The sequence below is a fragment of the Cognataquiflexum rubidum genome, from assembly GCF_022538115.1.
GTDB classification, from domain to species: domain Bacteria; phylum Bacteroidota; class Bacteroidia; order Cytophagales; family Cyclobacteriaceae; genus Cognataquiflexum; species Cognataquiflexum rubidum.
This window is the reverse complement of record NZ_JAKZAL010000019.1, coordinates 1-101548: the sequence shown is the minus strand read 5'-3', so window position 1 is coordinate 101548 and position 101548 is coordinate 1. Positions and strand designations below refer to the sequence as shown.

The following is a 101548-nucleotide window of genomic DNA, read 5'->3' as shown; positions in this document are numbered from 1 at the left end:
ATCTTTAACAAATAACGATTGTCACTAGCTGTCACTTTATATTTATTTGGCCACTGGTATCATTGCGGATATACATATAACCAAATAACCATTAACCAATTAATACCTCCTCCTCTGCCCTTGCTTCGGTTTTTTCTTGGCCAATTCACCGGCTTTTTCGGATAGAATTCCTTTGAAGGGATAAGGATGGTCTTCTACGACCGGGATTTTTTTACCGATCAGTTTTTCGATATCCTTGAGTTCCTTGACAGTTTCTTCATCACAAAATGAGATCGCAATCCCCGAATTTCCCGCCCGGCCTGTTCTACCGATCCGGTGAACATAGGTTTCAGGAATATTGGGCATGTCATAATTGAAAACATTGGCAAGCTCATCGATATCGATACCACGCGCTGCGATATCTGTAGCGATCAAGACTTGGATTTTGCCGTTTTTAAAATCACTCAAAGCATTCTGACGTGCATTTTGGCTTTTGTTTCCGTGGATAGCAGCAGTTTTTACATTTTCCTTTTGAAGTTGTTTTACCACTTTATCCGCGCCGTGTTTGGTTTTGGTAAATACCAAAGCAGAACCGATTTTCTTCTTTTGCAACAGGTGAAGCAAAAGCTCAGGCTTGTTTCCTTTGTTGACATAGTACAAGTGTTGGTCGATCTTGTCAACAGTAGAGGAAGGTGGAGTCACTTCCACAAAAGCGGGCTTGGTCAACAATGAATCTGCCAATTTTTGGATTTCGGGAGGCATGGTAGCCGAGAAAAACAAAGTCTGTCTTTTGGCCGGAATAATCGATATGAGCTTTTTGACATCATGGATAAAACCCATGTCAAGCATCCTGTCCGCTTCATCAAGCACGAAAATTTCCAACTGTCTCAAATCAACAAAGCGTTGATTGATCAGATCGAGTAATCTTCCCGGAGTGGCCACAAGCACGTCCACGCCTCTTTTGAGGGCGTTGACCTGATGGAGTTGGGATACACCGCCAAAGATGACGGTATGTTTGATATTGGTGAATTTGCCGTAAGCGGCAAAACTTTCATCAATCTGAATGGCGAGTTCACGTGTTGGCGTCAGGATCAAAGTCTTGATTCCTGATCGGATTTGCTTTTTCTCAGCAATGTGTTGGATAATTGGAATGGCAAAAGCTGCTGTCTTGCCTGTTCCGGTTTGAGCACATCCGAGCAGATCTCTTCCCTGGAGAACCAATGGAATCGCTTGTTGCTGAATGGGAGTGGGGGTAGTGTATCCTTCATTGGCGAGCGCCTTGAGGATAGGATCAATAATTCCTAAATTTTTGAATGCCATGTTGGCTGAGTGTAATTGGGCCGATGGAGATGTTGTATGTTCTGTATCAGCGGGGAGATTTATTAAAAGCGGCTTACAACTTGCCGTGCTTTTTTACAAAGTGGGACAAAGGTAGGCTTTTTTTGGGAGGAAAGCACTATGATCTTAACTCACGCAGAGCCGCGAAGACGCAAAACAAGAAACAATATAGCCCACAGAGACACGAAGCCACTAAGAAAAGTTTTCCTGTTATCCTGCTTCTCCAGAAGCTGGATTCCTTTTTTATTCCCGCGAAGGCGCGAAGGGGCAAATGAAAAACACTAATTTCCTGCTTTGGCTATTATTGATCAGGAAGATTGAAAGGCATTTTGGTGGATGTTTTTCTAAAGTAAAAACGTCCGATTTTTACCAGCATCCTGATCTTGGTTCAGGGTATTTTTGTCCATAACCTTTAACCACAATAATTATGGAACGGAGAAAATTTATTGTCACTACTGCTGCGCTTGCTGCCTTCGGGTCAGATCTGATGGCATTTCCTTTTTCAAAAAATGAAGTAAAAAACGGATTTTTGGTCAAATCCGGTGAGGCGAGATTCGGGAAGCATACACCTTTCAGAGGAATCAATCCCAATGACCTCAAAATTTCCTCCAAAGATACAGGTGGACAAATGTCAGCATTTGAGTATATTGGAGTGGAAAAAACCGGACCCTCGCTTCATGTTCACTTGGAGCAGGATGAGGTTTTTTATGTAGTAGAAGGAGAGTACCTCTTCCAGTTGGGAGACAGCCAGCATCAACTCAAAGCAGGAGATACCATTTTTCTGCCAAGGAATATTCCACATACATGGATTCAGACTTCGGATAAGGGCAAGTTGTTCTATATCCTGCAGCCTGCTTTCAAAATGGAGGAATTTTTCCAAACCATGAATGACCTTGGGAGACCTCCAACAGAGGAGGAAGCGCAAAAAATTTCCTTGGCCCATGGAATCAAAAATGTCGGGCCGCCATTAACGTTAAAATAAATACAAATGATACTTAGGGATTTTTTGCCCAGTCCTTCTTTGAGAGATTATGTCAGGAAGCACCAGGTTATAAGATTTGAATTCGGGGCAGGGGAGATTGTTCCATGCAAAATGTATTCTCCCCGCCCTGAAACCTGTCTGGTATTTTACTTGAGGGACTTGCAAGACATTGGTTATCTGGATCAGAATCAGCTTACATCACATCCAAGGTGTACAATCAACGGTCAGCATACTGTTGTTACAAAAAGATATAATGGCAGGGATTTTTGGGCAGTCCAAATTGTACTGCAACCGAGCGCGCTTTATTTGCTGACAGGGATTCCGGCGCAAGAGCTTACCAATACTTTTATAGATGCCGAGGATGTTTGGGGAAAAGAAATCAGGATGGTGCATGAACAGATGTGCAACACTGATGGTGTGGAAGAGGTAATCCGAATTGCTGAATTGTTTTTGGAAAGACTTATCAGACGGCCAAAATACAGTTTGCAGGGAATAGATAAGGTGAGTGCTGTAATTTTGAACCAAAACCGATCGCTTTCTATGGACAAACTTGCTGCCGATTCCTGTCTGAGCAACAGGCAGTTTCAGCGGAGATTTACCGAAAGAACCGGGATTGGCCCAAAGCTTTTCGATAAGGTTGTCCGTTTTGAAAAAGCATTTTTTATGAAAAACGCCAATCCACATTTGGATTGGTTGAGTATCGCCTTGGCCTGTGGGTACTACGATTACCAGCATTTGGCTAAGGATTACAAGTATTTTACCAATCTGACCCCAACCGGGTTTTATGAATTGGATACCAAAGCACCCGAAAGGACTTTTGGGGTCGTGGAGGTCAAGCAGGAGTTATTGGTTTGAGCCACTTATTCAAAATCTATCTCAAAGTATTTCAGAAGGATTTTATATTGATCTTGGGCTGTGAGACAGGTGTCCAACAGATATTCCCTTACCTGATTCCATTCCTGTAAACCTCTGTAATTAAAAAGTTTCAATTCGTCGGATATGATAAAGGGTACAATGCCATTAGCTAGACATTCTTTAAACATGATTAATCTTCCTACCCGTCCATTTCCATCCTGAAAGGGATGAATCACCTCAAACCTATGGTGAAAATTTAAGATGTCTTCTAGGGATTTTCTTTCTAATTGGTGGTAGTCATGGAGTAATTTCTTCATTTCATTCCCTACCTCTTTTGGGTGGCAGGTCTCATTGCCCCCAACCTCATTGGGAAGGAGTTTGTATTTGCCAACATTAAACCAATCTTTACTACTGTCGGAAGTTCCCGATTTTATCAAAAAATGCAATTCCTTAATCATTGATTCAGTCAGTTTGGACTTTGCCTTTTCGATGATGAAATCAATGCTTCGAAAATGGTTAATGGTCTCTATGATGTCATCAACATTGATGTTTTGATCAGAAACTCCTATTGTATTCGTATCAAAAATAAACCTAGTCTGATCATGCGATAGTTTGCTGCCTTCAATTTTATTTGAGTTGTAAGTCAGGTCAATCTGGGTGCGGTGGTAAATTCCACCTTTTAATTTCATTCCTTTTTCTGCTTTCAACCGATCAAGCAATGGGTTGTCAGTGGGTTTTTTATCCTTATTTTTTTCGGTCAAAACCGCATCTTCAGGGATATTCCATGTTTTACCTGTAAGAAAAGCCCCTTTAATTTTACCTGAAGTACAATAATGCCTGACTGTCCTTTCAGGAATATTCCATTTTTTGACAAATTCCTTGACTGAAATGTATCGCATGTAAGTGTTGATCTAAACAGTTATCGGCAAAGAAATATTTTATTTTTGTAAAATAGATCATTTTTTGCCGATATCGGCAAGAATTTTCAGTTTTCTATTTTCCTTCAGTTATCCTGCTTCTCCAGAAGCAGGATCGTTCTTGTTTCCCGCCAAGCCGCAAAGAGAAAAACCGAGTCTTTATATTAATTGATCGAATTCGAAGTCTATATAAATATCAAAGGGTATTTATAGGGATTGGATATCTAACTAAAAGAGATTAAGTTTAAATAATTGAAAAATATCCGCAATGGCTGCTTGAAGGAAATTGTTAAATGCAATTTATAGAACCCCATTTATAGGTCATTTTACGAAAAATAAATCAACTTTTATGTTTCACTATAGGGAAACCTTTGTAATTTCGTACTGTGGACAAAAATCAGAAACATAGAAAGATAACATTTTACAAGAACTACTTTCAACACTTCTTTTCCAAACAAAGTAAAAAAGTAAAGGCGAAAATTGTTTGGACTTTTGACTTGGTTGAGGATTTACAAAGAGTTCCAGAAACATATCTCAAACACATAGAGAATACAGATGGGCTTTTTGAAATTCGAGTTCAACTTGGAAGCGACATTTTTAGGATTTTTTGTTTTTTTGACCAAGGAAAATTGGTTGTTTTAGCGAATGGTTTTCAAAAGAAAACACAAAAGACACCGAAGAAAGAAATAGAAAAGGCACTTAATATAAAAGCAGAATATGAAAGCGAAAAATAAAAATTTAATGACTCTTGAGGAGTTTAAAGATAAGAACTTCGGCAAACGTGGGACAAAGGAGCGTGACGAACTGGAAGCAGGTTATGAAGCATTCAAAATAGGGGCTTTAATTCATGATACCCGTGTTGAAATGGGAATGACACAGGAACAACTTGCAGAAAAAGTTGGAACAACAAAATCATACATTTCAAAAATCGAGAATAACATTAAGGAAGCTCGAATTTCAACACTCCAAAAAATCATAGAACTTGGTTTTGGCGGAAAACTTGAATTAAATATAAAAATTTAACTAGTGACTTGACCGAAAGCAGGAAAACCCCCTATAACATCACCTAAGAAAACATAGGGCAGTCAGTGGTTTCCGAAAGGTTTGTTCCCCGAATTAACTTTACATACGGTGGACAACTAATCGCTCCGAAATGCCCCACGTTTCTTGGCTGCGGACTGTAGTGGCCAATGACAAAAGGCATTCCAATCGAAAAGACAAAACGATAAAAAATATGAAACAAAGGAGTATTGATAAAATTCGTATCGGCTTAATGTTTTGGTTCATATTAAGCCCATTTGTGTCAAATGGACAACAAACAGAAAAAATAACTAACAACCTTAATGTTGCTTCAAACATTCAATTACTCGAGACTTGGCTACAAACCCAAATACGTTACGGGAAGATTCCTGGTGTTTCAGTAGGAATTGTTTACGACGGAGAATTGATATATCAAAAAGGATTTGGATATGCAGATACTGATAAGAAAATATTATCCACTGCTGAAACGAGGTATCGGATTGCTTCTCAATCCAAAATATTTACTGCAATTGGGATTATGATATTGAGAGACGAGGGGAAACTGAATCTTGATGAACCAATTGAGAAGTATCTTACTTGGTTGAAGTTAAAGCAGTTAAATGAAAGTGATCCGCCTATTACTATTCGTCAGTTATTGACACATTCATCGGGAATGTCTCGTGATATTTCGACATCTTGGACAGATTTTAATTTCCCAACGCAAGAAGAATTTAGAAAATTAGCAAACACACAATTAGAATTTGTGTATTCGCCTTACACCAAATGGAAATACTCAAACAATGGCTATACCCTTCTTGGAGAGATTATAGAGGCTGTTTCTGGAAAAACCTATAGCGACTTTATTACTGAAAGAATTTTGTTACCCTTAAATATGTCATCTACCAAAGTTATTCAGGACGAAGACTATCAATCAACTTTAGCAGTTGGTTATGGTAGAATATTATCAAATGGACAAAGAGAGAAATTTGGCTACGTTGACGCGAGAGCGACTGCTCCAATGGCTGGATTATCTTCTTCTGTTACAGATTTATCCAAATTTATTTCTTGGCAAATGAGGCTGCTGTATCAAAACAAAACTGAAATTCTTAGCCCAAATACACTTAAGGAAATGTACCGGACGCATTTCATTGATGAAGATTGGCGTTGGGGCTTAGGGTTTAGCATTTATCAGAAAGGAATAGACCAACTTATTGGTGCAAGCGGCCTACAAATTGGATACAGGACATCTTCTACCATTAATCCTAAAGAAAAATTGGGTGTTATCGTCTGTATAAACTCAATAGACGGTGAGGCACATCAAGGCACACCGTGGAGTGTTTCAGAAAGGATATATGAATGGTTAACTCCAGCTATTAAAAATGCCTTGACTGTACCAATTCAAACCGATGATATACAAAATTTTAAGGAATTTGAAGGGATGTATGAAAATATATGGTCTGAATCGTATGTCATTTTTGTTGATGGTAGTTTAAAAATTATCACTCCTTATTCCGCGGACCCGAAGAATGGTGCTATGGTATTGGAACCCATTTCAGAAAATAATTTCAAAATCATAACTGCACCTCGCTATAAAGAGGTTGGAGAAACAATTACGTTTAAAAAGGATGCCCAAGGTAAAGTAATTGGTTATACATTAGGTTTTGGAACCGAGTTAAAGAAAATGAACGAATAATAGCTATCAAAAGGCACTGGCCACAACATTTAGCCCACTAGCCGAAAGCCCATAAAAAAGCCCTGATTGATGCATTCATCGATCAGGGCTTTTTGCTAATCGCCGTTGACTGACATCCGCTGGGAGAAACGGCTATTAAATGGATCAGAAATTTTTTCTCTTTTCTTTCCCTCAGAAATCTGGATATCTTTAACATAAAACCCAAAAACCATCTGAAACGAAAGGCAAATCTTTTTTCCCAATAAAATCTCCTTCAACCTTTATCCTTCCTCCCTCATCCTTTTCCCTTTTACCTCTCACCTTCTACCATTTACTTTCCACCCCCTTATCCTTCATCCCTCATCCTTTAAAACATTCCTTTAATCTTTTGACCCAATTGTTTACCTTTGTGCCTTCTTAAAAAAGGCTCCAAAAAACGCTCATGATCCTCTTTTTCCAATCTCCCAAAGCCCTGATTTATGCTGTTCAGGCCAAAAACCCTCTCCCTCAACAAGATATTGACAAACTGAATTGGCTCTTTGGCGAGTCCAATTTGATCGGGACTGATAAAGTCTCCGGGAAGTTTGCCGGACCTAGAAAGGAAATGATCACGCCTTGGTCTACCAATGCGGTAGAAATCACGGTCAATATGGGGATTTTGGGAATCCAAAGAATGGAAGAATACTTCCCGATAACCGAAAATGACAGCATCGACCCGATGCTTCAAAAAGTATATGCGGGATTGGATCAGGATATTTTTGATATCCATTTGCTGCCTGAAAGAATCATCCCGGTTACAGACATCAAAGCCTACAACCAAAAAGAAGGTTTGGCGCTTAGTCAGGAAGAGGTGGATTACCTTGAAGGAGTAAGCAAATTATTGGGCAGACCTCTCACAGATTCAGAAGTTTTCGGATTCAGTCAGGTCAATTCAGAGCATTGCCGCCACAAGATTTTTAACGGCACTTTTGTGATTGATGGGGTTGAAAAAGACAAGACGCTTTTTCAACTCATCAAAGAGACTTCCAAAAGACATCCCAATAAAATTGTATCCGCTTACAAAGACAATGTGGCTTTTGTAGACGGACCCAAAGCACAGCAATTTGCGCCAAAAACTCAGGATAAAGCGGATTTTTTTGAGACTGAAACCATCCAAACTGTCATTTCCCTCAAGGCAGAAACCCATAATTTCCCGACTACAGTCGAGCCTTTTAACGGTGCAGCTACCGGCGCCGGCGGAGAAATCAGGGACAGGTTGGCAGGTGGAACAGCCTCCATTCCTTTGGCGGGAACTGCTGTTTACATGACTTCCTATCCAAGGTCGGAGGCCGGAAGAAGTTGGGAAAAAGACTTAACCGAAAGGAAATGGCTTTACCAGACTCCGATGGATATCCTGATCAAAGCTTCCAACGGAGCTTCAGATTTTGGAAACAAATTCGGTCAGCCCTTGATCTGCGGTTCGGTATTGACCTTTGAGCACGAGGAAGATGGTAAATCGCACGGGTTTGACAAAGTCATCATGCTGGCAGGTGGAGTCGGATTTACAAGGAAAGAATACGCCAAGAAAAACGAACCTAGCAAGGGTGACAAAATCATCGTCATGGGCGGGGACAACTACCGCATCGGGATGGGAGGAGGAGCGGTTTCTTCCGTGAATACAGGGGAATTCAGCAATGCCATAGAGTTGAACGCCATCCAACGTTCCAATCCGGAGATGCAAAAGCGGGTTTCCAATGTGATCCGCGCCATGGCCGAGTCTCATGAGAATCCGATCATTTCCATCCATGACCACGGAGCTGGAGGGCATTTGAACTGCCTGTCTGAATTGGTGGAAAGTACAGGAGGAACAATCCATTTGGATAAATTGCCGGTTGGCGACCCCACACTTTCTGCCAAAGAAATAATCGGGAACGAATCTCAGGAAAGAATGGGAATGGTGGTGCATGAAAAGGATGTGGCTACACTTCAGCGGATTGCGGAGAGAGAAAGAGCGCCATTCTATGTCGTAGGTGAAACCACCGGAGACATGCATTTCAAGTTCGAAAATTTTGAAACGGGCGAGAAGCCTGTAGATTGGGATTTGGCCTATATGTTTGGAAGTTCACCAAAAACCATTTTGGAGGATACTCCGGCAACGACAGACTACGAAGAACCAAAATACTCAGCCAACGAGCTGAAAACATACATTGAGCAGGTTTTGCAATTGGAAGCTGTGGCTTGCAAGGATTGGTTGACCAATAAAGTTGACCGTTCTGTCACGGGAAGAGTGGCCAAGCAGCAGACCACGGGTGAAATCCAATTGCCTTTGAACAATGTGGCAGTGATGGCTTTGGACTTTACAGGAGAAAAAGGAATTGCAACCTCCATCGGGCATGCACCCGTTGCGGCCTTGGCAAATCCTGAGGCAGGATCAAGGTTGGCGATCGCCGAATCTTTGACCAACTTGGTTTGGGCACCGATTACAGACGGTTTGGCTGGGGTTTCCCTCAGTGCCAATTGGATGTGGCCCGCAAAGAATCCCGGAGAAAATGACAGGCTTTACCGCGCTGTTGAGGCCATTTCAGACTTTTCCATTGCTTTGGGAATCAATGTGCCGACCGGAAAAGATTCCCTTTCCATGACACAGAAGTATCCCGGAGGCAAGACGGTTTATTCGCCCGGAACAGTCATCATCTCCACAGTAGGGGAGTGTTCAGCTCCGAAAATGACTGTTTCTCCGGATTTGAAGCCTATTGCGGGAAGCAAGGTTTATTACATTGATTTTTCAAGAGACACCTCCAAATTGGGTGGATCCAGTTTTGCCCAGGTATTGAATACCATCGGAAACGATACCCCGGATGTGAAGGACAGCCAATATTTTGCGAAAGCATTTACGGTGATCCAAAAGCTGATTGAAAAGGGCGAAATCCTTGCAGGTCATGATATTTCCTCAGGAGGAATGATTACTGCTTTGTTGGAAATGTGCTTCCCATCCACCGAAGTTGGTCTGAAAGTGAAAACCGAAAGATTGGCTGAAAAGGACATTGTCAAAGCTTTGTTTTCCGAAAATCCCGGTGTGCTGATTCAAGTGGCAAATCCGGAAAGGACAAGAGCCGTTTTGGAAAACCATGGTGTGGAATATATTTCATTGGCGGAAGTGACCTTGGACGGAAAAGTGGAGTTGTCAGGAATTGATCTGACATTGGAAGTTGCCGGCATGAGAGATACTTGGTTTAAGTCATCTTACTTGCTTGACAAAAAGCAAAGCGGGGACAAACTTGCTTTGGAGCGGTTTACCAATTATAAAAAGCAGCCATTGGCATACAGCTTTGGAGAGAACTGGAAAGGTTCTTTGGACGCATTTGGGTTGAATCCATATAGAAAAGAAGCTTCAGGAAAGCGCGCTGCCATCATCCGTGAAAAGGGTGTCAACGGCGACCGTGAGATGGCTTATTCACTTTGGTTGGCAGGTTTTGATGTGAAAGATGTCCACATGACAGACCTGATAGCAGGACGTGAAAACCTCGAAGATGTACAGATGATCGTTTTTGTAGGAGGTTTTTCCAACTCGGATGTATTGGGTTCCGCAAAAGGTTGGGCCGGAGCATTTCTTTATAATGAAAAAGCGAAACAGGCCTTGGACAATTTCTATGCAAGAAAAGATACCCTGAGTTTGGGTGTTTGCAACGGTTGTCAACTGATGGTTGAGCTTGGTCTTGTCACACCTGACCATGATGTCAAGCCAAAGATGCTTCACAATGCAAGCCATAAGTTTGAATCGATCTTTGTCAATGTGAATGTTCCTGAGAATGAATCTGTGATGTTCAAATCCCTTTCAGGCAAAAGATTGGGTGTTTGGGTGGCCCATGGAGAAGGTAAATTCCAAATGCCAAAACCGAAAGAGGCTTACCAAATCGGAATGACATACAGCTATGAAGGCTATCCGGGCAATCCTAACGGATCTGATTATGCTGTAGCTGGAATTGTATCCGAAGACGGCAGGCACTTGGCGATTATGCCGCATATTGAAAGATCGCTTAAACCTTGGAATTGGCCATATTATCCTTCCGACAAATCAAGCGACGAAGTCAGTCCATGGATAGAGGCTTTTGTGAATGCATTTAAGTGGGTGGGGAGACACTGATTATTCCCACAAAGACACGAAGGCGCAAAGAAAAGGAATAGGAATCCCGCAAAGAAGCCGCTTTATGCTCCCACTAAGACACGAAGGCACAAAGAATATTTTTTTCTTTGTGCCTATTTTATTGATCAAAGCACCTATAAGTATCCGTCGATTTTTCGATGGATTCCTTCTTTGATCAAATTGACTTTGAAATTGATAAGTAATCCAAGCTTGATATTTTTTAATCGCATGTAGGTCAACAACATTTTATGGTGGACCTTCTCGATTGTTTCAACAGATTTTAATTCAATAACCAGTTTGTCCTCCAAAATCAAATCTGTCCTAAATCCTTTTCCAAAAGACAATCCTTTATACTTAACGATCACTTTTTCCTGTCTTGTAAAGGCGATATTTCTTTCTCGCAATTCATAAGCAAAAATCTCCTCGTAAATACTTTCAATTAAACCTGGTCCAAGTTCTTTATGAATTTGATATGCGATATCTACCGCTTCGGTGGCCAATTCATTTTCCGTCATGTTCCAAAAGGGATTATTAAGTTATTTCTTATAGCTTAGTTAAATATAACCTTATTCAATTAAATCAAAAATTCCTTCGTGCCTTCGTGTCTTTGTGGGCGAAAAAATTTTTGCGTCTTTTCTCTAAGGATTTGTGGGCTTTCTTTCTAATTTTATCCCATGCTTTGGACTACTTCTTTTGATATCCCTGAGGGGGAAAGTAAGATTAATCACCACAAACCAATCTTTTCTATCGGTTCTTGTTTTTCGACCATGATCGGGGAGAAATTGGCCGAAAGAAAGTTTCCCATTCTCAATAATCCCTTTGGAACGCTTTTCAACCCCATCTCCATCGCTCAAGTAATGGAAGATGCCGCATTAGAAATGCCGATCAATACGGACATGATATTGGTCAGAGATGGATTGTACCTGCATTTTGGGATGCATTCTGATGTGGTGGCGTACAGTCAGGATTCTTTGGAAAGGTTGATCCATAAAAAACAACAGCACACCAAACAGGTTTTGGAAAATGCATCTCATATCCTGATCACTTTTGGTACCGCCTGGATTTATGAATATGGAAATGATGGTCAGATTGTGGCCAACTGTCACAAGCAGCCTGCAGATCTATTTGAAAAGAGATTGCTTCACCCTGATGAAATCCAAAAAGCGTTTAGCGGTTTTTTCAATATTCTGAGGCAAATCAATCCCGATGTACAGGTATTGTTGACCGTCAGTCCTGTCAGACATATCAAAGACGGCATTCCTGAAGACAGGTTGAGCAAATCCATCCTGCGATTAGCAGCCCATGACCTCACCGAAACCTATGATTTTGTGCAGTATTTTCCTGCCTATGAGATCATGATGGACGATTTGCGGGACTATCGCTTTTACAAGGAAGATATGATCCATCCCAATGCGCAGGCTGAAGAATATATTTGGGAAAGATTCAAAACCGCTTGGGTTGATCCAAAGACGTACCCGCTGATTTTGGAATTTGAAGGGATCAAAAAAGACCTTGCCCATCGGCCTTTCAATCCGGACAGCCCTGCCCATATTAAATTTTTAGACAATCTTCAGAAGAAATTGGAACGATACAGCCGGGATTTTGATTTTTCAAAGGAAATGGATCTGTTGAGAAAACAGGTGCATTCTAGGGGGAAGTGAGGGGAGTTAGGAAGTTTGAAGTAGGAAGGAAGGAAGTTTGAATCAGAGTAAATACTGGTGTTTTTGACCGATGAAGGATGACCGATGTTTGGATTTGGGTAGGGTAGATGTTCTTTTTTGTGTTTATAATCTTAGAGAAACAAACTCAAGGAGATTCTTCGTTTCACTTTAATTGACCTTCATTCGTCACCCTGAGTGTAGCGAAGGGTCTCTGGTTAAATAGATTCTTCACCTCCGCAAGGTCCGGTTCAGAATGACGGAACCAACCTGACAACAATGACAACCTGATACCATTTTAAACAACTACAACCATTACAACAACTACAACCATTATAACCACTATAACCATTCCAACCACAACCCTTACAACCACTACAACCCTTACAACGAACGAAATGTCCAACCGCCTCATACACTCCCAATCACCCTATCTTCTCCAACATGCCCACAATCCTGTGGATTGGTATCCTTGGGGAGAAGAAGCATTAGCAAAGGCTAAAATTGAAAACAAACCGATCATAGTCAGCATCGGATATTCGGCTTGTCATTGGTGCCACGTGATGGAAAAGGAAAGTTTTGAAGACGATGCTACGGCTGCCATCATGAATGCCCACTTTGTCTGTATCAAAATCGACCGTGAGGAGCGTCCTGATCTTGACAATATTTATATGGAATCGGTACAGGTCATGGGCGTCAATGGCGGTTGGCCGCTCAATGTTTTCCTGATGCCGGACCAAAAGCCTTTTTATGGGGGAACTTACTTTCCCAACAAGCAATGGAAAGCATTGCTCACCAATATCGCGGATGCGTATGAAAAGCATTTTGACCAACTCGCTGAAAGTGCAGAAGGATTTGGTAGGAGCCTTAACAGGTCGGAGTTGGAGAAATATGGATTGGAGTCTGCCAGGACTGAATTGTCAAGAGAGGAGTTGGCTTATGCCATCAAAAAATTGGAGGATCAGTTTGACTTGGAATGGGGTGGAATGAACAGAAAACCCAAATTTCCCATGCCGGCCATTTGGTCTTTTGTGTTGGAATATGCAATCCTGAAAAAAGATGAAGCCTTGACGGAGAAAGTACTTTTTACACTTCGCAAGATCGGAATGGGCGGTATCTATGACCATCTTCGGGGAGGATTTGCGAGGTATTCGGTGGATGGGGAATGGTTTGCACCGCACTTTGAGAAGATGTTGTATGACAACGGGCAGTTGATGACGCTTTATGCCAAAGCCTATCAGGTAAGTGGCGAGGAACATTTCAAGGAGAAAGTGACCGAAACCATCGCTTGGTTGGAAGCTGAAATGCTTCAGCAGGAGGGAGGATTCTTTGCCGCACAGGACGCGGATTCTGAAGGAGTGGAAGGAAAATTTTACACCTGGACGTCAGACGAGTTGGAATCCATCCTGGCCGAGGACATGAGGTGGTTTGTCAAATTATACAACATCAAGTTCAAAGGAAATTGGGAAGATGAAGTCAATATCCTTTTCCAGACAAAATCATATGAGGAACTTTCCAAGGAAGAAGGTCTTTCAGTTTCAGCTTATGTAAACAGGCTTAACCGAATCAAAACCAAGCTGTTGGAGGTGAGGAATAAAAGGATTTATCCGGGTTTGGACGACAAGGTTTTGAGTGGTTGGAACGGACTCATGGTGGAGGGACTCGTACAGGCTTATCTATCCTTAGGGGATAAGAAAGCATTGAAGTTGGCTCTTGCCAATGGAAATTTTATTTTGGACAAGATGTTCCAAGGCGGGATTTTGTATCGGTCCTACAAAAACGGGAAAGCATATACTCCCGGATTTTTGGAAGATTATGCCGCGGCGATCAGAGGATTTATCTCATTGTACAAAGCTACTTTTGATCAGAAATGGCTACACACCGCCAAGGAATTGACAGAGATTGTTTTGGAGCAATTTTATGATGAGACTGACGGTTTTTTCTTTTTCAACAATCCTACAGCTGAAAAACTGATAGCCAACAAGAAAGAATTGTTTGACAATGTCATTCCGGCTTCCAATTCTATGATGGCAAGAAATCTTCAGGATTTGGGTCTGTATTTTTATGAAGACAGGTATCTCGAGATTTCAGAGAAAATGCTTGGAGCGATGAAGAAGCTGATCATCACCGAACCGGGTTTTCTGTGCAATTGGGCATCGCTGTATCTGAGTACTTTGGTGCCAAAGGCCGAAATCGCAATTGTGGGCAAAGGGGCACTAGCGAAAGCCAAAGAGATGCAATCTTCAAATTCATCCAATTTTGTCATTGCCGCGTCGGAAACTGTCGCAGAAAATATCCCATTATTGGAATACAAAACGGCGGATTCTGATGGAAAAGCCTTAATTTACGTTTGCTTCAATAAGGCTTGTCAAAAGCCTGTTTCTGAAGTTGCCGATGCTTTGGCTCAGTTTCCATCTTTAGCCTGACCTACCTTTTGGAGAGTTTATTTGGTGATTTATACCCGCAGGAAGACAGCAAATCCAACTTATTTGCGGATATCATATTGCCGGTACCCATCCCCAAGATGTTTACCTACAAAATTCCGCGGAGTATGGCGGAGCAGATCGGCATCGGTTTTCGGGTGATTGTACAGTTTGGAAAAAAGAAAGTACTTACTGGCATTATCGGGAAAGTCCACCAAAAGCCGCCTTCAGCTTACGAAGCCAAACCCATCCTTGACATTCTTGACAACCACGCTACGGTCAATCCATTGCAGATCCGTTTTTGGGCGTGGATGGCGGAGTATTATTGCTGCCATATCGGTGAAGTGATGAATGCGGCCTTGCCTTCAGGACTGAAACTCAGCAGCGAAAGCAAAATCCAACTCAATCCTACCTTTGATTCAGACACATCAACCTATCCGCTTGATGACAGGGAGGAAATTTTGCTTCAGGCATTGGCTGCCAAAGATGATATGACCTATGAGGAATGTGAAAATGTCCTCGGTCTCAAGTCAATCCATAGCATCATCAAAAGCTTGGTCATCAAGGAAGCCATTTTGGTTTTTGAGCAATTAAAAGAAAAATATACGCCCAAAGTTGAATCAAGAATCAGGCTCTCTAAAGAGTATGCTTCAGACAAGAAAGTCTTGGAAGCGCTTTTCAACGATATCGCCAATAAACCCAAACAAGAGGAAATCCTACTCAAGTACCTGCAGGAAATCCCTGTGTACAAGCAACCTGATCTCAACCAAAAAGGACTGGACAAAAAAGTAATTACCGAGGCAAACCTATCGGTATCCTCTCTCAAGACCTTGATCAAAAACGGCGTGCTTGAAGAGTTCAAAATTATCATCAGCCGTTTTGAGGAGGAAGAAGGAAATGGAGAAGAAATTGTCCTTTCAGGCCTGCAGAGCAAAACTCTTGGAGAAATAAAAAGCCAATTTGAAGAAAAAAACACAGTCCTTTTTCATGGAATAACCGGAAGCGGCAAGACTGAAATTTATATTACCTTGATCAAGGAAGTCTTGGCCGGAGGTTCCCAAGTATTGTTGCTTTTGCCCGAAATTGCCCTTACCACCCACATGGTAGGCAGGCTTAGGAAAGTTTTTGGGAGTAGCATGGGGGTTTACCATTCCAAATATTCGGACAATGAAAGGGTAGAAGTTTGGAATGGGGTTTTGAGTGGAAAACTCTCCTTTGTAATCGGGGCAAGGTCGGCTATTTTTCTTCCATTTGACAGTTTGGGAATGGTGATAGTCGACGAAGAACATGAGTCATCCTACAAGCAATTTGACCCGGCGCCGAGGTTTCAGGCAAGGGATGCGGCGATCATGCTTTCCTGGATTCATCAAGCCAAAACTTTACTCGGTTCGGCGACACCTTCCTTTGAATCTTTTTACAATGCAAGGACCAAAAAGTATGGTTATGTGGCTTTGGACAAAAGATATGGAGAAGCACAACTTCCTGATTATCAGTTGGCGGATATGTTGGTGGACAAAAAGAAAAACCTGCTGAAGCTTGATTTTACGAGGCTACTCAGGGAGAAAATACAGGAGGCTTTATCCAATCAGGAGCAGGTTTTGATTTTCCAAAACAGGCGTGGCTATGCGCCTTATATTGCCTGCGAAGATTGCGGATGGATTCCTGAATGTGAACATTGCGATGTCAGCCTGACTTATCATCAGTTTGGGGAGGAGATGCGCTGCCATTATTGTGGGTTCAAGGAGAAAGTTCCGCATGCATGTCCTGCCTGTGGAAGCAATAAATTGGGAGCGGTTGGCTTGGGAACAGAGCGGATTGAAGAAAGTCTTTCCTTACTTTTCCCTGAAGCCAGAATCGCAAGGATGGATTTGGATACTACCCGAAGCAAATACGGCTACCAGCAATTGTTGGAAGAATTTGGAAGTGGGAACATTGATATTTTGGTCGGTACCCAGATGATTACCAAGGGCCTGGACTTTGACAGGGTGACAGTCGTAGGGATCATGGATGCAGACAGGATTTTGTATTTTCCGGACTTTAGGGCCGGGGAGCGTGCTTTTCAGCAAATCACCCAAGTGGCAGGCCGGGCGGGACGGCGCGACAAAAAAGGTGCCGTCATCATTCAAACACGAAAACCTGAGGAAGCCATTTTTGGACAGGTGATTTCCGGGGATTACAAGAATTTTTATATCCAAGAGATGGGGGATAGGCAGCGGTTTTTCTACCCTCCATTTGTCAAAATCATCAAAATCACGACCCGGCATAAGGATTATAAAATCGCTGAAAAGGCTGCAAGACATCTCCATAACCTGATGGGCGAAATCGATGTCAAGAAGATTATGTTGGGGCCGGAGAAAGGATTGGTCGGAAAAATCAAGAACCAATACATCTTCGAGTCCATCGCCAAGCTGGACAAATCAGGAAATGCCCAAGCACAATTCAAACATGATTTGCTCCAGTTATTGGAAGAAATGCAGGTGCATAAGGACTTTAGAGGAGTGAGGTTTGTGGTGGATGTGGATCCGTATTAAGTATCAAGTACTAAGTATCAAGTATTAAGTACCAAGTATCTAGAAAAAGTCCTGAGTACCAATTCTGAGCTTTGTATTCAAAATCAGTTAAGCAAATAACCAATTACCAAATAACCATTAACCATTTAACCATTTAACCAATAACCAATAACATAATAACCAATAACCAATAACATAATAACCAATAACCAAATGGAAATAGAATCATTAAAATTCCCTGTTGGCCGCTTTTCCGCACCAAAAGAAATTGCTGCCCAACAACTTGAAGAATGGGTTGGAATCATAGAAGAATTCCCCGCATTGCTCATAACTGAAACCTATAAACTTTCAGAAGAACAATTGGACACACCTTATCGGCCTGAAGGTTGGACGGTGAGGCAAGTGGTGCATCACTGTGCCGACAGCCATATGAACAGTTTTATCCGGTTCAAATTGGCCCTGACTGAGGATAACCCAACCATCAAACCTTATCATGAAGATTTGTGGGCGGAATTGGCTGATGCCAAAGACTTGCCTATTGGACCAAGTTTGAAGATTTTAGAGGGATTGCATCACCGTTGGGTTGCTTTGATCAAATCCCTATCTGCTGATGACTTGCAGAAAACCTTTTTCCATCCTGCCAACCAAAAAACGATGTCACTTGCCACCACCATTGCTTTGTACGCTTGGCATTCCAAACATCATTTGGGGCATGTGAAATTGGTGAGTGAGAAATTTAGACAGGAGACTTGAGATATGAGACAAAAAAAGCGAGAGACAAGAAGCGATAGGCTAGGGTTTAATTTTTAATTCTGAATTCATAATTCATAATTCTGAATTTAGCAGAGCTATTGCCTTTTTCCATTTATTTTTTTAACTTTTACCTTGATTTTTAGGGTGTTATATATTTTTTAAAAGAGTGTATTCATTTTAAACTTTGGACTCAAATGAAAAAGTCATTTCAATTCAAGCGTATTTCCTTCCTGATTCTTTTCAGTCTAATCTTCTATTTGACTTCATGTGCCAATCTGAGGATTGTATCCAATTATGATTCCGATAATCCCGCGCCGGTTCAGGTAAACAGAACCACTTATTTTTGGGGTTTGAGGCAGCCTGTAGATGTCAAAACCGAAGCAAGCTGTAAATCCATTTGTCAAATTACGGTCAAGACCAATGTTGGTCATGTCCTGATTTCTGTCATTACATTGGGGATCGTCGTGCCCCAATCTGTCGAATATTTTTGTTGCCCGGAGGTACCGATTCCGGGAGAAATTTAAACTCATTTTGCCATGACCTATCCTGCAGGAGTTATTCCTTGGAAAATCAAGGAATTCACCAATGTCCACCAAAACTATACCCAGCCTTTGGATGAAGACCTTTCCTTTGATATGGTCTTGGATGATCCATCTTTCCAAAGCCTTGACCAGTTTTCCCAATACAAAAAGTGTACGGCCAATTTCCAATGGATCATCAAGTATGCCTTGGAAAACCAGCTCAATATCCGTGCATTAGGAAGTGGATGGTCTTTTAGCAAAGTTGGGATGAGCGAAGATGCCATAATCAACACCAAGAGACTGAGGCACAAATTTGCCTTGGGAAAAGAAAATTTCCATCCCGATTTTTTGAATGCAGGCAATAAGCCTGAAAATTTTAAGTTTTTGCAGTGTGGAAATACCATCATCCAGATCAATGAATACCTGGAAAAGCAATCACAACCTTCCAAAAGTCTGATGGTGAGTGGCGGAAGTAATGGCCAAACCATTGCGGGTGCCTTTTCCACAGGAACCCATGGGGCAGCAGTATTTAAGGGTTCTTTGCCCGAAATGGTTGTTGGCATGCACGTCATTACCGGTCCTGACAGGCATATTTACGTAGAGAGGGCTTCGAGACGGATTACTTCCGATGCTTTTCATATGAAATTGGGAGCTGAGACGATCATAGAAGATGACCTTTTCAATGCTATTTTGGTGAGTTTTGGGAGTTTTGGGATTATCCATGGAGTCTTGGTGGAGGTGGAAGACAAATTCCTTTTGGAGCAAAAAATGCAAAGAGTGCCATTTGACAATGCCATGACCGAAGCTGTCACCAAGATGGATTTTTCAAAAATACAGCATCACCTCAAATACCCATGGAACGATACGCAAAGGCATCTTTATCATTTTGAGTTGGCAGTCAATCCCCATGATTTCGCATTTAACGATCCTGAAAAAGGGGTGTATATGCGGTCTATGTTCAAGGTTGCTTACAGGGAGGATTATAAGAGAATTGAACATGCGACCTCGGGATTTACTTATGGGGATGATACGCTTGGGCTGATACAAACTGTTTTGGATCAAGTTCAGGCTAAGGTTGGATTTTTGAATAGAATCTTGGTTCCCCAAATCGTGAATTCAATATTTGGGTTGGCGTATAGTAGGCCTGAAGATTTGGTCGGCACGATAGGGGAGACATTTACCAATACAAGATTTCGAGGAAAAGCCTTTAGTGCTGCGATTTGCCTTGATGTCAAATATGTAGTAAAGGCCATAAATATCTGTCTGAAAATAAATGAAACAGTGAAATTGGCAGGTATTTTAGCTTTCCGCTTTGTAAAAGGAAATGAGGCAACTCTTGCCTTTACTCGGTTCAAGCATTCCGTAGTGATGGAACTTGACGGAGCCGATGCCGCGGTCAACCATCAGTTTTATCAAGCGGTTTTGGAATCTTTGGAAGCCGCTGCGATTACTTATACCATTCATTGGGGAAAACTAAACCGCATCGTGGACAAGAACCGCCTGAATTATATCTATGGAAATGAAAAGATCCAACAATGGAAAAAGCAACGTTCCAAGGTGATGACCCAAGAAGTGCAGCAATTGTTCAACAATGAATTTATGCAGCAGTGTGGATTGGATGGGTATGTTGATTATTGAGAAATCTACAAACTTATCGAATTCCAAATCATTCAAATCAGACCTGAAAGGGCAAAATAACAAAGGGATGGGTGTGAAGCCCATCCATAATTCATTAGATAATTACCTCAAGCCCTGAAAGGGCGGGATCATTTCCTTTCTTGTCCTTAGAGATATTTCGCCCTTTCAGGGCTTTTCCGAACATTTCTTGCTATTACGATGGGCTGCACCCATCGCTAAGGTATTTCGCACCTTCAGTGCTGTAACTTTTATACCAACATTTTAACATCCTGCCTCCGATCCAATTGTATTCAAAAAGACAACCAAGACCCATAATATTGGCATTTCTAAATACCAAGCCTATCTAGATAGTTTTTGATAAAATTGCTAATTGCCCGTTACATCCGTCTTCCGTCTTCGGTCTTCCATCCCAAAACCAAGGATTTTCCTTCCAAGAAATGTAGTGGAGGCGCATGTACTCTTTCACCTATACCCCGCATTGATCTCCTTCAAAGCCTCCGTTCCCGGACAAAGTTCGGCTTCTTTCAGTTTATTCAAGGGTGTGCTGCAGGTGCTTAATGTGCCGTGAAGGTCTTTCCATTCGGTATTGACATAGAGTAAGCCTGTCAGGATTTCATTTTTTGTTCTAGCATGCTGAAGGGCATTGGCTACTGAAACCCTGTCTTCGGGATTCCAATCTGTTGCCAATTTATTCAGTTGGATCAAGGTGCCATCGTGCATGGCCACTCTGGTGGATTTACCTTTCTCATAATTGGTTTTGATTTCGGGCATTTCAGGCACAAAGTCCAATGTCGAGGTAGCTTCAATATGTTCCCTCACATAGTCGTAGGATTTGGTAGAACCGGGATTGTTGTTGAAAGTCACACAAGGAGAAATCACATTGAGAAAGGCAAAACCTTTATGGTGCATGGCAGCCTTGATAAGCGGAACCAATTGTTGCTTGTCTCCGCTAAAACTCTGAGCCACAAAGGTTGCTCCCAATTCTATCGCCAAACTCGCTAGGTCGATAGCTTGAAATGGATTGACTGAACCGGCTTTGCTTCGCGAACCCTGATCTGCAGTGGCAGAATCCTGTCCTTTGGTCAAGCCATAGCAGCCGTTGTTCATCACGATATAGACCATATTCAGATTTCGCCGGATGACATGGACAAACTGTCCCATTCCAATAGAGGCTGAATCCCCGTCCCCTGAAACTCCAAAATACACCATGTCCTTATTCGCCATGCTCGCACCGGTAGCGACGGAAGGCATTCTGCCGTGGACAGAATTGAAACCATGAGAATTACCCAAAAAGTAGGTAGGTGTTTTGGATGAACAACCGATTCCGGAGATCTTGGCCACTTTATGTGGTTCTACAGACATTTCAAAGCAAGCCTGCACGATGGCTGCGCTGATACTGTCGTGTCCACATCCTGCACAGAGTGTAGAGAGTGAGCCTTCATATTCCTTTTGGGTATATCCAAGTTTGTTTTTCGGAAGTTTCGGATGTCTAAAGAGCGGTTTTAGATAACTCATGGTGTTGGGTATTTTCTAGGTTTAAATGCTTTAAAATCTGGTTTTTGATGGCATCAGCCGTGATCGGCATACCATCATAATTCAAAACAGGGATCAATTTGGCCGGATTGGTTTCAAGTTCCATGATCATCATGCTGCGCAATTGGGCATCCCGGTTTTGCTCTATGACAAAAACAGTCGAATGGGAATGGATGAATTGAACCACCTCTTCCCCAAAAGGGAAAGCTTTGATCCGGATCGCATCTACTATGATTCCATTTTCTTCCAAAATGTCTTTAGCTTCCTCTGCCGAAAAAGTGGATGTTCCATAAAATAAAATCCCGATTTCTGACTTGTTTTCCTTTTGGTACAAATGGGCTTTCGGAACGATTTTCTTCGCCGTTTCCCATTTGACCATCAATCGGTCCATGTTTCTTTTGTAGGCAGCACCATCTTCGGTATAGGCAGCGTATTCATCCCGTGAAGTTCCTCTGGTAAAGAAAGAGCCTTTGGTAGGATGCGTGCCCGGATAGGTCCTGAAAGGAATGCCGTCACCATCCACGTCAAGGTATCTACCAAATCGCCCGATATGCTCCAACTCCTCCGCATTGAGTACCTTTCCCCGGTCATATTTTCTTTTTTGATCCCAATGAAAAGGCTCACTGATGTGGTCATTCATTCCAAGGTCAAGGTCTGTCATGACCATGATTGGTGTCTGCAGGCGCTCGGCAAGGTCAAAACTTTCGGATGTCATCTCAAAGCATTCATGCGGAGTAGCGGGGAAAACCAAGACATGTTTGGTATCACCGTGAGAAGCATAAGCAGCGAGGAGAATGTCCGATTGTTGTGTTCTCGTGGGCATGCCTGTACTTGGGCCTGTTCTTTGGACATCCACAAGGACAGCAGGTACCTCCGCAAAGTAAGCCAAACCTAGAAACTCATTCATCAAAGAGACTCCGGGACCGCTTGTTGCTGTAAATCCCCTTGCACCGTTCCAGTTGGCTCCGATGACCATCCCCATAGCGGCAAGTTCATCTTCAGCTTGGATGATGGCAAATTTTTTCTCGCCTGTTTCAGGATCGGTCCTGTATTCTTCACAATAATGCTCAAACGCCTCCGCCACCGAAGTGGATGGCGTGATCGGATACCATGCCATGACAGTGGCACCTCCATAGACCGCTCCAAGGCCACAGGCAGTGTTCCCGTCAACGAGAATTTTGTCTTTGATGAGGTTCCTTCTTTCAAGATGGAAGTTTAAAGGGTACTCGAAATTTGCATCGACATAATCCATTCCAAGTTTCAGAGCTTGGATATTGGCGTCTATCAGTTGCTTTTTGCCTTCAAATTGTTCTCCGACCAATTTTTCGATTTCGGAATAATCCATGTTTAACAACTTGGCCAAAGCTCCTACATAGATGATGTTTTTAAGGAGTTGCCTTTTCCTTGGATCTGAAAATGCCTCGTTTGACATTTCCATCATAGGAACACCGAGATAGTGGATGTCTTCTCTGAAGTAGGGTGCAGGGAGTTTTTTGGTACTGTCATACATAAAATAACCGCCTGGCTTGACACTTTTCACATCCTGTGCCATGCTTTGGGGATTGACAGAAACCAAAATATCGATACCTTCCCTTCTCCCGAGATATCCCTTTTCACTGACACGCACTTCATACCAGGTAGGAAGTCCCTGAATGTTGGAAGGAAAAATGTTTTTTGGAGTAACCGGTATTCCCATTCGGAAAATGGCTTTGGCAAACAGGTAGTTGGCGCTCGCCGATCCGGTGCCGTTCACATTGGCAAACCGGATGATAAAATCATTGACTGCTTTTGTCATTTCTCTATAAGGGGTAACGGGGTGATCATTTGATTGGCTTTGGTCGTGTTGTATAGGAATTTTTGCATATCCCATGCTGAGGTTGGGCACCTTTCTGCACAAAGTCCACAGTGCAGGCATACATCTTCATCTTTGACCATGACACGTCCTGTTTTTAATTCCTTGGAAACCAATAAATCCTGGGTTAGATTTTCTGCAGGAACCAAGAGATTTTGCCTTAGTTCGGGTTCTTCTGCATTGACCGTAAAAGTGATACAGGAAGTTGGGCAGACATCCATGCAGGCATCACATTCGATACACCTGTCTTCTGTAAAAACCGTCTGCGCATCGCAGTTGAGGCATCTTTGGGTTTCTTTGTAAGCTGTTGCGATATCAAAACCCAATTCAACTTCTTTCTTTCTGTCTTTGAGGGTTTGGGATTTCTTGGCTTGGGGTACGATGTACCTTTGGTCAATTGCGACACTGCTGTCATAACTCCACTCATGGATACCCATCTTTTGGCTGACAAGGTTGGTGTAGGGAGAAGGTCTGTCATATACATCCAATCCTTCACAAAACAGGTGGATCGATACTGCAGCATGATGGCCATGGGCAACTGCCGTGATGACATTTTTTGGACCGAAGGCGGAGTCACCGCCAAAGAATACTTTGGGGTTGGTGGATTGGAAAGTCGTTTCATCCACCACAGGCATTCCCCATTGGTCAAATTCCAGCCCTATGTTTCTTTCTATCCAAGGGAAACTGTTTTCCTGGCCTATTGCAATCAATACTTCATCTGCTTCAATGAAAACATCATCTTCTTCCGTTGGAAGAAGTTGCCTTTTGCCGTTTTCGTCATAGACGGGTTTTACCTTCTGGAATTTCATCCCGATGAGTTTTCCGTCTTTGACTTCAAAACTCAGTGGAACGTGGTTATCAATGATATTGATGTCCTCATGAAGGGCATCTTCTTTTTCCCAAGGAGAGGCTTTCATCTCGTCAAATGGGCTACGGACTACCACTTTGACTTCTTTCCCTCCCAATCTCCTTGATGTCCTGCAACAGTCCATGGCCGTGTTGCCACCACCAAGTACAATGACTTTTTGGGCTATGGATTTGGTGTGTTCGAATGCAACTCCTGCCAACCATTCTATCCCGATATGGATATTTTTATCAGCTTCTTTTCTTCCGGGCAATTTTGGAAGGTCTCTTCCTTTTGGGGCTCCCGTCCCAACAAAAACCGCATCATATCCACCCTCCAAAACATCTTTCAAACTCTTGACATAAGTCAGGAATTGGGTATGGATCCCAAGGTCAAGTATGAAATTCACCTCTTCATTGAGCACTTCTTCAGGAAGTCTGAAGGAAGGTATCTGACTGCGCATCATTCCTCCGCCTGCCTTCTGTTCGTCAAAAAGGTGGATTTCATATCCCAGAGGGGCCAAATCTCTTGCTACTGTGAGTGAAGCCGGGCCACCGCCGATCAGGGCGATTTTTTTTCCATTGGATGGTAATGGACCTTGCGGCATGTGCTGTTTGACATCGCCTTTGTTGTCTGCGGCCACTCTTTTAAGCCTGCAGATGGCGACCGGTTCTTCTTCAACCCTTACCCTGCGGCAAGCAGGTTCACAAGGACGGTCACAGGTTCGTCCGAGGACACCCGGAAAAACATTGGATTCCCAGTTGACCATATAGGCTTCAGTGAATCTTTCAGCAGCGATAAGTCTGATATACTCAGGTACAGGGGTGTGGGCAGGGCAGGCATATTGGCAATCCACTACCTTATGGTAGTATTCGGGGTCTTTGGTATTGGTAGGCTTCATGGTTAAAATGGGTTTGATGTCACTTACCTGATTTTTGATGAAAAAAGGCAAAGCTTCTTAAAGCTAAGAAATTTCAGAATTTAATACAGATACTATAGATATAAAATTATAATTTATTTTGGTGGTTGTTAAATATACAAAATCACGCATATTTTTGATTTAGTTTATCAAACATCAGACATAGGAACTTAGCCATGAAACTCCATCAAAAAACATTTATCATCACAGGGGCTACAAGTGGAATGGGAAGGGCCATTGCATTGGATTTTGCCAAAGAAGGTGCAAACCTGGTCCTGAGTGGGAGGGATGAATCCAGAGGAAAGAATTTATCAGAAGAAATAGAAGAAAATGGTGGAAAGGCTGAATTTTTAGCCGGGGATGTCGGAGATATGGATTACAATCAGCAGTTGGTCGAATTGGCAATTAAGTCATTTGGACAATTGGATGGATTGGTGACCAATGCCGGAATGCTTGGGTTGGGTTCAGTGACGGAATTGGAGCCCTCAGATTGGGACATTACATTCAGAACCAATGTGGATTCGGTCTTTTATCTTTTGAAATTCGCCTTGCCAGAAATGCTCAAAAGGCCATCTGCAGCTGTTGTGGTCAATTCTTCCATCGCAGCCTACAAATCATTTCCAAACCATCCTGCCTATTGTGCTTCCAAAGCAGCTTTATTGGCATTGGCCAAACAGGTGGCAGTGGATTATGGTCCCACGGTCCGTATCAATACAATGTGTCCCGGTCCCGTAGATACGCCTTTCATCCATGCTTCTGCTGTTGCATTTCCTGACCCCGCCCAAGCAGTGGCCAATGCAGGAAAAGCTACTTTGCTCAAAAGATTAGGCTTACCGGCAGACATTTCCAAACTTGCGCTTTTTCTAGCCTGTGACGACTCTTCCTGGATTACAGGAAGTGCTTTTACAATTGACGGGGGGATTTTGGCAGCAGGTTAAAAAGTGAATTTCTTAAACCTTATTCAATAACCGGTGCAGGTCTTCTTTAAACTGTTTTCCTACCGGAATCAATTTGCCCTGAATTTCCACATGTGAATCAGCAACTGCATCAAGTTTTGAGAAATTGACCACGTAGGACCTGTGGATTCTGATGAAACTTTTTTGGTCCATTTTTTCACAAAGTTTGCTTAACGGACTGACAATCAAATATGTGAGGTTAGATAGAAATATGTTACAGTAGTTCCTTTCGGCCTCGATGTAAAGGATTTCATCCAATAAGACTTTGATTAGTTTATTTTGGCTTCTGATAAAAATCCTATCTTCCTGGTATTCAAATGAAGTTTCATTGGATAGGATTTCCTGATTTTTCTCTTTGATTTTTTCCTCTACCAAAGCAATGGTTCTCTCAAGGTCTAGTTTCTTGAATGGTTTTGCGATAAAAGCAAAAGGATGTGTTTCTTTTGCCTTTGTGAAACTCGCATCATCCACATTGGCCGTCAGGTAAATCACGGGGATGTCGATAAACTTTTTGATGGCTTTTGCTGCATCTATGCCACTCATTTTGCCCTTTAACTGTATATCCATCAATATGATGTCCGGTTTGTTTTCCAAAGCATGATGCACTGCCTCTTCTCCTCTTGATTCCAGTCCGGTTACTTCATATCCCAGATTGCTGAGCTGCAAACCAATGTTGGCTGCTATAATCATGTCATCTTCTACAATTAAAATTCGGGTGGTATGGTTCATGCTGCTTTTTGGGTTTGGAATTCAAAGAAGATTTCTGTTCCTGAATTGGTAAATAAAGTCATTTTTCCGTCAAGTTGGCGGGTCAGCAGACTGATCAATTGAGTGCCGAATCCTGATCCACGGATTTCCGGTTTTTCTCCAATACCTATTCCGTTGTCGGAAAAGTGAAGAATAAGATAGGAATTTTTTTCCGAAAGGGAGACTTTGATTTTCCCTTTGTCCCCATTCGGAAAAGCATATTTAAGGGAGTTTGATAGCAATTCATTGACAATCAATCCGATAGGAATTGCCCGATCTATATCCAAGCCCAGGGGTTCCATTTCGCAATGAAGCTCAATTCGGTTTGAGGCATTGAAGGTATCTATGATGTACTCACCCAATGTCAAGAAAAAATCCTTCATTTCTATTGATTTGATGTCTTTTCCCTGATACAGTTTCTGATGGATCAATCCGATACTATGAACCCTGTTTTGGGTTTGTTCCATGATACTTTGAAATTCTTTGTTTTCAATCTTGGCAGTCTGCAGGGCAAGGAGACTGGAAATTGTCTCCAGGTTGTTTTTGACACGGTGGTGGATTTCTTTCAATAAATATTCCTTTTCGAGATTCTGTTTTTCCAAAAGCAGGTTATAATTTTTTCGTCGCCTCATTACGATAAAAAGAATGACAAGAATGACCACCAAAAGTCCGGAAAGTGTCAGGATGAAGGTCTGAAGGATTTTATGTTTTTCTAACCTTGCCTGCTGCAGGTTGATGGTGTTCTCTTTTTGGGAGACATTCATTTCGGTCTGCAATTGGGAAATCCTCTGATCCGCCTCAGTGGTAAATACACTTTGTTTGAGTTCATCATACTTTCTGTTGGCTTCCAGAGCTTTTGCAAACCTTTTTTCCCCTTCGTATGCCTTGCTCAATTCATTGTATACAAGTCCGAGGTAATATTTATCCCCGAAGTCATTGGAGGCGACAAGAATGCTTTTTTCCAAAAACTCGACGGCATGGGGGAAATGGCCTATGCTGTTGTTGGATTTGCCCAAAGAAAGCAAGGACCGCATTATCATAAAATCATTTTCCAACAATTCGGCATATTTCAAAGCTTCCAATCCTGATTTTTCAGCTTCAAGATAATCCCCGGACTTATTGTATAAATCCGATAGCGAAATGTAGGCATCGCTCAGGTTATTGTAAAACCCATATTTCTCTCCGATAGCGATTGATTCCATAAAATATCCCCGGGCTTCATCAAACCTCTGGAGTTCGATCAGATTGTTGCCCACCACATGGAGTGTAAAGTCATAATCAAGGTCTTTCAGGTTTCTTTTTTCAAAAATCCCCAAAGACTTCAATCCATATTCCAAGCCTATTTCATATTTCTCCTGTTTCCAGAAGAGATTGCTCATATCAGAATAAGCCATGGCAATTGCCTTTTCATCCCTGTATTTTTCTCCTATTTTCAATGTTTTGGCGGCATATTCAAATGCTTCTCCAAGGTTTCCCCTTCTTTCAAAAACATAACCCAAGTTGGTGTAAAGAAGCCAGCTTTCCTTTTCAGGGATCTTTTCGATGGCACTTTTGAGTACAATCTCTGCCCAGTCCAACTCATCCATTCTGAGCAAGATGGCTCCTTGGGAAACCTGCAGCCTTCCCTCCCAATATTTGTCGTCCATCAGCCTTGCCTCCTCCAATCCCTGGGTGATGATGGACATGGATTTTTTTAGATTTCTGGTGTGGTAAAAGTACCCGAGATCATTCATGACTTTGACCCTAAGTGTATCCACTTTGATTTCTTTGAGGTCAGATTCTAGCCGATCTAGGTATTCTGCCCCAAAATCATCTGTATCGACAAAAACCTGGAGATACCCAATTTCCCCATTTCTATAGAATAGCTGAGCCTCTATCTGGAGAGTGATCAAATAAAACAGAAGGGAAAAAATTCTTTTCATTTCTGGAATATAATATTTTATTAAGGTCAATATAGCCAAAACCAGTGAAAATTATTTCTTGGTTTTACCTCCGAAAATTTTTTGATGGCTTTCGGACAATAATAACGGTCGTTTGTCCTAGGTCATTTCTTTTTTTTATGGATCAAAGCTTAATTCGAAGCGTCATTATCAATAGAAAGTCTTTCGTACTTATCTTGACTTAAGGAAAAATTCAAAAAATTATATAACCACCAACCTCTTACATACTCCCTGACCACAGACTAAACATCATCATGTTTGATTAATGAATGGCAGGAAGAAATTGAGTACAAACCATAGTGAACTCTTCTAAAAATGCAGCGTCTTGACCCAATTTATATGCCTTGATCAAATTATCTTTTTTGCTAAGAGTGACCCTTTTTTGAACGGTGAAGGTAGATTCAGACATAAGGTCTGAAACCCTTAAATGTGATAATCGGGGGGATGCAATGAATCGACCAACAGTTGCATATACCCCGGTTGTCCTTTTTTTATTTTCATTATAGACAGGAACGAACTTGATGAAAGACATTAAAATATAGCTGAAGTATTTCCATTTCGGTCCTGTAGAATGGGTGTGGAGAAGGTTGAGCTGCCTCCAAAAACCACCATTTAGGAAGTAATTGTCTTGTCATGTAAGGATAAAATGAAAAAACGGGAAAGCCGAAAACCGACCAAAGTAGGCACTAAACAACAACCAAAATGACCATGAAAAACTATTTTCGCACAGGAATAGCCTGTGTCGCCCTCGCTCTATTTAGTGTTGCCTGTAGCTCGCCCGCTCCAGAAGAAGCAGCAGCTCCGGAAGAAATGGCACCGACAGTTGTCGCTGAGCCTGATATGGCTGCTATCAAAGCTGAAATCCAAGCATTGGAAGATGCTTGGGCGGCCGCAGACAATGCAGGTGACATCCCTGCTTTGCTTGCTTTCTACAGTGATGATGCAGTAAGTATGGGTAGTGGTACACCGGTTGCAGTAGGCAAAGCTGCCATTCAAAAAGAATTTGAGTCAAGCATGGCCAAAAGACCTGCTGGCCAAACCATCACATTTGAGGTATTGGATATTTTTGGGGATGAAAACACCATCACCGAAGTAGGGAAAACTACCCGAAAGGACGCTTCGGGGAAAGTAGTTTCCTCGGGTAGCTATATGGCGATCTGGGAAAAGCGCGATGGTAAGTATATCTGCGTCAGAGATATTAGCAACAATGACTCAAAAGAAGACTAATTTCGGTCTGTTATTTCTTTGTTCTTTATAAATACTGAGTGGGTATGTTGGAATACCCGCTCAGTTTTGTTTTTAACACTAACGCTTCCGAAGCAAAAAATTTTCTTATCTGTTTAATCTTTAATAAAACTAAAATATAATTTTTCATTCGGACAATTTATTCATGTTTTGGGACAAAAATTGAACCATTTCGTCCTTGATCTTTTTTTATATCCCTGAAAATCACGATTTTTTATCTACCAATTACCATTAAATAATATTTATTTAGGTAAACTTATAAAAATTATGAAGGCATTTTTATTGATTGTTTTAACATCCTTTTCTATTTGTCCTCTTTTTTCACAAGGAATAATTTTGGGGAAAGTCCATGATTCCCAATCCAAAGGATTGGCATTTGCTAATGTGCTGCTAAAGAGCGTCCCGGATTCTTCATTGGTTAAAGGAATCATTACGGATGAAACAGGGAACTACATTTTTTCGGAAATACCAAAAGGGGAATATTTTGTTGAGGTTTTTCTTATGGGATATTCCAAAACCTATACCCCCGGATTCAATTTTTCTGGAAAAGAAAAAAATGACTTGGGTGGAATAACAGTGGTGGAGGAAGCCCAAAACTTAGAGGAGGTGACTGTAGTGGCCGCTAGGCCATTTTTTGAGTTGGAAGAGGGAAAAATGGTAGTCAATGTGGCCAATAGCATCTCAGCTGCCGGATTGTCGGTTATTGATGTGTTGGACAGGTCTCCAGGTGTAATGGTCAACAGGCAGAGTAATTCCCTATCTATTTTGGGGAAAAACGGAGTTGTCATCCTGATGAACGGACATAGGTTCAGGATGCCAATGGAGGCCGCCTATCAGATGCTGGCAGGTCTGAACTCAAGTGATGTAGAAAAGATCGAGATCATTACTGTCCCTCCTGCCAACTATGATGCTGACGGTGATGCGGGATTTATCAATATCGTGATGAAAAAAGACAATGCGATGATTGGAACCAATGGATCTTTGACGGTCGGGCAAGGCTATGGATCGGGATATAATGGTAACATGAGCTTCAATCTTAACCATCAGGGCCCAAAATTCAGCTGGTTTGGAATTTTGTCCTCAACATATGTCAATCAGGAAGCAATATGGGAATCCTTTAGAGGTAACAACAATGGTTTTGAAGACATTGGGATTGAAACTTATACGGATCGGTTTTCCACCAGAAAATCCATCAATTACCAGGCAGGGTTTGACTACAAATTAAGTGAAAGCACCATTCTCAGTGGCTTGGTCAGTGGCTATGAAACCCAATGGAATATGACAGCTCCTAGTATTACCACATCCAGTTATTCAATTTCTCCTGATTCCCTTTTTAGGATGAACACGATTGAAGAAAACTACTGGAGCCATATTATGGGTAATATCAACCTTCAGCATACTTTCAAAAACGGACAGGTCATCAGCACCAATGTTGATTACCTGACCTACAAAAATTCCAATCCATCCTGGTACACCATTATGAATTACGATGAATCCAATGATTTAATTGATTCGGAGGATTTCAGAATTACCAAAGATACTCCCATTGACCTATGGGTAGCAGATATGAACCATTCCATGAAAATCGGCAATTCGGTATCAGTTGAATCAGGTGTCAGAGGTACTTTTTCAAAATTGACAAATACGGTGGTCTTCGAAGAGAAAATTGGATCTAACTGGATATTTGATCCAAATTTCAGCAGTGATGGCCTTCTCAATGAAGATATTCATGCGGCATTTTCATCAGCCAAAATTAAACTTGATGAAAAGACTTCCTTAAATGCAGGTGTCAGGTACGAAAATACCAAAACCAACCTGACCACTGTAACGGGAGAGGAAATCGTTGACAGACATTACGGGGATTTCTTTCCAACCGCCTTTTTGTCCAGAAAAATCAATGACGACAACCTGGTTCAGGTGTCTTATGGGCGGAGGATTACCCGCCCCACATTCAATCAGATGGCACCTTTTGTGTTTTTTTCTGACCCTTTTTCCTTTTTTGCCGGTAATGAAAATATCCTCCCTACTTATACCAATACCTTCAAAACAGATTTTTCCCACAAAAGCATGATCTTCTTTGTGCAGTACAGTATGGATAAAAATCTGATTGCTGCTTTTCAACCTACGCTGGATGAAGAGACCAATACGGTATTTCTAAGAACAGAAAATATCGACCAAAGCCAGACAGTTGCCATGATGGTCGCTTTCCCTTTGAAAATAACTTCCTGGTGGGAAACCCAAAACAACTTCACTGCAAATTATCAAAAAGTCAATTCAGAGTTGAATGGGGAGGTTTATGAAGTGGATCAGAAAGGGTTGCAGGTGGTCTTGACCAATACATTCACCCTTCCCAAAAAATACAGCATTGAGTTGATGGGCTATTATACTTCCCCAACTCTCAACGGCTATTTCAAATGGCTTTCTAGGGGTTTTGTTAACCTAGGTGTGCAAAAAGACTTTGATAAAGCCGGGGTATTACGGTTATCCTGCAACGATATTTTTGAAACCAGCCAAGTGCGATGGAAGTCAATTGAAGGTGCTGATTTGGAATTTTCTGGAAGGTTCAAGTTTGAAAAAAGGGTGTTTATGGCCACCTACACTTACAAATTTGGAAACAGTAAGATCAAAGGAACAAGGAATAGAAAAGTAGGATCCCAAGAGGAACAGAGAAGGGTTACCAATTAATTAGATTACGTTTTTTACGGCCGGAAAATGAATCAATATCTTGGGACAATTTTGGAATAGGTTCGTCCTAAACGCTTCTGAAAAGAGAGAAAATTAATTGACATTGGTTCATGATTTTTATTCAATCAAAAATTAGTTTAAACCACCAAACCAAAATAACCATGAAAAACAGAGTAAATTATCTAATCATCCTGTCATTGGGAATAGTCCTTAATTGGACTTTTCTATCAGCTTCGATCGCCCAAACCGAACCCTTAGGTCCTTTGATGTCAGTGACTGAATTTACCATCAAGCCCGGCCATGAAATGCAATTCAGAGAAGGAGTAAAGGCGTGGAAGGCCTGCTACCTGCAAAACAAAGGGGACTGGACTTGGAGGTTATGGCAAAGACAGCAGGGAGAAGGAAGTGTCTTTGTACTTGCTTCAGATATGGCCAACTGGGCTGAAATGGACAAAACTGATGAGTCAGGAAAAAGCTGCCAAGATCTTGCCCGGACGCTGATCAATCCCCATATCGAGAAAGCAACATCACACGTGACACGTTTTCAACTCGGAATCAGCAAAACAACCCCACTTACAGAAGACATGATCAGGGTGAGTTTTTATGACCTGGATCCCCAAAATGGACACAAGCTGATGGAAGTAGTCAAAGAAGTGGAAGGAATCCGTAAAAGTGCAGGACTAGCCACTCGCGGTTATTGGTATCAATGGCAGACTGGGGGACCAGAAAGTCCAAGTTTTCACCATGTATTGCCATTCAAAGATTATGCTGCCATGGACATTATTCAGGAGGCAGTTTGGCAAACAGTTGAAAAAAATGCAGGAAAGGCCAAAAGGGATGAGCTTCAGGCAGCATTTCGGTCCTCCCTTCAAAATACCTGGAATTACATCTACACTTTGGATAAAGACCTCAGTAGACCGAGCAAATAAAGAAAGTCAATAAGAATTCCAAATTGAAAACCAGTAAACCCTTTTAGGGTATTCACAAAATAGTTGATAAAAATTGGGCAGAGGCAATCTAGGTTAACCTAATCGCTGATGCCCTTTTTTTTTATTCGGGTAATAAATCCATGGATTGGGACAGAATTAGTAATGGTTCGTCCTTGCTGGGTTTCAAATCAAAAAAACTAAATGTAGATTTTCATTTAAGCACTCAAGAATGATTAATTAAACAAGGATTTTTATTAACCAAATAAAACCAATAAAACATGAGAACAGTAGGAATAATCGGTGGTTCGGGCTTCATTGGAAGTTATAACACCAAGAAATTTTTGGCAGAAGGATACAAGGTAAAAGTATCCTCGACCGATATTTCCAAAGAGGGGAAATACGCACATTTAAAACAATTGCCTAAGGCTGAAAACCTGGAGATTGTCGCGTTGAATGTTGAGAATAAATCAGAACTCAATGATTTTTTGAAGGGTTGCGAAATCGTGATCCATGGCGGCACTCCATTTCAGTTGGCGGTAAATGATCCTAAAACCGAATTATTTGACCCTACTGTCAAGGGAACGGAAAACTTTTTGGAAGCGGTTATGAATACCCCCGGGATCAAAAAAGTGGTTATCATCGCATCTGTTGCGGCTTTTAATACCAATTTTCCTTTACCGGCAGGGAACAAAAAACCCGATGAAATTTTCGAAGAATCTGATATGCCCTATTATGGTGAACAAAGCCATCCTTATGGACAAGCCAAATTTCTTGCTCAGCGTGCGGTTGAGAAGTTTTTAGCTTCACATCCAAAACTGGATTTTGAAATAGTGACGGTTTCACCTGTATTGGTGATCGGTAAGTCTTTGTCTAGCCGGGAGGATTCTACTTCCACGGGGATTCAATTTTTGCTTAAAAATAAAATTGCTCCTGACGCCTTTTTTCAGAGCTTCTATGACAATGATATTGACTTTGCCATGGTAAATGTAGAGGATGTAGCCGAGGCTATTTTCAGATCTGCCACCAAAACAGGACTGAACGGAAAAAATTACCTGTTGACAAGTGAAACCTATCCTGTCTCCGACATTACCCGCATGCTTAATCACCAAGAACCTCATCTCAAACCAAAAATTGTCTATTCAAATAACTTGGTAATCAAAGACCTGGGAATCAAATTTAAATCTGCACAAGTCTCATTGGGAGAATACTAAATCGAAATAAATCTTATGGCCAAAACCCTCACCCTTGTCCCGAACAAACCCAAAACCTGGCTGATGCTGTTTGCCTGGGGCTTTCTGATCGTTTTTGCAGGAAAGTTTATTATCCATGATGCCTTACCCTACTTCGGATTTGACGAGGAAGTGTACGGCAGGTTCTGGAGGATGAAATGGCCGCTGATCGGGCATATCACAGGCGGTTTGCTAGCTCTGGTATTGGGACCCTTTCAGTTTTGGGCGGGGTTTAGGAACAGGTACCTGAAAGTGCACCGATGGATGGGAAAATTATACCTCACAGGAATTTTGATCGGCACGGTCAGTTCCACTTCTCTAGCCTGGACCACAGCACTGGCTATTCACTGGACCTGGGCCTTTGCACTTCAAATGCTGGCTTTTGCATGGTTTTGTACCGCTGCAATGGCATTTATTTCCATCAAAAGAAAGAGAATCCAGCAGCATAAGGAATGGATGATCCGGAGCTATGTGGTGACTTTTGCTTTTGTGATATTCAGATGGCTGGCCGCCATGCCTTCTATTATCGAGCTGGGAACTTTCGTGGAAAGGGGTCCGACTTTGGGCTGGGTTTCTTGGGTCATTCCGCTATTGATCACAGAGATTGTATTACAATGGAATAAAAAGGGGTAAGCCGAAAACCTGTTTAGAGTAGGCAATAAATGAAAAACAAGATGAAAAGATTAGCAATCCTTATTTTCCTTATGGCATTTACTCTAAGTGCCTATTCCCAAGGTTCTTTTACCGAAAAGACCTTCCATGACCTTATGGAGAAGAGTGGAGATCAGATGTTTATATTAGAAAACACCGATGAAAACTTTGTGTTTATTACAGGTAATGGCCAGAAAATGGGCCGTACAGAGTTAAAGGAATTAACTTCAACGATGGCCGTTATTAATGAGTTTTCAGACCTAACCGTAAATCAATCAGGTGGTACTGCAATCGTTTCAGGTCTGATCGACCAAAAGATAAGTCAAAAGGCCAATCCTTCAGATGTTTTTAAATACAAAGGCGTATTTACGGCCGTATATGCCAAACAAAAAAAGAACTGGGTACTGATGTCTTGGCAACATTCCGATTATAAGCCGAATAACTGATAAATAAAATCATCAGAGTTAGGAAGCGGAAAATCTTATCAAGAATTTGGTAAAGAAGATTTAAATGAATGTGGAAATATGAAGAAGACTCCCACAATACTATTTTCTATTTGTTTCCCCTTTGCATTGTTGAGTTGTGATAAAACTTACGAGCCAGGAACTTCCGAACATATAAAATCCGTAACCGACCAGGTTGACACCAATCGGCTTTTGAACGCGGATGAGAGTCCCGGAGACTGGTTGTCTTATGGCAGAAATTATGCTGAAGACCGGTACAGTTCACTGAATCAAATCACCAAAAGCAATATCAAGGAGTTGGGATTGGCCTGGAGCTTCAATCTTGGAACAACCAGAGGGATTGAGGCGACACCATTGGTAGTGGATGGAATTATGTATATCTCAGGTCCTTGGAGTATCGTGTATGCCATAGATGCCCGAAAAGGGGAATTGATTTGGACTTATGATCCTGAAGTACCAAAAGAACATGGAGAAAAAGCATGTTGTGATGTAGTGAACAGGGGAATTGCGCTTTACAAGGGCCATATTTTTGTGGGTTCACTTGACGGAAGACTGATTTCAATAAATGCAGCTACAGGTAAGAAAGTCTGGGAAGTCCTGACTGTTGATCAATCCAAGGCATATACCATTACCGGTGCTCCCAGAGTGGTGGATGGAAAAGTGATTATTGGAAATGGTGGTGCGGAATACGGCGTGAGAGGTTACGTTACGGCTTACGATGCCATGACAGGTAATCAGATGTGGCGTTTCTATACGGTTCCGGGAGATCCATCCAAACCATTTGAGTCCAAAGCCATGGAAGATGCTGCCAAAACCTGGGCAGGAGAGTGGTGGAGATACGGTGGAGGCGGAACTGCTTGGGATGCCATGGCTTATGATCCGGAATTAAAATTATTATACATCGGTACAGGAAACGGGGGCCCGTGGAGCAGAGAACTTCGATCACCGGGAGGAGGGGATAACTTATACCTTTCATCCATAGTGGCACTCAATCCTGACGATGGTGAACTGGTATGGTATTATCAGACTACACCAGGAGATTCGTGGGATTACACCGCAACCCAACATATCATTCTTGCTGATATGGAAATCAATGGAATCCTGAGAAAGGTATTGATGCAAGCACCGAAAAACGGATTTTTTTATGTTATCGACCGAACGGATGGAAAGCTAATATCAGGTGACCCTTATACCTATGTCAATTGGGCAAAAGGGATTGATGTTGCCACCGGGCGGCCCATAGAAAATGATTTCAGTCGCTATATTGACATTAATGCTGTGATAGCTCCTTCAGCGATTGGCGGACACAATTGGCAACCGATGGCTTTCAATCCAAAAACCAAATTGGTATACATTCCCTCGCGGGAATTGTCCATGATGTATGGTCATGAGGCAAACTGGAAATTTAAGGATGATCCAAATTCCAAAAATACAGGTAGAGGATATGATGCTACCAAATCAGTTCGTCAGGATTCTTTGGCACCTGCCGGGCACGGCAAACTCATCGCTTGGGATCCGATTGAAAAAAAAGAGGTATGGCAGGTGAAACAGCCTTCTCCATGGAATGCAGGGGTTCTAACCACAAGCGAGTTGGTTTTTCAAGGTACAGCGGAAGGAAATTTTGTTGCCTATGATGCAAGTTCCGGTGAAAAAGTTTGGGAAACAGCATTAAATACAGGCATCATTGCCGCACCAATTACCTATTTGATAGATGATGTCCAATATGTTTCGATTGCCGTGGGTTGGGGTGGTGTTTTAGGATTATGGTCAAAGTATGCCAAACAAATAAATCCTGGGACGATCTATACTTTTGCTCTAGGCAAAAATGAATCTATACCTAGCTATCCTGACAAACCCGAACCAAAGCTTATTTCCTTATCTTTTGAAGCATCAGAGGGTGAGATCAAAAATGGGGATACACTATTTAAACGCTATTGTGCTTCCTGCCATAATTTGAATGGCGGGGGAGTTATTCCCGACCTTACCTTTTCCTCCCCGGAGACATTTGCTGCATTCAAAAATATTGTTTTGGAGGGTCAATACCTTGGAAAGGGCATGCCGAAATTCAAAGATCGCTTGTCTGAGCAGGATGTAGAGGATGTTCTGCATTATATTTTGTCGATCGCGAATAATAAGCTAGCCGATCTGGGAGTTGAAGGAAGCTCAAAGTAAAGAAACGCAACCCAAAAAATGACCACGATTTCTAACCCAAACCAAAGAATATCCTCTATTGATCTTGTCAAAGGTTTGGCGATGCTCATCATGGCATTGGACCATGTCCGGGATTATGTGCACGCCCCAGCTTTCCTATTTGACCCTGCAGATCCTGAACAAACAACTTTGGCCATTTTCTTCACCCGCTGGGTCACGCATTTCTGTGCGCCTTCATTCAGTTTTCTCGCAGGACTCTCTGCTTTTATGATCGGCAAAAGAAAACCAAAAAATGAATTGTCGGGATTCCTCCTCAAAAGGGGACTTTGGCTTGTATTTATTGAGCTTACCGTGATCAATTTTGGGTGGCTTTTTGATCTAAGTTTTGGAATCATTCTTTTACAGGTCATCTGGTCATTGGGAATCAGCATGATCGTCTTGGCGGGTTTGGTTTACTTACCCCGCAAAGTCATTTTGATTTTTAGCCTTATCCTCATTTTTGGACATAACCTTCTTGATCCTATCAGTTTGGACAACTCAATTGCTTGGGCATTATTTCACAAACTCAATATTTTCATGTTGTCTGACAACCTGATGTTTGTGGTGGGATATCCGATCATCCCTTGGATTGCAGTGATGTCGCTCGGGTTTTGTTTCGGTGACTTTTACGACAAGTCAGTGGACAGTTCAAAAAGGAGACAGACATTTAATATAATCGGGATGGGTGCCGTTATTCTTTTTGTAGTGCTGAGGTGGACCAATGTCTATGGAGATCCTGTCCTGTTTCAGCAGTACGATAGACCCAGTCAGGATCTGGTTTCATTCCTGAATCCAACCAAATACCCGCCTTCACTATTGTTTCTCTTGATGACTTTGGGAGGGACTTTACTCCTTTTGGCCAATTCGGAAAAGTGGAAAGGAAAGCTTGTGGATTTTATCTGCACCTTCGGTAGGGTTCCGTTTTTTTTCTATATCATCCACATTTATATTATTCATTTGATCGCAATAGGTTTGGCGACTATGACAGGGTTTGTCTGGGAAAAGAACATGGTTTTGGCGGCATGGGGAGCAATCGAAAATCCGATTCCCGGCTATGGGTTTCCGCTTTGGGTAGTATATGTTGTCTGGATTTCGGTGATTCTGGTGTTATTTCCTCTTTGCAAAAAGTTTGACAGTTATAAGCAGGGTAATAAAGACAAATGGTGGCTCAGCTACTTTTGAGTTTATCCTGTAGAAATTCTCACCAATTGAAGGATTAAAAATGATCTTCGGTTTAACCAAAGAATGATATCTAAATATTAGATACGGTTCTTACTTTAAATTCAAATTGAGGTATATTCAATCCTTAGACCCAGATTAAATTAAAATTCTCATGTGTTTGAATTTATAAAATGAAATTATCAAAAATGAATAGTTTTAAACATTTTCTCTTTTGTTTTCTCCTTTTACCTACTCTTGGTATTGCGCAGCAGACCAATCATGCCGAGTATTTAAATCAGCTTGATTTCAGATTTATAGGACCTGATGGTAACCGTACCATTGCTGCTGTCGGCGAACCAAACAACCTCATGGTCATGTATGTCGGTATGGCTTCAGGGGGTCTTTTCAAAACAGAAGATGGGGGGACCACATGGCGGTCTATTTTTGATGACCAGGATATATCTTCTGTTTCAGCATTGGCATTGGCACCTTCGGATCCAAATCAGGTATGGGCAGGGACGGGCGAAACTTTCCTCATCCGTCCGGCCCATGCAATGGGTAATGGGATCTATAAATCCACTGATGCCGGCAAAAGTTTCCAACACATGGGTCTGAAAGAAACATCACGTATCGGACAGATTGTGGTACATCCCAGAAATCCGGATATCGTCTATGTAGCAGCTTTGGGCCATACCTATGGTCCACAAAAGGACCGTGGGGTGTATAAAACCACAGATGGTGGAAAGACTTGGGAAAATGTACTTTTTGTCGATGAGCTTACCGGTGCTGTAGATTTGGCATTAAACCCACAGAATCCTGAGATTATATTTGCGGCTTTTTGGTCAATAGATATCAAAACATGGGGGCTAAACAGCGGAGGTGCAGGAGGCGGAATCTACAGGAGTAAAGATGGAGGAGCTACCTGGGAGGCCTTGAAAGAAAAGGGATTGCCCGGTGGAAAAGACAATCCTGTCGGCAAAACCTCAGTCGCCTTAGCATACAGCAATCCAAATGTCGTCTATGCCTTATTTGAAATGGACAGTCCCCAACTTTGGAAATCGATTGGTGGCGGAGATACTTGGGAACTGACCATGATCAATCATGACATCAATGAGCGGGCCCCTTACTACACAAAATTGAGGGTTTCCACAGATGATCCTGATGAAATTTACTTTGCTTCTGTAAAATTCAGTACCTCTAAGGACGGAGGCAAAACGCTTGCCAATGCAGGCTATAGGGCAGGAGGGGACAACCATGATATTTGGGTTGATCCTTTAAATCCTGACCGAATCCTGGTCGCACATGACGGAGGACTTGGAGTGACGTGGAACAAACAGAAAACTTACAAACAGCATGTTTTCCCCAATGCCCAGATGTACCATGTATGGACTGATAATCAGATTCCTTACAATGTCTATGGAAACCGGCAGGATGGCTATTCTTACCGTGGCCCAAGCAATAGCCGTCAAGGAAGTATTCCGCTTGGACTCTGGCAGGCTGTTGGAGGTTGTGAGAGTGGGTGGGCTATCCCTGACCCTGTAGACAACCATATAGTTTGGTCGGGATGCTATGATGGCGGACTGCAGGTATACGACATGCGAACAGGACATGCCCGGGACGTTCGCGTTTGGCCGGAAGCAGGATATGGTTGGGCTCCAAAGGACATGCGCTACAGATGGCATTGGTCCTTTCCGATTTTTATCAGTCCTCATAACCACAAACGGGTCTATGTTGGAAGTCAGTTTGTACATATGACAGAAGATTATGGGCAAAGCTGGAAAATCATCAGCCCGGACCTCACCCGAAACGACAAATCCCATCAGCAGTCTTCGGGAGGAATTGCGACAGATAACCTCATGACTTTTGATGCCTCGGTACTTTTTGCCATTGCCGAATCTAAGATTGAAGACGGACTCATTTGGACCGGAAGCAATGATGGTTTGGTTCAGTTGACCAGAGACGGCGGCAAAACATGGACCGATGTCACAGAAAATATAATGGGAAAACCTGAGCTTGGGACAATTTCCAGCATTGAACCATCCCGGCATCAGGCCGGAACGGCCTATGTAACAGTCGATGCACATCAGTTGGGAGACTTTGATCCCTATATTTTTAAAACATCTGATTATGGAAAGACTTGGGAAAAAATCAGTGGGGGAATAGAACGCTCAGAATCAAGTTTTGTACATGTCACGAGAGAAGACCCAAAAGTCAAAGGCATGCTGTATACAGGTACCGACAAAGGCTTATATATCTCCAAGGATGATGGGATTACCTGGTTCAGACTTAGGAATAACCTACCACCGGTACCGATTTATTGGTTGACAATCCAAGAGGAATTCAATGACATGGTCATAGGTACCTATGGAAGAGGATTCTATATTTTGGATAACATTGGGTCAATCCAAGAATTGAATCAGGAGGTTTTGGCAAAGGAGGTACATCTCTTCGATCAGCGGCCTGCTTACAGGTTTCAGGAAGTTCAAGGTATCAAAACGGAAGGCCGGACCATGACCACGGGATCAAATCCCCCATATGGCATGGATATCAATTATTATTTGAAAAATCCGGCAAAAGAGGTCAAAGTGGAAATTTTTGATAAAGACGGAAATCAAGTCAGAACCATCAATGGTAGAAAAGATTTAGGCGTAAACAGGGTTTGGTGGGATTTGCGTCATGAACCAACGCTCCAACCAAAATTATTGGTTGCGCCGCAAGATAAACCTTGGGTAAAATTAGAAGGCAGGGAATTCAGGCCGCTTGTTACTTGGGATTTGGATCTTTATCGCGGACAGTTTGGGCCACGGGTTATTCCCGGTGAATATGAAATCAGGATAACTGTAGATGGGCAAACTGTCAGTCAGAGGGGAAAGGTCATCAAGGACCCAAATACTGCAGGAACAATGGAAGACATTCAAAAACAAGTTGAATTCTCTTTGAAACTGAATGCGGCAATGAATGAAGTGGTAACAGCAATCAATGAGATTGAAATCATCCGCAACGAACTTGCACAATTGACAATGATGAATGACGATAAACAAATAGCTTCCAAAGCAAAAGAACTTGAAGAAAAAATCTTGGAAGTGGAAGGAATGTTATTTGATGTAAACTTGACCGGTGCAAGAGAAGATGCCTTCCGTTATCCGATGAAACTTTATGGAAGGATAAGCGCATTGGCAAGTGATGTTGGAGGTTTTGGGGCAGATTTTAGGCCGACCAATCAACAGATGGAAGTCTATGGCCAATTCAGGAAGCAGCTTGATGATATTCAGGTACAATATAAAAGATTGATGGACCAAGAGATCCCGAAGTTCAATCAATACCTATTGTCAAGAGATATCCAAACGATTCTAAAAAGGTGATTTTCAATTGAAACTACAAAAAAGCAAATGGGGAAAATGAAAAATTCTTTAAGTATGAAATCAATATTACTGACAATCATTTTGGTATTGTTTGCTTTTCCAATATTTGCTCAAGTCAAGGTCAATGAGAAACGTATTGAACAAAGAATTTTTGAATTGGCAGAGTTTGGGAAAAATGAAAAAGGGGAAAACTATCGGGTAGCTTACAGTCAGGGAGATATTGAAGGAAGGGCTTATTTCATGGACCTGATGCGAAAAGCAGGGCTGGAAGTTCATGTTGACTTTGCAGGTAATATCATTGGGAAAAGGGCAGGTATAGACCCTTCCAAAAAACCCATTGCCTTTGGTTCACATATCGACATGGTGCCCAATGGGGGAAACTATGATGGCGCTTATGGATCCATTACAGCGCTGGAAATCATTGAAGTTCTCAATGAAAATAAGATCATCACCGACCATCCGCTGGAAGTGATTATTTTCCAAAATGAAGAAGGCGGATTGGTTGGCAGCAGGGCATTGACCGGCAATTTGAAAAAGGAATCTTTGTCCCAAAAGTCTGCCAGTGGATTGACACTGGAGGAAGGAATCAGGGCCATCGGAGGCAATCCGGATAGGTTGGGGGAGGTAGTCCGAAAGCCGGGCGATTTGGCGGCTTTTATTGAAATCCATATCGAGCAGAGCAAAGTATTGGAAAGCCGCGGGGTCGAAGTGGCCATTGTCGAAGGCATTGTTGGTATCGAAGAATGGGACATCACTGTCACCGGGATGGCCAACCATGCAGGAAGTACACCCATGAACGACCGTCAGGATGCGCTGATAGCGGCCTCCAAACTTGTGCTTGCTGTCAATGAAGTGGTCAATAGCTATGAAGGATCCCAAGTAGGAAGTGTGGGCAAAATCTCTGTGCCTTCAGGCGCACCCAATATCATTCCGGGAAAGGTGGAAATGAGCCTGCAGATGAGGGACCTTTCTTCAGAAAAGATCATGAAAATGTTTGCGGATATTGAACAAAGAGCGGCACAGATAGCCAAAGGAACCAAAACCGAAATCAAATTTGAATACCTTAGTCCAGGTGCAACACCCACTATCGCCAGCAAGGAAATCCAGGATAAAATGCTGCAGGCAGCACAATCTCTAGGCATATCCTATATCAAAATGCAAAGCGGGGCCGGTCATGACGTGCAGGAAATGGGTAAATTGGGGCCGATTGGACTTGTCTTTATCCCAAGCAAAGACGGCATCAGTCACAATCCCAAAGAATATTCCTCACCTGCAGAAATGGCATACGGAGCCAATGTGATGTTGCAAACGGTACTGTTGTTGGACAAGGATAATATGCCAAAAAAATGATATTGATTGATACTGGATATTGATTGATATTGGGGCACCTGAGAATTGATAAGGTTAGGGTAGAAATAAGGGGGAAATTCATTAGGATAAAGCATTTCCATTTGGAAAAATATCCACGAATATCTAATATCCACTAATATCTATACCTATATATCTAATATCCACTAATATCCAAACTCCTAACAAAAGAAAATTATCATTTAAGAAATAACATGGAAACAATAGAATACCTCCTTAGCATTGACATCAATTACATCGCTGCTGGATTGATCGCACTGTTTTTTACTTTGGAACACATCCTCAGCACACAGTTTTCCTTCAAAGAAAGAGGAAAGCATTTTTGGCACAGCTTCCTGTTTCAGGTGGTATTCTTAATCGGGAATTTATTTTGGGCAACCATCTTCGTTTTCTGTATTGAATGGCTTAATCAAAACCAAATAGGAGTTTTCTATATGCTTGAAATTCCCCTTTGGCTGAAGCTGATTTTAGGTATTTTAATTTTGGATTTGGGTACATATTGGTTTCATAGAATTTCTCATCTATCCCCGCTACTTTGGAGATTTCACAGGGTTCACCACAGTGATACTACCATGGATTCATCTAACTATTTCCGTTCCCATCCGATTGAGGTATTGTTTTGGTTTGGAAGTGCACCCATTCTGATGTCGGCCATTTTCGGATTGGATCTTTTTACTATAGGGGTTTATTTTTTGGTATTGACCCCTTTTCTGGTCATTGAGCATTCTAATCTCCGCTTTCCGGCCTGGTTGGACAAAACAGTAGGATTGGTCATCACCACACCGAATCTCCACAAGATCCATCACGATCAGGATCAACACTATACCGACTCCAATTTTGCGGACATTTTTATCCTTTGGGACAGGATTTTCGGGACTTTCAAATACAAACCTGCTGAGCAGGTCAAATTGGGATTGGCTGAATTTGATGAACCAAGAAAGCAGACTTTCTGGTATTTGGTTCGGGTGCCATTCCTGACGATCGATAAAAAGGTCAAATAGAAAGCCAAAATTTAATCACCAGCCTAAAGAAGATGATATGACCCAAGTATCAACTATCAATACTAGAAATATCATTTTCTCTATGATATTGCTATTTATTGTTGTACAGATCGGCTTTCATGCCTCGTATATTCAATATTTCCCAACGTTCAAAGAATTTACCTGGCTGCATCATATACATGGAGCATTGATGGCTGCATGGGTAATTTTGTTGGTGTTGCAACCTGTATTTATCCATACCAAAAAATTTGCAGCCCACCGTTTCTTTGGAAAGCTATCGTATGTACTTGCTCCACTCATGGTGATCTCCACGATAATAATAGCAAGAGTCAGTTATCATAAATGGGTTGGAGCTTATTCTTCTGAAGAAGTATTTTCTTGGCAGTCAGTGACATGGATGCAGTTATTCTTGTTTGTCTTGTTTTATTCATTGGCCATTTTCTATAGAAAACATACATTCAGGCACATGCGGTTTATGATCGGAACTGCCATAATTATGGTTGGTCCCAGCCTGAGTAGAATATTAAATGCATATCTGGACACTTCTTTGGAAATAGATTTTGAGTTGATTCCATTGTATTTTAAGACAGGTCTGGCGGCTGCTTTATTGTCCTTGGATCTGATAAAAAAGAAAGATTGGATGCCGTATACCATTATGCTTTTTTCATTTCTTTTTGCTGATTTGGTATATCATGCCCGCTACTCTGAGGTCTGGCAATCATTTGGAAGGTTTGTGGTGCAGTGGCTTTATTGACAATTTTACAATCCTTGGGCCCTTGTGCTTATTTTAATTTTTTGTATTTTTGACAAAATTAGTCAAAATAATTTTTGTCAAATATTAAGGAAAAAATGCTAAGCCTCGGAGAAACCATCAGAAAACTGAGAGAGGAAAAGGAATTACCTCTTCGTACAGTCGCTGCTTATCTCGATATTGATCAGGCCATTTTGAGCAAAATCGAACGCGGACTAAGGAAGCCAAGCAGGGATTTGGTGACCAAACTCGCTGCCTATTTCAATGTTCCTGAAAAGGATTTGATGTTGGCATGGTTGGCTGATAAGGTATTGTATGAGATGGCAGATGAGGAGATAGGTTTGGAAGCTTTGAAGGTGGCGGAGGAGCGTGCTTCATATTCGGCATTTCAAAAAATCGACCGCAATGAAATATTGAAGAAGATACAAGATGGTATCAGCAAATTTCAAAAAATAGAAAAGGCATGGATTTATGGATCCTTTGCCCGGAAGGACGATGGACCCAAAAGCGATGTGGACATTGCTGTACAAGCAGATCAGTCTTTTTCCTATTTTGATTTAGTGGAAATACAACATGAATTGGAAAAAATCATCAACCGAAAAGTTGACATCGGATTTATCGATTCTTTCAAGCCTTTTATTTTCGAGCATGTAAAAGAGGATCTAAAGCTGATATATGAAAGATAGGCATTTGGATAGTCAAAAGAGGTTGGAACAAATCCTCAAAGCCATTTTAGAAATTGAGAAATATGTTGAAGGGGAGAATCTGACAACTTTTTGCGATAATGGACTGGTGCAAGACGCGGTTTTGATGCTATTTATTGTAATCGGAGAGTCAATCGATTATGTTGAAACCGAAAAATTACTTAAATATGACTATCCTTGGTATAAGGTTAAGTCTTTCAGGAATATGATTGCCCACGAATATTTTAATATCAAAATGATCGCTGTTTGGGAAATCATCCAGAAAGACTTGCCTAAATTGAAATCAATGGTTACAATTATCCTTGAAACGGAGTTTTAACTGTTTTGAGTGCTCGATTTTATTTTGAAATAGCCTTTCCCAAATATGAAAAACTTCAAATCCAGAATACTCCAAATCCTCTGTTTAGTCACCTTCTTTTTCAGCCATTTCAACCTCGAAGCCCAGACTTACGGCCAAAACGGCATGGTCGTCTCCGACAATGTCCTTGCTTCGGAAGTGGGTATCGACATTTTGAAAAAGGGCGGGAATGCCATCGATGCGAGTATTGCAACAGCTTTTGTTTTGGCAGTGACACATCCCGAGGCAGGCAATATCGGTGGGGGAGGATTTATTGTTTTTATGAAGTCAGACGGCGATGTCACCACATTTGACTTTAGGGAAAAAGCGCCGCTCAAAGCAACTCCTGATATGTTTCAGGACGGTTCGGGTAACCTTATAGAAAATGCAAACCACAATGGCTTAAAAGCAGTAGGCGTGCCGGGAACTGTCGCCGGGCTTTACCTCGCCCACCAAAAATACGGAAAATTGCCTTGGGTGGACTTGGTGCAGCCATCTGTTGACCTTGCCAGAAATGGTTTTCCAATGACTTGGGGATTGTACAAAGTGGCTTTGGATATGGAAGATTGGGATGATTCCTATGATATCATGACCAATTATTTCCGAAATGCGGCAGGAGAGATCATCCAACCGGGAGAAACATGGACGCAACCGGCTTTGGCCAACACCCTTTCAATAATCCGGGACAAAGGTCAGGATGGATTCTATAAGGGTGAAGTTGCCGAAGAAATAGAAGCCTACATGAAAGCAAAAGGAGGGATCATCACCAAGGAAGATTTGGCAAAATATACCGCTATTGAGCGCAAACCTGTCAAAGGAACCTACAAAGGTTACGACATCTATTCCATGCCGCCTCCGAGTTCGGGAGGAGTCGCCCTGATCGAGATGATGAACTTGATGGAACAGGCAGACCTCCAAAAAATTGAATTCAATTCCATGGCTTATGTGCATTTGGTAGCTGAAGCGATGCGAAGGGCTTTTGCCGATCGGGCGGAGCATTTGGGTGATCCTGATTTCAATCCTGAGATACCTTTGGATCGGTTGATGTCCAAGGAATTTGCCAAAAAAAGGTTTGAGAATATTGACATGAATAAGGCTTCATTGAGCGATTCATCCAAGTTTGGGCAACTCTATGATGGCAGCAGTACGACACACTTTTCGGTGGTGGACAAAGATGGCAATGCCGTCTCCCTGACTTATACCCTCGAAAATTCCTATGGGGTAGGGATGGGTTCCTCCAAACTTGGTTTCATCTTCAACAATGAAATGGGGGATTTCAACCCTGTAGCCGGAGTCACCAACAGCGATGGACAGATCGGATCCAATCCCAATCTCATTGCCCCGGAAAAACGGATGTTGTCAAGCATGACACCAACCATTGTAGCCAAAGACGGCAAACCCTACCTGATCATCGGAAGTCCGGGAGGAAGGACGATCATCAATACGGTTTTTCAAACAGTGCTCAATGTCTTGGAATACAACATGCGGATCGACAAAGCCATCGAAGCCATGAAAATCCACCACCAATGGCTTCCGGATATGTTGGTCTATGAAAGACACCTGCTATCTCCCGATACCCGTGATGCTTTGGAGCAGATGGGACACAAGCTCCGTGGCGTCAATAACCTAGGTGTATTGATGGGAATCACTTACGATCCCAAGCTAAAAGTATATATCGGTGCTGCTGATTCGTCGAGTGATGATGGTGCAGCGGTAGGGTATTGATATTTTTGGATTGAATGATAGTGGTTTTCAAAGTCAGACCTTCAATTCAACCAATAAAAAAATGATCGTAAGAATTATTCCCAGCCATTTCTCTATTGGAGATCTCATTTTTAGAAGATTCATGACCGAAATCCCTTAATCTTTCCTATTCTTAACCATGGGCTGCGGTGCATAAAAATTTGAGAAAGTATGAAGTTCAGAGCAGCACCTTGCCCATGGCTATTGTTACTTCGCCCGCTTCGGGGCTATTTCCGGTTTTAGAATCCAATACTTAAAAATAATTCTTCTATGTAACCACCGCGGGGAGGAAGCGCAATTCCGGGCCGGCGAGGGTATGTGTGTGGGAGGATTATTGCGCTAGATTTTTTTGGTTACTTTTTGTATCATGACAAAAAGTGACACTAGAAATAGACATGTATTATTTATTCATAATGATTGAGGAAATAGAACGATAAGATTTTTCTACCATTTCGGTATTGTAAATTCTCCTTCTTGGAAGATTCGTGACCGAAATCCCTTAATTGTTCCATACTTAACCATGGGCTGCGGTGCATAAAAATTTGAGAAAATATGAAGTTCAGAGAAGCACCTTGCCCACGGCTATTGTTATTACGCCCGCTTCGGGGCTAAATCTCTTATAAATAGTATTTCAAAAACCTCTACTTTTCAATTAATCTTGTTATGGAACAACCGTGGGGAGGAAGAAATTTTACCGGGCCGGCGGGGAACAGTGTGGGGGAGGATTAAAATTTCTTGCCTCCCGAGCTATCGGGATGGTTACTTTTTGTGGTAAGACAAAAAGTGACTCAAGAATGAGACGCATAGAAAATTGGTATTGATGTAATTAGTGAAAATAAAGAAATCCATCCCAGCCATTTCGGTATTGGAGATTCTCCTACTTAGAAGATTCGTGACCGAAATCCCTTATTCGTTCCCATTCTTTACCATGGGCTGCGGTGCATGAAAATTTGAGCAAGTATGAAGTTCAGAGAAGCACCTTGCCCATGGCTACTGTTATTGCGCCCGCTTCGGGGCTGTAATCCAAAAGTCTTTGCTTTGTAAATTAATCCCAACCATTTCGGTATTTGAGATTCTCTTACTTATAAGATTCGTGACCGAAATACCAAACGCCCTTAAAACTTACCATGGGCTACGGTGCATATAGACTTTCCAAAGTAAAAATTCAGTAAAGCACCTTGCCCACGGCTATTGTTATTGCGCCCACTTCGGGGCTGTAATCCAAAAGACCTAACTTTTAAAATTCATTCAAACCATTTCGGTATTTGAGAATTCTCCTTCATGGAAGATTCGTGACCGAAATCCCTTATTCGTTCCCATTCTTAACCATGGGCTGCGGTGTATATAGACTTTCCAAAGTACAGGATTTAGTGAAGCACCTTGCCCATAGCTACTGTTCTTTCGCCCGCTTCGGGGCTTTAATAGATTCTAAAAAAAACCTATACTTTTTCAAATACCAACCGAAAATGATCCATGACTTCCTTTTCAAAACAAACCTTGTTTGGACTTATTTTGAAAACTTCAACCAAGTGCCTGAATTCTTTATCTGTAAAATACCTAGGAAGCAGTGAGAGATAGAGCAAATATTTTTTGAGATGAAACTTTCTGAATTTTTTGCGCCATTGGGCAATGGTTTCGATATAATCCAGTCGTCCACTGCTTTTGGAAATCAATTTGAATCCGGGCTGTGCGCAATTGATCACCATTTCGGGACCATAGGGAAGCCACGAACCGGGAAATTGTTTTACCATCAAGGCCATAATATGGGCGGGCGATCCTTTTTCCGCATTCACATCCATTTCTTCAAATTCGACCATATTCTTACTGAATGTCATGGTCTGCATGTAAAACCTTCCCCCAACAGGTAGCAAATCGTAGACTGTCTTGAAAAAATCACGATACACCTGTTCCTGCTTGCCCGCTTTCCAATCTTCCACCGAACAGAAATGTTCTAACCCACCAATGCAGACGATGGCGTCAAAAACCCCAAAATCCTCAGGTTTTACATAACGGCAATCTTTTACCAAGACATTATAGCCATTCTTTTGGCATGCATTTGCCTGACCCTGAGACAGCGTCAATCCTATACTTTCCGCACCTCTATCATCTGTAATATATCGGGTAAAAGGTGCCCAACCACAGGCCATGTCAAGGACTTTGCTGCCCTTTTTGATATGCAGACTGTCGGCGATAAATTTTTGCTTTGCTTTTTGGGCCTCTTCCAAGGTCATTGAAAAATCACCATCATATTTGGCACCGCTGTAATCTCCTGTTTCTCCCATGCTGAGTCGGAAGATTTCGTCGATGGTGGTATAGGTAAAATCTAAATCTTTTTGGTCAGCCATGATATTTTTTTAAAATCGTGATCAAATATTGTGTGAAACAAAAAATGCGGATATCCATGCAAAATGAACCGATACCAATATGAATGCTGGTGTTTTACTTTGTTTAAAGATAAATTTTTTGGCTGTATTTCCAATTCTTACCATGCACAATTTATCAAGCCAATGCCAAGAACTTTTGCAATTGGATTGCTTTAATAGAACCCGAAGTGAATTTATGGATTTGACAGTCTAGCTGTTAGAGATTTTCACTTGTTCTTGTTTTCATTATTGCCTTCGCAACACGAAGCTCGATATACACAAGAACGCCAACTATCATTATTTCCCCCAAAAAGTACGCAATCCCTAAGGCTGTAAGTTGCGGAAAATAGACGAGGACAAGCCCCAAAGTCAAAAAACAATAGAGCAAATTGGCAATTCCAATTACCCAGATAAACGGCACCCAATTCCGTTTTAAGAAGAGAAAGCACGAAGCCGAATAAATACAAAAACAGGCAGATAGGATCGAAAGGTAAGTCAACACTGAAACCGGCATTCCGATCAATTCATGGAAAGTTCTTAAGACCACAAACAAGGAAAGCGTGGTGAGCAATGCCCCCACGCTATCCACCAAAAACAAAATCCTTGGCTTGCCTGTCAGTTGAATGATGATATTATTTATGATACTTTTCACCTCAATTTAGTATTCATCGAAACCCAGATAAATTCTCTTTTGAATAGCTGTAGTCACATTTTATTTGTCTTCGACAAATTCCAGGATATCTCCCGGTTGGCAGTCCAAAGCTTGGCAGATTGCTTCCAAAGTACTGAAACGTATGGCTTTCGCTTTCCCGGTTTTTAAGATCGAGAGATTGGAAAGAGTCAGTTCCACTTTTTCTGACAATTCATTGAGCGACATTTTCCGCTTTGCCATCATTACATCCAAATTCACAATGATTGCCATGGTTTATACGGTTAAGTCTTGTTCGTTTTGTAACTCAATTCCTTTTTTGAAGATAGTAGCAATGACGTAGACGACAGCTGCCATCAAAATAAAAGCCTCACTGTCTACCCAAAACTTATCGAGTTGGTCGATTTCGTAGCCTCTATGAAGCAGGTTTTTAGCTGTTTGTCGCGCGATGAAACTCGATATACCTATGGAAAAAGTGAAGTAACTGATTAATGAAATCTGTTTTGAAACAAATGAACTGAAGGGCTTAGACATATCAAGTTTGGTAACAAGGATGCTGACGATATAAAACAGGTACGCTTTCAAAACCGAGATTACCATGATGAAACTGTACATGCCGTAATAAGCCCATTTACTGCGGCTATACATGTCACTTAAGTCAAGCTTTTCATAGAGGTAAGCGATAATTTCAGGCTTGAAAAGACTGTACACAAAATTGACAATCAATGCTCCGGCTTCAATGCACAAGCCGACGAAGATCACCCAAGCCACTACACTTAGGAATTTAAATACGAAGTTGCTGTTTTTTGACATTTTGGTTAAAGTTTAAATTGATGTCACAAACATAAATATTATTTATTGATAAACAATAAAAATATATCCTTAAACAAAATATTTTTATTGAACATGAAAAATATTGGAGAGAAAAGGTAGGCAGAATCCAATTAAATCCATTTTTGGAATCGGGAGGGGAAGGGTAAAAGGGGGATTGAATCTGTAGGCTAAACGGAATTTACCCAGGCAGACAATGAAATGGTAGGCAAAACCTCTGATTGGAAGTTTTTAAGACTTTTTTTGTAAATGGTTAAAGAGAAATTGATTTTTCTTGTACCTTTTTCTTCGATTTAACCGAATCTGTTATGCAAAAAACCATAGGTCTTCTATTCACAACTCTTCTTCTCTTTTCAATAAACAGTTTTCCTGTCTGGGCTCAATCCAATCAAAAGGATATGGCCGCTCAGGTAGCTAAGGGGCTAGAGCTGAGAGGCATTGGTCCGGCATTAATGGGTGGCAGAATTGCAGATATTGCCATCAACCCTATCCATAGCAGTATGTGGTATGTGGCAGTTGGCTCAGGTGGTTTGTGGAAAACTACCAACAGTGGAACTACCTGGACACCTGTTTTTGATGCCCAGGCCTCTTATTCCATTGGTACAGTTGCTTTGGATCCCAATAATCCCGAAGTGGTCTGGGTAGGTACAGGCGAGAATGTCAGTGGCCGGCATGTAGGCTGGGGAGATGGGGTGTACAAAAGCATAGATGGAGGCGCTACTTGGAAGCAGATGGGATTGAAAAATTCCGAGCATATAAGTAGAATTTTAATAGACCCTAGAAATTCTGAGGTGGTCTATGTGGCAGCCGAAGGCCCATTATGGTCTTCAGGAGGGGAGCGGGGATTGTATAAAACCAAAGATGGTGGCAAGACCTGGCAATTAGTCCTTGAAATAGATGCAGATACTGGAGTCACTGATGCGGAATTTGACCCCTCAAACCCTGATGTGATCTATGCTGCAGCCTATCAAAGAAGAAGAAAAACCTGGGCCCTACTTGGTGGAGGTCCGAAGTCCGGGATATATAAATCCATGGATGGTGGCGAGAGCTGGAGAAGGATAAATGCGGGATTGCCTCAAGGTGACATGGGAAAAATAGGTTTGGCAGTTACTCCGGCCAATCCACAAATAGTATATGCGACCATAGAAGCAGACAATGCAAATAGGGGATTCTACCGGTCCACCGATAAAGGGGAAAGCTGGCAAAAGCGCAACAGTTATATTTCAGGGGGAACCGGGCCTCACTATTATCAGGAGATTGAAGCTTCACCCACCAATCCGGACCTGGTTTACCAGATGGATGTTTTTATAAATGTAACCCGTGATGGGGGAAAGACATTCGATTATGCCGAAACCGGAAGAACGAAACACAGCGATAACCACGCTTTGTGGATTAATCCTGCCAATGGACAGCATTTGATAGTAGGAACAGACGGAGGATTGTATGAATCTTTTGATGAAGGATCTACCTGGCGTCACTTCCCGAACCTGCCTGTCTCACAATTTTATAAGGTAGGACTCGATAATACTGAGCCTTTTTATAATGTGGTAGTGGGAGCGCAAGATCTTGGAACTTTGTTAGGTCCTTCCAGAACGACCAATGTAGAGGGCGTGCGCAATCAGGACTGGTATGTCCCCTTGGGGGCGGATGGCTACGATGTGGCTTTCGATCCCAAAGATCCCAATATTGTGTATATGGAAATTCAACAAGGCGAATTACACCGTCACAATAGAACCACCCTAGAAATATTGAATATTCAGCCACAACCTGAACCCAATGACCCTCCCGAAAGATGGAACTGGGATAGCCCCATTCAGGTAAGTCCCCATGATCATAAAACAATTTATTTTGGATCACAGCGGGTTTGGAAAAGTACCGATCGCGGTAATTCATGGAAGGCGATCAGCGGTGACCTGACCACCAACCTCGGTAGGTATGAACTGGAAATGATGGGCCGTGTACCAAGTATTGACGCACTGTATGACAACGGTGCCATGTCGAAATTTGCCACCTTGACCACAATTTCGGAATCAACCCTACAAGCAGGATTACTCTATGCCGGCTCGGATGATGGCCTGATTCATGTGACCGAAGATGATGGGCAAAACTGGAGGAAAAGTGGAAGCCTGCCCAAGGTTCCTGCACTTACCTTCATTAACAATATCGAAGCCTCTTCCCATGATGTCAATACGGTATTTGCCGCAGCCGATGCGCACCAATTGGGAGATTATTCTTCTTATGTTTTCATCAGTACAGACAAAGGAAAAACCTGGCGTTCTATTGTAGGAGACTTGCCTGTCAATACGCTTGTTTGGGTGATCAAACAGGACCATGTAGATGAAAATTTGCTTTTCATCGGAACAGAGTACGGGATTTATTTTTCTGTGAATAAGGGCGTCAATTGGACCAAGCTGAATGCAGGAGTTCCCACAATTCCTTTCAGGGATCTTGCCCTTCATGCCAGAGACAATGATTTGGTAGGGGCAAGTTTTGGGCGCGGGATTTATGTTTTGGATGATTATTCTCCTTTGAGGGAGATCAACAAATTGGCCAATGCCAATTCAAATGTGGTCATGCCGGTGAGAGATGCTTGGTGGTATGTCCCTAACGAACCCATGCAGGCCAAAGGAATGCCTTCTCAGGGTTCCACCAGTTTTGTAAGCGATAACCCACCTTTCGGAGCAGTATTCACCTATTTCATCAATGATCTTCCCAAAACAGAAAAAGCTGTGCGGAAAGAATCGGAAAAGAAGCTCAACGAGCAAAAAGCCAGCATTCCTTTTCCCGGTTGGGATCAACTGAGGGGGGAGTCTATCGAAGAAGAACCAAGTGTCATGCTTTTGGTACGGGATAAAAGCGGGGAGGCCGTCCGTTGGATCGAAGGGGTAGCGAAAACAGGCTTGCATCGGGTAAGTTGGGATCTGAGACTTTCTCCGCCCGACCCTATCGAACTCAGCGTTCCTGCCTTCCAACCACCTTGGGTAAGTGATCCTCAAGGACCTTTGGTAGCGCCCGGGAAATACAGTGTCGATCTCTATGTGATAAAAAATGGAAAACTGGAGCTTCAAGGAGACCCGCAGGAGTTCATGGTGAAACCTGTTCATCCGACAGGTGATGATTATGAAGCGATGGCGGCTTTTAAAAAGCAAACCAGTGACCTTTCCCGAAGAGCCTCAAGTGCTGCCAGCCAATTGGGTGAGGCCGGTGAAAAGCTTCGTTATATCAAAGCGGCATTGACAAAAACTCCAAATGCATCTCCTGACTTATTTACACAATTGACAGCACTGAATACCTCTTTATTTAACCTGAGAACTGTACTATTTGGAGACAGAGTGCTTCAAAGCAAGGATGAGTCCACTTCCCCTTCAATCATGAACAGGGTAGGAGTTGTGATTTATGGCCATTGGAATACCACTGAGCCTCCAACAGCAACACACAGACGCAGTATTGAAATCGCACAAAGTGAGTTTGACCAATATTTGAAAGATGCTTCAGCCTTTTACAATGAATTGGCGGACTTTGAGGTGAAGCTGGAAAAAGCAGGAGCACCTTACACGCCAAATAGAAAAATGGATTAAAGGAAAAGGCCAAAATATTGACCTTAGCAAAAAAAACAGGGGCAAGTGAAATACTACATGACCCTGTTTTTTTATAAAATACACTTTAAAGGTTAATTTTATTTATTAAATTTGTTTTTTAAAACTTTATCGTGATACCTTTGCAAAAAACATCCAAAGAAAAAGTCGATGAATTCTTAAAGGATTTTAAGATAAAAATGAAGTTTTGGGGAGTGGTCTTCTTGGATGACAGAGGAAAAAACTTTGAAACCCTCACCCAACTTGATATCCGTCCTAAGGATCGTGAGCAAATTCTAGAAGAATTAATTGCTGAAGATTATGCAGAAGGTCCTAAACCGGAAGAAATGTACGGCACCAAAGAAATGTGGGTCTTTGGGAAAATTGTAAAAGGGCAGGAAATCTACATTAAGATTACTAAAGGAATACCGGGATTAAATGTTCTATGCATTTCTTTTCATTTTGCCGAGCGAAAAATAAAATACCCTTTTAAAACAGCGATTTTATGAAAAGTCCATTAACTGGCAAAGAAATGCCATTAAAGCATGAAGCACGAACTGTTACTTTTCGGAAGGAGGAAATCAGAATAAGATTTCAATTTTATCTATGTGAGGAAACAGGAGAAAAATTCACGACAACAGAATTAGATGAATTTAATCTATTAATGGTTGAACATGCCTACAGAGCAAAAAATCACATTCCTCAGCGCGAAGAGATTATTGAAATAAGGGACAAGTATGGTTTATCCGCTATCAGGATGGGAGAAATTATGGGTTTCGGTCAAAACACATACGGACTTTATGAGAAAGGGGAACTTCCTTCCTTGGCAAATGCAAACTTAATTAAACTGGCTCGGGATCCATATAAGTTTAAGGCTTTGGTAGAGGATTGGAATCCTAAATCTGACAATACTAAAGCCGAACTGGTAAAGAGAATAGATCGATTGATTTCATCAGAAAAATTAAAACTAATTAACCTTGATAATTATCTGCTGGGAGATGGCGAAGCTTCTGTTTTAACAGGCTACACTAAGCCAAACCTAGAGAAACTAGTTGAAATGGTAGTGTTTTTTTCACACGAGGTTCCATGCTTCAAGACGAAGATGAATAAGCTGTTATTTTATGCAGATTTCTCTTATTTCAAATATTTTGGAAATTCTATAAGCGGATTAAAGTACAAGGCAATAAACTATGGACCTGTACCTAATATGTTTGAGACAATTTTTGAAAACCTATCAGAAGACGATGTTATAGACATTAAATATGAAGATAAGCATGATGGAATAAGGATAGAAAAACTGGTGGGAAGAAAAGACAGACTTTTCAATCCAGAAATCTTTTCAAAAGAAGAATTAGAAACGCTTGAAAAAATAAAGACCCAGTTCAAAGATGTTTCCACCAATGGGATAGTTGAGACCAGTCATCTTGAAAAAGGTTGGTTGGAGAATGTTCATGGCAAACAATTTATTTCCTATGAATATGCACTAGAACTTAAGGCGGTTTGATGGGTTTGGAAAAGTGGAATTGAAAGATTGGTTTTGGTTTCAACTGCTGTTTGAGAAACTTCCGAATAGAAGCGTTCAAATTTCGGTTTGTCTCACCTGATTAAAAATCCAATTTGAAATTAGAAGGAGTTAAGCGAAAATATTGACCTTAGCTAAAAATAACAGGGGCAAGCGACAAGCTATCTGCCCCTATTTTTTATTTCCCACCAATGATTGGTTAGGCTAAGGCCGGGTATGACTTTTTCGCCCATTAGGGGTGTCACCAGTTCGAGGTTATTTGCTGCTGCCATATCAGCTACCATTTTGATAGATTCATCCCAAGGGTGCATAGCCAAATCAAAGACGCCCCAATGTATCGGAAACATGACTTGTGTATTGATATCCTGACATAACTGAACTGCCTGATCCGGGAAAAGGTGGGTCAAAGGCCATCCTTTGTTCCAGCCATCTATTTCTACAAAAGCCATATCAAAAGGACCGTATTTTTCTCCGATGTCTTTCAGGTGCGTGCCGTAGCCGGTATCGCCACTTACAAATAGGTTTTTCTCTTCACCCTTAATGGCAAAAGAAGCCCAAAGGGTTTTATTCCTATCATCAAAACTCCTGCTCGTGTAGTGGATTCCCGGAAGGGCAGTGATTTGCAACGAACCAACAGTCTTGGCTTCATGCCAACCCAACTCGCTGATGTTGTTTTTCTGAATACCCCAGCCTTCCAACCTGCTGCCTAAACCCAAAGGCACAATAAATTCAGTGTTTATAGATGCCAGGTATCTGATGGTGGCCGCCTCCAAATGATCGTAATGGTCATGGGTAATAACCACGATATCAAGCTCAGGCAGTTCCTCTCTTTTGATGGGAGAGGCATCAAACCTTCTCAAAATAAAGGGTAGGGGACCTCCATTTTCAAAAACCGGATCGAATAAAATCCGCTTCCCGTCAAGCTCAAGAATAAATGTAGAGTGCCCCAACCAATAGGCTGCAAAATCCGAGGGGGTTTCTGAAAAATCAGATTTGGTAACCGTCTTTTTGGGTAGCGTAAACTCAGGGGCATTTGGGGATCTTTTAAAAAACCGCGCAGGACCTGAATCGCCTCCGGTGGTTTGGTCCGGATAATAGGGCAATGTCTCCGGACTTATAAACGCATCAGCATCTGCATCATAATACGACAACCCGGAGAACCTTGCCTTGCGGTCTTCCAAGGAATCCAAACTGCCCATCTGTCTGCTTACATAATATGCCAAACTCCCTGTTACCACCAGAAGTAGGACCAAGGTCCAAAGCACTATTTTCAATATTTTCTTCATTTTTATAAATGGTTACTCAATGTCTTTTAGATAAGCCTTTACCTTATACAAACCTTTTCCAAAGTTGGGAACAGACCATGAAAATCTTAAAACATCCATTCCGAACTTTGGAAAAGTATATCGAATCTCCCCTAACTAGACAACATTGAATGGTTACTTTGGTGATTGAGTTTGGAGAGTGGTATTATGAGCCATATCCTTCAAATACTTTTTCCAAATATTCCTTGTTTGAGTCCTCTTAAGAACTTGTAAACAATGGGGATGGGGTCATCAATTTTGTATCGCAAAGGGGTGTTTTGCCAAATAAATCCTGTCTTGAAAAGCAAAGTTTTGTCTCTTTTATAAACCTGGTTTAACCCATGCAAATTGACATAGCTGAATTGCTTGTACCCCTGAGGTTCAATATTTTTATCAATCGTCAGTTGAATCAATAGTTGAGGGAAATTTACTCCGGCCATAAGGGAGGCGGTCAATGAATTCCAAAACCTAGGATTAATTTCCAACACATAAAACACCTCTGCCTCAGGATCAAAGAGCAAATCAATATTTGCAACACCGGACCAATGAAGTGATTTCATCAATTTTTTCATCATTTGATACAAGGGGTCATTGTGGACGAAGTCCATTCCCACTTGGGCAGTGAAGGGTTTAGAATCCCATAAAGTTCCTTTTTGAATGGTGTAAGCCAAAATCTCACCTTCATAGCATAACACATTACAGCAATAATCAACTCCTCTCTTAAATTCTTGGAGGATATATTCTTCCTTGAGTCCAATGGATTCAAAATGCTTCGCCAAAGCATCTTGGTTTTCTAATTTCACTATGCCCCTTCCGTTTCCTGATTTGAGCGGTTTGGCTAAAATTGGGAAGGCCAAAGTTAACTGCTCTCTTTTTTGGATGATATCTAAAGATAGCCGAACGGTCTTGGGTCCTGAAATCCCGACCTTCTCCATGTGTTTGGCTAACAAGCCCTTATTTGCCGCGACTATATAATCATCTAAAGATGGTAAGGGGATCAGTTTATCGCTTTGTAGAAGACTTTTATGTTCGATAAGTTTTCTGATACCTTTATCCCATATTGGCATAATGACGTCTATGCCATATTCTTCCACCACATGGTTGATGTCCTTAATCCAATCTGCAACATGGGTTTTTTGTGGAAAATATAAAAAACGATAGATATGTCTTGAAAAGCGCAAATGATGGTTCCTTTTTGTAGACATGACAAAAAGGCGAATATTTTTTAAGTGAGAGGCACAATAAAGCACGTTTTGCAAGGAGGAACCCTCACCATCAGGAATTAAAATTGAATAAACGTTTTTTTCTACTTTCATTTAAGCGGTTGCTTCTGGGTTTATCATTCGCCTTTTTTGATTGTTTGGCTACGATAATTTTAAAATAAAGCCAAATGTACTTACCCTTCCTTTAAGAAAGATTAGGAGGTTAAGTCAAATGTGCTTTTAACCCAAGGTTAATTCTATGGAAGAAATGCAAAATTCAAAAAGAGTCGCAAATCAATTCTCAAAAACCAGTCCAAATGAAATTGTAGGAAGAAGACATCATGAAGTCTCTGGAAAGGTGAGCATCAAAGAAAATTAATTTCTAATGAACTTGCACTGGAATTTAAGGTGGTTTGATGGGTTTGAAAATGAGTAGGGGTGGCGCGTAACTGCAAAAAAAGAGATAGATTACCAATAAACAAAAGAATTTCTTTAAAGTTAATTTTGGTGCGGGCAATAATCCTGAAAGCCAGAAGTTTTTGTGTATATCCGCTTCATTGCACCTAGCCAGACTAAATAATGGTCAGGGAACGGTTGGCGGTTCTGTGGACAGTGGACTGTCGTCCGTGGACAAGTATCCGCAACCGATAAAGTCCCTCAAGCCCAACGTGCAACATTGCGGATACTTTTTCAATATTGATGCTTCCCCACAGTCCAGCCATTCTCCTTTAAATGCTTATCACCCGATTCAATAGCCTCCTTTTCAAGTTCGGTACCCATAGAATCATTCCATCGGTTCAAAAATCCAAAAAGCGCTATCACCCCAAGAATTTCCACAATTTCTCCTTCATCCCAATATAACCTGAGTTTTTCGGCAACAGCATCATCCACTGCATTTGGTATGACCGAACTTGCAAATGCAAATTCCAATGCCACCCTTTCTGCTTCCGAAAACGCAGGATGTGTCCTAAACTCCCAGATGTTAGTCAGTTTTTCTTCATCTGCCCCATACCGCTCCGCAGCCCTGATGGTATGGGCCTGACAGTACCTGCATCCTGCCACATTGCTGCTGATGTATCCGATCAGTCTTTTCAGGGAACTTGTCACCCTGCCTTTATTCTCCATCACGGCTTTGTTGAGAGCAATGAAAGCGTAGGCAATGGAAGGTCGGTGATACATCGTTTTCACACTGTTGGGGCAAAACCCCAATGTTTCATTAAAAAACCGGATCAATTCCTGGAAATCCTTGTCTTCTTTTTCTGTAGATGGGAGTACTAATGGTCTTTTCATATTTAGAATTTGAATTTATAAAAAAGCAAACAAGGTCATTTTGTCTCAAAAACCCGCGCTAGGCGTAATTTGAAATTACGCCTTTTTATAATCTTGAATTTATAATTCAATAAATTTCTATCTTTTTTTAGATCATTTAGATGGAAGGTCCAATTGCTATCGTGGATGGTAAGGATAAAAGGGGGGGATTACATGCCGATAGCTATCGGCATCCACCCAGCCCGAGCATCAGATGCTATGATACATCTAGGAGGGGCTTTTTATTTAAATTCCCATCATATTTTTTGATAATCCAAAGAAGAAGGATTCCCCACAGCAATGCTGATAGGAGCCCAAATCTCCCAATCAACCAATCATTTTCAAACGGTGAACTTGCTGTGGCTATATTGATACCCAGCATCATTCCATATGTTAACCAATTGGTTTTGAAATAGAAGTACATAAGGATAAATAGTATTCCCAAGAGTAAAAAATTTGGTGACACCATCAAGAAATTTCCTTTCGAATAAAGGGAATAGGATATCATGAAAAGAAGCCCCATAAAGAGGCTGATTTGTATAATAGATAAATATCTTTTGGCATAGTTTAGAAAAATTCCTCTATACCATAATTCTTCCCAAAGTGTAATAATCAATGTAAAAATAATTGCAATAGGTTCTAACCCGCTTAAATCATAAACAAATTTTAAATCACTCCAAGCGGCTTTGCCTGAAAGTATGCCAAATATAATGGGCACAGACATGACAGAAACCCCGACCAATATACCTATAGGGAAATGGCTTATTTTTTTTATTGACCAAAACTCCGTTAGTTCTTTTTTTAACTTGAATTTATAGGCTGTTACAAAATTGGTAATTAGAATGAGTGTAAGTACAGAGAATTGAAAAATAAAACTAAATTTCATGCTCAACTCACCTTCGCTGGGTGGTGGAAGAAAAAGATCTGGGACTATCATGAATACATAGCCCAAAATTACAAAGAAGAAAAGAATTAAGTAGATTCTAACATTTGAATTTAGTTTCATATGCTGATTTTTATATTTGACTATAAAAGTTACAATATTTATGAAAAAAAATAATAACTGATCTGTGTCTTTTTAAGTCAAAGATGGATTGGGATAGCGCTAGGCGTATCCGCGACAATTGTCGGGATGAAATTACGCCTTCTTATGGTCTTGATCCCGTACAGCTGTCGGGATGTAATTCAAATGATCAGGAATTATCATTTTTTTAGAGCATTTGGATGGACAGTCCAATTGCATCCCGATTACTATCGTGGATGGAAGGATAAAAGGGTAGGACAAGGCGTTTGGAAATGATGCCTTTGGTTCCGGCAGTTATCGGAATTTGTTTTGGGCCAGGTGTAGGTTAGGCAAATCTGGCGCTAGGCGTAGTTTGTAACTACGCCTTCTTATGATTTTGAATTTGTAATTCATATTTTTTGATAATATTTTTAGTTATGGGTGAATCATATCAGATTAGGGATCAGGAAATGCCTTACTTTTTGACCTTTCAGGTTGTAGGTTGGGCTGATGTTTTTTCCAGAAAAGTATACAGGGATCTTATTCTTGAAAATCTGACATATTGCAGAAAAGAAAAAGGACTGTATTTATTTGGGTATGTAATCATGACCAATCATATTCATTTGGTAGTACAGCAGAAAGACGGCAAACTTTCAGAATGGGTACGAGATTTTAAAAAATTCACAAGTAAGAAATTACTAAGTCTTATTTTGGAAAACCCACAGGAAAGCAGAAAGGAATGGCTTAAAATGATTTTTGCCTATCATGCTAATTCAAATAAAAGATCGGGAGACATGCAGTTTTGGACACACGAGAATCATGCTGTGGAACTTTTCCGCCATGAGATGATAGAAAGTAAGATGAACTATATCCATGAAAACCCTGTAAGATCCGGTATAGTAGAGAATCCTGAAGATTATTTATATTCCAGTGCGAGAAATTATTCAGGAATGAAAGGAGTGATTGAAGTAGACTATTGGTGAGTTTGGTTGTATTCCAATTGCAAATTGGAAGGATAAAAGGGTGTAATTGCAAATTACACCCAGTCCCACCATTAATCGTTATACTACACCCAGCAGGGTAATTCCTTTGATGAGGCTAATCCGGTGCAAAACCTATTTCCTCCAAAGATTAGGCAGAAACCTCTCATGAAGCAAATGCCTCCAGGTAGACCAATCATGACCACCATATCCACCGACATAATATTCATACTTGATCTTGTGGTTATCTAGCGCATCGGTCAATCCTTTTACCCGTTTGCCAAAATTTCCTTTTGCTTCCTCTGTTCCCTGTCCGACAAACAAATAATCCACTTTGTCATTAGCCTTGGGATCATTGAGAAAATCGCTTAAGGTTTTTTCCGCATCATTATCTCCGGCACTCAGAATGCCGAAATTGGCGAACAGGTCCAATGAACCCAAACCAACAAACATGCTGTGCCGGCCTCCCATGGACAAGCCTGAAATCGCCCTGCCATGGGGAGTCTGGATCGTGCTGTAGCTTTTATCCACCAAAGGAATGACATGGGCTCTCATTTCCTTTTCGAAGATATCAAAAGTCAACTCAGTGTGATTGGGATGATTTCGGTGAATAATCTGATTGTTTGGAATGGCAATGATCATGGGTTTGGCTTTTCCTTCTGCCAAAAGATTGTCCATTATAAAATTTACCCTGTCGTCATAGATCCAGTTGGAAGGCAACTCACCACTGCCACCCAAAAGATACAAAACCGGATATTTCTTGTTCGGATCATATCCCGGTGGCGTGTACACGTACATCTCACGCTCACCTTGGGTCACTGTCGAATGATAGACATGCCGCGTGACATTACCATGGGGGACATCCTTGGCATCGTAGTAGGCAGGCCCATCTCCGTGCACGACCAACTGACTGTACGGAGGCATGGCTGTAAAGGCCGCATAAGTATTGTTGGGATCAGCCACCTGCACACCGTCTATATTCAGGTGATAGGCATACATATTGGGTCTCAAGGGACCAACCGTCAAAGTCCAGATCCCGTCTTCTCCTTTGGTAAATGGAATCTGTTCATTTCCCTTTCCCAAACCGGTAAGCAATGCCACTCCGGCCAATTTGACTTCCTGTGCTTTGGGGGCTTTCAACCTGAAAGTTACCGTCCTGTCCTCATGGACCTCCGGTGAGTTGAGCGGTGCACTGAAAGGAATCAGTCCCTCGGTGTCTTTCTGTGGATTGTAATCCAGGTTGACATTAGCCTGCTGCCCAAAAGTAATATGGCACAGTAAGACCAACAGCAATACGACTAGTTCAAAAGCAATGATTTTCTTGAATTTCGGGTTCATGGTCAATTGGGTTTGTTATTTGAAGAGGAGGAGGATATTGCTTACTTCGATTTCGCTCAGTAAAAGGTATTAGGTTATTGGGAGCGTGGGATTCCAATAGGTAAAAATACAGATTCTTTTGGCCTTCTACAGATTACCGCCTTGTCCAATTTGACGATTTGCAGTATTATGTTTGCCTAAAAAAGTCAGGAATGTGTAGTAAGGACAATCCAATTATATCCCGATGGCTATTGTGGATAGGAAGATAAAAGGGTAGGACAAGGCGTTTGGAAATGATCCCTTTGGTTCCGATAGCTATCGGAATTAGCCTTGGGCCAGTTGCAGGGTAGGCAAATTCCACCCAGTTGAAGCATCAGGTCTTTGACTATGTATAGTTGGTGGATGGCGATGGAGCTAGGCGTAATTTGAAATTACGCCTTCATATTTTTTTGAATTTGTAATTCAAATGATCTTGAATTATTTTTTTTAGAGCATTTGGATGGAAAGTCCAATTGCATCCCGATAGCTATCGTGGAAGGGAAGATAAAAGGGTAGGACAAGGCGTTTGGAAATAATCCCACCCAGTCCAAAATCAATCGTTATTCTCCACATTGGGGGGGATTCATCTTTTAAACAGTTTGCTTTCTAAAATTTTGCCCTCTTTTTTGGCAAGATAATAAAGCGATATACCAATAAACAGTAAAAATAATGCTGTAAAAATCGAATCTTCAATACCTACAGCACCACCTGTTAATATTTCAGGTCCATTAAATTCAGATTGAATGATACTGCCCATGTCATCTAGGCCTGTGAGATTGGAGCCATAAAAAGGTTGTGCAAAATTCCAGCCTATATGAAAGAAATAGGGTAGCCATATTCTCTTAGTATAAATAAACATCATTGCCATAGAAAACCCCCAAATCAAATAATAAAAAAAACTAAATAGGTTGGAATGGGGATTAAATATGTGCTGAAGTTCGACCACCATTCCAATGACAATGGCTGCGTTGGTTCCTAACCAATTTTCCATCTCCCTTACGATGAGGCCCCTATGTAACAGGTCTTCAATTAAAGCAGCTACTAATAACGTCGTGAATAATTTTACCGGGTAGTTTGTTGTCGTAATGCTTATAACCTGATAATACCCCAATAAGTATAAAATGAAAACAGATAATGAAATTGTCAAAAACCCGAATAGAAAACCACCAAACATTTCTTTGGGTAAATTTTTTAGGGATAGTTCTGTTATTTTTCTTTTATCATATAATCGGAACAAAAAGAAATAGCTGCCCAATAAGACTAAGATAGAAACACAGTGAATAATTGGTTTAGCAATATTTTTATCTTGAATGATGCTATAAAAAAATGGTTTTAATACAAAGTTTTGAATACTTACAAAAAGTGCAAAGCAAACAACAATTCCTATAATGATTTTTGTTATTGGAAAATAAAGCACTCTCTTGATAGTTACATTCATTACTTATTTTAATTTATAGGTGTATCCGCCTTCTTACCAGTATAGGATTACTTACAGAATGGTCTCGGCAGGCTCGACCACCGGAATTTATTGATATTGAAGGGGGGTGGTAGAAATGCGGCAAAGCCGCATTTCTACCACCCCCCTCTGATCTCACGATATCCGTTCACCGAGCTTGCCGAGGTGGAGAAAAATGATATTTGGCTACTGGTATAAAAGCGTATAACCATATTAATTTATTATTTAAAGTTTTTGCAAATAAAAGTATCCAATACCTTTGCAGCAAGTACATACTATAAAGTATCCTACATACTTATTTGATAGTAATGTTGATTATCAATTATTTAAAATGTTTAATAAATGAAAAATAAAAAGGTTCATTGTGCTGTGGATTATGCCTTTCAGCGAGTAGGTGGTAAATACAAAGGGCGAATCTTATGGGTATTGAGAGAGGGTGTTTTGCGATACGGAGAATTAAACCGGGCCGTGATAGGTATCACTCCCAAAATGCTGACCCAAACGCTAAAAGAATTGGAAGCCGATGGATTAATTGTTAGAAAAGTTTATTTAGAAGTTCCACCGAAAGTTGAATATTCACTTACCGATACAGGAAAAGAATTGATTCCCCTTATCAGTTACTTGCGAAGTTGGGGTGAGAAACAAATGTCAGCAAATTGAAACTTACAAATCGGAGGCAGTTTTTGCAATGACCGCTTACGTCCAGCAGTTTGGGTGTAATTACTTCCGAAGCTGTACGGAATCCACCCAATCCCACCATCAATCGTAATTCTACACCTAGGAGAACATTAGCAGCATGGTAATTAAAACAGGAAGTAGTATTCTTTTCATAGTCTGATAGTCATCTACTTTATCTTTTCCAGAAAGGCATATACTTTATCAAAGTGATGGAGTGGCTCGATGTGTGCACCCTTTACTATAATATGCTCAATTGGGTGTCCAAAGTTTTTTCGCTCCATTCGCTCCGCCAGGTGTTCCGACATTTGTGTCGCAGGCCATTGCTCATCCTGATCAGCAGAAATAATCAGAATCGGTCCGTTGATTTTCTCGACTTCAATTTCAGCTTGTGGAACTGCCTCTGTGTCTTCTAACATCATTGAAAAAGCGCCATGTAAATCTCCCCTTAAAGCAGGCCATATTGTTTTGAACTGAGCAGGTACATAATTTACTTCCTTGCCATTGTACATCCACGAGGACGTATTTGCCGATACAGTATGGGCGGGAAAACTTACATTGGAAGTTGAAAGTGCAATCACGCCTTTGAAGCGAGGGTACCGACTGGCAAGATTCAACACCAATTCGCCTCCTTTGGAAGCACCCATCAATATGATGCGGCCCGTGTCAAGTTGTGCTGTACGTCCGGCAATACTCATAATCGTATCTGCAATAGCATTGAGTGAAATGCGGTCCAATGATTCGGGGGAGTTTTCTGTATTAAAATATCCAATTGCCAGTACAGCAAAACCCTGTGAAAGTAAAGAATCACGTTTACCCTTTAAATAATTTCGTTCCCAGTCGTTTCCTCCAGAGCCTCCACCAAAGGCAACGATCAGAGGTTGGTTGGCACCTTCACCCAAAAATAGGTGGGTATCCATTTTTCCGTGATTATCGGATAAGCTGGGTGTGCGTGAACCCAAAAAGAGAAAAGTGGCTATTATAAGCAAAATGATTACACCTGCTATTTTCATTTTCATAAATCAGATTTATTTAAAAGGATACAATGGAGAGAATTTGATGATGCGATAGAAATGGCCCCTGCCGGCAAGGCTATCCATAGGTTGTTTCTGGTGGAATGTTGTCAGTCGTCTGCCATTTTCCGGAAGTTGCAAACCAATTTGTTCTCATCGCAATGTTACACGTTTAACGAGCGGTATGAAATCAAATGATGCCGCTTTTACCCGTCATTTACCCGTCATTTGCAGGGAATGGACAATACCTGTTACTATTTTGAGACTTCTGTTGGAAATTTTGAAGGAGTTGAGGAATGGAGATGGTAAAAAAGAGATGGGTGGAATTACTTCCGAAGCTGTACGGAATCCAATCTAAATACCATCACTTCCTTTATTACCCTGTGTAGAAGAATTGAATTTTAAGGTCGATTAGTTATTTTTGACATATGGCCAAATTCACAAAAAAAGATTACCAAGATGCAATGAACCAGATTCAGAAAGAGTGGAGGAATTTTGATGTTCCTAAACTTATTCATGACAGGATTATTGAATTAGCTTGGGAAGGCACAAAACCTGAGGTTGTGGTCAAAATAATAATGGAAGAATTTGAAGCTAAAGAATGCTATGCCAACAAATGTTACCATTTCTCAGATGCATTCAAATTTGAAAGAGAACGGTATGCAAGAATTGGGATGTATTTTATATGCGATGTTTGTACGGAATCCTGTATACCCCGAAGTTGTAGGTAAAATCTACAATCATTATTTTTCCTTTATAACTTTCAGGGTGCAATCCAATTCTTCAATATGTAATTTTTGTTTATTGGCCTTTGAAGAAAATAAAAAAGCCTTCTATTATCGTTAATCGAAAAAATAAGGGTGGAATTACTTCTCACTGCTGTACGGAATCCACCCAGTCCCACCATCAATCGGTATACTACGCCTAGGAGAGTTGTAATTGCAAAACACTGAATTTGAAATAAATTAAAAAAATCGAACGATTTCCTTCTAAATGGGCGAAGGAAGGTCAACTGTCACTGCTTTTAAATTACCTCAAACGCAACTTACAATCCTGTGAACTTAGATCGAGAGTTAAGAAATGGTCCCATTTGACATTTTTGCGAGGGGTCGAAATGCAGTTTAGGAAAGAAGGCCCTCGCCTATAATTGCATTGGTGTGAAAATTATGCGCGGTGGTGCAGGCGTACTTCGGGCTTATAGCTCCCGGCTGTCTATTTGACTAGGTAACGTTTCTATTTATTTTTATATAAATAATCTTCACATCCTGCATCTTTAATTAGTGTTAGCCACTTTTTATCAAAAGTCCAATATTTGTCGCCAGGCTGGATGTATGCTAATATTGAAAAGTCGAACCAATCATTACCCATAATTTTCATTCTACTTGTTTCAAGGGTTTTGAAAAAATAGTCAAGAGTCCTGATTAGCAACTCAATTTTATCTATGTTGAAACCATCTAAGTTACATTTCTTGGCAGTTGTTGTTTCTACAATGAAATTGATAAAACCACTTGTTAATAGAAAAGTATCTGTTCTTTTGTGTTCCGTTTTGTCTTTTAGGCGTTGGCGAATTTTTTCAGCTTCTTCGTTGAAGAATTCAGCACCTGAATTCAAATCACCTCTAATTCCGTCTATTACTTTTTTAAAATCATCTCTTTTTGAAGCCTCTATTGAATGTCCTTTAGCAAACTTTTCGGTGAAATTAAGCCATCCTCCAATTTCATTTTTTACGTCAAATTCTATTTCATTATGAAGTTTAGCAATATAAATGAATGGTGGTTCATAAATGACATTTGTTTTAAATGCAAAAAGCTTTTGGATTGCTAGCCGTGATAATTCTTCATTGTTTAAAATATTGTCTGATTTTGAAAGTTCGTAAATATTTACAAAAGTGGGGCTTATTGGTTCAGTCCTTGTTTTTTCGAAAAGCTCTTTATCTTTTCCGATGTAATACCAAATATTTGTGTCTCCTATTATCTTCATCTGTTAATTACAGCGGTTATCTATTAATGGTTTAATATCTGTTCTTCCCAGGCTATATGCTCTTTTTAAGTCTGAACAGCCGTCAGAGGTCCTATTAATTTTAAATTTTTGCAATGCTCTATTTACAAGAGTTGATTCCAAATCAAAGTTCAGATCTACAGCCTTATCATAATATTTAATAGATTGGGTATGATCATTTAACTGTCCAAATAAATATCCTAAGTTATAGTTTGCCGTACCATACCTAGGGTTTATACTGATGGCTTTTTTAAATGCAATTTCTGCATCATCCATTGAAGCCAAATCTAATAGTATGGATCCTTTTAAATTGAAGTACTCAGCTTCGTCAGGATTAATAGCAATGGCTTTGGAAATTTTTGAAAGCGCTTCATCTTCTTTGCCGAAATCTGAGAGTGCCATGGCATAATTGTATAGAACCAAATCGCTTTCTGGAATAATTGCTTCAGCTTTTTCAAATTCTATTAACGCTTTGTCCAAGTTGCCTTTTTGGAGGCTAAAAACTGCAAGGTTCATATAAATTTCACCGTTATTTGGGGATTGTGGAGATAGACTGATTGCCTTTTCATAATATAAAACTGCTGAATCTAATTGGTCGGTATAATTTGCAAATAGCTGTCCCATGTTAAATGCGAGAATAGCATTGCGAGGATTGAGCCTAATTGCCGTCCTTAAATCTTTAGAAGCCTCGTTAATATTTCCCAAAACCTCCATAAATAAAGATCCACGTACACCATAAGCAATTGCATTATCCTGGTCGAGCTCTATAGCCTTGTTCAGTAACTTTAATGCTTCTTTTGGTGACTTCGTGAGATTGGCTAAACCAACAAGGGCTTGAGATTCGATTGCTTTTTCTTTGCCATCATTTTCCTTAATTGTTAGCTTGTAAAATTCTTTCGCCTTTGGAAATTCGCTTAATTTGTAAAGAATTGAAGCTTTATTGAGATAAGCTTCTGCTAAGCTTCCAATCGTATCTGTGCTAATATTTTCAATAAAGTAATCAATGTCGGAGAGAGCCTTATTATATTGTCCCAACTGAATTCGGGCTACTGCTCTTTGATGATGAGCATTTAATGATTTGCTGTTTTTATTTAATTCTATAACTTTTGTAAGGTCAGCAATTTCTTCTTCATATTTTCCTGTGGCATCGTAGATGAAAATACGAATAGAATAATTGCTTACGCTATCGGGTTCCAATTCAATTGATTTGTTTATTGCAATTAGCGCTTCATCGAACTTCCCATCTTTCCATAAGCGATTAGCTTCTTCCCTTTTCTCTTTTGGATTTACACAAGAAATTAACATTGATAGTACTGCAAAAATTATAAATCGTGTTTTCATAGTATCAAATTACCAAATAAGTAAAATCCAAAAAAGCCCTTTAAACTCTGCGACAAAAAATCCCAAGAAAACCGTTTCCCAAAATTCGTGCTCGTTACTGAACTCAATCCAATAAACAATGGTCATTATTTGCGAAACGATAAAATAACCGATTAGTAGCATTTCAAGAATTGGACTCTTTGTAAGTTTCTTCATTTTCTTTTGTTGCCACCACCTATTGCCATAATAATTAGTCCTACAATACCAATGACCAAAGTGAAAATGAAGCCAAACGCAAGTCTAGATAAGTCAAACTTTATCCACTCTTTACATCCTGTCAACATAAGCGTCAGAAAAACGAAAAGTGTTATTATTGTCAGTTTAGATTTCATATTGTCTGTTTAAATGTTGACTAACTTATTTACATTACTATTTCAGTCAGAGGTAAATCCCACCCAGCTGTAGCATCAGATGCTATAATACACTCAGATGGGGTAGAAAACTTCAAGTAAACACTTAACCCCCAATGTTTTATATATGATGTTAGGCATTGTTATTATTCATTTGTCCCAAATACTATTGAGTTTAGTTTATCGTCTGATAATAATTTTCTTAAATCATCTTCTGATGTTGATTTTATAAGCTCTTCCTTCTCCAAATGGTGAATAATTTCATCCTTTTTTATCGTTCCTGTTATTGAGTTATAAGGATAGAATTCAGGAATTTCTCCTTTAAATTCATTTTCCTCAATCCATATTTGTTTGCAACCCTTAAATAAATTCCTGTTTAGTTTAATTTCGGCATTCGGGTTATGAAAAATAGATACTCCTTCTTTCCAATCTTCAATATGTGTTCCATCTCCAACTTGATATGAAAAGTCTTTTGCAAGTGAGTCCTCTTCACTATTATAACATAGACCACTCCTTACCGCAAATATTTCATTAGTTGGTTTATATTGAAGTGCCATTCTATTAAACTTGTCAATATTTCCAAGGTTAGAGAAGATTACTGCACTTATATTTTCACTGTCTTTCTGATTGAAAAAGCCACTCGGTATAAGAGTTTTTTTATACTTATATGAGTATTCTTGAACGTTAATTTTTTGCCCTATTAATCTATTTTCGGAATCAACTTTCGTTTCATAGCCTTGACCATAAAGCAATTCAGTAATCTTATAATCTGGGAAAAAGAAAGAGTATTTATTAAAACATGGTTCAATTGCTAAAACAAATGGATTTCCTTTAACCCAGTCCAATTCCCAATATCGTTTTTCATCTTTATAAACTTTATCCCTTTTACTTCTTAGTGCACTATTTAACCTTATTACATACTGGTCTATAGTATCAGATTGCGTTTCTTCCTTTTTTTCAATATCAGTTGAGTTTTTTCCTTCATCAATTAATTCATCAGTCAACAAATCTTCTGGTGATGAATTTGCAGTTACAGCCTCTACAAAAACGGTTTCCTCTTTTTGGGAAATTTGAAAATCAGGATATTGGTTACCACTTTCTATAACAAATCTACACTCAACAAATACATTGAATAAGTATAATTCCCAAAGTCTATTATAGAAGCCATTTTCTGACTGGAAGTCTTTTATAAAGTTCCCATCTTGGTCACCCATTAAACTAAATGTTTGCTCAATAAGCTGTTTTGCTGGTAAATATTTCGAATTGTCCCGAAGCAAAAGAAACTTTTCACATAGCTTATCTTCTGAAATTTCTGGTTTAAAGAGTTCCTTGTTCTTCATGGCTGATTATTTCCATAATAATGCCTAACGGTCCGCAGCTAAGAAACGTGGGGCATTTCGGAGCGGTTACCTGTCGAGTTTAGACTAGGTAGCCACGAAGAATGAACCTTGCGGAAACCATTGTCCGCCCCATGTTTTCTTAGGTGCTGTTAGCGGTATTTATTCTATTTTCCACTCAGGAATAATTTGTTCAAGTTTTATCTTAGAATGCTTACATCCTTTTTCTAACTTTTCTAATCCTTCTTTTTTTAACAAGTTATGTTCAGGTAAAATGTAAAGCAATGTGATTATTATGGGGAATGTCTTTTTCCTAAGGAAATTTAGTGATTTATTTAATTTTGATACCTCCCCATTGGCTCTAAACAATTCTTTGTAGGCTTCATTGCAATATGTTCCCCAAATTCTAAGTAATTGTGAGAGAAAATACTGTTTTTCATCCGATTCAGAAACTAGGTTCTCAGTATATTTATCTAATTTCTTTTGAAGGTCAACAATACTATTGTAACTCCAATCAAAATTTTCATAATCTAATCGTTGCCATAGAACTTCCTTCCTTAAAAAACATGTTGTGAGCACATCATCTATTATATTTTGGTGACTTTGAATATCAGAAATTGCTTTTGCCGAAACTTTCAAATTAAATTTAGGCATATTTACAATAATTGTACTCAAGTCTGCTGTAACTTGAATTCCTAGAAGAATTGTTTGTAATTCGTTGTAATCCATAACTATTTAATCACTTGCCTTAGATATGTATCTACCAATTACTAATACTCCAAGTATAATAAAGAAGGCTATGAATGTTTGTGAATTTACATCTTCTTCAAATCTATTTTTTCTAATTTCATTTATGTTTGGAAGCGCTCCTAATGGAATATTATCATCGTATTTTGATTGTCCAACCCACCGTCCCACTGCAATAAAACTACTTCCTCTCTGCTGATTTAGATATTCTTTCATCTCAGTTAATTCTTGCTGTGAAAGATATGGGGGTTTATTAATTTCACCAATAATTATATAAGCAACAAAAGTCAATCCTAACGCAATCAGTAATAATTTAAAATTTGCTTCTAGTTCATTAGAGGCAATGTCTTTGACCTTTTCTGCTGTTGTGGTGGGTACCTCTGGCGGAATCGAATTAAATATTTCATCTAACTCTTCAAACTCTTCTGCTTTTCTCCAACTATCTAACCCTTCTCTCCAAACTAATGTATTTCTTTCTAGAGTTGAGTCTTTTAATTCATCTAATGAAACGGGACCAATCTTATCCTTTTTATTGATATAAAAATATTTCATAATTATGTTTGATTAATTTTAAATTTGATTACCATAATCTAATAAATCTATATGAATTGATGTAGACTTATATTGACCTGTCCGCATACTTTCTAAGAAGTCAGATTTTGAAATTCCAAATGAGCTGGAAATATAATGAAAATGTGCTTGTCCATTTTTCCAATTTTCTTTCCCAATGATACTATTATAGGTAAGAAAGAAACAGTGCCAGAAGTCTCCTTTTTCAAAAAAATGAGAAACAATCACTTTTCTGTGTTCAATTACATTCTTAAGTTCTCCATCAGTTAAATCCGTTTCACCTATCTTTTCAATTGTCCCATCTTCCTTTATATGGAAAAGTTTTGGTAGTTTTTTTTCCTCAAATCCACTAGGCAAATTTTCAAATAGATATTTGCTGTATAAAAACCCGAAATCGTTATATGATTTGAAAATAAGCGACATTAATTCGTCTGGATTTAATGTCATTCCTCTAAGTAAAGCTTCTTGGTCTTTCTTACGAGTTGTTTTTAGTAATTGTATTAAATTGTTGTGAACTTTTGTCTGCTCAAACTTTTCAAAAAAACCAGCCAACATTTCCACAGCCTTTTTGATAAAAAAATTGTTATCTAATTGTGAAGTCAAAAATGGATTTTTTGCATTCAGAAGGTCTCGTAAAGAAATGGCTCTTTTCTCAAGTTCATAGTTCTTGTAATATTCAACTGGGTTAACGAGTTCAACTTTATCAGTCGAAAAAACTCGTGTAAAACCACGACCGTTTTCGTCAAATGTTTTTTCTGTATTCATTTACCCCTATTTTTAGTTATTTCATCAGTTATAATTACCGCTAACTTATTTATATATAATCCAAAGGTGCACATACTCTTCCAAAATAGTTGGGTTGATATAACCTTAGCTGTTCTTTATAGATCATCAATTGGAGATTTGAATTTTTGGATATTGCTAAAGCTGAAGCTGTTTTTAATCTTCAACACCTTTAACAATTACCCATTTTAGGCTGATAACAACAATTTCTTGTTATTTTTCAATACCCTAAACTTATAACTAAAAACCTATAAATCCAATCCTATCACCTAAATTTTGGATTGAAAAAATTCATTGGGAAAAATAAGGATTTATAAAAATTCCAGTTTGGATTGGGCCTAAATTCCCAATTGGCTATAGCTTTATTTGCGTTGTTTTGATAGGATGTTACCAAAATACAATGCGCTTGGGGCCTCTGACCGTGCAGCCGCGATATCCAGCATTCCGTCTTCATTAAAATCACCGACTGCCAATCCATATACTGTACCCATTGAATCACCAAAGGGAATGGATGTAAAATTTCGAGCTGTCCCGTCATTAAAAAATAGGGTAGATGGCGCTTCTACATGTCCCACTATGATATCAATTTTTCCATCTTTATTCATATCCGAAACCGCTAATGCGTAGGGAATGACTTTTGAATCTGCTATAGAGACTCCTGCAGAAAAAGTTTGACCTCCTTGACCAAGATAGAGCGTTACTCCTTTGTTTTCGTCTATAGCTACAATATCTAGTATACCATCACCATCAAAATCTTCAGCAGCAGCTACACGGATTGTTGCATCCGATGTTCCAAATGGAATGCGTTGGTTGTCTGAATAGGCCATATCCGAACTTCCAAGATATACATAACTCTGACCACCGTTCCGATGAGGCACGATCAAATCAATATATCCATCAATATTCAAATCAAAAGGAGTTATGGTGGTGGAAGGATAAGGAGCAAATGAGATACAATCTGCATCAAACTGTCCTTTTCCTTTGTTTAGGCAGATATAATTTGAGCTTGAAGAATTACCTCTGTTTGCCAAAATAATATCGGGCAATCCATCTTTGTTGATATCGGCGATGGATAAATTCCGGGTTGGCCATTTAGGAAGACCAAATTCAGATCCTATTGTAAAATTACCTTTCCCATCGTTGAAGTAGACCAGTTTTCGGTTTGGGGAATCATTGCTTACAGCAATATCCTGAAACCCATCCCCATTGAAATCAGCCACACCACCGGTATATGAACGGTCTGCTATATCACTAAGATCATAAACGCTTTTTATTTCACCCCGCCCGTTTCCAAGAAGAACAATGTCAATTATGGGCCAATGCCTTCCTTTTACCAAAAGAATATCAAGATGACCGTCGCCATCAAAGTCGGCAAAGTTTACATTGGCTGTTGTATCAACTTTTGACTCCAACAGTAAAGATTTAGTATAATCGGGGAATTTGATGTGATGCTGTGCCTGGATCTTTGGCATTGTTACTACAATGCATAAAATAAAAAAGATGGTTTTCAACATGTACATTCCTTTAAAGTTAGACTTTAATTTTTTATAACATAAAGGTCTCAAAAATTTCCAGTTTGGATTGGGCCTAAATTCCTCCCATTTTCAGCTTGCCCTTACAGATGATTTTTTTTGCTTAAGGGACCTGCTTTTTCATCCAGCCATACGATGGCACCGGTAGGGGAGTATAAAAATCATTCAAGCCCACCCAACGACTCTCCCCATCTACTGCAACGTTATCCTTCAGTATACCTTCCGTTAACCTTCCGTACATCTTCCCTTATCCATACTCCGTATCTCAGCTAAGGATACTCCGTGTCTGAGCTAAGGATACTCCGTGTCTGGGTTACCCTTGAGTTACTTCTGACCTGTCCGTCACTCTGAGTGTAGCGAAGAGTCTCTCCTAAAATAAAGAGATCCTTCAGTCGTACCTCCTTCAGGATGACGTGAATCTCTTGGTCGTCACCCTGAGTAAAGCGAAGGGTCTCTCCATTTAAATTAAGAGATGCTTCACCTCCGCAAGCTCCGGTTCAGCATGACGGAGCCGGTAATTCATAATTCTGAATTCATAATTATCCTAACTTTCCCCCATTCTCAATTTCCCCTTCCGTATAATCTTTTTGGCTTCATGACCTTTGATGGGACCTGCTTTTTCATCCAACCAAACAATGGCACCGGTAGGGCAGCGTTGGATCGGAACTTGGGTTTGGTGTCTTCCGGAATAGTTGATTACCGGAAGATTGTACTTCATGGTAATGAGGCCGGGTGAATCCATGGCGCATTTGCCGCAGGCAGTACAGCCTACTTCGCAGTCTTCGAGAACACCGTCACCTGCTTCCTGACTTTTGCAGGCCACCCAAAGGCGGTGGCTGATAGGATGGAGGGAAAAAAGGTCCTTGGGACACACTTCCACACAGTCTCCGCAGGCGGTACACTTGGCTTCATCGACCACGGGTAGCCCAAATTCATTCATCGAAATCGCATCAAAATCGCAGACCGTCTCGCAGTCTCCATGACCGAGACATCCCCAAGAACATCCTTTGCCACCACCCGAAATCAGTGCTGCACCCCGGCAGCTTGACAGCCCTTCGTATTTTGCGCGGTTGACAGCGACATTGATACCGCCGGCACAGGCCAATCTTGCCACTCGTTTTTCTTCCGCACCTGCATCTACCCCGAGGTAGGAAGCGATGGCTTTTCGGCCATCCTCACTGCTGACGGTGCATTTTCCGGGCAGCATATCTCCTTTGACCAAGGCTTCCGCAAATGGTCTGCATCCGGGATACCCACAGGCACCGCAGTTGGCGTGGGGAAGCATGCTTTCGACCTCATCGATCCTCGGATCCTCATAGACATAGAGTTTGGTATTGGCCACGATCAGCATCAGTGCCAAGAGAAGCGTCAGTCCGCCGAGTGCGAGTAAGGCTGTTAGGATGGTCATTTGGTGAATGGTTATTTGTTAATGGTTATTAGGTGGTCGGATGACCGATGTCCGATGACGGATGTTGTCGTCACCCTGAGTGAAGCGAAGGGTCTCTTTTATTCTGAGATCTTTCATCCTTCCCGAAATACGGGACAGGCTGTACTTCGGATTCAAGATGAAGTAATTGTGGGGCCGTCACTCTGAGTGTAGCGAAGAGTCAATCCTAAAATAAATAGATCCTTCATTCGTCCCTCATTCAGGATGACGTAATTGTGGGGCGTCACACTGGGTGTAGCGAAGTGTCTCATCAAAATACATGAGATCCTTCAGTCGTTCCTCCTTCAGGATGACGCAACACCTGACATCGGTCATCCGTCATCGGTCATTTTTTCAATAAATAACCTCCGCCCACTTTTTCCCTGCAATCAATTCCGCTTTTCTGTTTTCCCATTTTTCCTTTGAACCCATGATATTGATAAAAGCCTTGTTGAGGTTTTCTTTGACTTTTTCATATCCTGCGATGTAGATGTAGGTATTGCTGTAGGAGAGCATTTCCAATACCTCTTCGGCCCTTTCCTCGATCGCTGCATCCAATGAAATCGGATCTTCCCAATGCGGCCTTGGGCTCAAGGCACTGAAGGCTTCGAAAGTAGCTTCGTCGTAATAGCTTGTCAGGTCACCGTCTTTGTCGTTGAGGTACAGCAGTTCCAAACCGCTTTTTGCACCATAGAACAAGCGGATCTTTCCTTTCCAGTCTTTCACATCCGCATAGATATGCTTCACAAATGCCCTGAAGGGTGCAATGCCTGTTCCCATTCCGATGAGGATCAGGTTGGAGTTTCTGTCTTCAGGGATTTTGAATGGCAGTTCAAAAGGTCCCGTTACGTTGATCACATCGCCAACTTCCCTGTCACAGAGGTAGCTAGAGCCTACGCCGTGGTACAGTTCCCCGTTGAACTCATCCACATAAGAACATCTTTTGACCAGCATGGTCAGGAGTGTTTTGCCGTTTTCTTTGGAAGGAATATCGGCCACAGAGTAGAGGCGGTGGTGGTATTCATTTCCAAATTCACTGTCATGCTTCACTAGTACGCCAAAGCTTTGGTCAACCTTACATTGGAACCCCGGATCCTCCACTTCAATCATGATTTCCCGGATTTCCTCTGTATTGGCAGGCGTCAGGCGCTTGGTTTTCCTGACCTTTGCTTTGTATTGCGTTTTTGTATTGAGGTCTGATAAGTAGGTCATTTTTTTATGGTTTAGAAGTTATTTTTCAGTTTGCTCTTAATAATAGTTAATGGTTAATAGTCCACGGTCCATAGTCGACGGTCCACAGCCTGTTAAAATAGTTAATGGTTATTTGTTATTGGTTAATAATCCATAGCCAGGTGTTCTTGGTTAATGGTTATTTGTCCATTGTCCATAATCCACAGCCCGATTTTTTCAATTCTTAATCTTTATATCCATTTACAATTGCTCTTTGTCGACGGTCGACAGTGGACTGTTGACTTTATTTATTTTTGGTTCTTACTTTGATTCTATTTCTTTTTACTTTCTACTGTTTCTCATGACTTTGGACAATTTACCATGGACTATGGACCATGGACTGAAAACTTTCTACTGAAACTGCAATCAACCAATAACCCAATAACCCAATAACCAATAACCTCTCACCACCTACCTCTCACCACTGCATTACCGTGGACCATGGACTGTCGACTGTGGACTCTTCCTCTCACACACCTTCACACAGCCACAATTCCCGCAGCTTCTTCTTTCGGCGAGGACATCTTCATCGGAGATGTTGTCTTTGAAGGTTTTGCGCCAATAAGATTGGACCAAAACCCAAATCAACATCATCCCCACCAATCCCAAAATCCCGATCACAAAACTCCAGACTGTTTCCATTTTTGTAATTGCTTACTGTCCTTTTTACTTTTACTATCTACTATTTACTACACACTGCTTACTTTATACTTTTTATCTCTTACTTTTTACCTCTTACCTCTTACCTCCTTCATCAGTCATCCGTCATCGGTCATCGGTCAAACTTCCAAACTTCCCACTTCCAAACCTCCAAACCTCCATACTTCCCCACTTCCTCCTTCCCCCTAAGACCCCAATCCCGAAAATCCCATAAATGTCAATGACAATATCCCCGCAACCAGCAAAGTGATCACGGTACCTTTGACGACTTTTGGCACATCGGCAAAATCAAGTTGCTCCCTGATTCCCGCCATCAGGATCAAAGCAAGTGTAAAACCTACCCCCGCACCCAATGCGAAAGCAAGGCTGCCAAAGAAACTGTATCCTTTAGCTGTCTGAAAGAGGGCTACGGCCAAGATGGCGCAGTTGGTCGTGATCAAAGGGAGGAAAATCCCCAAGGAACGGAAGAGCGCCGGACTCATTTTTTTGATGACCATCTCAACAAGCTGAACTGTGGCGGCAATGACGACGATATAGCTGATGAGTTGCAGAAAAGGTGCATTGATGGCTACAAGCAGGGCATGGATGCCATAAGCACAGACCGAACTGATGATCATCACAAAGGTCACGGCAGCACCCATTTTTGTGGCAGTTTCCATTTTTCCCGAAACACCGAGAAAGGGACAGATGCCAAGAAAATAGGCGAGCACGAAGTTGTTGATCAAACTCGCATTGATGAATATGTACCAAAGGGATTCAGATTTCATGCTTTTGCTTTTTTAAGTTTGTAATTGTTGAAGAGGAAAAGCCACAGGGCTAAAGTAAAAAAGCCGCCTGCCGGAAGGATCATGATGATCCATTCCTGAAAGGATTCAGGGAAAATCATGAATCCGAAGATGCTGCCATTTCCCAATATTTCCCTGACAGCTCCGAGGCAAAACAGGGCAAACACAAAACCCAATCCCATGCCCAAGGCATCCAAGGCGGATTTTCCTATGGTATTTTTGGAAGCAAAGGCTTCAGCACGGCTCAGGATGAGGCAGTTGACCACAATCAGGGAAATAAATGCCCCAAGATTCTTGTGCAGATCCACACTGATGGCTTGGATCGCATAATCCACCATGGTGACGAAAGTGGCAATGATCAGGATATAGGAAGCTATGCGGACTTGCTTCGGGATAAAATTGCGGAGCGAAGAAACCAATATATTGGACATGATCAGTACAAAAGCCGTTGCCAATCCCATTGCAAGGGCGTTGATGGCGGAGTTGGATACTGCCAAAACCGGACACATCCCCAATACCTGCACAAAGACAGGATTTTCACGCCACAGCCCTTTGATGAATTCATCTGTGGAGCTTGGTCCTGCTTTCAAGTCGGTGGTTTTTGTTGGTGTCATTTGGATTCGGGGTTTGGTGCCGATTTGAAAGTTTCTTTTTGGCTGTAAATCAAGGGAACTATCCTTGCCGAACTTTCACCGATGATGTTGCCGATAGCTCGTGATGAAATGGTGGCACCCGTGATGCCATCGACTTCCCAAGGATTGACTTTTTTACCTTCTTTTACTGGGACTACAGGATTTTGGATCTGAGTCAAATCTTCTGTCAGTGCCACAGTCAATGCTTTGAAATTGGCGAGGAAGTCATCATTCTTTTCGATTTTGTCTCCCAATCCAGGGGTTTCTTTGCTTTCCAAGACATAAAATCCTACCACAGTTTGAGTCTCGGGGTCATAGCCATACAAGATCCGAAGGATGTCTGCATAACCCTGTCCGCTTGCTTCGATGGCGATACCTTTGAAGGCATCCGTATCGTCATATCCTGCATAGACAAGCGTCTTGCTTCTGTCTTTTCCATCTGAGGGCACGAAAGTTCCCTCTGCTGTCAGTTCAAAAATCCTTGTTTTGGAGATGCCGGGGACAACTTTAAATACTGCTTTTTCGAGTGCTTCGGCTTTGAGGATTTCGATCCTTTCTTTGGTGCCTTCATAACTCAAGACAATCAGCAAAGCGCAGATAACGCCAATGCCTACCATGGCAATCAGCATTTTCTTGCTGCTTGCGGTGGTGTTGGGTTGGGTCGAGATGGTTTTGTCTGCGCTCATGATTTGGTCTTTTTGGTACCGTAAACCCGCGGTCTGATCAGGTTGTCAATGTGTGGCGTAAGTGCATTTCCCAATAGGATGGCATACATCACCCCCTCGGGAAGTCCTCCCCAGATCCGTATCACGACGACTATCAGTCCGATAAATGCGCCATACACCACCACACCTCTTGGCGTGATCGGCGAACCGACCATATCCGTAGCCATAAAGACCGCCCCCAACATCAATCCACCGGAAAAGAGCATGAATTCAGGGGAGGGATAGACTTGATTGTCAATGATATGTAAGATCCAACTCAGGACAAAAACGGTAGTAAGGATGGCGACGGGAATTCTCCAGTTCATCATTTTCCTTACTGCCAAATAGATTCCTCCTAGAATGATCAATACAGCGGAAGTTTCTCCCGTGGAGCCGCTGATAAATCCAAAAGCAAGGTCTGCTGTATCTGCCGTGACTTTGTCAAACTTGAATGCTGATAGGGGAGTAGCTCCCGAAATCCCATCTACCACAGGGGTGGAAAACGGGAAGGCGGCTACTGACTTTGAAATGCTGTAAAATCTTCCTTCCAAAAAGGAGGGATGCCAGGTCGTGATGGCGACAGGAAATGCAGCTTGTAAAAAAGCCCTGCCGACCAAAGCCGGATTGAAGGCATTGCTGCCCAATCCTCCAAAGACAAATTTTCCGATCGCGATCGAAACGACCCCCCCGAGGAATGTCATCCAAAGCGGAAAGATCGGTGGCAAAGTCAGTCCCAGCAAAATGCCTGTGATGACTGCCGACCAATCCGAAACAGTTGATGATTTTCCTGACCAACGGCAAAGGGCATGTTCTGTCAGGACGCTTGAGGCGACTGCGGTAACGATCACCAACAGGGCATTTATCCCGAAAGAAACCACTGCAAATATCACAAGAGGCATCATGGCATAAACCACATGCCGCATGATCATATCCGTACTCATTCCTTGTCGGATGTGCGGAGAAGTGCTGATATGTAGGGTTTTGCTAAACATTGGCTTTGGCAGTTTTTTCAGCGTTGCGTTTTCTGATAATCCCCTTGGACAGTCTGAAATACTGTACAAGCGGGATATTGGACGGGCAGACAAAGGAACAGGAGCCGCATTCGAAGCAATCCATCAAATGGAATTCCTCGGCCATGGTATCATACCCTTCTGACTTTGCCAAAATGCCCAATTTCGATGGATTCAAGGAAATGGGACAGGCATCCACACAGGCCCCGCACTTGATGCAGGGAAATATTTTTTCTGTTTTCGGGATATTGTCCTCCCCAAAAACCACAATACCTGATGTTCCTTTGACAATGGAAATATCCAGATTGGAGACTGCCACACCCATCATCGGACCGCCCATATAGACTTCGCTGATGTTTTCTGCTGCGCCGACCTGCTCAAGGACATACCGCAAAGGCGTTCCTACGGGGATCAGGTAATTGCCTTTTTTCTTCACTCCCGGACCGGTGATCGTAATCACCCGCTCTTGGATTCCCTGACCATGCGGCAGTAATCTGCCAATCTCCGCAGTGGTGGCCACATTGACCACGACAGCATTGACATCTATGGGCAAGCCTCCGGATGGAACTTCCTTGCCGAGCAAAGAAGTGATCAGCATTTTTTCGGCGCCTTGGGGATATTTGACAGGGACCACTTGTACTGTCACAGGAAGGTCTGCAGGAATGAGTTTGGACAAATGGTCTGCAGCATCCTGTTTGTTTCCTTCAATGCCGATGATGACCTGCTTGGCACCGGTGGCTTTGATCAGATAGCGGATACCTATTAAGATATCCTTGGCCTGCTCGAGCATGACCCGGTGGTCAGTGGTCAGGTAAGGCTCGCATTCTATACCGTTGATGATCAGATAGTCACAAACTTTCCCTTCAGGGATTTTGAGTTTGACATGGGTGGGAAATGCCGCACCTCCCAATCCCACAATCCCGGCATCTTGGATGCCTTTGAGGATTTGTTCGGGAGTTGCGGTATCCAGAGAAATAGGAATTCCTTCATTGACTTCTTGACCTGAATAATGGAAAGTCTCAATGTAGATCCCTTCGGTCATCTGTCCTGAAATGACAGGGACTTTGGCGATTTTTCTGATTTTTCCTGAAACTGGAGCATGAACCGGCACGGACATATAGCCATTGGCTTCCGCCAAAAGTTGCCCTCTCACCACTTCCTGACCTTCCTTCACAATGATGCGTGAGGGAGCTCCTATATGCTGCTGCATGGGAAGGATGATAAGAGGAGAGAAAGGAAACTGCCGAACGGGCAATTTATTTGTCTCCTCTTTGTTTTCCGGAGGATGAACCCCGTGTCGGAAGGTATGTGATTGAAGGTTCAGCACGGTATCAGTTGAATTTTTCTCCCCTTTTGATCCATTTTTCGGCATCTGCAAAATTCCTGTCAGCAGGTAAACCCGGGTGGATTACGCCTGCGGTGCATTTTTCGGCAGCTTTGACCAAGTCCATATAAGGTCCGCCATCTGCATTTTTGATAAAGGCTTTCTTATCCTTGTTGTAGGCGAATATGTTCCCGTTGAGTTTGGTGCATTCATCGCAGGAAGTACAAAGTTCAGTCTCGATCCAAGGAGCCATTGCGTCAGTGGCGGCAGCTTTGGGTGCGCCATTCACATTTACTTTTGGCTCTTCCTGTACCAAGTCCATGATTCCTGCGCCGTCATCTCCGGCCATTTTCATCAGGCCTCTTGCAATCCTGCTGACCACTTCTGCGCGGACTTTGCTTTCCACATCTTCTTTAGGAAGTTCTTTGGTGTCGGAAACTCCGGCAATGGCCCTGAGCATGATCCAAAAATCACGGCGCTCTTCGCAGGATTCTACCATCGGTTTGGCTACCAAAACTCGGCTGAGCAATTGCTTTTGGTCGACAGCCCAGATATAAGGGAATTTGCCTTCTCGGGCACTCTTGTCCATCTCAAGGAATTCGGACAAGACGACCATATTTTCATTCCAAGTGTCTCTTGGGGCTTTTCGGAAATGCTTCCTAAACCTTGCCTCGGTGATCGCAAAATCTGCAAAAGTCATGGCCACGGTCATGGTTTTTGGCCTGCCACCTTCGATGTATTTCAACTCATAGGTTGGCCACAATTGATCCATGGCAGGGTTTCCATCCAGGTCAAATGCTTCCTGAGGGGTTTTTCCTTTGTCGGGATTGTACCTGAAAATCGGATAGGCCCTTGATTCCATCGCCAACTTCGCCTGATGTGCACCCAGGTCATCGGCCACGCCATGTTCAGGTTGGCAGGTAGTGTAGAGGTTGAACAGTGCCGGACGCTTGGTCAGCAAACCTTCGATAAATCCTTCGATCATGTGGCTTGTATTGGCCAAAGTTCCCTGCATCACATAGGTATTTCTATGCGCCATGGCGATAAGACCGATTTCTTTTCTTGGTTCGGACTTGCCTTTCCAGACTTTGCCATATTGCGCCATGTCAGAAACTTGCCCTATAAATCCTGAGGTACAGGCCTGACCGCCGGTGTTGGAGTACACTTGCGTATCGACGACGATGACCTTGATGGGTTTGCCGGAGGCCATCATCCTGGAAAGGTTCTGGAATCCGATATCATACATCGCACCGTCACCGCCCAAGGCTACTACCGGAGGACATAATTTCCATTCTTCATCTGTGAATTGCTCCCAATTGAAGTAGGTGAAGAAGTCTTTTTGTTCTTTGACATTGTAATTTCCTTTGAGCTCCATTTCAGCTTTTCGGATCAGTTTGAACCCATCTGACATTTTTGACATATGGCCTTCAAAGATCCCCATCGCCAAGGAGGTACTGTCCTGGAACAAGTGGTTTGCCCAAGGGAAAGGATAAGGATTGTAGGGATAAGTACTTCCCCATACCGAGGTACAGCCTGTCGAGTTGGTCATGCCCATGCTGGATCGGCCTTTTCCGGTGGTTCCTCCCGTGTATCTCCAAAGAAGGCTTTTCAGTCCCGAAAGGATATTGGTAGTGTTTGTCAACCAATCCGGATCGATGGGGTCTGAACCTTTTTCTGATTCCATCCTACTGGCAATTCCCGAAATAGTCAGGTCCATTCCGTGGTTTTCTGCGACGATTTTGGACATCAGGTCAGTATCCATGAGGTTCATGGATTTCATCAGCCTGCTTTGGATATGCTTTTCCAGTTTGTCGATCAGGCCTTCGAGATATGCCACATGTTTTTCAACACGGGGAAGCATCAGGGATTCCACAGTAGCCATAAAGAGGTGGACGACTGATTTCTCAGAGCAACCCAAACAAGCCCCGTCACCACTCGCAAAACTCTGGTAAGCATTTTTGTCAAGGAGGATGGTTTCGAGTGGACCGATTTTCTCTTCTAGATCGTCGATGCGGTTGTATTTCTTTGGAGTATTGGGAAGGTCAGACCATACGCTCCATTCTTCTCTCAATTTTGCAATGGAATCGTCTGTTTGCTTGACCACTTTCAAGGCATCGTCGTTACAGACTTTCACGCATTCCATACAGCCTTTGCAGGTGTTTGGATTGATGGTAATGCTGAACAGACCGCCGCTGTTTGGTTGCTTTTTTTCGTGGAGGTCATAATAAGGTCTGGTTAGGGCAAATTGAAAATCTCCCAATTCCTCCCTGAACCATCCAAGCTCCATTCTCAGAAGAGAATCCTTGGCCTCTGTTTCCAATACATTGTCAATGGCTTCATTGATCAGCATATTCACAGTAACCCCTTTATGTGGTTCATTAAAAAGCGCTCTGATTTTCGGTTCTATTTGTTTTATTGTTTTGGGAAGAAAATCCAGTTTTTCATGGTTTCTTTTCACCCTTTTCAAAACGGTATCGAGCACATCTGAGAGTTCACTGACCAATCCGGGAATGGCTGTATCGGGACAGATCGTGTAGCAATTGCCGCAGGCAGTACAGTTGTCGGCGACCCATTCCGGGTGTTCGAAACGGATGCCTGTCATGTCCCGGAATACTGAAGTGGCTGCCGGGATGACACTAAGACCGATAAAGGGATCTGTGAGGTTGTCGTTTCCTCGGCCGCTTTGGTAAAAGCTGCCGGTCTGCTCCCAAAACCGATGGATATCGGTCAGGTTGGATTGGCTTTTTGGAGCATCCTTGAGCATGGTCGGGATGACCGGAATCAGCTGACCGTTTGATTTTTCGGTCTGCAGTCCAAGGACTTTGTTTTTGATTTCATAGACTTCATCAAAACCCCGTCTGACGACACGCATGTTGTCATCAACCACGCGTTGACCTTTGCCACCGAATTTGTGTTGCAATTGGTCCTCGATGGCTTTGAGCAGGGCGACATCGGTCAACCCTGATTTTTTCATCAATGGAGAAGCTGCGAAGAAAGCCCCTTGGAAAGCAATTCCCTGCATCCTGAGCTGGAGTTCGGGATCTGTGGCTTCTTCCCTTGCGATCTTGAATCCATCTACATAATATACATGGATGTCATTGTCTATGATGGTTTTTTGGTAATGCTTTGGAATGTCCGCCCACACTTCATCTGCAGTTTTTCTTTCACTTTGGATAATAAATGCGCCTCCGTTTTTCAATCCTGCCAAAGCATTGGTATGCTTGAACACATTGGGATCGGGAGAGAGCACTACATCGACAAAGTAGTATTCGCAGTTGATGGTGATAGGCTCGGGTGCTGCCGCCAAATAATAGGTGGTCGGCTGCCCTTTCTTTTCAGAGCCATATTTCGGATTGGCTTTGATGTCATATCCGAGCAGGTCAAAAAGCGTCATGGCCAGGTTTTTACCTGTCGTGATCGCACCCCAACCACCGACGGAGTGGAATCTGACGGTGATGGCGTCCTTCGGCATCAGGTTTGGATTCTCTGAACCATGGACAGCGAGTTCCTTGACATGGGGATAGGCTTCCTGTATATTTTCCTGGTGTTCCCTTTGTTTTGGGGTGAAGGCATTTTCCCTGATAAAGTCAATGGACAGGTAAAATCTCTTTTTGTGTTTACCGTCCGGCAACATATTTTCTACTGCTCCGATGATACCTTCGGGCTGAAGGTCACGGCTGCCCATACCAAAAGAGCCTGTGTACAAAGCGGGCATTTCGCCGGCAGTGTAGGAGGGAAGTTCAGGATAGGGAAGGTCTTTTTTGTGATTTCCGTTTTCGATGCATTTGGTGATGACGGAGCGGACTTCCCGCATGATCGGAGAATCCTCAGAAAGCGGTTGGTCCAATCTTTCCAAAATCGTCACGCCTTTTTTTCCTTTTAGGATTTTTCCCAAAAGATCCGCCGGGAAAGGCCTGAACATCACCAAGTCAACGACCCCGACTCTCAGTCCGCGAGTCCTTCTCAAATAATCCACCACTGCTTCGGCACTTGACACGACACTGCCTTGTCCAAGGATCAGGTATTCGGCATCTTCTGCCCTGTAAGTCATCACCCTTTCATATTTCCTGCCGGTGAGGGCATAGTAATCTTCAAAAGCCTGATCGGTAATGTCTTTGATATGGTCAAAGAAAAAAGGCCTCTGTGCGGCGACACTCTGCATGTAGGAATCCTGATTTTGGACGATACCTGCCATCATCGGATTATCCACATCCCATACTTCGGGGATTCTACGACGCATATCGCCATAGATCATCCTTTGTGCCGGAGTGGGAGTGGGGATAATGTCGTCAGGCCGTCCGAGGTATTCTTTGATCAGTTCCCTTTCAGGAAGCATCAGCGATTCGATAAGGTGGGTGGTCAGAAATCCATCCTGGGCAATTACCCCGGGGTTCAGGGCAAGCTCGGCGATTTTGTGGGATATGATATTGAGGTCAGCAACGTGCTGTGCTTTTTTGGCGAACAGTTGGAAGAACCCTGTATCGTCGATGGCATGGTAATCATCATGTCCTGCGTGGACGTTGAGGGTGGATTTGGTCATGGCACGGGCGCCGATATTGAGCACGTAGGTGAGTCTTTTGCCGACAGCCGCATAGAGTGACTCGTGCATGTAGGCGATACCCTGCCCGGAAGAGAAATTTGCCGAACGCAAACCCGTCATGGAAAGGCCGGCAGTAACAGCCGCTGCGGCATGTTCGCCTTCCGGCTCTATAAAAATCAAAGGCCTATCCGATATGTTCAGATGGCCTTTTGCGGCTTCTTCCGCCCAATATTCACCCATTTGAGTAGAAGGTGTGATGGGGTAGGCACCTGCGGCATCGGAAGATTCCCTTTCACACATGATGGCGACGGTGTTTCCATCCATCGCAACCCTTGTTCCGGGGTATTTGAAGTTGTTTTTTTTATTTTCCATGACATTAGATGGTTTTTTCAACAGATTGAAATTCATAAGGATATTGGTTTGAGGAGGTTTAAAAAATCAAATCATGAAGAGACTCCAGGGAGGAAAACCATCCTTTTTGGAGTCTCTTCGGATATTTTTGTGGTCAGCCAAAGCCGATCATGTTTCTTGTTTTGGAAGCAAGGTCTATGAACTCTCTTGCCGTTTGGGTATTCATCCACAAGTCCTCCGGATTGCCTTGGCGCAAAAGCGGGTCGAGGTTGAGTTTCTGAAAAGTAGGATTGATATTGCGGCATTTTTCCAAAAGGTCGGAGATAGAACTCGAATGTGAGACGGCCTGACCCTGACCGATAAGGTATCCTGCCATGTATTTTGTGATTGCCTTATAGGCATGCTTGCATACCATATAGTGTACGACATCTTCTTCAGGTCTGCAGAGTTCTTCTTTTGCGGTGTTGAGCATTTCGTCTGCTTCTTCGAGGATGGTTTGGGATTTTAGGTTGTTCATGACAGGGTATTTTTGGTTGGTAATGGATCGTTGTATTGTGTTAAAAGTATCTAGTTATAATAGATAAAAACCTGACATAAATCAGCCAAAACCATGATTTGCATCAAGGGAGAAAAATAAGGGATTAGAAATGTCAAAGGGGTGGTTGTGATGGATTTACCCCAATGGTCTCGGAGGACGGAGAGGAAGGGGTGAAGGGGGGGGTAGGGGGATTAAAAATGGTTTCCGGTCAGAATTTCCGGTTCACACCATTGAAAAAATTTACCAATGGATTCGCCCCAACCATTTCGGTATTTGAAATTCTCTATCTAAAGGGATTCGTGACCGAAATACCCAACTAATCCGAATCTATACCATGGGCTGCGGTGCCTGAGGCTTAGATTGAGTATGAAATGCAGTGCAGCACCTTGCCCACGGCTATGGTTGTTTCGCCCGCTTCGGGGCTATTTTTTTTAATTAAAGGTCCAAAAGAAGGAATTCCAGAATCCTCAACTTAAATAAAAACCTCCTATGAAACACCCGCGGGGAGGAAGCGAAATTCCGGGCCGGCGAGGGCACATGGGGAGGAGGATTATTTCGCTAGTCCCGATAATTATCGGGATTGGTTACTTTTTGTATCATGACAAAAAGTGACATGAGAAATAAACGCCAATTAATCATCAGGATTGAAAAGTTGAAATGATAAAATTTTCCCAACCATTTCGGTATTTGAGATTCACCACCTAATGAGATTTGTGACCGAAATACAGAACAAACCTCATTCTTTACCATGGGCTGCGGTGCATGAGGATTATGGTGAGTAAAAAAATCAATGCAGCACCTTGCCCATGGCTACTTATATTTCGCTCCGCCGTGGTGGACTGTTGGCCGAAGGATATCCGAGAATAGAATTTACAACGGTCTTCTTTTTTGGAATTTTATACTTCAGGAAGATCCTCTAATATAGGAAATGCAGAGTAGCACCTTACCCATTGCTTCTATTTTTTTCCCACTTCGGGGCTATACTAAAAATAATTGATCAAGTTGAAGGAATTCCTGAATCCCAAAAATGAACCATCCACCTACTTAAACCTTAGCCGCTACCTGCCTTTCAAAATTGATTAGAATAAGCGTTCCGTTACTGACATCCTGTATCAATTTCCCATCTATCTGTCGGGTAAGCAAATCCACCAGCTGCGTCCCAAAACCTGTTCCCAATGCCTTTCCAATCAAGGGTTTGCCCACTCCGTTGTCACTGATTTTAAGCTGGAAATTGTCATTATTCAAATTTTTCAAACTCAATTCAATATTCCCTTTTTGTCCCTTTGGAAAAGCATATTTCAAAGAATTTGTCAGAAGTTCATTGACTATCAAACCCAAGGGAACAGCCGTATCCACATCCAGTTCAAGTTCGGTCATCTCAATATTTACATTGATCCTGTCGGTTTCATTGTAAGAATCCAAAATATTCTCGCAGAGGTTTTCAAAGTAATTTTTCATCTCAATAAATGCCAAATGCTCACTTTGATAAAGTTTCTGATGCAAAATACCCATCGACTTTACCCTGTTTTGACTTGCCAACATGACTTCCTGAATATTGGGATCCTCGATTTTGGCAAACTGTAATGCCAACAGGCCTGATACGACTTCCAGGTTATTTTTAACACGGTGATGGATCTCCTTCAGCAACAGGACATTTTCATCATTTTTTGTTGAAAGCTCCTTTTGCGTTTGGGTCAGGTTGGCGATCATGGCATTGAGTTGGTGGGTCCGATCTTGCACTTCCTGCTCCATCGCAAGAAATAGCCTGCCATATTGATTGGTGATATAAATGTAAATACCTAATGGGTAACTGATATACAGCAATATCAGGTCAATATAATATAGAAAAGTGCTTAGGGTAATGATTTCAGCATTGACCATTCTATTGACCAATAAGAAAACAGAAGTACCTATGGCTCCAAATGTCACGTAAAGTGCTCCTTTATTTTTTTCTTTGATGGCGATCCTCATAATGATGACCATCAAAACAATGACCGCAAGGATGATGCTCGCATCAAAAAGAATGAAATTGAAAACAGGGATAAAATAATTGGCTGTCCTCAAAAGTGCCAGCCAAACCAAGTGCCTGGTCCAATAAAATTTTTCTATCCTAAAAAGAGAACTTAAAGAATAGGGTAAAAGCCCATAACCCAAACCAAAAGCAGCGGAATTTAAAATACTACTAAAAATGGGATTGGTAAAACCGTTGAGTTTAAAAAATAGGAGTATATGGGCACAAAGGGCTGCACACAAAAAGAAAAAGGTGATGAGCGTAATCACTAGGTAAGGCTCCTCCTTTCGGAATTTAAAGTATAACAGCACATGCAGTACCAAGAGAATAAATAGGACCGCGACTATTACCGACAGCGTGGCAAAGCTATTGGGATATCGGAAGTCTGAATATTTTGCCCGGACTGCGGTTGAAAAGCCTATATCAAAGCCCAGGTTTTCGGCAAAGTACCTGAATATCTTAAAATTGTTTTTTGCCTGATGGTTTGAAAACCTGACTGCCAAGGTATGAACATCCTTAGGGTTAATTTTTAAGGGTCTGTCCGGTTCATAGTTGGGTGTATGGGTTTTTTCCAGTTGGCTATCGGTTGAAAAATTCCCATAAGTTTCCACAAGTTCCCCATCCAGATAAATTTCTGCTGCCCCCCAAGAGGAAAAATACAGCCTTTCAATGGCTTCCATGGTATTAGGATCGGCTGTAAAGGTAATCCGCCACCAGCCATAGCCCGACCACAGGCTATCCTGCATTTGGTAAGCTTTTAGTCCTATAGGATTGATTTTATGCCAATCAGCGTCATCAAAATCAGGATTTGCCCATTCCAGATTGTCGCCGCGTTGGTACCGCCAACCGTCGTTGAATTTTAATTCTAGCAAACCTTCCTTAAACAGGCTGGCGTCTACATGTGGATTTTGGCCATAGGAATCTAAAGTGCTGAAATAGAAGATTATGAAGACATATACCAGAAAGTATAGATATTTTGATATAGATGGTTTCAAATGAATTTGGTGACAATTCAGCATACTCCAAACATATATTTATTTTTTTGAAAATCGGTGGGTAAATACCCGGTTTGGTAATAAAAAATTAAAATAAGGAGGAAATTAAGATGAAGAATTGTCATAAAAGTAAATACGAAATCAGAAATCAACGCCAACCATTTCGGTATTGAAAATTCACTTTTTTAAAAGATATGTGACCGATCCAGATAATAATCGGGACAGAACACAACACAATGAATACCATGGGCTGCGGTGCAGAAAGATTAGATTAAGTGTAAAAATGGATCAGAGCACCTTACCCATCGCGATTATTTTTTCGCCTGCTTCATGGCTATCTTCTTAATCTTCATTTGCTTCTAAAAGTGCAATTTCTTCCAATTCTTCAGAAATGCTGAAATTTGTTTCTCTCATTTTATCCAATATTGGCTTAATAGAGGGAATTAATCCCGAATTTTAGGCTTTAATAATCACTCCGAGAGTTCCGGTTACCGATAGACCCAATCGTTCTGCCACTTGTCTCCCTTTCCAATCATCAATAATCAGGATTGCATCAGTCATTTCCAATGCCAATGCAATGGCACTAGCTTCTCCTGCGTCAACCTGCAATTCAAGCAATTGCTGTCGATAACTGTCACTTGCATTTTCAATTTCAATCCAATGCGGCAATTCATCACCGAATTCCAAAAAAATGGTTTGTGTGATGGTTACTACTTTGTAGAGTTGGCGCAATAAATCAAATTCCCCAATTTTTGTGAGAATAATCAAACAGCTTGTATCTGAAATAATTACTTTATGCATTTTTGACGTCTCTTGTCAAATCAGTAGGAGGGTAATTGAAAATTGAGACATCGTGTTTTCCTAAGAGTTCAGCAAATGTCCGCATAGTAAGACCTGCCAATTCCGCAGCTTGTCCCAAAGAAAGTTTCCCTTTTTCATAAAGTGAAGAAGCGACGATCATTGCTATTTCTTTATCGTCAAGATCAACGGTGTCCGGTACTTTAAAATTTACTGTTCTCATACTATCAAAAATAGTTAATATCTAACGGTTTTGCCTTCAATATAGCTGTTTTTTCAGAGATAATAATTTTGAGCAATTTGGAATTTAAACAAGTATTAAAAAAGTATATAATTTGACCAAGCCTATTTCTAGACTTGGTCAAAACTTGTAAATGCACAGAATACAATCTTTGGATTTAAAGATATTTCAAGACCTCCCGGACTTTGGGTGATACCGAATTATCTTTCAAAATTTCAAAGTGAGAGGAACTACCAACCCATCCCATTTACTTTCCTGCTAGGAACTTATTGACATCAAGCCAATGGATAAAGGCATCAAACCAACGGTTACTCGTCCGGTTGGGATTGCCCATACCAAAACCGTGACCGCCGTTTTGGTAAAGGTGGAATTCAACAGGAATACCTGCCTTGTGCCAGGATTCGATCACCCCAAACTGCCCCTGAAACAGAAAATCATCCGTCGCAATCACATTGAACATTGGCGGGGCATTCTTAGGAACTTCCACAGGTCCCATCCCGCCATAAATCGGTCCGATAAAGGCAAGCTTCATGGTCTTGGAATGCAGGGTAGAATGCATCGTCAGCCCGGCACCGGCCGAGAAACCGATCATTCCGATCCGATCGGTATCGACGCCCCATTCCTTGGCACGCGCGACAATCATGGCGTAAGCCGCCTCGGCATCTTCAAGTTGGTTAGAAAGGTCACGCTGTGGCGGTCGTGGTGCAGGAGTGCTTGATGCAGCACCGGCAGCAGGAGGAGGAGCGGGAGTTCGGGGACGGTTCATCCAAGCCGAAAAATCCTCTAAAGACTCCGGAGTTGGATTGAGGCGGTACTTGAGAACGAAAGCCGCGATTCCTTGCTTGGCAAGTGCCTCCGCGACTTCCCAACCTTCATTGCCCATCGACAGCCAACTGAAACCTCCTCCCGGTGCGACGATTACGGCAGCGCCGTTTGCTTTTCCCGGTTCAGGGAGGAAAGGTGTGAGGGTGGCTGTGGAGATATTCCGCGCCATGGGATCGCCCCACTGACGGAACCAGGTTTCAGGTGCGGGTTGGTTTTCGACACCACCCGTGCCGAGTAAGATGGCCCTCGGTTCTGCGGGTGCTTCTAGTGGGTAAATTGTCCCATCCTGTGCCAAGGCAGCGGAAGCAAAGACCAGGAAACAGACAATAAAGGCCTGAATAGTAAAGAATTTAGGGGTGTAGGTCATGGTATTATAGGTTAATTGAGAATATGGTTAATAGGTTATTTGTTATTGGTAAATAAATCCTGGAAGGCAAAAGGCTACCCGGGATCTAACTGTTCTTACAGAAAGATACAAAAAACTGTCAATTTTACACTTATTTATTTCTGATCTGCTTTGCACTTACAAGAATGGTAGGAAACCATGTCTGGATTGCAAAATCAAGGTACCCTTTGGTGATAAATGGATTGTTTCAAATACCAATTAATTATCCGGATGATAAACATTTGGTAACCAAACTGATCTCGATAAAAAGATTCATGTAAATTTGATTTAAAATTGAAATATGGAAGCTATACTTAACAGAATTGAGTTGAACCCTGAAATATTGGTTGGGAAGCCAGTCATAAAAGGCACCCGATTGTCTGTACAATTTATTCTTGGATTGCTTGCCCATGGAAAAACTCCTCAATCCATCATTGAAGAATATCCATATATCACCGAGGAGGATATTCGGGCATGCTTACTATTTGCAAACGAAGTTCTTGAAAGCAACTTTTTCACTCCTTTGGCACTATCCAAATGAAATTCATCGTGGATAAATGTACTGGCCCAACAGGAAGTTTGATTTTTTTAAATAAAATCTTAACAGATAGTCAAGTAATCCAATTATAAATTGGACAAAATAAAAGGGTGTAATTGCAAATTACACCCAGTTCCACGATCAAACGTTTATTCTACACCTAGAGGGGGAATCTGTCAAGTCAAATAACACCTAAAATTTTTCTAAATTCTTGCTCAAGATTTAAAGATATTTTTTCTATATCTTTTTTTAAATAATAATTTACTTTGTTTTTTAATTCAATAAATCTTTTGTCTTTTGAATGAATTGCTTGTATTTGTTCTTCTAATAGCTGGAATGACCGTAAAAAAGTTTGAGTTTCTTTGTTTATAACATCTAATTGATTAATTAAATTGTCAATAATTTCACAAAGTTCTTTACTAAAATAGATTCTATTTTTGTGGAAGTATGTACTGAATTCAGGAGCTGTGATTGTCCATTCATTAATTCGGATTTCTAAATCTAGTTTTTCATTTTTTGGGTCTAAGTTCATATTGAAAAATTGAATAACTACTAATTTGTAGTCAAAAAGTTTTTGGTAGAGTTCACGAATAACAATGGCTCTTTCTTTGTGAAGAGAAGCAAATTGAATTTCATGTGAGATATTTATTCTCTCAAGATTACTTTTATGATTTTCAATTCTTTTCAGCAAATAATTCTCAAATATTTTTTTGGAAGAATATTGAATTAATCCAAATGCAATTAAAACCGCAAATGAAATTTTCCCTATAAAATCAAAAATTTCCATATTCATAATCCGACTTGTTTTGTTCAATCTTTATTAGTTAGCTTTTATTTATTCTTTTTCTGTTTTGGCTTCTAAATAAATACATAGCTTAAAATCTATATTTCTTCAGGTTAAGATGATTTTTTTCTAATCATCTTTTTCATGTCTTCAATTGAAAATGGAGGTTCCTTCTTATGTAAGATTGAATGACAGTTTGGACAAATAGGAATCAAATCATTAATCGGGTCAACTTTATAGGTTTCGCCAATTTGCGAAATAGGAATTAAATGGTGTACATGAATAAATCCTTTACCAATTTCTCCATATTGCTTTTCAAAATCAAACTCACATACTGAACATATTGCTTTCCAATGTTTAATACATGTTTTTCTAGCCATCAGGTTTCTTTCATATGAATTTACTAGAACGATTTTTTTCAAGCCTTCAAAAAATTCAGTTTCAATGTCTGGGGGTAGCTCTCCTCCATAAGAAATGCCTGTAAGGTTTGTTTGCTCTAAGGCGATTTTAAGTTCAGATTTTAATTGCCAAATATTTTTTGTTCCTTCCTCCCAGACATTAAAAAACAAGAACCAAAATTTATATTGATTCTCATTAAGTTCAGTGAATGCTATATTATATTTAATAGCAATTTTTTGGGCATATTTTTTTATATCAAGATTGAGAGGTCGGAGCGTTGTTCCTAAATATCTGGCAATTTGGCTAGCATAGGCCTTGTGTTCTTGAAATGTATATAGTTCCTGAAAGATTGATAATTCAGTTTCTTTTGTAAGTTCCTTGTCCAAAAGAATTTTGCACCAGTCATCAACATTCAATTCTTTGGATTTACTAAGATTTATTTTTAATTCTTCAAAACTTTCTTCTTTGATTTCAGAATTTATTCCTGCTTTCATAGGTTGCACAATTCTTGTCATTTTGCTTCACTTTATCTTCTTTTCTAAACATAAAACTATTCCTGTAATTATCCAATACATCTACAGACTTTAAATACTTCCCCGAAAAATATTCCTCCTGTTTCGGACAGATTATGGACCTGTTGGTACTTGATTCATTGGGCAAAAGTGGATTTGACCAAATATTTTTTTAGATTGGTGAGGGTGCATCCTGCCCCAACCAAAAGAACCAAAACAGCAAGGGAAATGAAGAGGAGAAACTTTATCAAAACATCAGCCCTCTGCGCCACGGCGCTCAGCGCATTCGGGTTTATACGCTTTGACGGGACTAGGTATGTGGGAGATTGCGCCACGACTTCTGACATCTTGGGGCCATTCTACAGACCCGGAAGTCCCGAGCGCAGCAACTTGGTTGTAGCCGGTTCGAAGGGCCGAAAGGTACAACTCCTCGGCAAAATCCTTCATCAGGATTGTACCACTCCTTACAAAAACGCCAAGGTCGAGCTTTGGCACTGCGACGAACAGGGTGTCTATGATAACTCCACCGCAGCTTTCCGATACCGGGGTACGGTTTATAGCGATGCTGATGGCAATTATTCCTTTGAGACCATCATCCCTGTGCCTTATGATGCGGGAGGAGGATTGATTCGTCCGGCACATTTCCACATGATGGTGACTGCGGATGGCTATCAGCCTTTGGTGACGCAGCTGTATTTTACGGGGGATAAAAACATCCCCAAAGACCCTTGGGCCAAAGCTGCCAAAGACCGTCAGTTGAAAGTCGAGGACCATCCAAACGGTGGCAGCAAAGTAGTCTTCAATGTAGGGATGGCAAGGACCTTGGCTGTCGAACCTGGCTCCATCGACAAGCTGACAGGAACCTATGTCCATGAAAATGATCCTAAGAAAACGCTCACCCTTTTCAATAACCAAAATGCCCTTTGGCTCAAGAATGAGGTATTTGGAGAAGAATATGTGTATGCAGGAAACAACCTCTTTGTCTATCCAAGCAATCCTGAGGGAAGTTTTGACAAGCTCGAGTTTGACATCAGTCCCTTCGGGGCAATCAAGGTGACGCGTTCTTTTCAATATGTTGATACGGGAAAAGGTACCGAAGTGTATGTCAAAAGTGTTTGATTCATTAAATTAAAAAAGGGACGGAAGACGGAAGTCGGAAGACCGAAGTTCCGGATACCTGTGCCAATAATCGGATATTCATTTAATTATTCCTTCAATAACAATGTATTTTCAAATGAAAAAAACCATTTTCCTTCTTGTATTCCTTTTTACTTTTTCGACCGGACTCTTTGGCCAATCCAAAACGGATATGGTCAAAGTGACTACAGCCTTTTTGGAATCCCTTTCTGCCAACCAAAAGGACAGCGTCCTCTTCTCGATGGATGACAGTCTCCGCACCCAATGGTCCAACCTGCCGAATGGTTTGTTACCAAGGAAAGGACTGCGGTACGGGGATCTGTCGGAGGGCAGTAAAGAGAAGTTCCACAAGATCCTCAGCACGATATTCAGTTCGCAGGGATACCTTAAGACCTTTGCCATCATGCAGGTGGATGATATCCTGCACGAGATCTTTGAGATCGCCCATCAGCGGGAGCAAATTGATGACCGGACGATAGGTTTTATCAGGAAACTGGATTGGGATTACGGCAATTATTACCTCGCTATCCTCGGCAATCCCGGGATGGACACGGCTTGGGGTTTCAAGTTTGAGGGACACCACCTCTCCATCAACCTGACGGTGACCAAGGATTCGTTTTCGATGACACCGCTGTTTCTCGGTTCGGACCCGGCCGTGGTGGAAGTCACCCAATATGCTGGTTTGAGGCCGCTGAGCAAGGAGGAGGATTATGGTTTTTGGTTTGTCAATACCTTGGATGAGGCCCAAAAAGCCAAAGCCACCTTGAGCCAGGAAGTACCCAAGGATATCCTGACCAATCCTGACCGACCTCAGTGGTATGAAGAATTTATGGGGATCAAAGGTTCGGAACTCCGTCCCGAGCAGCAGAAAGTGCTCCATTACCTGATCGAAGAGTATATGAACAATATGGAAAAGGAAAAGGCGGAAGAATACCTTGCCATCCTGCATGCAAGGGGAATGGATGAAGTGTATTTTGCCTGGATCGGGAGCTACGAGCCTATGAAAGCGCATTACTACATGATCCATAGCCCGGATTTTATCATCGAGTATGACAATGTCGGTTTTCTCGACAATGCCAACCATATCCACTCCATCTTCCGCGAGAAGGGAAATGATTTTGGGGAGGATATCTTAAGGAAGCATTTGATGGATCATAAGCATTGATTAAATTTTGACTCATAAACTTTTACCCAAAAAGATGTTATGAAAATTGTCCCTCTGGTGGGATTATTAATCCTGCTTACAGCATTGGTTACTTCCTGCAAGACCTACAAAAACCTGGAAAAAGTAAAGCCCAAAATAGAATCTACTTCAATGGCAGAACAACTTCAAAAATTGAAGCCAGGAGATAGGATAAAGGTTTATGAAAAAAGTGGAAGTGTTAGGAATTTGACTTATATCCACACGGAATCAGGAATTTTGAGAGCCATAGATACCAAGAAATCTAAGGAACAGATTTCTATCAGGGTAGATGACATTGCACAAGTGCAGGTAAGAAAAACTGATGTAGGTTCGACCGCGATTTCGACTGGTTTAGCAATTACCATAGGTGCACTTGCTTTTGTTTTTGGTTTGCTAATTTACCTTGGTTCCCAGTCCTCCTAACCGTGATGTCAAATTCAACCCCATTCGGGGTTGATATTTCTGGTACTTATGGGTTTTCTTCTAAACCACCGGATTTCATCCGGGGTAAATATCCCAAATGGGGATTCAATCCCTTCGGGATTTTAAGCGGTTATGTTCTTACTTTTCACGATTGTTTAAGGATTTTGAAGGAACTTTATTCCTCACTTGATGCAAATCTATTACATTAAACTTATGGGGAACTTACGGCATCCCCCGATAACAATCCCGAATGGGATTGAAAACCGTCAGGTTATTTGCCCCGGATGAAATCCGGAGGGAAAGAATGAGGAATCAAAACACCCACTCCAACCCCGATAGGGGTTGAATTATTGAAGGAACATAGATGCCTTTGATCCAAAATACCTCCTTTGAATTCAACCCCATTCGGGGTTGTTATTTCATTTAGGTGAAAGTTTTTCGCTAAACCACCGGATTTCATCCGGGGTAAATACCCCAAAAGGGGATTCAATCCCTTCGGGATTTTAAGCGGTTATGTTCTTACTTTTCACGATTGTTTAAGGATTTTGAAGGAACTTTATTCCTCACTTGATGCAAATCTATTACATTAAACTTATGGGGAACTTACGGCATCCCCCGATAACAATCCCGAATGGGATTGAAAACCGTCAGGTTATTTGCCCCGGATGAAATCCGGAGGGAAAGAATGAGGAATCAAAACACCCACTCCAACCCCGATAGGGGTTGAATTTAAACCGAATCAATTCTAAAATTTTAAAAGACTTAAACGTTTAAAAACGCAATGTGCCCAAATCGATTTTGTAAATTCATCGAAATGATTTTTCGTAAACCTAACCAAATCTATGAGCACACATACATCGATTGTTTACCATATTATCTGGACACCGTATAAAAGAAAACCTATCATGTCAAAAGATACCCGACAGGATATGTTCAATTATATTTATGGGATCCTCCAAAACAAAAACTGTCATGCATACCGAATCAATGGAGTAGAGGATCACATGCATATAGCAATTTCCATCCATCCTTCAATCTCATTGGCAGCCTTGGTTAAGGATATTAAACTAGCAACCAGTCAAATGATTAAATCCTCGGATCTATTTCCTGGTTTTGAAGGATGGCAAGAGGGGTATGCAGCCTTTACACGCAGTTATTCTTCGTTGGACGACCTTGTCAATTA

82 protein-coding genes are annotated in these 101548 nt (G+C 41.4%); 40 read left to right on the top strand and 42 right to left on the bottom strand.

Annotation, left to right across the window (positions count from 1 at the left end; translation table 11 throughout):
• Positions 1-99: 99 nt before the first annotated feature.
• A complete protein-coding gene (locus tag MMU05_RS18025) occupies positions 100-1299 on the bottom strand; it encodes a DEAD/DEAH box helicase (protein ID WP_241143074.1) in 1200 nt (399 codons plus the stop codon).
• A 445-nt stretch (positions 1300-1744) separates the two neighbouring features.
• Between MMU05_RS18025 and MMU05_RS18020 the strand changes: the two genes are divergently transcribed.
• Positions 1745-2299, top strand: a complete 555-nt coding sequence (locus MMU05_RS18020; protein WP_241143073.1) for a cupin domain-containing protein — start codon at positions 1745-1747, stop codon at positions 2297-2299.
• A gap of 6 nt (positions 2300-2305) precedes the next feature.
• A complete protein-coding gene (locus MMU05_RS18015; RefSeq protein WP_241143072.1) occupies positions 2306-3154 on the top strand; it encodes a helix-turn-helix domain-containing protein in 849 nt (282 codons plus the stop codon).
• Positions 3155-3159: 5 nt separating this feature from the next.
• Here MMU05_RS18015 and MMU05_RS18010 read toward each other — a convergent pair whose 3' ends face one another.
• Positions 3160-4053 carry a Fic family protein gene (locus MMU05_RS18010; RefSeq protein ID WP_241143071.1) on the bottom strand — a complete coding sequence of 298 codons (894 nt, stop codon included), beginning with the start codon at positions 4051-4053 and terminating at the stop codon, positions 3160-3162.
• Between the two features lie 404 nt (positions 4054-4457).
• Here MMU05_RS18010 and MMU05_RS18005 point away from each other — a divergent pair, with 404 nt between their 5' ends.
• The 4 genes from MMU05_RS18005 to purL all read left to right on the top strand — a co-directional run bounded on the left by MMU05_RS18005 (position 4458) and on the right by purL (position 10886).
• Positions 4458-4805, top strand: a complete 348-nt coding sequence (locus MMU05_RS18005; protein WP_241143070.1) for a type II toxin-antitoxin system RelE/ParE family toxin — start codon at positions 4458-4460, stop codon at positions 4803-4805.
• A complete protein-coding gene (locus MMU05_RS18000) occupies positions 4789-5094 on the top strand; it encodes a helix-turn-helix domain-containing protein (protein ID WP_241143069.1) in 306 nt (101 codons plus the stop codon). The genes MMU05_RS18005 and MMU05_RS18000 overlap by 17 nt, the downstream gene beginning before the upstream one ends.
• 211 nt (positions 5095-5305) lie before the next feature.
• Positions 5306-6784, top strand: a complete 1479-nt coding sequence (locus MMU05_RS17995) for a serine hydrolase domain-containing protein (protein ID WP_241143068.1) — start codon at positions 5306-5308, stop codon at positions 6782-6784.
• 421 nt (positions 6785-7205) lie between these two features.
• Positions 7206-10886 (top strand): phosphoribosylformylglycinamidine synthase, encoded by a 3681-nt coding sequence (gene purL / locus MMU05_RS17990; RefSeq protein ID WP_241143067.1) that lies wholly within the window; start codon positions 7206-7208, stop codon positions 10884-10886.
• Positions 10887-11020: 134 nt separating this feature from the next.
• Here the strand turns inward: purL and MMU05_RS17985 are convergent, their stop codons facing one another.
• The gene (locus MMU05_RS17985; RefSeq protein WP_241143066.1) at positions 11021-11401 is read right to left on the bottom strand and encodes a GxxExxY protein; all 381 of its coding nucleotides are present in this window, start codon (positions 11399-11401) and stop codon (positions 11021-11023) included.
• 159 nt (positions 11402-11560) lie between these two features.
• On the opposite strand from MMU05_RS17985, the gene MMU05_RS17980 reads away from it, so the two are divergent.
• The 6 genes from MMU05_RS17980 (at position 11561) to MMU05_RS17955 (ending at position 20389) form a co-directional block, all read left to right on the top strand.
• The gene (locus MMU05_RS17980; protein WP_241143065.1) at positions 11561-12547 is read left to right on the top strand and encodes a GSCFA domain-containing protein; all 987 of its coding nucleotides are present in this window, start codon (positions 11561-11563) and stop codon (positions 12545-12547) included.
• 395 nt (positions 12548-12942) lie between these two features.
• Positions 12943-14970 (top strand): thioredoxin domain-containing protein, encoded by a 2028-nt coding sequence (locus MMU05_RS17975; RefSeq protein ID WP_241143064.1) that lies wholly within the window; start codon positions 12943-12945, stop codon positions 14968-14970.
• 8 nt (positions 14971-14978) lie between these two features.
• Positions 14979-17498, top strand: a complete 2520-nt coding sequence (priA, locus tag MMU05_RS17970) for a replication restart helicase PriA (protein ID WP_241143063.1) — start codon at positions 14979-14981, stop codon at positions 17496-17498.
• Positions 17499-17690: 192 nt separating this feature from the next.
• On the top strand, positions 17691-18230 hold the full coding sequence (locus MMU05_RS17965; RefSeq protein WP_241143062.1) for a YfiT family bacillithiol transferase: 540 nt from the start codon (positions 17691-17693) through the stop codon (positions 18228-18230).
• 194 nt (positions 18231-18424) lie between these two features.
• Positions 18425-18754 (top strand): Bor/Iss family lipoprotein, encoded by a 330-nt coding sequence (locus MMU05_RS17960; protein ID WP_241143061.1) that lies wholly within the window; start codon positions 18425-18427, stop codon positions 18752-18754.
• A 12-nt stretch (positions 18755-18766) separates the two neighbouring features.
• Positions 18767-20389, top strand: a complete 1623-nt coding sequence (locus tag MMU05_RS17955) for an FAD-binding protein (RefSeq protein ID WP_241143060.1) — start codon at positions 18767-18769, stop codon at positions 20387-20389.
• A gap of 462 nt (positions 20390-20851) precedes the next feature.
• Here the strand turns inward: MMU05_RS17955 and MMU05_RS17950 are convergent, their stop codons facing one another.
• Genes MMU05_RS17950 through MMU05_RS17940 form a run of 3 tightly spaced genes read right to left on the bottom strand, consistent with a single transcriptional unit; the run spans position 20852 to position 25519 of the window.
• On the bottom strand, positions 20852-21904 hold the full coding sequence (locus MMU05_RS17950; protein ID WP_241143059.1) for a 2-oxoacid:ferredoxin oxidoreductase subunit beta: 1053 nt from the start codon (positions 21902-21904) through the stop codon (positions 20852-20854).
• A complete protein-coding gene (locus MMU05_RS17945) occupies positions 21879-23717 on the bottom strand; it encodes a 2-oxoacid:acceptor oxidoreductase subunit alpha (RefSeq protein WP_241143058.1) in 1839 nt (612 codons plus the stop codon). Before MMU05_RS17945 ends, MMU05_RS17950 begins: the two co-directional genes overlap by 26 nt.
• Positions 23714-25519 carry an FAD-dependent oxidoreductase gene (locus MMU05_RS17940; RefSeq protein ID WP_241143057.1) on the bottom strand — a complete coding sequence of 602 codons (1806 nt, stop codon included), beginning with the start codon at positions 25517-25519 and terminating at the stop codon, positions 23714-23716. Before MMU05_RS17940 ends, MMU05_RS17945 begins: the two co-directional genes overlap by 4 nt.
• A gap of 194 nt (positions 25520-25713) precedes the next feature.
• Between MMU05_RS17940 and MMU05_RS17935 the strand changes: the two genes are divergently transcribed.
• Positions 25714-26475, top strand: a complete 762-nt coding sequence (locus MMU05_RS17935) for an SDR family NAD(P)-dependent oxidoreductase (RefSeq protein ID WP_241143056.1) — start codon at positions 25714-25716, stop codon at positions 26473-26475.
• Positions 26476-26487: 12 nt separating this feature from the next.
• Here the strand turns inward: MMU05_RS17935 and MMU05_RS17930 are convergent, their stop codons facing one another.
• Positions 26488-27222, bottom strand: a complete 735-nt coding sequence (locus MMU05_RS17930) for a LytR/AlgR family response regulator transcription factor (protein WP_241143055.1) — start codon at positions 27220-27222, stop codon at positions 26488-26490.
• Complete coding sequence (locus tag MMU05_RS17925) at positions 27219-29162, bottom strand: tetratricopeptide repeat-containing sensor histidine kinase (protein ID WP_241143054.1); 1944 nt, start codon at positions 29160-29162, stop codon at positions 27219-27221. Before MMU05_RS17925 ends, MMU05_RS17930 begins: the two co-directional genes overlap by 4 nt.
• A gap of 560 nt (positions 29163-29722) precedes the next feature.
• Between MMU05_RS17925 and MMU05_RS23180 the strand changes: the two genes are divergently transcribed.
• The 16 genes from MMU05_RS23180 (at position 29723) to ggt (ending at position 48982) form a co-directional block, all read left to right on the top strand.
• Entirely contained in the window at positions 29723-29803 is an 81-nt protein-coding gene (locus MMU05_RS23180) for a DUF418 domain-containing protein (RefSeq protein WP_418884480.1), read from the top strand.
• Between the two features lie 85 nt (positions 29804-29888).
• Positions 29889-30407, top strand: coding sequence for a YybH family protein (locus MMU05_RS17920; RefSeq protein WP_241143053.1), 519 nt, complete (start codon positions 29889-29891; stop codon positions 30405-30407).
• A 285-nt stretch (positions 30408-30692) separates the two neighbouring features.
• Positions 30693-33110 (top strand): TonB-dependent receptor, encoded by a 2418-nt coding sequence (locus tag MMU05_RS17915; RefSeq protein ID WP_241143052.1) that lies wholly within the window; start codon positions 30693-30695, stop codon positions 33108-33110.
• 161 nt (positions 33111-33271) lie between these two features.
• Positions 33272-34039: a hypothetical protein gene (locus tag MMU05_RS17910; RefSeq protein ID WP_241143051.1), complete on the top strand. Its 768-nt coding sequence runs from the start codon at positions 33272-33274 to the stop codon at positions 34037-34039.
• 278 nt (positions 34040-34317) lie between these two features.
• Positions 34318-35250: an NAD-dependent epimerase/dehydratase family protein gene (locus MMU05_RS17905; RefSeq protein ID WP_241143050.1), complete on the top strand. Its 933-nt coding sequence runs from the start codon at positions 34318-34320 to the stop codon at positions 35248-35250.
• A 15-nt stretch (positions 35251-35265) separates the two neighbouring features.
• The gene (locus MMU05_RS17900; protein ID WP_241143049.1) at positions 35266-35901 is read left to right on the top strand and encodes a DUF2306 domain-containing protein; all 636 of its coding nucleotides are present in this window, start codon (positions 35266-35268) and stop codon (positions 35899-35901) included.
• A 41-nt stretch (positions 35902-35942) separates the two neighbouring features.
• The gene (locus MMU05_RS17895; RefSeq protein ID WP_241143048.1) at positions 35943-36365 is read left to right on the top strand and encodes a nuclear transport factor 2 family protein; all 423 of its coding nucleotides are present in this window, start codon (positions 35943-35945) and stop codon (positions 36363-36365) included.
• A 78-nt stretch (positions 36366-36443) separates the two neighbouring features.
• Positions 36444-38555 carry a PQQ-dependent dehydrogenase, methanol/ethanol family gene (locus MMU05_RS17890; RefSeq protein WP_241143047.1) on the top strand — a complete coding sequence of 704 codons (2112 nt, stop codon included), beginning with the start codon at positions 36444-36446 and terminating at the stop codon, positions 38553-38555.
• Positions 38556-38573: 18 nt separating this feature from the next.
• Positions 38574-39755 (top strand): acetyltransferase domain-containing protein, encoded by a 1182-nt coding sequence (locus tag MMU05_RS17885; RefSeq protein ID WP_241143046.1) that lies wholly within the window; start codon positions 38574-38576, stop codon positions 39753-39755.
• A gap of 185 nt (positions 39756-39940) precedes the next feature.
• Complete coding sequence (locus MMU05_RS17880) at positions 39941-43096, top strand: glycosyl hydrolase (RefSeq protein ID WP_241143045.1); 3156 nt, start codon at positions 39941-39943, stop codon at positions 43094-43096.
• Between the two features lie 54 nt (positions 43097-43150).
• Entirely contained in the window at positions 43151-44446 is a 1296-nt protein-coding gene (locus MMU05_RS17875; RefSeq protein ID WP_241143044.1) for a M20 family metallo-hydrolase, read from the top strand.
• A gap of 212 nt (positions 44447-44658) precedes the next feature.
• Positions 44659-45465: a sterol desaturase family protein gene (locus MMU05_RS17870; RefSeq protein ID WP_241143043.1), complete on the top strand. Its 807-nt coding sequence runs from the start codon at positions 44659-44661 to the stop codon at positions 45463-45465.
• A 37-nt stretch (positions 45466-45502) separates the two neighbouring features.
• Entirely contained in the window at positions 45503-46219 is a 717-nt protein-coding gene (locus MMU05_RS17865; protein WP_241143042.1) for a hypothetical protein, read from the top strand.
• Positions 46220-46293: 74 nt separating this feature from the next.
• Positions 46294-46902, top strand: coding sequence for a helix-turn-helix domain-containing protein (locus tag MMU05_RS17860; protein WP_241143041.1), 609 nt, complete (start codon positions 46294-46296; stop codon positions 46900-46902).
• Positions 46892-47239, top strand: a complete 348-nt coding sequence (locus MMU05_RS17855; protein ID WP_241143040.1) for a HepT-like ribonuclease domain-containing protein — start codon at positions 46892-46894, stop codon at positions 47237-47239. Before MMU05_RS17860 ends, MMU05_RS17855 begins: the two co-directional genes overlap by 11 nt.
• A 45-nt stretch (positions 47240-47284) precedes the next feature.
• Positions 47285-48982, top strand: coding sequence for a gamma-glutamyltransferase (ggt, locus tag MMU05_RS17850; protein ID WP_241143039.1), 1698 nt, complete (start codon positions 47285-47287; stop codon positions 48980-48982).
• A 1457-nt stretch (positions 48983-50439) separates the two neighbouring features.
• Here the strand turns inward: ggt and MMU05_RS17845 are convergent.
• The 4 genes from MMU05_RS17845 to MMU05_RS17830 all read right to left on the bottom strand — a co-directional run bounded on the left by MMU05_RS17845 (position 50440) and on the right by MMU05_RS17830 (position 52825).
• Complete coding sequence (locus tag MMU05_RS17845) at positions 50440-51345, bottom strand: class I SAM-dependent methyltransferase (RefSeq protein ID WP_241143038.1); 906 nt, start codon at positions 51343-51345, stop codon at positions 50440-50442.
• Between the two features lie 235 nt (positions 51346-51580).
• The gene (locus tag MMU05_RS17840; protein ID WP_241143037.1) at positions 51581-52015 is read right to left on the bottom strand and encodes a hypothetical protein; all 435 of its coding nucleotides are present in this window, start codon (positions 52013-52015) and stop codon (positions 51581-51583) included.
• Positions 52016-52075: 60 nt separating this feature from the next.
• The gene (locus MMU05_RS17835; protein WP_241143036.1) at positions 52076-52285 is read right to left on the bottom strand and encodes a helix-turn-helix domain-containing protein; all 210 of its coding nucleotides are present in this window, start codon (positions 52283-52285) and stop codon (positions 52076-52078) included.
• A gap of 3 nt (positions 52286-52288) precedes the next feature.
• Complete coding sequence (locus tag MMU05_RS17830; protein ID WP_241143035.1) at positions 52289-52825, bottom strand: DUF2975 domain-containing protein; 537 nt, start codon at positions 52823-52825, stop codon at positions 52289-52291.
• Positions 52826-53151: 326 nt separating this feature from the next.
• Between MMU05_RS17830 and MMU05_RS17825 the strand changes: the two genes are divergently transcribed.
• The 3 genes from MMU05_RS17825 (at position 53152) to MMU05_RS17815 (ending at position 57922) form a co-directional block, all read left to right on the top strand.
• Positions 53152-56421: a WD40/YVTN/BNR-like repeat-containing protein gene (locus MMU05_RS17825; protein WP_241143034.1), complete on the top strand. Its 3270-nt coding sequence runs from the start codon at positions 53152-53154 to the stop codon at positions 56419-56421.
• 140 nt (positions 56422-56561) lie between these two features.
• Complete coding sequence (locus tag MMU05_RS17820) at positions 56562-56927, top strand: hypothetical protein (RefSeq protein WP_241143033.1); 366 nt, start codon at positions 56562-56564, stop codon at positions 56925-56927.
• The gene (locus MMU05_RS17815; protein WP_241143032.1) at positions 56924-57922 is read left to right on the top strand and encodes a type II TA system antitoxin MqsA family protein; all 999 of its coding nucleotides are present in this window, start codon (positions 56924-56926) and stop codon (positions 57920-57922) included. The genes MMU05_RS17820 and MMU05_RS17815 overlap by 4 nt, the downstream gene beginning before the upstream one ends.
• Positions 57923-58101: 179 nt before the next feature.
• On the opposite strand, the gene MMU05_RS17810 is transcribed toward MMU05_RS17815, so the two are convergent.
• The 4 genes from MMU05_RS17810 to MMU05_RS17795 all read right to left on the bottom strand — a co-directional run bounded on the left by MMU05_RS17810 (position 58102) and on the right by MMU05_RS17795 (position 62760).
• Entirely contained in the window at positions 58102-59226 is a 1125-nt protein-coding gene (locus MMU05_RS17810; protein ID WP_241143031.1) for an MBL fold metallo-hydrolase, read from the bottom strand.
• Positions 59227-59426: 200 nt separating this feature from the next.
• Entirely contained in the window at positions 59427-60449 is a 1023-nt protein-coding gene (locus tag MMU05_RS17805; protein WP_241143030.1) for an ATP-grasp domain-containing protein, read from the bottom strand.
• Positions 60450-61136: 687 nt separating this feature from the next.
• Positions 61137-61736: a carboxymuconolactone decarboxylase family protein gene (locus MMU05_RS17800; RefSeq protein ID WP_241143029.1), complete on the bottom strand. Its 600-nt coding sequence runs from the start codon at positions 61734-61736 to the stop codon at positions 61137-61139.
• Positions 61737-61971: 235 nt separating this feature from the next.
• Positions 61972-62760: a hypothetical protein gene (locus tag MMU05_RS17795; protein WP_241143028.1), complete on the bottom strand. Its 789-nt coding sequence runs from the start codon at positions 62758-62760 to the stop codon at positions 61972-61974.
• 434 nt (positions 62761-63194) lie between these two features.
• Here MMU05_RS17795 and MMU05_RS17790 point away from each other — a divergent pair, with 434 nt between their 5' ends.
• Positions 63195-63740: an REP-associated tyrosine transposase gene (locus MMU05_RS17790; RefSeq protein WP_241143027.1), complete on the top strand. Its 546-nt coding sequence runs from the start codon at positions 63195-63197 to the stop codon at positions 63738-63740.
• A 132-nt stretch (positions 63741-63872) separates the two neighbouring features.
• Here MMU05_RS17790 and MMU05_RS17785 read toward each other — a convergent pair whose 3' ends face one another.
• On the bottom strand, positions 63873-65075 hold the full coding sequence (locus MMU05_RS17785; protein WP_241143026.1) for an esterase: 1203 nt from the start codon (positions 65073-65075) through the stop codon (positions 63873-63875).
• Between the two features lie 601 nt (positions 65076-65676).
• The gene (locus MMU05_RS17780) at positions 65677-66531 is read right to left on the bottom strand and encodes a CPBP family intramembrane glutamic endopeptidase (protein ID WP_241143025.1); all 855 of its coding nucleotides are present in this window, start codon (positions 66529-66531) and stop codon (positions 65677-65679) included.
• A 360-nt stretch (positions 66532-66891) separates the two neighbouring features.
• Between MMU05_RS17780 and MMU05_RS17775 the strand changes: the two genes are divergently transcribed.
• Positions 66892-67209: a winged helix-turn-helix transcriptional regulator gene (locus tag MMU05_RS17775; RefSeq protein WP_241143024.1), complete on the top strand. Its 318-nt coding sequence runs from the start codon at positions 66892-66894 to the stop codon at positions 67207-67209.
• A gap of 185 nt (positions 67210-67394) precedes the next feature.
• On the opposite strand, the gene MMU05_RS17770 is transcribed toward MMU05_RS17775, so the two are convergent.
• Positions 67395-68144, bottom strand: a complete 750-nt coding sequence (locus tag MMU05_RS17770) for an alpha/beta hydrolase family protein (RefSeq protein WP_241143023.1) — start codon at positions 68142-68144, stop codon at positions 67395-67397.
• Positions 68145-68421: 277 nt separating this feature from the next.
• On the opposite strand from MMU05_RS17770, the gene MMU05_RS17765 reads away from it, so the two are divergent.
• On the top strand, positions 68422-68595 hold the full coding sequence (locus tag MMU05_RS17765; protein ID WP_241143022.1) for a hypothetical protein: 174 nt from the start codon (positions 68422-68424) through the stop codon (positions 68593-68595).
• 875 nt (positions 68596-69470) lie between these two features.
• Here the strand turns inward: MMU05_RS17765 and MMU05_RS17760 are convergent.
• From MMU05_RS17760 to MMU05_RS17660, 21 genes are all read right to left on the bottom strand, one after another.
• Positions 69471-70217 (bottom strand): hypothetical protein, encoded by a 747-nt coding sequence (locus tag MMU05_RS17760; RefSeq protein WP_241143021.1) that lies wholly within the window; start codon positions 70215-70217, stop codon positions 69471-69473.
• Positions 70218-70220: 3 nt separating this feature from the next.
• Entirely contained in the window at positions 70221-71576 is a 1356-nt protein-coding gene (locus tag MMU05_RS17755) for a tetratricopeptide repeat protein (protein WP_241143020.1), read from the bottom strand.
• 535 nt (positions 71577-72111) lie between these two features.
• Positions 72112-73305: a hypothetical protein gene (locus MMU05_RS17750; protein ID WP_241143019.1), complete on the bottom strand. Its 1194-nt coding sequence runs from the start codon at positions 73303-73305 to the stop codon at positions 72112-72114.
• A 159-nt stretch (positions 73306-73464) separates the two neighbouring features.
• Positions 73465-74031, bottom strand: coding sequence for a hypothetical protein (locus MMU05_RS17745; RefSeq protein WP_241143018.1), 567 nt, complete (start codon positions 74029-74031; stop codon positions 73465-73467).
• A 6-nt stretch (positions 74032-74037) separates the two neighbouring features.
• On the bottom strand, positions 74038-74601 hold the full coding sequence (locus tag MMU05_RS17740) for a DUF4339 domain-containing protein (RefSeq protein WP_241143017.1): 564 nt from the start codon (positions 74599-74601) through the stop codon (positions 74038-74040).
• 18 nt (positions 74602-74619) lie between these two features.
• Positions 74620-75384 carry a hypothetical protein gene (locus tag MMU05_RS17735; RefSeq protein WP_241143016.1) on the bottom strand — a complete coding sequence of 255 codons (765 nt, stop codon included), beginning with the start codon at positions 75382-75384 and terminating at the stop codon, positions 74620-74622.
• Positions 75385-75764: 380 nt separating this feature from the next.
• Positions 75765-76874, bottom strand: a complete 1110-nt coding sequence (locus MMU05_RS17730) for an FG-GAP repeat domain-containing protein (RefSeq protein WP_241143015.1) — start codon at positions 76872-76874, stop codon at positions 75765-75767.
• Positions 76875-77478: 604 nt separating this feature from the next.
• Complete coding sequence (locus MMU05_RS17725; RefSeq protein ID WP_241143014.1) at positions 77479-78342, bottom strand: RnfABCDGE type electron transport complex subunit B; 864 nt, start codon at positions 78340-78342, stop codon at positions 77479-77481.
• 372 nt (positions 78343-78714) lie between these two features.
• A complete protein-coding gene (locus MMU05_RS17720; protein WP_241143013.1) occupies positions 78715-79572 on the bottom strand; it encodes a ferredoxin reductase domain-containing protein in 858 nt (285 codons plus the stop codon).
• Between the two features lie 447 nt (positions 79573-80019).
• Positions 80020-80232, bottom strand: coding sequence for a hypothetical protein (locus MMU05_RS17715; RefSeq protein WP_241143012.1), 213 nt, complete (start codon positions 80230-80232; stop codon positions 80020-80022).
• Between the two features lie 203 nt (positions 80233-80435).
• The gene (locus MMU05_RS17710) at positions 80436-81017 is read right to left on the bottom strand and encodes an electron transport complex protein RnfA (RefSeq protein WP_241143011.1); all 582 of its coding nucleotides are present in this window, start codon (positions 81015-81017) and stop codon (positions 80436-80438) included.
• A complete protein-coding gene (rsxE, locus tag MMU05_RS17705) occupies positions 81014-81649 on the bottom strand; it encodes an electron transport complex subunit RsxE (protein ID WP_241128525.1) in 636 nt (211 codons plus the stop codon). The genes MMU05_RS17710 and rsxE overlap by 4 nt, the downstream gene beginning before the upstream one ends.
• Complete coding sequence (locus MMU05_RS17700) at positions 81646-82353, bottom strand: RnfABCDGE type electron transport complex subunit G (protein ID WP_241143010.1); 708 nt, start codon at positions 82351-82353, stop codon at positions 81646-81648. Before MMU05_RS17700 ends, rsxE begins: the two co-directional genes overlap by 4 nt.
• Positions 82350-83363 carry an RnfABCDGE type electron transport complex subunit D gene (locus tag MMU05_RS17695; protein ID WP_241143009.1) on the bottom strand — a complete coding sequence of 338 codons (1014 nt, stop codon included), beginning with the start codon at positions 83361-83363 and terminating at the stop codon, positions 82350-82352. The genes MMU05_RS17700 and MMU05_RS17695 overlap by 4 nt, the downstream gene beginning before the upstream one ends.
• Positions 83356-84708: an electron transport complex subunit RsxC gene (gene rsxC, locus MMU05_RS17690; protein ID WP_241143008.1), complete on the bottom strand. Its 1353-nt coding sequence runs from the start codon at positions 84706-84708 to the stop codon at positions 83356-83358. The genes MMU05_RS17695 and rsxC overlap by 8 nt, the downstream gene beginning before the upstream one ends.
• Before the next feature lie 4 nt (positions 84709-84712).
• Complete coding sequence (locus MMU05_RS17685) at positions 84713-89617, bottom strand: 2-oxoacid:acceptor oxidoreductase family protein (protein ID WP_241143007.1); 4905 nt, start codon at positions 89615-89617, stop codon at positions 84713-84715.
• Positions 89618-89750: 133 nt separating this feature from the next.
• The gene (locus tag MMU05_RS17680) at positions 89751-90113 is read right to left on the bottom strand and encodes a HEPN domain-containing protein (RefSeq protein ID WP_241143006.1); all 363 of its coding nucleotides are present in this window, start codon (positions 90111-90113) and stop codon (positions 89751-89753) included.
• Positions 90114-91178: 1065 nt separating this feature from the next.
• Positions 91179-93140: a sensor histidine kinase gene (locus MMU05_RS17675; RefSeq protein WP_241143005.1), complete on the bottom strand. Its 1962-nt coding sequence runs from the start codon at positions 93138-93140 to the stop codon at positions 91179-91181.
• 456 nt (positions 93141-93596) lie between these two features.
• Entirely contained in the window at positions 93597-93941 is a 345-nt protein-coding gene (locus MMU05_RS17670) for a PIN domain-containing protein (protein WP_241143004.1), read from the bottom strand.
• Positions 93934-94161, bottom strand: coding sequence for a UPF0175 family protein (locus MMU05_RS17665; RefSeq protein WP_241143003.1), 228 nt, complete (start codon positions 94159-94161; stop codon positions 93934-93936). Before MMU05_RS17665 ends, MMU05_RS17670 begins: the two co-directional genes overlap by 8 nt.
• A gap of 265 nt (positions 94162-94426) precedes the next feature.
• Complete coding sequence (locus MMU05_RS17660) at positions 94427-95371, bottom strand: alpha/beta hydrolase (protein ID WP_241143002.1); 945 nt, start codon at positions 95369-95371, stop codon at positions 94427-94429.
• Positions 95372-95690: 319 nt separating this feature from the next.
• Here MMU05_RS17660 and MMU05_RS17655 point away from each other — a divergent pair, with 319 nt between their 5' ends.
• Positions 95691-95930: a DUF433 domain-containing protein gene (locus tag MMU05_RS17655; RefSeq protein WP_241143001.1), complete on the top strand. Its 240-nt coding sequence runs from the start codon at positions 95691-95693 to the stop codon at positions 95928-95930.
• Between the two features lie 178 nt (positions 95931-96108).
• On the opposite strand, the gene MMU05_RS17650 is transcribed toward MMU05_RS17655, so the two are convergent.
• Both MMU05_RS17650 and MMU05_RS17645 read right to left on the bottom strand, forming a co-directional pair.
• Positions 96109-96720: a hypothetical protein gene (locus MMU05_RS17650; protein ID WP_241143000.1), complete on the bottom strand. Its 612-nt coding sequence runs from the start codon at positions 96718-96720 to the stop codon at positions 96109-96111.
• Positions 96721-96824: 104 nt separating this feature from the next.
• Entirely contained in the window at positions 96825-97604 is a 780-nt protein-coding gene (locus MMU05_RS17645; RefSeq protein WP_241142999.1) for an HNH endonuclease, read from the bottom strand.
• Positions 97605-97850: 246 nt separating this feature from the next.
• Here MMU05_RS17645 and MMU05_RS17640 point away from each other — a divergent pair, with 246 nt between their 5' ends.
• The 4 genes from MMU05_RS17640 to tnpA form a co-directional block, all read left to right on the top strand.
• On the top strand, positions 97851-98741 hold the full coding sequence (locus MMU05_RS17640) for a dioxygenase family protein (RefSeq protein ID WP_241142998.1): 891 nt from the start codon (positions 97851-97853) through the stop codon (positions 98739-98741).
• Between the two features lie 115 nt (positions 98742-98856).
• Entirely contained in the window at positions 98857-99924 is a 1068-nt protein-coding gene (locus MMU05_RS17635; RefSeq protein ID WP_241142997.1) for a DUF3500 domain-containing protein, read from the top strand.
• Positions 99925-99963: 39 nt separating this feature from the next.
• Positions 99964-100365 (top strand): hypothetical protein, encoded by a 402-nt coding sequence (locus MMU05_RS17630; protein WP_241142996.1) that lies wholly within the window; start codon positions 99964-99966, stop codon positions 100363-100365.
• A gap of 842 nt (positions 100366-101207) precedes the next feature.
• A partial coding sequence (gene tnpA / locus MMU05_RS17625) for an IS200/IS605 family transposase (protein WP_241142995.1) occupies positions 101208-101548 on the top strand: 341 nt, incomplete at its 3' end.

Coding starts and splice junctions, on each gene's coding strand:
- MMU05_RS17890 (WP_241143047.1), top strand. CDS start 36,444: ATGAAGAAGACTCCCACAATACTATTTTCTATTTGTTTCCCCTTTGCA.
- MMU05_RS17640 (WP_241142998.1), top strand. CDS start 97,851: ATGAAGAGGAGAAACTTTATCAAAACATCAGCCCTCTGCGCCACGGCG.
- MMU05_RS17835 (WP_241143036.1), bottom strand. CDS start 52,285: ATGGCAATCATTGTGAATTTGGATGTAATGATGGCAAAGCGGAAAATG.
- MMU05_RS17755 (WP_241143020.1), bottom strand. CDS start 71,576: ATGAAAACACGATTTATAATTTTTGCAGTACTATCAATGTTAATTTCT.
- MMU05_RS17900 (WP_241143049.1), top strand. CDS start 35,266: ATGGCCAAAACCCTCACCCTTGTCCCGAACAAACCCAAAACCTGGCTG.
- MMU05_RS17985 (WP_241143066.1), bottom strand. CDS start 11,401: ATGACGGAAAATGAATTGGCCACCGAAGCGGTAGATATCGCATATCAA.
- MMU05_RS17670 (WP_241143004.1), bottom strand. CDS start 93,941: ATGCATAAAGTAATTATTTCAGATACAAGCTGTTTGATTATTCTCACA.
- MMU05_RS17930 (WP_241143055.1), bottom strand. CDS start 27,222: ATGAACCATACCACCCGAATTTTAATTGTAGAAGATGACATGATTATA.
- MMU05_RS17800 (WP_241143029.1), bottom strand. CDS start 61,736: ATGAAAAGACCATTAGTACTCCCATCTACAGAAAAAGAAGACAAGGAT.
- MMU05_RS17715 (WP_241143012.1), bottom strand. CDS start 80,232: ATGGAAACAGTCTGGAGTTTTGTGATCGGGATTTTGGGATTGGTGGGG.
- MMU05_RS17700 (WP_241143010.1), bottom strand. CDS start 82,353: ATGAGCGCAGACAAAACCATCTCGACCCAACCCAACACCACCGCAAGC.
- MMU05_RS17870 (WP_241143043.1), top strand. CDS start 44,659: ATGGAAACAATAGAATACCTCCTTAGCATTGACATCAATTACATCGCT.
- rsxE (WP_241128525.1), bottom strand. CDS start 81,649: ATGACACCAACAAAAACCACCGACTTGAAAGCAGGACCAAGCTCCACA.
- MMU05_RS17635 (WP_241142997.1), top strand. CDS start 98,857: ATGAAAAAAACCATTTTCCTTCTTGTATTCCTTTTTACTTTTTCGACC.
- MMU05_RS17630 (WP_241142996.1), top strand. CDS start 99,964: ATGAAAATTGTCCCTCTGGTGGGATTATTAATCCTGCTTACAGCATTG.
- purL (WP_241143067.1), top strand. CDS start 7,206: ATGATCCTCTTTTTCCAATCTCCCAAAGCCCTGATTTATGCTGTTCAG.
- MMU05_RS17775 (WP_241143024.1), top strand. CDS start 66,892: ATGAAAAATAAAAAGGTTCATTGTGCTGTGGATTATGCCTTTCAGCGA.
- MMU05_RS17885 (WP_241143046.1), top strand. CDS start 38,574: ATGACCACGATTTCTAACCCAAACCAAAGAATATCCTCTATTGATCTT.
- MMU05_RS18015 (WP_241143072.1), top strand. CDS start 2,306: ATGATACTTAGGGATTTTTTGCCCAGTCCTTCTTTGAGAGATTATGTC.
- MMU05_RS17665 (WP_241143003.1), bottom strand. CDS start 94,161: ATGAGAACAGTAAATTTTAAAGTACCGGACACCGTTGATCTTGACGAT.
- MMU05_RS17710 (WP_241143011.1), bottom strand. CDS start 81,017: ATGAAATCTGAATCCCTTTGGTACATATTCATCAATGCGAGTTTGATC.
- MMU05_RS17855 (WP_241143040.1), top strand. CDS start 46,892: ATGAAAGATAGGCATTTGGATAGTCAAAAGAGGTTGGAACAAATCCTC.
- MMU05_RS17865 (WP_241143042.1), top strand. CDS start 45,503: ATGACCCAAGTATCAACTATCAATACTAGAAATATCATTTTCTCTATG.
- MMU05_RS17730 (WP_241143015.1), bottom strand. CDS start 76,874: ATGCCAAAGATCCAGGCACAGCATCACATCAAATTCCCCGATTATACT.
- MMU05_RS17685 (WP_241143007.1), bottom strand. CDS start 89,617: ATGGAAAATAAAAAAAACAACTTCAAATACCCCGGAACAAGGGTTGCG.
- MMU05_RS17795 (WP_241143028.1), bottom strand. CDS start 62,760: ATGAAACTAAATTCAAATGTTAGAATCTACTTAATTCTTTTCTTCTTT.
- MMU05_RS17980 (WP_241143065.1), top strand. CDS start 11,561: ATGCTTTGGACTACTTCTTTTGATATCCCTGAGGGGGAAAGTAAGATT.
- MMU05_RS17845 (WP_241143038.1), bottom strand. CDS start 51,345: ATGGCTGACCAAAAAGATTTAGATTTTACCTATACCACCATCGACGAA.
- MMU05_RS17965 (WP_241143062.1), top strand. CDS start 17,691: ATGGAAATAGAATCATTAAAATTCCCTGTTGGCCGCTTTTCCGCACCA.
- MMU05_RS17645 (WP_241142999.1), bottom strand. CDS start 97,604: ATGAAAGCAGGAATAAATTCTGAAATCAAAGAAGAAAGTTTTGAAGAA.
- MMU05_RS18020 (WP_241143073.1), top strand. CDS start 1,745: ATGGAACGGAGAAAATTTATTGTCACTACTGCTGCGCTTGCTGCCTTC.
- MMU05_RS17910 (WP_241143051.1), top strand. CDS start 33,272: ATGAAAAACAGAGTAAATTATCTAATCATCCTGTCATTGGGAATAGTC.
- MMU05_RS17875 (WP_241143044.1), top strand. CDS start 43,151: ATGAAATCAATATTACTGACAATCATTTTGGTATTGTTTGCTTTTCCA.
- MMU05_RS17945 (WP_241143058.1), bottom strand. CDS start 23,717: ATGACAAAAGCAGTCAATGATTTTATCATCCGGTTTGCCAATGTGAAC.
- MMU05_RS17960 (WP_241143061.1), top strand. CDS start 18,425: ATGAAAAAGTCATTTCAATTCAAGCGTATTTCCTTCCTGATTCTTTTC.
- MMU05_RS18000 (WP_241143069.1), top strand. CDS start 4,789: ATGAAAGCGAAAAATAAAAATTTAATGACTCTTGAGGAGTTTAAAGAT.
- MMU05_RS17905 (WP_241143050.1), top strand. CDS start 34,318: ATGAGAACAGTAGGAATAATCGGTGGTTCGGGCTTCATTGGAAGTTAT.
- MMU05_RS17925 (WP_241143054.1), bottom strand. CDS start 29,162: ATGAAAAGAATTTTTTCCCTTCTGTTTTATTTGATCACTCTCCAGATA.
- MMU05_RS17655 (WP_241143001.1), top strand. CDS start 95,691: ATGGAAGCTATACTTAACAGAATTGAGTTGAACCCTGAAATATTGGTT.
- MMU05_RS17680 (WP_241143006.1), bottom strand. CDS start 90,113: ATGAACAACCTAAAATCCCAAACCATCCTCGAAGAAGCAGACGAAATG.
- MMU05_RS17790 (WP_241143027.1), top strand. CDS start 63,195: ATGGGTGAATCATATCAGATTAGGGATCAGGAAATGCCTTACTTTTTG.
- MMU05_RS17695 (WP_241143009.1), bottom strand. CDS start 83,363: ATGTTTAGCAAAACCCTACATATCAGCACTTCTCCGCACATCCGACAA.
- MMU05_RS17735 (WP_241143016.1), bottom strand. CDS start 75,384: ATGAATACAGAAAAAACATTTGACGAAAACGGTCGTGGTTTTACACGA.
- MMU05_RS17940 (WP_241143057.1), bottom strand. CDS start 25,519: ATGAAGCCTACCAATACCAAAGACCCCGAATACTACCATAAGGTAGTG.
- MMU05_RS17765 (WP_241143022.1), top strand. CDS start 68,422: ATGAAATCAAATGATGCCGCTTTTACCCGTCATTTACCCGTCATTTGC.
- MMU05_RS17935 (WP_241143056.1), top strand. CDS start 25,714: ATGAAACTCCATCAAAAAACATTTATCATCACAGGGGCTACAAGTGGA.
- MMU05_RS17785 (WP_241143026.1), bottom strand. CDS start 65,075: ATGAACCCGAAATTCAAGAAAATCATTGCTTTTGAACTAGTCGTATTG.
- MMU05_RS17955 (WP_241143060.1), top strand. CDS start 18,767: ATGACCTATCCTGCAGGAGTTATTCCTTGGAAAATCAAGGAATTCACC.
- MMU05_RS17995 (WP_241143068.1), top strand. CDS start 5,306: ATGAAACAAAGGAGTATTGATAAAATTCGTATCGGCTTAATGTTTTGG.
- MMU05_RS17825 (WP_241143034.1), top strand. CDS start 53,152: ATGCAAAAAACCATAGGTCTTCTATTCACAACTCTTCTTCTCTTTTCA.
- MMU05_RS17810 (WP_241143031.1), bottom strand. CDS start 59,226: ATGAAGAAAATATTGAAAATAGTGCTTTGGACCTTGGTCCTACTTCTG.
- MMU05_RS17815 (WP_241143032.1), top strand. CDS start 56,924: ATGAAAAGTCCATTAACTGGCAAAGAAATGCCATTAAAGCATGAAGCA.
- MMU05_RS18010 (WP_241143071.1), bottom strand. CDS start 4,053: ATGCGATACATTTCAGTCAAGGAATTTGTCAAAAAATGGAATATTCCT.
- MMU05_RS18025 (WP_241143074.1), bottom strand. CDS start 1,299: ATGGCATTCAAAAATTTAGGAATTATTGATCCTATCCTCAAGGCGCTC.
- MMU05_RS17660 (WP_241143002.1), bottom strand. CDS start 95,371: ATGACCTACACCCCTAAATTCTTTACTATTCAGGCCTTTATTGTCTGT.
- MMU05_RS17770 (WP_241143023.1), bottom strand. CDS start 68,144: ATGGATACCCACCTATTTTTGGGTGAAGGTGCCAACCAACCTCTGATC.
- MMU05_RS17750 (WP_241143019.1), bottom strand. CDS start 73,305: ATGAAGAACAAGGAACTCTTTAAACCAGAAATTTCAGAAGATAAGCTA.
- MMU05_RS17920 (WP_241143053.1), top strand. CDS start 29,889: ATGAAAAACTATTTTCGCACAGGAATAGCCTGTGTCGCCCTCGCTCTA.
- MMU05_RS17950 (WP_241143059.1), bottom strand. CDS start 21,904: ATGAGTTATCTAAAACCGCTCTTTAGACATCCGAAACTTCCGAAAAAC.
- MMU05_RS17725 (WP_241143014.1), bottom strand. CDS start 78,342: ATGACCATCCTAACAGCCTTACTCGCACTCGGCGGACTGACGCTTCTC.
- MMU05_RS17830 (WP_241143035.1), bottom strand. CDS start 52,825: ATGTCAAAAAACAGCAACTTCGTATTTAAATTCCTAAGTGTAGTGGCT.
- MMU05_RS17805 (WP_241143030.1), bottom strand. CDS start 60,449: ATGTCTACAAAAAGGAACCATCATTTGCGCTTTTCAAGACATATCTAT.
- MMU05_RS17780 (WP_241143025.1), bottom strand. CDS start 66,531: ATGAATGTAACTATCAAGAGAGTGCTTTATTTTCCAATAACAAAAATC.
- MMU05_RS17720 (WP_241143013.1), bottom strand. CDS start 79,572: ATGACCTACTTATCAGACCTCAATACAAAAACGCAATACAAAGCAAAG.
- MMU05_RS17650 (WP_241143000.1), bottom strand. CDS start 96,720: ATGAATATGGAAATTTTTGATTTTATAGGGAAAATTTCATTTGCGGTT.
- MMU05_RS17915 (WP_241143052.1), top strand. CDS start 30,693: ATGAAGGCATTTTTATTGATTGTTTTAACATCCTTTTCTATTTGTCCT.
- MMU05_RS17895 (WP_241143048.1), top strand. CDS start 35,943: ATGAAAAGATTAGCAATCCTTATTTTCCTTATGGCATTTACTCTAAGT.
- ggt (WP_241143039.1), top strand. CDS start 47,285: ATGAAAAACTTCAAATCCAGAATACTCCAAATCCTCTGTTTAGTCACC.
- MMU05_RS17745 (WP_241143018.1), bottom strand. CDS start 74,031: ATGGATTACAACGAATTACAAACAATTCTTCTAGGAATTCAAGTTACA.
- MMU05_RS17975 (WP_241143064.1), top strand. CDS start 12,943: ATGTCCAACCGCCTCATACACTCCCAATCACCCTATCTTCTCCAACAT.
- MMU05_RS17740 (WP_241143017.1), bottom strand. CDS start 74,601: ATGAAATATTTTTATATCAATAAAAAGGATAAGATTGGTCCCGTTTCA.
- MMU05_RS17760 (WP_241143021.1), bottom strand. CDS start 70,217: ATGAAGATAATAGGAGACACAAATATTTGGTATTACATCGGAAAAGAT.
- MMU05_RS17880 (WP_241143045.1), top strand. CDS start 39,941: ATGAATAGTTTTAAACATTTTCTCTTTTGTTTTCTCCTTTTACCTACT.